This window comes from Cyanobacterium aponinum PCC 10605 (assembly GCF_000317675.1).
In the GTDB taxonomy this organism is placed as follows: domain Bacteria; phylum Cyanobacteriota; class Cyanobacteriia; order Cyanobacteriales; family Cyanobacteriaceae; genus PCC-10605.
This window is the reverse complement of record NC_019776.1, coordinates 1,095,757-1,211,099: the sequence shown is the minus strand read 5'-3', so window position 1 is coordinate 1,211,099 and position 115,343 is coordinate 1,095,757. Positions and strand designations below refer to the sequence as shown.

The window sequence follows — 115,343 nt, the reverse complement described above, 5'->3', positions numbered from 1 at the left end:
TTTAATGGATCAACTAAATACAAATCCGCATAATTACTCATAAAAAGGTTATCATAGCGGTTATCTTCGCTATAAAGTCCAATCCCTAAAAGAATATTATTAGATTGCTTAGTGACACTAACTCCATTTCGTTGCACACTTTCTGGCAATTGGGCTTCCGCCACCGAAACTCTATTCTGTACATCTACAGCCGCCAAATCCTGATTCACATCAGAAGCAAAGGTTGCTGTTATACTGCTTGTACCGCTATTGGAACTACTAGAGGTGATATATCTCAATCCCGGAGTCCCATTAATTTGACGCTCTAAAACGGTAGTAACGGCATTTTCTACCACCTCAGCACTTGCCCCATCATAATTAGCTGTTACTTGTATCTGTACAGGGCTAATTTCGGGAAATTGAGCCAAAGGCAAGTTAAAAAGGGAGATTAAACCCACAAAAAGAATAATTAATGCCGTTACGGACGAAAAAACAGGGCGTTTAATAAAAAAATCAATCATCTCAGTATCTTGTCTAGTTTACATCTAAAATTACTGATATTACTAAAATCATTAATGGGTATTTAGTACCCATTTGTTGCTCATTTCCTCTCCTGAAGCCTAACACCTAATATTAATTTTTATTTCAAAATATGGTAAAAATCACAAGATAAAAACATAATAAAAGATATGAATTGGGTTTGTTTTTGATTTTAGTTTTCAGAAGTAAGAACCTGAATTAATTACTAGAATTAATAGGTTTAGTCTCATTTTCAGGCATTTCCTGTATGGGACTACCTTCTTGTACTTTCAAAATACCTGCACTAATAATTTTTTCGCCTGCCTGTAAACCTTCTAAAACCTCATAGGAGTTGCTGTGAATTTCTCCTATTTTAATTGGTCTTTGTTTTGCGATTAATCCTTCCCCTTCGGGATTTTGTTCCGCTACAAACACGAAACCTTGACCACCAATGCGAAAAATAGCACTAGAAGGCACTAAAATTCCCTGACTACTATCCCAAACAATTCGGGCGGGAATAAATTGGCGATTTAATAATTTGTTTTGAACATCATTGCTAAAGAAGGCTTTTGCCAAAACTAATTGGGAATCAGAGGTAACATTCGGAGAAATAAAATCAATTTTTCCCACCGCTATTACTTCTTCTTGGGAATTTAAAACCTCTACAGGTAAACCCAATTGAAGCTCAGGAGCTTTTTCCAATGGTACGGAAATATTCAATTCTAAAAGATCATTTTGGGTGATACTGGTCAACCTGGTATCTGTTTCGATAAAGTCGCCGACCTTAACGGGTATGTTACTAATTTTACCTGCGATCGGAGCTTTGATCATTGTTTTATCTAATTCGACCTTTAATCTTCTCACATTGGCTTGTGCTTCCTGTACAGAAGCTCTGGCTTGATCAATATCCTCCTGCCTTGCCCCATTTTGTAACAACAGCAAATTTTGTTCGGCTTCTTCAACTTCTGCTTGTAATGCTCTCACGTCAGACTGTGTACCTTCTTGTAATTGATTCAAACGTCTTTGAGCCTGTTCTAAATTTGCACTAGCAGTTTTTGCTTCCGTAACAAAAGTGTCAAATTGGTCACTAGAAATTGCCCCTTCGTCTCTCAAATTACGATAACGATTTAATCTTTGCTGTGCTAACTCATTTTGAGCTTGAGCAGAGTCTAATTGAGCTTGTGCTTGGGCGATTTCTTCTTGAGAAGAACCTCTTTTGGCATTGGCTAATCTAATTTTAGCCCTATTGAGTCTAGCCTGAGCAGAAGCAATTTCTTCAGGACGACTTCCCGCTTCCAGTTCTGCTAATTGAGCTTGACGAGAGGCTAAAGTTGCTTGAGCTGAATCTAGTTGTGCTTGTAATGAGTCACTTTCTAAAGCAAACAAAACTTCTCCCCTATTCACATTTTGCCCTTCTCGAACCAGAATATCCACCAATCTTCCTTCGATTTCTGATTGTAAATTCACTGTTTGACTAGCTTCTAACGTACCAAGTACATCCGTGCTTGTTTTTATCTGTTCTGTTTCCAAGGTGCTAAGGGTAACTGGTACAGGAGGCATGGTGTTACTGACTCCTGCCGAAGTTGCAACCTGACGATTTTGCCAAAAAAACCAACTTACAGTTCCTGCACCGCCAATGAATAGAATACTTCCCCAGACCAGCCATTTTTTCCCAGACTTTAAGGAGGAAGAATTTTTTCTATTCTGGTTAGGCTTTGTTTCTTCTTCTTTTACTTGTTCTAATTGTGTATCAGCCACGGGATTCTTTTTTGTCACGAGTTCATCATTTCATTATAATCTGCATTTTGAATTTATTTTTACTTGAAGTATCCATAGATAATGCTCAATGATTCATCGATACCTTGACAAAAATCTTAACTTTTATTTTTAATACTAACTTTTTGTCAGTGTTATACTTAAGTGTTATTACTAATAAAAAATATTAAACTCTTTTAGTTTTTGATTAAACACAATATCTTATTACTTAGCATCAATGACTCAATTTAATCAAGAAAATATAAAAAGTTGAATAAATCGATTAATAACTCTACGACAAAATCATAATAAATTAACAAAAAGGCATTAAAAATAATGCCTCTCTAACTCTGAGTATGTAAATTATTGGTTTAGATAGCGAATTTGGAAAGAGGGAAACCCCTTTGTATTTATCCTTAAAAGGGCATAAAAGGAAAAGTAAATTATTTAATAATGATTGATAAACTTTTCACTTTACCCAGTTTTTTTATTCATGATTTGCCAACATTCGTCAATTTTAACCAAAGCTGAAGAAGTGAAGTTGTTAACACCTAATCCCAATCCTAATATCTAACTAATAGAGGTGTATTTTACACCTTTTTAACTGTTCTCATTAAGCAGAAAGAGTACGACGCTTGAATACCATTTCATAAGCCTCGATAATATCTCCCTCTTGCCATTGGCTAAATTTATTAACAGCAATACCGCATTCAAAACCAGACGCAACTTCTTTAACATCATCTTTGACACGGCGTAAAGAATCTAAATTACCATTATAAATTTCTGTTCCGTTGCGTAACACTCGAATAAAGCGATTACGGACAACTTTGCCTGACAAGACGTAACATCCAGCAACAGCTCCTTTGCCAACGGAGAAAACGGCTCTTACTTCGGCTTTTCCTAGACTTTCTTCCACTTCTTCTGGATCTAGTAAGCCTTCCATTGCTCCTTCTATTTCATCTAATAATTTATAGATGACGTTATATTCTCGGATATCTACTCCTTCTTGTTCGGCGGCTTGACGTGCACCGGGGGCAAGAGTTGTATTGAATCCAATAACTACAGCTCCAGAGGCAGCGGCTAAATCTACATCTGTTTCTGTTACTTCTCCTGCACCTGATAATAAGACTCTGATTTGTACTTCATTTTGCGGTAGTTGTTTTAATGAGCCTAAAATCGCTTCCACAGAACCTTGTACGTCGGCTTTAAGAATTAAATTCAGTTCTTTGAGTTCTCCTTGTTGTGCCTGTGCTGATAAGCTACTCAAACTTACTCGACGAGATGACATTGCTTGTTGTAAGCGGTTATCCCGTTTGGCGGATGCTCTACTTTCTGCGATCGCTCTTGCGTCTTTTTCATTGGAATAAACTTCAAATTCATCTCCCGCTTCTGGAAGTTCACTTAAACCTAGAATTTCAACAGCAAAGGAGGGACTTGCAACTTCAACTTTTGCTCCTCGATCATCGATCATCGCCCGAATTTTACCCATGACAGAACCCGCAACAATCACATCACCAACTCTTAATGTTCCATTTTGAACTAATAATGTTGCCACAGGACCCCTTGCTCGGTCTAAATGGGCTTCAATTACAGTACCCTTGGCGTTGCGATCTGGGTTTGCCAACAATTCTTCGACCTCAGACACCAAGACAATCATCTCTAAAAGAGCATCTAAGTTATCACCAGTTAAAGCACTCACAGGAACCATTACGGTATCGCCCCCCCAGTCCTCTGGAACTAATTCTAATTCAGCTAATTCCTGTTTGACGCGATCGGGATTTGCTTCTGGCTTATCAATTTTGTTAATAGCCACAACAATGGGGACTTTTGCCGCACGAGCATGACTAATGGCTTCTTTTGTTTGAGGACGTACCCCATCATCTGCCGCCACCACTAACACAGCAATATCAGTAACTTTTGTACCTCTTGCCCTCATTGCTGTGAATGCCTCGTGACCCGGAGTATCTAAGAATACAACCTGTTGAGTTTCCCCTTCATGTTCCACATCCACATGATAAGCACCGATATGTTGAGTAATACCCCCTGCTTCTCCTTGAACTACTTTAGTATTTCTTATCGAATCAAGTAGGGTTGTTTTACCATGGTCCACGTGTCCCATAATTGTTACAACAGGAGGACGTTTTTGCAATTTATCTAAATCTGCCTCCGTCAACATATCTGTTTTAGCCGCACTGGCTTTTTCTTCTTCTGTAATTACTTCCACTCCCAACTCTTTGGCTACCATTTCCGCAATTTCTAAATCAACGGTTTCAGTAATATTAACGGCAATTCCTTTGAAGAAGAGAAGTTTAATAACTTCAGTGTCAGGAGTAACTAATAGATCCGCTAATTCCCGAACTGTAGGAGCATTTTTAAGGACGATAAATTCAGGTTTCTCTTGTTTTTCCTGTTTTCCTTTTCTTTCTGATTTAGTTTCTGCTTTATCTTTTTTAACCGGTTGTTTTTTAGGCGCACGAGTCTTTTCTGTGGCTTTTGTTGCTTCTTTTTTAGGTTTAGGGGGACGAGCTAAAGCTAAGTCGATGACTGTAGAATCTTCTTGGTCATCATCAAAATAATCTTCTAAATCATCGTCATCATCAATGACTAAAGAACGACGCTTCTTGACTTTCTTTGCGTCTTTTTTGCCCGATTTATCAGAATCATCGTCATCATCATCCCAAGAAGAGTTTTCCGTGGTTGATTTTTTCTGTTTTGGCTTTCTGATTTTTGGTTTTTCCAACAACATTGGTTCTGAATCTAAATCATCTTCATCAGTACTTTTTGCTTTGGTTTCCAAATCATCATCGTCTAAATCTGAGTCAATGATTGCAGGGGGGCGTTGGGGGGGTTTTTGTAGTTTTGGTTTCGGTGCTAATTTGAGTTTATCTAAATCTGCTGAATTTTTTGCATCCTTAATAACAGGTTTTGCTGGTTTAGGAAGAGAGTCTTTTTCTTCTGTTGTTAATTTTGCACTGCCTATACTTTCCTTATCATTACGACGGGGTAAATTTTGATTATTTTTAGTGCGGCGAGAATTATTTTTACTCTTATTATTATTCTTGCTTTTTGCCCTTTTTTCTTCTTCTGAAGTGGACACAGCTACTTCACTACGACTGACTACTTTTTTCTCATCGCCTTCTTTACTATTACTATTTGCTTTATTAATAGTGCTTGACTTTTTCAATTCGGGGGCGGAAGGACTTTTTAACTCTGGTTTTTCGACTAAAGAGGGACGAGCTGGAGGTTGTTTAAGACTTTTATCCATACTTTGAACGTTGTTTGGGGAACCATTATCATTTTCCTGTACCATTTCCGAATGATTAGGAGCTTTTTTATAGTCCTTTGAAGGCTGAGGAGGGCGAGGAGGACTTAACAATACAGGGGAGTTAGCGTTATTTTTTTCCTGTTCTGACTGTTTATCATTCTTATACACAGCCAATATTTCCTGTTTTTTATTAGGCTTTTTAATACTGGAAGATGAGGTTTTTGACTTGTCAGGGGTGTTTTTGTTTACTTGATTTTGTGCCGATGTCATGGAGACTTTTTTTACTGCTTCTTTAATGTCTTGTGCTTGGGATTCAGTGATGGTACTACTATGATTTTTTACCTCAATGGATAACTGGGAACATATTTCTAATACGTCCTTGTTGTCTAATGCAAGCTCTTTTGATAAATCGTATATTCTTACTTTTCCGTTTTTCATCCACAAATTGCCTTAAGTTTACTATATTTTGCTTTTTTTGAGTGACTTTAAGAAAGTTTTAAGATGTTTAATATAACAGTGTTTAATCAGATGAAATTATTTATATTCATAAAAAATGGTCTGTTGTTGAACATCTACAATATTATGACTATTTTGATTTACAAATAATCAAGAATCTATTAAGAAAAATTAAGTCATAATTATCCTGATTCTTATTTTACAGTGTTTTTCGTTTCTTTGAGTTTTTGCCACAATTGTTGATAGATGTCTGAGGGAATGGACGTTTTAAGGGCTTTTGCTAGACGTTTTTTTTCTGCGATCGCAACACAATCGACATTTTTGCAAATGTAAGCGGATCTTCCCATTCCTTGATCAACGGTAATAATTTGTTGGGCATTATTTTTCACCACCCTAAAAAAATTACTTTTATGATCAATTTTCTGACAACTAATACAACGGCGGTAATTTTTGATTTTATTCGGCTTCCTCATTCAAATAGTCAGATTTCTTTTTGATGTCAATTTTCCATCCGGTGAGACGTGCCGCTAAACGAACATTCTGACCATCCTTACCAATGGCAAGACTAAAGTGATTATCAGGAACGACAACTAAAGACTGCTTTTCATCGGGATCAATCAGTTCCACGATGTCTATTTTGGCGGGACTCAAAGCGTTTGCTATGTAAGTAGCAGGATCTGGAGACCAACGAATAACATCTATTTTTTCTCCCTTAAGTTCATTCACTACTGCCTGAATACGAGATCCCCTTGCACCAATACAAGCCCCTACAGGATCAACATCTCTTTCTAGGGTATCTACAGCTATTTTTGTTCTTGCGGTAATATCTGGTTTACTGGGATTAGCCTCCCTTGAAATAGCAACAATGCGAATAATTCCTTCCTCAATTTCTGGCACTTCATTGGCAAATAAATAAACGACTAAACCAGCATCCGCCCGAGATACGATTAACTGGGCTCCTCGATGAACTCCCTCTTTTACCCGTTTTAAATAAACCTTGAAAGTTGCATTGGCACGATAGTTATCACTGCTTAGTTGTTCCCCTCTGGGCAATTCGGCTTCAACTTCTGGTCTTCCATAGGCACTTTGCACCGTCATAATTACAGACTGTCCCTCAAAGCGTAATACCTTAGCAGAAAGAACCGTTCCTTCTAACTCCGTAAACTCTGCTTGAATAATCGCTCTTTGTTGCTCTTTTAGTTTTTGTTGCAATACCTGCTTTGTTTGCATCGCCGCCATGCGACCAAAATCTTTCTGTTCAGGAGTAACATCAACTAAAACTTCATTGCCTAACTGTACTTCTTCATTAAACTCTTGAACTTCAGCTAAAGCAATTTGATGATCAGGATCTTCCACAGAATCGGTCACCATTTTCAGCGCTAAAACTCTAAAGCCTTCCTCTTCTAAATCCAATTCTACTCGGAAATTATCAAAATATTCAGGAGGTAACATACTGTGTGCTTTTTCTCCTAATTTAGAGCGACGAAAACGCTCATAGCCTTTAAATAATGCTTCTCTAAGAGCTTCTTCTACAGAAGTTCTGGGTAAATTGTGGGTTTGACTAATTTCACTAATTAACGCTTGTAAACCTGATAATTTAACGATGCTCATAAATTTTTGACAATAAAGTAATATATTTGTATATTTGATGATGTAGCTGGGAAAAGTTAACTGGGATTATGTAATTGGACTGATTGAATAATGTCTCTAGGAATTTTTGTAATTTTACCTTTACAGTTTACATAGACAAATTGATCATCTCTGCCTTGTAATGTGCCTTCCCATCGGTTTTTTTTCTTGAATATCGTATTGGTTTCGACAATGACGGGAAAACCTTTGAAACTGACAAATTCTCGATCGCTCTCTAAGTTATTACCAATTCCAGGACTAGAAATTTCCAAAACATAAGTAGAGGGAAGAGTATTTTCCACATCAAGAATTTCTTCTAGTTGACGACTCATTTTTTCACAATCATCTAAACTGGTATCTCCGCCAACACTTTTTATATCTATTCTCAACACAGGTGGGTTTTTGTTTGTTTGAAAAACTATATTTGCGATTTCAAGATTCAATTTTTGGGCAAGAGGTTCGGCTAGTTCTAAAATAGAAGGTATTAGAGGATGAGTCATAGAATGATTTTTCTCAGACAAATTTTTCAGTTACATAGTCAAAAGACAATAAAAAAAGCGGGATAATCCCACTTCGATCATGGTTTTTTACCCTTCTCAAAAACTTTGACCATTCTCAGGGTAAATCGAAAGAGGCACAATCAACTTCTGATAACAAATCAAAGCAGTAGATAGTCTTAGAGTACCCACTTTAACCCCAGAAAGAAATTCAGAGAAACAGACTTATATATTAATTTCTATTAGATAAAGTGTTTTAATTCTGATCTCTTCAGTCAAAGTAAATGCTTACATTCCCTAAGTTTACTAAGCATTTTTTACAGTAGAGCTTTTTCCTGAAAAGTATTATAACATGAAAAAATTTTTTTTCCCTCTTGAATTTGTTTGACGAAGCACCGAGAAAAAATAGTCAAAGTGTAGGGAATCATTGATAATGATTAGTGTTCAAAGAAAAGTTTTGTAATTTTATGTATCAAAAAGAAAAAGAAATCGCTATTTCGGCTGTTTTACAAGCCTCTGAACTATGTCAAAAAGTTAGACAAGATATTCCCCCTGCTTTAGAAAAACAAGACAAAAGTCCCGTTACTGTGGCTGATTTTGGTTCTCAGGCAATTATTTGTAAAGCCTTAAAAGATATTTTTCCTGATACTCCCATTGTCGGGGAAGAAGATGCTACAGAGTTAAGACAACCCGAACAGAAAAACACTTTGACAAAAATAACAGAATATGTGAAGCAAATTATTGATAACGCTTCGGAAAATCAAGTTTTAGACTGGATTGACTACGGTAATGGCAAAGTTAGTCGTCGTTTTTGGACTTTAGACCCCATTGACGGTACAAAAGGTTTTTTAAGACAAGATCAATATGCGATCGCACTTGCTTTAATTGAAGATGGAGAGGTTAAATTAGGGGTATTAGGATGTCCCGCTTTGAACATTAATCAAACTCAGGAACAAGGTTGTATCTTTGTAGCTGTGCGAGGAGAGGGAAGTTATCGAATGCCCTTAAATGGCGGAGAAATGACTAAATTACAAGTCGTTAGTAATGATGATGTACAACGTTTCCGTTTCGTAGAAAGTGTTGAGGCTAGTCATGGAGATCAAGAAAGACAAAATGCGATCGCACAAGCCGTAGGAATTACAAGTCAATCAGTAAGAGTTGATTCTCAAGCTAAATATGGTATTGTTGCCAGTGGAGAAGCCGCTCTTTATCTACGCTTACCCTCCCCCAAATATCCTGATTACAGAGAAAATATCTGGGATCACGCCGCAGGTGCGATCGTTGTCGAGGAAGCAGGAGGCAAAGTTACAGATATGTATGGCAATCCTTTAGACTTTTTTACTGCCACTAAAATGATGGAAAATAGAGGGGTAGTGGTTAGCAATAGCAAAATTCATGAAAAAGTTTTAGAAGCTCTTAATCAATAATCTTAAGATAATATTTTTCTTGCAAAAGATTTTTTCATCTCATAAAAATTAAGATTACTTTCACTTTGAATGAGGAACAGGAATAACTAATCTGATTAAAAATTAGGCGTTAATAAGCTAAAATTGTTCATTCTGAAATTGCAAAATAAGGATATGTTCCTTGTCGATTGATAAATCGGTATTACGATGGTCAATTCCTGCAAACTCATTCTCACAAACGTAATCTATATACTTTACATTAAACACAAATTTAATATCTAATTGCTAAATGTGAAATGACCATTGCCAGAACTATTTGTCTCGGATTTATTGCTGTCATCTCTGTTGGAACAATTCTTCTCATGATGCCTTTTGCCGTTGAAACAGGGAATTGGGGAAGTTTTATTACTGCTTTGTTTACATCTACCTCTGCGGTTTGTGTAACAGGTTTAATAGTCGTCGATACAGGCACATATTTTTCTTTTTGGGGGGAACTAATAATTCTTTGTCTAATCCAAATAGGCGGACTAGGCTACATGACAACCAGTACTTTTTTAATTCTCCTTATCGGTAAAAAATTTGATTTTCGCCAAAAAATCGCCATTAGTGAATCTTTTGATCGACCCTTTTTACAAGGGAGTCGAAATTTAGTTATATCGATTTTTGTTACTACCTTTATATTAGAAATAATTGCCACTATAGTCCTTTACTCTATTTTTTCTCAAGATTATGGTTGGAAACAAGGTTTATGGCTAGCGATATTTCATTCTGTTAGTGCTTGGAATAATGCCGGATTTAGCCTTTTTCCCGACAGTTTAATCCAATATCAAAGTTCAATACCGATAAATATAGTAATTACAGCTTTAATTATTCTTGGCGGTATTGGCTACCAAGTTATTATTGAGGTTTTTCTATGGTTTCTTGACTTTTTCAAACAAAAAGTACATCCTCATTATGAATTTTCTCTTAATTTTAAAGTTGTCACACGAACAACTTTGATTCTCCTGATTTTGGGTACAGTTGGATTTTTTATCACTGAACTTCATAATAATAATACCCTTGCTGAACTGCCTTTTAAAGACAAAATAATTACAGCTTGGTTTCAATCGGTAACAACAAGAACAGCAGGATTCAATTCTATCGACATTGGTGCTATGACAAAGGCAGGACTATTTATCACTATCGGCTTAATGTTTATCGGTGCATCTCCTAGTGGTACAGGAGGTGGAATAAAAACAACGACCTTAAGTATTCTTTATAACAGTACTAAAGCGGTTTTAAGAGGTCAAGAACAAGTAGTAATGCACAAAAGAGAAGTACCTGTTTCTTTAATTCTTAAAGCTATGGCAGTTGTATTTGGTTCAGGAGTAACAGTTGTTTGTATCACCTTTTTTATTTCCTTGCTTCATTCTGATTTTGAATTTCAAAGTATATTTTTTGAAGTCGTTTCTGCTTTTGCTACCGTCGGTTTATCCACTGGAATTACTTCTAGTTTATCGGTTTTAGCGAAACTAGCCATTGTTTTTACCATGTACTTAGGACGAGTTGGAGTATTATTATTTATGGCAGCCATTGTGGGAGATCCTCAACCGAGTCGAATCGAATATCCAGAAGAAAATTTATTAGTTGGTTAGAAAGTCATGACGGAAAACAAACAAGCTCAACCTGATAATTCTCAAAGATTTAGAACCTTTTTTAACTTGGATTTAGGTTCTTTAAAATTTTTAAGCAATCTAAGAAAAGAAACTCGTCAGTTTGCTGTTATCGGTTTGGGAAGATTTGGCAGAGCAGTATGCGAAACACTATACAACATGGGATATGACGTATTGGGGGCTGATGTAGAAGAAAAATTAGTGGCTCAAGCATTAACCGATAAAATCGCCTCAAGTGCCATTCGTTTGGATTGTACCGAAGCTAGTGCTTTAAAAGAAGCTGGAATTTTTGAATTAGATACTGTTATAGTTGCGATCGGAAACTACTTAGAAGAGAGTATCATAACAACTTTAAATCTCAAAGAAGCGGGAGTGAAATATATAGTAGCTAAAGCATCTTCAGAAACTCACGGAAAACTCCTCAAAAAAGTTGGAGCCGATTTAGTTGTGTATCCTGAGTACGAAGCAGGATGTGAATTAGCTTATACCCTTACTAAGCCCGGAATATTAGATCGTTTTGAATTAGACCCCGACAACAGTATTGTAGAAATAGCTATTCCCGAAGAATTTGATGGGAAAACTCTAGCAGAAATGAAACTTAGAAGCAGATATGGACTCAATGTATTAGCTGTTGGGAATGATGATAAATTTATTATTAATCCACCACCACAATTTGTATTAACGAAAGGCTTATCAATGGTAGTAATCGGTTCAAACAAAGATATAAACCGTCTCTAAACAATCATCTAACTTAGGGTGAGCAATGCTCACCTTTTTTTTGCTTAGATTCTTAACAACAATAGACATTAAATAAAACATTTGTTTAGAAAAATTGTAATTCTGACTGTAGTTTAGACTAAGAAAAAATTGCAAGACAATCAATAAGCTAACAAAAATTAGCTTACGGAGAAAATAAATTGAGTTAACTATTCCTTAAAAGTTAGGTTTTTCGCCTTTTTTTACTTTTGGATTGCTGTTTTTTAATGGTGGGATAAACTTTAGCTTTGTTTCTTTTTCCCCCTTGAGGCCAGCCATGGGATTTTCCCCGACTTTTAGGAGAAAGGGTAGGACTTCCAATCTCTATCAATAATGAAGTCATAGATAGAGCAACCCTTCCAGGAGTTAAATTCTGTTGTGGTTTTTGCTACGGCAAATGGTGTTCTTGGACTAAATCCTTTGAGAGCCATAATTGCCAAGTGATATTGATGATTAAATTACTCCATCTTTGACACCTGTCAGGAGTGCGAAAATTTGGCAAAGTCCAATGCAACCTCTGCTTGGCAAAACGATACCAGTGTTCTAATCCAAACCTTCGCTTATATTGACTCCAAATATACTCCAAAGATAAAAATTCCTCTCCTACCCAGATTAACCAAAGTGGACGATGTAAACTCCCTGTTTTTTTCTCCTTTAATCTTTCAATTTTGAATAAAGTTAATTGTTGTGTGGGGGCATTATAGAAATGAAGTTCCGTCCATTTACTGATGCGTATGAGTCCTAGGGATGAATCTTCCATTTCCAATACTTTATTACTCTGAGGAAAATCATCACATTGATTTAACTTCCACTTTGCTCCATGTTTTTTCGGTCTTCCTCTACCGCTATAAGGGTCTGGCTTGCTATAAAGGCATAAATTAGAACGTACTCGAATCAACTTACTTATCTCAATGTCCGCCGTCTGTTGGATAAATTTGCCATTGCCATATTCACAATCTAAGACCACTAATTTCCGTCTATTTTCTGGCAATTCTCGACACACTTGCTTGAGTTGCCATCGGGCTTTACTTAAAGGAGTTTCAAAGGATGTTATTCTTTCATGTCTTAAAGGTAATGCCCAACTTCCTTTCTCTTTTAATGGTGGTAACCATGCTATGGTGCTATATCCTTGTCCTACTACTGATGAATTTAGGGATGAATGAGAATATTGATAACCTCTATCTTTCATCGTGGGACTATCTTTACATTCCCACTGGGTATGATCTATGCCTAATAACGTATATTCTAAAGTGTCTATTTCTTGAGTGTATCGTTTCATCAATTTGTTGCCATTGGGACGACTATCCTCTATCGCTTCATAGGTGCTACACCATTGTCTCTGGAAAAAAGGCGATAAAGAAAATTCTGCCAAACTACGAGCATTTTCTCTGGTCATGATGCTGTCCATTAGCTCAAATGTGGCATCTTTACTTTTGACTAACATTTCATAGGTATCATGACGAAAATTTTTTAGTCTGTTATATTTGTTCATGTAGAGAGATTTTAATTGGTGATTATTTTATTTTCTCTCTATTTTTCTTTTTTGTCTTGTCCTTCCTCATTTTTCTCTACATTTAGTCTAAACTACAGTTCTGAATGAAACAGAAGAATCTGGAACACATCCAAAGCATCATTCTGAGAAATAATACCTCAACCTGAGTAGTGAATAATAACCCTGTTAACGACTGAAAAGAGTGTACGAGCGTAGCCAACTCTCTGAACCCTAACACCTATCCTTATCCCCCTTATCCGATATTCTTAAACCGCAATCTTGCTCATAACTTTTCCTCCAAAAACACCCATGGATGTTCCTAGCTCAAAAAAACAAGAAAAATCTTAAAAACCTTAAACAGTTGCAATATATAGGTTTTAGCGAATAAGGAACAAGAAAAAAGAAAAAAATGTGGAAAAAAAGTTGCCATTTTAAAAAAGGTTAGTTATATTAGTATTTGTGCGATTGAGCCACACGCTCAACTCTGACACACCACGAACCTCGATAATTCAATATTTTTCTAGCCATCATAACCAAGTACAAATCCTTGTTCAATTCATTTAATTGAAAAACAAAAAACAGGAATCAGGTAGTGAAAGCAAGTAATTGTAAGTAACAACCACTATGGAGAGTTTGATCCTGGCTCAGGATGAACGCTGGCGGTATGCCTAACACATGCAAGTCGAACGGGCTCTTCGGAGCTAGTGGCGGACGGGTGAGGAACGCGTGAGAACCTGCCTCAAGGTCGGGGACAACAGTTGGAAACGACTGCTAATACCGGATGAGCCGAATAGGTAAAAGATTTATCGCCTAGAGAGGGGCTCGCGTCTGATTAGCTAGATGGTGAGGTAAAGGCTTACCATGGCGACGATCAGTAGCTGGTCTGAGAGGATGAGCAGCCACACTGGGACTGAGACACGGCCCAGACTCCTACGGGAGGCAGCAGTGGGGAATTTTCCGCAATGGGCGAAAGCCTGACGGAGCAATACCGCGTGAGGGAGGAAGGCTCTTGGGTTGTAAACCTCAAAACTTAGGGAAGAAAAAAATGACGGTACCTAATGTAAGCATCGGCTAACTCCGTGCCAGCAGCCGCGGTAATACGGAGGATGCAAGCGTTATCCGGAATCATTGGGCGTAAAGAGTCCGTAGGTGGCACTTCAAGTCTGCTTTCAAAGACCGAAGCTCAACTTCGGAAAGGGAGTGGAAACTGAAGAGCTAGAGTATAGTAGGGGTAGAGGGAATTCCTAGTGTAGCGGTGAAATGCGTAGAGATTAGGAAGAACACCAGTGGCGAAGGCGCTCTACTGGGCATATACTGACACTGAGGGACGAAAGCTAGGGGAGCGAAAGGGATTAGATACCCCTGTAGTCCTAGCGGTAAACGATGGATACTAGGCGTAGTGCTGTTAGAAGGACTGTGCCGAAGCTAACGCGTTAAGTATCCCGCCTGGGGAGTACGCACGCAAGTGTGAAACTCAAAGGAATTGACGGGGACCCGCACAAGCGGTGGAGTATGTGGTTTAATTCGATGCAACGCGAAGAACCTTACCAAGGCTTGACATCCTGCGAATCTTGGAGAAATCTGAGAGTGCCTAAGGGAACGCAGAGACAGGTGGTGCATGGCTGTCGTCAGCTCGTGTCGTGAGATGTTGGGTTAAGTCCCGCAACGAGCGCAACCCTCGTCCTTAGTTGCCAGCATTAAGTTGGGGACTCTAGGGAGACCGCCGGGGAGAACTCGGAGGAAGGTGGGGATGACGTCAAGTCAGCATGCCCCTTACGTCTTGGGCTACACACGTACTACAATGGTTGGGACAAAGGGGAGCGAAACCGCGAGGTGGAGCGAATCTCATCAAACCCAGCCACAGTTCAGATTGCAGGCTGAAACTCGCCTGCATGAAGGAGGAATCGCTAGTAATCGCAGGTCAGCATACTGCGGTGAATCCGTTCCCGGGTCTTGTACACACCGCCCGTCACACCATGGAAGTTGGTCACGCCCGAAGTCGTTATTCTAACCCAAGTGGAAGGAGACGCCGAAGGTGGGACTAGTGACTGGGGTGAAGTCGTAACAAGGTAGCCGTACCGGAAGGTGTGGCTGGATCACCTCCTTTAAGGGAGACTTCGAGAAGAAGTCAGCAAGGAAATGGGGAGGGCTAGAAAAATAAAGAAAGAGGTGTTGGGGCTATTAGCTCAGGTGGTTAGAGCACACCCCTGATAAGGGTGAGGTCCCTGGTTCAAGTCCAGGATGGCCCATTGGGGGTATAGCTCAGTTGGTAGAGCGCCTGCTTTGCAAGCAGGATGTCAGCGGTTCGAGTCCGCTTACCTCCAGAAGAACGAGTTTAGCACGGTGAAAAGTCACTACTGCTGAACAAAAAGTTCAGTGAGAACCTTGAAAACTGCATAGAAAAATAGGGAAGATTAAGGTCAAGAAAAGAAGGGCCGATGGTGGATACCTAGGCACACAGAGGCGAAGAAGGACGTAGCAACCTGCGAAAAGCCTCGGGGAGTCGGAAGCAGACGTAGAGCCGAGGATGTCCGAATGGGGCAACCCTAAAAACACACCTAAAAAAGGTGATGAGCGAACCTGGTGAACTGAAACATCTTAGTAGCCAGAGGAAGAGAAAACAAAAGTGATTCCCTTAGTAGCGGCGAGCGAAGCGGGAAAAGCCTAAACCATTGTCTAAGGAGAATGGGGTAGTGGGACACCAAAACATGACAGAGAAGGTTAAATGAACTAGCTGAAAACTAGACCAAAGAAGGTGAAAGTCCTGTAATTGAAAACCGACGAAGCATAGGTGAATCCCGAGTAGTCAGGGATAAGTGGAATCCCTGGTGAATCAGCCACGACCACGTGGTAAGGCTAAATACTACTGTGTGACCGATAGAGAAAAGTACCGCGAGGGAAAGGTGAAAAGAACCCCGGGAGGGGAGTGAAAAAGAACATGAAACCATCGGCTTACAAGCAATGGGAGTCCCATTAGAAGGGATGACCGTGTGCCTGTTGAAGAATGAGCCGGCGACTTACAGGTCGTGGCAGGTTAAGACGAAAAGTCGAAGCCAAAGGGAAACCGAGTCCGAAAAGGGCGAGAAGTCACGGTTTGTAGACCCGAACCTTGGTGATCTAACCATGTCCAGGATGAAGCTACCGTAACAGGTAGTGGAGGTCCGAACCGACCAATGTTGAAAAATTGGCGGAGGAGGTGTGGTTAGGGGTGAAATGCCAATCGAACCAAGAGCTAGCTGGTTCTCCCCGAAATGTGTTGAGGCGCAGCGGTGTGAAAGGTCATCGGGGGTAAAGCACTGTTTCGTTGCGGGCTGGGAGACCGGTACCAAGATGAGACAAACTCAGAATACCGATGAATGGTAGCACTAGTGAGACGGTGGGGGATAAGCTTCATCGTCAAGAGGGAAACAGCCCAGACCATCAGCTAAGGTCCCCAAGTACTAACTAAGTGAGAAAGGAGGTGGGAGTGCTTAGACAACCAGGAGGTTTGCCTAGAAGCAGCAATCCTTGAAAGAGTGCGTAATAGCTCACTGGTCAAGCGCTCCTGCGCCGAAAATGAACGGGGCTAAGTTAGTCACCGAAGCTATGGACTACATTGTAGTGGTAGGGGAGCGTTCTATTAAGGGTGAAGCATTAGCGGCAAGCAGATGTGGACGAGATAGAAGTGAGAATGTCGGCTTAAGTAGCGAAAATTAGGGTGAGAATCCCTAACCCCGAAAGCCCAAGGGTTTCTCCAGAAGGTTCGTCCGTGGAGAGTTAGCCCGGACCTAAGGCGAAGCGAATAGCGTAGTCGATGGCAAGCAGGTAAATATTCCTGCGTGGCTTAATTGGAGTTGCTACAGGGACCCATGAAAACTAAGCACACCCTGAGTGGATTGGGAGCGAGTAATCGTGAGTGTGGAAAGATAGTGGCAAGAAAAGCTGTAGTAATGTTGAGAATTAAGTCCCGGTACCCGAAACCGACACAGGTGGGCACGTAGAGAATACGAAGGGGAGCGAGGTAACTCTCTCCAAGGAACTCGGCAAAATGACCCCGTAACTTAGGGAGAAGGGGTGCCACCGAGAGGTGGTCGCAGTGAAGAGTCCCAGGCGACTGTTTAGCAAAAACATAGGTCTCTGCAAACTCGAAAGAGGAGGTATAGGGGCTGACGCCTGCCCAGTGCCGGAAGGTTAAAGAAGTTGGTCAGCGAAAGTGAAGCTAGCGACTGAAGCCCCGGTGAACGGCGGCCGTAACTATAACGGTCCTAAGGTAGCGAAATTCCTTGTCGGGTAAGTTCCGACCCGCACGAAAGGCGTAACGATCTGGGAGCTGTCTCGGAGAGAGGCTCGGCGAAATAGGATTGTCTGTGAAGATACGGACTACTTACACTTGGACAGAAAGACCCTATGAAGCTTTACTATAGCTTGGAATTGTGTTCGGGCTGGCAGTGCGCAGGATAGGTGGGAGGCGTAGAAGTATTCCTTGTGGGGGATACAGAGCCAACGGTGAGATACCACTCTCTGCTAGCTAGAATTCTAACTCGAATGAGGACAGTTTCAGGTGGGTAGTTTGACTGGGGCGGTCGCCTCCAAAATGGTAACGGAGGCGTACAAAGGTTACCTCAGACTGGTTGGAAATCAGTCGAAGAGTGCAAAGGCAGAAGGTAGCTTGACTGCGAGACCAACAAGTCGAGCAGGGTGGAAACACGGTCTTAGTGATCCGACGGTGCTGTGTGGAAGGGCCGTCGCTCAACGGATAAAAGTTACTCTAGGGATAACAGGCTGATCTCCCCCAAGAGTTCACATCGACGGGGAGGTTTGGCACCTCGATGTCGGCTCATCGCAACCTGGGGCGGAAGTACGTCCCAAGGGTTGGGCTGTTCGCCCATTAAAGCGGTACGTGAGCTGGGTTCAGAACGTCGTGAGACAGTTCGGTCCATATCCGGTGTAAGCGTGAGAACATTGAGAGGAGCCTTCCTTAGTACGAGAGGACCGGGAAGGACGCACCGCTGGTGTACCTGTTATCGTGCCAACGGTAAACGCAGGGTAGCCAAGTGCGGAGAGGATAACCGCTGAAAGCATCTAAGTGGGAAGCCCACCTCAAGATGAGTGTTCTGGTGTAAGGTCACGGGAAGAAGACCCGTTAATAGGCACAAGGTGGAAGTGCAGTAATGTATGAAGCCGAAGTGTACTAATAGACCGTCATCTTGACCTAAAGAACTATGAAATTCTATGCAGTCTTGAAGGTTATTCCTTCGAGAGTATAGCTGGTGTGACTAGCACTATGGAACCACTACGAACCATCCCGAACTCGTGGGTGAAACATAGTAGCGGCGACGATACTGCTTGGGAGACCGAGTGGGACAATAGTTCCATGCCAGCTTTAACATTCTTCCTTTACAATTCTATCTTTCATCGAAACATTAAAGAATCACCTCACATTGTGTAGGTGGTTTTTTTATTTATGTCTCTTAATTGTTCATCATAAGCAATTCCTAGGGAAATAAATTTGTTATGTTGTCTAATGGTTGATAACGACTGACTAATTCAAATAAATTGTGGTCAGATAATCAAATTATTTTAACTCGATATGAATTCTCCTTTTTGTGAATCGGCTTTTTCTGCAACTATTAGACCAATTATTGCTACTTCTGTTGATGGTCTTATTTTTATTGATAATCATTTATTGGCGATCGATTCTCGTAATGGTTATTTATTATTAATTAATCCGAAGAATAGCGTCACGAAAATTGTCAATAATTCTTCTTGGCAAGATTTTATTGGTGCAAAGGGACTCTGTATTTCTGAGAATAAGCTATGGTTTACAAGTAGGGAGTATATCTATTATTGTTCCATTGAATGGGAAAAGGATAATCTTGTTATTACTTCTAAGCCTTTTTGTGCTTTTTCTCTTTCTTATCCTGCTAATGGAATTGCTGTTTGGGAAAATACCATTTATATTACAACCCAGAAAACAGGACATATTCTAGTTTATTCTTTGGATGGAACCGCAATCACTAAATTTTATGCTCCTGGTATTGGTGCGGAAAATATTACCGTGAAAGGAGAAGAAATTTGGTTATGTGACTCCATTGAACAAACTGTATATTGCTTGGACAGAGCGACAGGAGACGTTAAATACAGTATTTTAACTCCTTTTGAATCTCCTACGGCTTTGGCTTTTTGTTATGATGAAAAAACTGGAAAGGATATTTTATATGTGGCTTATAGTGATCAAGAGCCTTATATTCGTGATAATCCCAATGCAGAGCCGAATCATGAATTATTATATCGCGATCGCACTTTTATTCATCCTTTACATTTCTATTTTGATGAAGAAAATAAATATACTCTTTCTAATGGCTTCTTATTGGAAATGACTTATGTAGAGGAAATTTCTCCGTTAGATCATTTAGAACTTAAAAATTTAGAATGGCGTATTGCTCTACCCACAGAGAGTGCGAGACAAAAAATAAAAAGTATCGAAGCGGTGGGTTTGCCATATATAGAAGAGGATTATCAAGGTCAAAAAGTGGCATTATTTAAGTTCCCAGAATTTAATACTGATGAACGCTATGTTTTTGGTTGGCGAGCGATATTAGAGGTTTGGAGTATTAAGTATCAGTTAAAGCCTCGTGATTGCGAAGCATTACCCCCGTTGTCGCCTGACTACGAAAGTAAATATTTGGTTGATGATGATAATTTGGCAATGAATACAGATGTGATTTTAAGGGCGGCGGAAGATGCTAGGGGTTCAGAAACTAATCTATTGCGTAAAATGTATAATATTCGTAATTATGTTTATGATCATTTAACTTACGGTATTAAACCTCATATTGATACCCCTGATATCGTTTTAAAAAGGGGCGTTGGCTCTTGCGGTGAATATTTGGGTTTATTACTGGCTTTATCCAGATTAAACGGTATTGCCTGTCGCACGGTTGGTCGTTATAAATGTCCATTAAAAGTACTTCATTTTGGGATACCTTTAGTGCCAGATTTTAATCATGTATGGATGGAGTTTTATTTGCCTAGTATTGGTTGGTTGCCGATGGAGTCTAACCCAGATGATTTAGAAGATTCTAATATTTATCCAACTCGATTCTTTATGGGTTTATCTTGGTACCATGTGGAAATGGCAAAAGATGTACCTTTTGAAACCTTAAAAAGTGAAGGGGAGTTGATTAATAAGGAAACAACTTCTATTGGTCAATTAGCAATTAATCATGTTTCTTTTACCATTATAGAAGAATTAAAGCCTACTGGAAGTGAAGAAGGTTGATCACAATAGCTCAAGTTGAAGCTCATTAATTGATAGAATTGTCAATATCGCTATTTAGTTATATAATAATGATTAGTTGATTAAGATTTGTAAATAAAATAACGGTCAACAGTAATAATTTATTTTGTCATAGCATTTCGATTCAATAAAAAATCAATTGGGGTTGAAAAATGATGTTAAACAATGTAGGAAGAAGCGACCGCTTTTTTCGTTTAATTTTTGCTTCCATTTTAGGCTATTTAGGCTTATTCATCTATGATGGAACTGCTTTGGGTCTTGGTTTAGCGACTGCATCGGTATTGTTAACAATTAGTGGTGTATTTGGTTTTTGTTTTCTTTACACTGTATTGGGCATTAATACGAACAACGCCCGTGAAAGTTCTAAATACTAATATCAAATAGACTTCTCCAAAAAATATTTTTTATTGCCTCGTAGTAAGGGCTTCAGCCCTTGTTTTAGCAATTAATGGAGATGTCTAATACTAAACTTTATCTGGTTTTTAGAAAAATTAACCGAGATATACGTGGTTTCTATCTTGATTTTTCGCAAAATAGACCTCATAAACAACGGAATATAAAAAAACAATTAGGAGATATGTAGATTATGGAACAGAGTTTTCCTTATGATGAAAGTGCATCAATGTCGAGACGAAATTTACTAAATTTTATCACAGGAGCAGCGATCGCAGTTACGGCTGGTGGAGTATTATATCCTGTTGGAAAATTTTTTATTCCCCCTTCTGATGTGGGAGAAGATGGCTCGATTTTGGCAAAAGATGTTAATGGTAATTTAATTCCTGCTTCTCAAATTTTAGCAGAACCGATCGGAACAAGAGCCTTAGTAGCGGGGTTAGCAGGAGAGCCAACTTACCTAACTATTAAAGATGATGGAACATTACATCCTTGGGGAATTGTCGATAATTGTACTCATTTAGGTTGTACTTTTCCATGGAATGGTAATGAAAATCAATTTCAGTGTCCTTGTCATGGATCAAGGTACGATGAGGAAGGAAGAGTTGTTCGAGGTCCTGCCCCTTTACCGTTGAAATTAGCGCATATAAATGTTGATGGTGATTATATCAGGATTTCTCCTTGGACGGAAAATGATCCTCGCACAGGGGAAAAACCTTGGTGGGTTTAAATCTTTGAAAAATTAGGAATTAGGAATTTATCTGAATCAGCAATTCTTTCTTGCTAAAGAATTGAGATAACTTGGTATTGGTTGAACAGAGACAATAGCTATTTTTCATTTTCTATGAATGTAGAAGTAGTTAATAACTCCATCGGATTCATTTGTAAATTGTAGGATACCCAAGCAAAACCACTACTAAACAAGATAAAAGTTGCCACTAAAGTACCCGTTAAAAGTTTTACTTTATGTCTTAAAGATTCAATTTCTAAACGATTTTTTCTAATAGTTGGCAACAATTCTGTTTCTATTATTTCAGGTTCAATAGCGGGAATTTGTTTGTCGGGAAACTCAACAAGACTATATAACCAATCTGTTATTAATTGAGGACATTTGGGTTGTAAATAGAGTTTTACTCCTAAAGATTTGGCTAGAGGGCGAGGAAAACGAGTTAGATATTTGAGAGTTGCGTTGATTCCCCACAGAGGACAATATTTATTAATTAAGTTGATAGTTGCAATATCATAGAGACAGCCAACAATTCCTTTTGCTGTAGCTTCTTCTCTACGGAAAAGTTGATCAAGAAGTATTAATATTTCTCTTAGTTTTTTATCTTCTAAATTTTTTTCTTCTTGAGTTTTCGTTTTAGACATGATTTTTATTTAGCTTCAATTTAATGGTGTTTTAAATCTAATTAAACTGATTTAATCTATATAATTTTGTTTTTAATTGTTATATAAAATGTTCTTTTACTGTATTTATTTAGCAATAAATATTAATGTCTTTGTAAAGAATATTTATTTAAAATATATTTGTTTTGATGATTACGATAGTTTTTGAATAACATTACTAAAAAATTTTATTTATCTTTAATCTTATAATTTATTCTTATAAAATTCAATATCTATTTGATTAAGATCAATCTAATTCAAAATACTTATAGAGAATTGACAATAATGGGTATTTTTTGTAGCGAGATAAAATAATCAGTAATAACTTTTAATTTTTATTTTCATATTTTGGATAAAAGTAAATAACACTAAATCATTATGGATAAATGCGTCTTAGCTTCTGTCGGTGTATCATAGATTAGGGCAAAAGCAGTCAATATCCTAATAGTGAAAAAATAAATATGTTAGAGTCTTTTTCTAATCAACTTTATTATCTACAACAGTTTGCCAATGAATTAGTTAATAATCAATTACATCAAGTCTCTATTTTTAGTTTTTTGATTATTTTTGTGACTGGTTTAATCACCAGTTTAACTCCTTGTATGTTATCAATGCTTCCTCTAACTATTGCTTATATTGGCGGTTATGAAACTAAAGGAAGATTATCTTCTTTTTTGCAATCAGCCTATTTTGCTTTAGGATTAGCCACAACTCTTACTTTGCTGGGAGTTTTCGCCGCTTTATTAGGTAGGGTTTATGGGCAAATTGGTACTGGTTTACCAATATTCGTAAGTGCGATCGCAATTTTAATGGGTTTAAATTTATTAGAAATAGTACCTTTAAAATTTCCTAATTGGGATGCTAGTAATTGGGTAAAAGATAACTTTCCTAATAGTCTTAAATCTTATCTTCTAGGACTAACTTTTGGCTTAATTGCTTCTCCTTGCAGTACTCCAGTTTTAATTACACTATTAGCTTTTGTTGCTAGTAGCGAAAATATATTTTTAAGTTCTTTATTGCTGGTAAGTTATGCTATTGGATATGTTTTTCCTCTGATATTAGCAGGTACATTTACAGGCACATTAAAGAGTTTATTAAATTTACGAGTTATTACCCAGTGGATTAATCCTATTAGTGGGGGGATATTACTAATTTTTGGTATTTATTCTTTGGGTTCTTATTTAATTGCTTAAAACTTTACTTTCTTTTTAGCTCTTAAGCTCGTTATTAATAAAAATAGTGAAATTAAAATTAAAATCAAGCTAAAACTTAATCAAGTCAAATATTCTTATGATTCACCGAAATAATTTTAAGTTATGAAAATCAAACAATTATGGGAAACTCTAACTTTTTTTGAAGTTATTCCTTTTTTTAACTGTTTTACAAATTTTTTCAATATTTCTCAGCACAAAACTTCACCTCTAATTTCAACCATGAATTTTACTCTAATTTGTTATGATCATAGTCCTTTAGCTCAAGAAACCCTCAATAATCTTCAACAACAAAATATACCTCTGCGTATTCTTAACACATCTTCGTTTAATCCTAACCCTTCCGAAAAAACTGAAATTATTAAAATTAACCTTCTTCAAGACAGTTTATCACCCCATTTACTAGAAAGAGTCGATCGCATTTTTTGTTTTCCCCAACCCGGTATTAATAATTTAATCAATCTGATTAATCAACAGCTTTTTCCCGGTGAAATTATTTTATGTGACTTACGCTATGGCAATGAAAATCAGAGATATATTTGGGGGGCAGTAGATGATGTGGTAATGGGAGGAGTAAGTAGTAGTAACTTATTTTTTAAGGAAAATAAAGCCATCTTTACTGGCAACGTCTCGACAGATAACAACGGCGGTTTTGTGTCTGTAAGAAGCAAAAATTTTAATCCCCCTTGGGATTTATCGGCTTATGAGGGTATCCGATTGAGAGTACAAGGAGATGGAAACAGATACAAATTTATTACCCGTTGTGAGGGAAAATGGGACGGTATCAGTTATTGTTATTCCTTTAACACGATTGCAAATGTGTGGATGACTATTGATATACCTTTCAAAGATTTAATACCTGTATTTCGGGCTAAAACCGTCAATGCAGATCAATTTGATCAAACCAGAGTTTACTCTTTACAGCTAATGTTAAGTAAATTTGAATATGATGGTGCATATAATCCCACTTTTCGGGCAGGTGTTTTCAGCTTGGAGATAGAGTCCATCAAAGCCTATGGTAAGCCAAATTCACCGCAACTAATTTTGATGGATAATCAAGTTGACGGGGAGACAATGAAACTGCAGTGAGGGTAGGTTTTAGGTTTCAGGTTTCAGGTTGCAGGTTTTAAATACATGAACAGTATTTTGTATTTACTAAATAAATAGCCAGACATATTATCTCAAAATGTTGATAATCCAATAGTTTTGCCTATTATTCGAACCATTGAGTAAATAGAGATAATGATAAATATTAGTGGAGACAAAACCTAACACCTAACACCTGCTACCTGCTACCTATAAGGTTTTTAGAGTTATTGTCCCCCCTTAAGATAAAAATTTATCCTGAACTCAGGTTATTTATTATCCCTCATTAATTTAACAAATTGTTCAAACAAATAATCGGCATCATGAGGACCTGGACTTGCTTCAGGATGATATTGTACTGAGAAAAATGGTAGATTTTTGTGTTTTAAACCTGCTACAGTGCGATCATTAAGATTGAGATGGGTTATTTCTACGTCCGCCCCTAAAGATTCTTCTGTCACTGCAAAACCATGATTTTGGCTAGTAATTTCTACTTTCTGCTTTAATCCTGCGGGTTGGTTTAAACCTCTATGTCCGAATTTTAGTTTAAAGGTTTGTGCTCCTAGAGACAAACCAAGAATTTGATGCCCCATACAAATGCCGAAAGTGGGCTTTTTCGCCTCTAAAAGAGCTTTTGCCGTGGCAATACCTTCGGCTACCGCAGAAGGGTCTCCTGGTCCATTAGAGAGGAATATACCATCGGGATTATACTTGAGGATTTCTTCAGGGGGGGTATTAGCAGGAACAACAATTACTTTACAACCATAACTCGCTAGACGGCGGAGGATATTACGTTTGATACCAAAGTCAATGGCAACTACTGTATATTTTTCTTTGTCCGCTAAACTTGCTTTAGGACTAAATTCCCATTCAGAATTCGTGCTTTCATGCCATTCGTAAACTTCTTTGGTAGTTACTTCTTTAACAAGGTTTAAACCTGCCATAGAAGGTACTGTACGCAGTTGAATTAATAATTGTTCTGGATCTAGGGTTTCTGTGGATATAGCCCCATTCATCGCACCAGAGATGCGTAAACGGCGAGTTAGGTCACGGGTGTCGATGCCGTAGATAGCAATAATATTATTTTGCTTCAGATAATCTGGAAGGGATTGAGTAGAGCGCCAATTACTGGGGCGATCGCATATATTACGGGCAATAACTCCTTTAATGTGGGGTTGATGGGATTCATCATCTTCTGGATTAATTCCTGTATTTCCTAATTCAGGATAAGTAAAAGTAACAATTTGTCCGCAGTAACTAGGGTCTGTCATCACTTCTTGATAACCTGTCATTCCCGTGTTGAAAACGACTTCTCCAAAAGTTGTACCTGTAGCGCCGCAGGAGTAACCCTGATAGGTAGTGCCGTCTGCTAAAACTAACAATGCTGGTTTAAAACTAAAAATAGACATAAGCAGTGGTGATGAATTTTATATTTTACTTAACAATTCTCGTGGTTGATTTATTTATTCTCATCCTCATCAACATACACTAATTTAACGTTTCTATGCTACTGTTATTTGAGCTATTCTTGACAAACACAACTAATATCAGTCACATTAATAATGGCAATAGTTTGTTTGAGTTAGACGCTTAATTAATTGGGGTAGGGTTGAGATTATGAGTCCAAGAAAATTATCCGATGGCGATCGCCAAGAAATATTATCTTTATATCGCAATACCAACGAGACAACCTCAACATTAGCGGTGCGTTTTGGGGTCAGCAGTTCTACGGTGAGTCGTTTTCTCAAAAATAGTCTCACGGAAACAGAATACGAAGATTTAATTCAGGAAAAACGTTTAGCACGTACGGCAAAAAACCCAGAGGAGGAAATGGAGGAAAAAATAATTGATCACTCCTCCAAAGATTCGAAGGAAAATGATAATGATATTGATGAATATTCTAGTGTCATAAAAGAAGATCAAGAAAAGGCACAATTAAATTTAGATTTTGAGGAGGAAAACGAGAATTTATCTCTATCTTCAGAAACACAAGAATTAGAGCCAATCTCTCTTCATCAAGATAACACTTCCGTAATTCCAAAAATACAACTTAAGGAAGAAGATACAAGAGCTAATAATGTGATGTTAGATGTACAACCAGAAGAAACAGAGATTAACGAAGAGGAAGAAGAAGTTCTAGAGTCTGTCCAAGTTTTGGCGGCAATGTATGGAGAGGATATGGAAGATGAAATAGAGGACATAGAAGAAGACGAAGAAGATTTCGAGGATGAAGAAATAGAAAAAAAACTAATTGTTTCTAATCCTATGGCTGAGAGTCAGTTACAAGTACTACCCCTAGAAAATGCAACTTTCCCGAAAGTTTGTTATCTTGTGATCGATCGTTATGCAGAATTGGTGACTAAGCCTCTCAAAGACTTTGGACATCTGGGCAAAATACCGGGATCAGAAATTTTACAATTAACCCTACCTATTTTTGATAATCATAAGGTGGCTAAACGATTTTGCGATCGCAAAGGAAAAGTCATAAAAGTGCCTGATGGTAAGATGTTACAAAAAACTTCTATTTACCTTAAAGCAAAAGGCATTAGTCGTATTCTGATTGATGGCAAAATTTATTCTCTTAATTGAGAAATAGGGCAAGAGGCAAACCCCTCTGTGTCTCCTCTTAAAAGAAACCCCCCTTTATCCCCCCTCGAGAGGGGGGAGGGCAAAAGTGTTGAATAAACACTAACTCGAACACCCCCATACCCCAATTCCCTGACACCTGCAACCAGAACTCCGAACTCCTATCCTCATTACTTGTTTCTCCCCCCAACTAATTATTTTTTTGCCACCTGTTGGGAAAGTATTTCTAAGGCTTTACGATATTGAGCGTCTTCTGTTGTCCCGATTTTATCACGGTCTTGGATCAGAACCTCTTTTTCTGCATCTGTCATTTCATAAACAACATCAGGTACGATTCCTTCTTTGTTGATGTCTCTGCCCTTTGGAGTTAAATATTTAGCAATAGTTACCGCTAATCCTGAACCATCCCCTAAGCCTCTAACCGATTGTACTAAACCTTTCCCGAAGGTTTGTGTTCCCACTACTGTGGCTCTGTCATAATCTTGTAAAGCACCAGAGAGGATTTCACTGGCACTAGCAGAACCGCCATCGACAAGGACAACGATAGGTTTATTAGTTAAAACACTACCATTAGCATTATGAGCATCTACTTGTCCAACTCTGTCAACGGTAGAGACTATTTGACCTTTATCGATAAACATTCTTGCAATTTCGACACTAGAGTATAACAAACCACCGGGATTCGATCGCAGATCTAGGATATAACCATTCACATTTTCTTTTTCCCCAAGTTCGATCGCATCTTTCATTTCCTGGACAGCGTTACCACTGAATTGAACTAAACGAATATAGCCAATTTTTCCCAAATTAGGGGTATTTTCGATTCTTGCCCTGACAGGATGAATTTCAATTTTGGCTCTGGTGAGATTATAATCTCTTATGTTTCCTTCCCTTTCGATGGTCAACTTTACCTGAGTGCCGGGTTTTCCGCGGATTAGAGAAACAACATCATTTAAGTCCATCCCTTCGGTACTTTTACCATCAACTTTGCGAATAATATCTTTAGAAATGATACCAGCCTCAGCCGCAGGAGTATCTTCAATGGGAGAAATAACAACGATATTATTTGTTTCTTCTTCTTTCGTGATTTGGATTCCTACTCCTGTTAACTCTCCTGAAGTATCAATTTGCATACTTTTAAACTCTTCAGGATTCATAAAACGAGTATAAGGGTCATTGAGCTTCTTCAGCATTTCCTTGACTGCTTCATAGGCTTCTTCCTTATCGCTATATTCTTTGTCGAGATACTCTTGTCTAATTCCTCGCCAATCTTCTCCATTAAAAGTGGCATCCACATATTGTCTATTAATTACTTGCCAAACTTCATCAACAATTTCCTTGGGACTATCTTCAAAAAATGCTTGACTTTGGGATACTCTTAAACCAATACCTGTCATGGCAACACTAGAAACAGCTAAGGCTGTTGTACCCAAAATAAGCCTACGTTTAGTAATTTTCATATTCAATTAACTCGTCTCAAAACTCTATATTAGGATGTGGGAATATCCAGTTAATTTTAACTAGAGGATGGTTTTTCTTTATTTAGATGCTAACACAATAGACCTTGAGGAATTTGTAATTAGCTTAACCCGACTATCTATTCTTTTTTACAATTGTGTATAAAGATCAATAAAATCTTGACGGGGTTTAAATTGTTCCACTTCCCTGATTTTGGCGTACAGCTCCTTCTCCTCCTCGCTCACTTCAGGGGGGATAACAATATTAATAATAACTAATTGGTCTCCTCTTTCTCCTCGTATATTAGGATAACCTTTATTGGCTAATTTTAATCTTTGTCCTGATTTTACCCCGGCGGGGACATTCATTTTCACTAAACCATCAATGGTAGGAACTTCGATCGCACCTCCAACTATTGCTTCAGAAGGAGTCAAAGGAACTTCACAGGAAATATCAGAACCTTGTAAAGTGAAAAAGGGATGAGGTTCAATTAAAATCTTTAAATACAAATCCCCGCCTCTGATACCTTGACCTTTCAAGCGTATTTTTTGTCCATGATACATACATGGTGGCATATCCACTTCAAGCGATCGCCCATCTTCCAATCTAATTCTTTCTCTTCCCCCCTCATAGGCTTTAGTCAGAGGTAAAGTCAGTTTAGCCTCAATGTCTTTGGGTTGGGTGCGAGGAGAGGGGGTGGACTTGATGGTTTTAGTAGTCCCCGGACGAAAATCACCGATATTAGGAGGATTGGGGCGATAAGTAGAATTTTTATTACCAGAGGAAGCACCATTAGAGGATCGAACATTATCTTGCCAAAAACCGCCAATATTAGCATTAGGAAAAGGAAAGCCATTACTAGGGCGTTTTTTCGTTTGACTACCAACAAATCTACGTTTGCCACCCAGAAATTGACTATCATACTGTTGACGTTTTGTGTAATCAGAAAGGATGTCGTAGGCTTCATTAATTTGCTTGAACATTTCCTCAGAATTTTGATCTCCCGGATTAACATCGGGGTGATAGCGTCTTGCTAAGGTGCGAAAGGCTTTTTTAACGTCTTCAGGAGAGGCATCACTAGAAATGCCCAATACTTGGTAATAGTTAATCACTGGTGTCCGTAAATTTTGCATAGTCGATACTTAATCAATCCTAACCAGAAAAAGCAAGATTTTGTATTTAACCAAGTTTAGCGTAGATTTGATGTTTCAATTAACCTTAGTTGTGGATTTCTCTAATGAATAAAAATATTGTTAAATAAAAATGGAACAAAAGTAATACTAAGCTAGGGAATAATAGACTTTTTGTAGAAGTCAGGCAACAGGCAACAGTAAAAAAAATTGACTCCAACTCCATAGAAATTGATTTTAATTTTGCATTTGTGCCTAAATCATTTTTATGCCGCTTGAGATTGTAAAAACTTAATAATACCTTGTTTCTCGATCAATCCCACAACAAAACCATTTTCTTTAACTACTGTTAATTCCAAATCCTGCTGTTGTTCTAAAAGTTTAACCACTTCTAATAAAGATAAAGTGTCCACAACGGTTTTAACTTCTTCTTTTGATTTCATCACTTGATGGACAAATACTTCATTCCATTGAGAAGTTGCGATCGCTCTTATATCATCTAAGTGTAAGACTCCTGTTAAAATACCATCTTCATCGGTAACGAGAAACTTACGCCATGGTTGTTTACCAATTACGTATTCGTTAACAAATTGTCTAATAGTTAAATTACCTTGAATAACAGGACTTTCAGGGGAAATCGCATCTTTAGCGTAGTAATGATTTAATTTATCCTCCAATTGGGCAGACTGTGCCGCCGTTCCCGCATTTTGTAGTAAAAACCAACCAATTAAGACAGTCCAAAAATTACCAAAGGGAATTATTCCTAATGTTCCCATTGCCCCTATAGTAATAGCTGTCCAACCAAAAAACTGTCCAAAACGCCCCGCAAAAATTACTCCTTTCTGGGGATTACCTGTGATTTTCCACACAATGGCTTTTAATACGTTACCACCATCCAAGGGTAACCCCGGAATCATATTAAATAATGCCAAGACAAGATTAATGGTTGCTAAAAGAGATACTATTAGTTGTAGTGCGATCGGTAAAGTGAAATTCGTTTCTATGATGAGGAAAATCGCAAAAAGGATTAAACTAACCACAGGACCTGCGATCGCCACAAAAAACGCTTGTTCAGGGGTTTTAGACTCTTTTTCAAGGGCGGCTAGACCCCCAAAAATAAACAATGTAATTGATTTTACTTCTATTCCTTGACTAATCGCTACAAAACTATGTCCCAATTCATGGGCTAAAACGGAAGAAAATAGCAGTAAAGAAGCGACTAATCCCAATAAAAAAGGAACTAAACCGGGTAAATTTGTTTGATAGGCTAAATCTGTACCAAAAGTTAAAGTCATCAACCCCAAAATCAGAAACCATGAGGGATTGATATAAAAAGGAATGCCGAATAAACTACCGACTCTGATGTTACCATTCATAAAAAAATAATTCTCCTTGTTTTCAGAGTGATTAATTATTAATTACTAATAACTAGGAAAAAATGTAAATAATTATTACTAAAAAATCTTATTTTTAATTCACTTTCTATTATAAATCAACTGAAAAAACTGTAATATTTTATTCTTTCTGGTTTTCCGTCATTTTTAGTTCGGTTATTCTGTGTATTTATTTTCTGATTGATTAGTTATGTCAAGAATCAAGATACTTGTTTTTTTATAACCAGTGACGTAAATATAATAAAATATGTCACTAAAACGCTACTTTAATCACTTTTTTAAAGTGGGAATGTCAGTCTTCTACTTATAGAATAAAACTAAAACACGGCAATAGTTCTTTTAACAAGGGTAATTTTAAGTATTTTTATTGATAAAAATGGTAGTAGCAACAAAAAAAATATTACAAATCACAGACACTCATCTTGACGAAAAATCCACAACTCATGGGCATAACGTTTATGATAAACTTGCCATGGTTTTTGAGCAAACTATTGAAAAAAAAGATTTTGACTTAATTATTTTTTCTGGAGATATTAGCGATAAGGGTAGTTTAAATTCTTATGAGTGGTTAGCAAAAAAAACAGAAAACTATAACAGTAAAATTATTTGGATGGCAGGTAATCATGATAGTGTCGATAACATGAAACAGGTTTTTAATTTGCCTTTTCTGGTTGATATTGAAGAAAATAAACTTAACTATCAATTAAATTTGTCAGGAATAAATATTTTATGTTTGGATACTAATGATAAATTACTTTCTGATAATCAAATTGATTGGTTGATTGAATCCACAGATGACAATACAATTATTTTTATTCATCATCCTCCTATTACTTGTGCTTCTCCATTTATGGATGACAACCACTCATTGGCAAACTGGAAAATTATCAAAGAAAAACTCTCAACTATATCAAACAAAACTTTCAGATTTTTTTGTGGACATTATCACCAAGAAAGTTATATTTCCTATCAAAATATACATCTTTTTCTCACTCCATCAACAATGTTTCAAATTGACAGACATAAACCCCATTTTCAAATTGCTAATACTTTGTCAGGCTATCGAATAATCGAAATATTTGAGGATAAGTCTTTTAAAACCTATTGTGATTATATTTTTATTACTTAAATTAGATTTTTTAAGTAAATCAAGGAAAAGAAAAAGCAAAGAGAGAATAGTTGAGAAGAAAAACTCCTGATTTGGTTACTTCTACGGATTACTAACTCAGTTAAACTTGATACCTGACTTTATCAGATATTCTTAAGCCAAACTGAGGTTAAATAACTTTATTTTTCGGTTCTTCAGAGTGTGGTTATGAGAGATTAAGAGAAACAGGACTTCCATAACCTTCATTGAATAGTGTTTATAGTAAAATAAAAACCAAAAGTTTATAAATTATTATTTAGTAATCCCCTATTGCCTATTGCCTCTTGCCTACCCTAACTAATAATTTACATACTCAAACTGATAGAGCCTATTTTTCTTCTAATACAAAGTATCCTTGAGAGTTTTTATTGTAACTAATACTATATTTTTCGGGAGGGAATTTGATGATAGTTTTAGCATTTTGAGAGGAAATTTTTATCAATAAATTAGCATTTTTGTTAACTCCTAATATTTCTCCTTTTTGCTGATTAATTAGTGCTGTTTCTTTATGATTGTAAAGTAAGCTATTATATGTTTTTACGACAAAATCAATACCATAATTTTTATAAAAGTAATAACCATTTATTATTGCTTTAATAGCCAAAAAACCTATTTTTTCTATACTATCAATATCAGGATTTTGACCGACACACAAATAATCATTTAAACTGATTCCATTGGCAGGAGAATTATTTTGATAATTAATGCCAATTCCGATAACTGCTTTTTTGATTATCGATTTCTCTATTTTTGTTTCCCATAAAATACCCCCTAATTTTCTGCCTTCCAAAATCAAGTCGTTTAACCATTTAATGGCAACAGGTATTTTTATATTATTAAACTCAGATGCGATCGCGCTTGCACTGAATAGGGTAAGATGGTGTAAACAATTAACAGGCAAGTTTAACTCTAAACCTAAACTTAAGTATAAACCACCGAGATGCGATCGCCAAATATGACCTCTTTGACCTTTTCCTGCGGTTTGTTGCCTTGCTATAACCACGAATGGAAAGGGAATATTATTCTGCTTTTCCAGTAACCATGCTTGGTCATTAGTAGAAGTTAAGGTATCGTATAAATAACAATCTATTTGATTGAGCTTAAAAAGATTATAAGCAAAAGTTTCTGGTAAATTAAAAACTATTTTATTCATATTGTAGTGATATGTTAGAAGAACAAGATAACGTGCAAGAAAATTTTATTGATGTAGAAAAAGTGAACCTTACTCCTAATAAAATAAAGCTAATTTATTTAGGTATTTTAGCATTAGGAATTAAACTAGAATCAATGGTTATTCCTATTAGTAAATCGGAGCTTGATTTAGTGGTTGAATATCTAAGTAAAGTATTACAAAAAAACGAAGAATTAATCAGAAGAGCTTGTTCTTTGCTTGAACAAATAGAAAATTCTGAGCAGAATAATTATTATGGAATAGTCAAAGAATATCTCGATAATTTCTTTGGTTTATCAGAATCAGAAGAAACTCTGTCCCTCAATTTAACTCAAGAACAAAAACTATCTTTAGCCCTTAAAGTTTTGACAGATTTACTATTTTATAGTAGTAGATCAGGACAACGTTATCTACACAAACAATTACAATGTTTATAGGATAAAAAAAGTAGATAAATTGATTTTATTTTTATCGAAAGTTAATAAAAAATGTAAAACAGTAATTAACTTCAATCAATAATAAATAACCAATAATAAATAACACTCTGGCTTGTTGCTTATGGTCATAACATCATTTTTAATCAATCAATCCCTAATTATTGACTCTTTTTGAAAGATATAAATTAGCAATTGATAAAACTAAAATAAAAACAAATAAAACTAATCCCATCGTACAAGCATAACTAATGTCTAACTCCTTAAATGCTTTTTCATAGAGATAATAAACTACTGTTTTAGAGGCGTTGCGTGGTCCTCCTTGAGTGAGAAGATAAACTTCTTCAAAAACTTTAGTTGCACTTAATGCTGAAATTACCGCCACCAAAAAAATATAAGGACTCATCAAAGGGATTGTAATATCAAGATGTTTACGCCAACCATCTGAACCGTCAATTGCTCCTGCTTCATACAATTCGGGAGAAATACTTTGTAATCCTGCTAAATAGATAACCATGTAGTATCCCAATCCTTTCCAAACAGTGACAATCATTAAGCTCCAGATTGCCCAATTAGGGCTAGTTAACCAAGGAATACCGTCCTCTAAGCCTATGCTACGCAAAAATTGATTAAAAAGACCATTTGACCAATAAAGAGCCTTCCAAGCCAATCCTGCCACTACCATGGAAACAACTACAGGTGTATAGTATGCTCCTCGAAACCAGGTAATTGCTTTTAATTTCTGATTGACAAGAATCGCTAACAAGAGAGAGAGAATAACTAAAGGAGGTACAACGCCAAGTAAATAGATAAGGGTATTAATTAAAGTCTGTCGAAATACCTTATCTTCGCTTAACTGTCGAAAGTTTTCCCAACCAATCCATTCAGGCGGTTGAGTTAAATCATATTCGTAACGGGTAAAACTCAGAGAAAAAGCCTGTATTGCGGGGAAAAAGACAATAATCCCTAAAACTATTAAAGCAGGAAGCAGAAATAAATAAGGATTAAGGATTTTTAACCAACGGGAAGAAGTCATATTTTTTTGAGTTCAAAGTTTAGAAAGAGGTTTCGGGTTGCAAGTGTCAGGATGTTGGGGGATTGAGGTGTTGGGGTGTTGTGGGGAAACTAATTCTTAATTATCAACTATTTACCTTTGCCCTTTGCCCCTTGCCCTTTGCCCTTTTTTTATCTATTCACTAATTGCTGAAAACTCTAATTAAAGTACCTTTTGGCGGTAAGTCTTGAGGTTTGATGGTAGTTTGATTTCCTTGAATGATTTTGATACCCATATCTTCTTCTTGCTTGGCTAGTTCCAAAAATTCATCTACCCTTGTTAAGTCGCATTTCCCGGGTTCAGCCGCATCGGTTAAATATTGGGTGGGAAAGACAACTTTGGGATTTAAAGCCTTGATAGCTGCGATCGCTTCTTGGGCATTATAGGCTTTAGCACTTCCCCCTACAGGCACAAATAAGACATCAGGAGAACCCATGAGAATTCTTTGTTCAATATCAATGGGAGAGGCAATTCCTCCTAAATGGAGAATTTTTAACCCCCCCTGAGTCCATTTCCATGCCACATTATCACCAAATCTTCTACCTCCTTCTCTGTCATGAAACGTTTTGATACCTTGAAATTCGATCGCTTTTACTTGATATACCCCCGGTTCAACCATTAATTGAGGGTTATTCGGTAAACCTGCCGCCGAACCTTCGTCTAACAAGCGACTGCTAATCATCACAACTTCGACTTCTGGATTTGGTTTGGGGTATCCTGCGGTACAACCCAAAGGCGTAAAAGGATTAACCAAAATTTTCGCTTGAGGATTGCTAAAAACAAAAGCACTATGACCTAACCATTGAATTGTAACCCCCGTATTATTTTGAGCAGAGCTAGAGGGGGAATACTTGAGAGCTAAAAAAGTAGTTAACAAACCACAGCTTGTGAAGCGAATCCAATCACGGCGTTTCATACTCATTAATCTAAATCTTTCAGGAAATTGCCTAATAATTTTAACCCAGAATCGGTAAGGATGCTCTCAGGATGAAATTGAACTCCTTGAATATGCTTAAATTCTTGATGACGAATTCCCATCACAATTCCGTCTTCTGTCCATGCTGTTATTTCTAAAATAGGGGGAATAGTCTCTTTTTCCACAATTAAACTATGATAACGGGTAGCAGTCAAAGGGTTAGGTAAATCTTGAAAAACCCCGATGTTGCTGTGTTTAATTTCCGATGTCTTCCCGTGCATTAACACTGGTGCAGATATCACTTTTCCTCCAAAAACTTGTCCGATGGTCTGATGTCCTAAACAAACCCCTAAAATGGGATATTCTTGACCTAATTTTTCGACTAATTCTAAACAAATACCAGCAGAATCAGGAGTTCCCGGACCGGGAGAAATTACGATCGCATCTGGCTTTAAAGCGGAAATTTCCGTTAAAGAAATTTGATCATTGCGAACAACCCTAATATCCTGTGCTACCTTATAATCCGTAGCTAACTCCCCTAGATACTGTACTAAATTGTAAGTAAAACTATCGTAATTATCGATAACCAGAATCAACCTGTTTTCTCCTCTATATAATTTTTAGCTTAAGATTGAGATTATTAAGTCTATCCCATGAGGTAACAAAATAAAACCTGCCACCAATAGAGAAGCCAGAGAACCAATTAAAACGGCTCCTGCCGCACAATCTTTGGCAATTTTTGCTAATTCATGATAAGTCTGTTTGACGGTAAGATCAACTACAGACTCCAAAGCTGTATTCAACAATTCTAAAACCATTACCATAGCACAAGTAAGGGAAATTAAAGCCATTTCGACAGTAGTTGCATGAAGATAAAATCCTAAAGCTAAAGCCACGCTAGTCATTACCGTATGAATCCGAAAATTACGTTGAGTGGTAAAGGCATATTTCACTCCCTGCCAAGCATATCTAAAACTCAACCCCAAATTAGTTGCTACTTTCCAAGCGAGATAACGTTTTTCTGACTTGTAATGATAAGTTTTTTCTGAAGAGAAGTTATGATGAACTGGTTGTTGTGCCAAAAATTGCGGGAAATCACTTTTAGAAGTAATTGGCTTAGAAGTAATTGGCTGATCATTGCTGATTAGTTGAAATTTAGGCATATTATTCACTTTTTATTAAATTTCTTTTATATTAGATTCTTCAGTATAAGCCGATTATTTAATAATTTATGTTCCCACAGTGAAATTTTAGCTACATTTTTCTTGATATTGTATTCTTTCTACTTATTATTATTATCATTTAGATAAATAAAAGCTATATTTAGTTATAGTTGAGGTAATGATTGAGATTATTTTTAACTTCAGTTCGGTTTAAAAATATCGAATAAGGTTAGGTGTTAGGTGTCAGGTTGCAGGTTGCAGGTGTTTGAGTGATGAGGTGATGAGGGGAGAGGGGGAAGTAGGGGCGAATGGCCATTCGCCCATACAGGGGTTCGGAGTTCGGAGTTTTTAATTCTTAATTTTTCCTTTGCCCCTTGCCCCTTGCCCTTTTACTTTGCACATTGCCCTTTTCGCTATCACTCATCGATGACAATTTATGCTTAACTCAGGTTATTTTTAAGTAACAGAAACCACAGTATTTGAATTAAGAAAGATAAATAATAATTTAATATTACGAAAAAATAGTTTACATTTAATAATTGATCATCATAGAGAGTAGGAGGTTATATGCGTGCTGTTTTAATGGCTGGAGGTTCTGGGACAAGGTTACGTCCATTGACTTGTAACCTACCTAAGCCGATGGTTCCAGTTTTAAACAGACCCATTGCAGAACACATCATTAATTTGCTTAAGCGTCATGGTATTCATGAAATTATTGCTACTCTCCATTATCTCCCCGATGTGATGCGAGATTATTTTCAAGATGGTCGAGATTTTGGCGTTACCCTCAACTATGCTGTTGAAGAAGAACAACCTTTAGGTACTGCTGGTTGTGTGAAAAACATTGAAGAAATGCTCGATGATACTTTTTTGGTCATTAGTGGTGACAGTATTGCTGATTTTAATTTACAGGATGCGATCGCATTTCACCGAGCCAAAAAATCAAAAGCAACTTTAATTTTGACCAGAGTACCAAATCCCCTTGAGTTTGGAGTTGTTATTACCGATCAGGAAAACAGAATCCAAAGATTTTTAGAAAAACCCTCCGCCAGTGAAATTTTTTCTGATACCGTCAATACTGGTACTTATATATTAGAACCCGAAGTCTTAAAATATCTGCCCCAAGATGAAGAATGTGATTTTTCCAAAGATTTGTTCCCTCAACTGTTGGAAATGGAAGAACCGATGTATGGTTATATTGCTGATGCTTATTGGTGCGATGTGGGACATTTAGAAGCCTATCGAGAGGCACATTATTCAGCACTAGAAAAAGAAGTTGAATTACAATTTCCCTATCGAGAAATAGACCAAGGAGTGTGGATTGGCGAAAATACCTATATTCATCCCACTGCCATTGTGGAAAGTCCTGTCTTAATTGGTAGTAACTGTCGTATCGGTGAAAGAGCAAAGATTCTTGCTGGTACAATTATTGGTGATAATGTGACCATTGGTGACGATGCAGAACTTCATCGACCGATTATTTGGAATGGCGTTATTGTGGGCGAAGAATCTTCTTTATCAGCTTGTATTATAGCACGAGGGACAAGGATAGATCGGCGATCGCAAATTTTAGAAGGAGCAGTAATCGGTTCTCTGTGTAATATTGGCGAAGAATCCCAGATTAACATCGGTGTCAGAGTTTGGCCTAACAAAAGAATTGAGCCGGGGGCAATGCTTAATATTAATCTGATTTGGGGAAATATAGCCCATAGTAACCTCTTTGGACAAAGGGGGGTAACGGGACTCGCAAACATTGACATTACCCCAGAATTTGCCGTTAAATTGGGAGCGGCTTATGGTTCAACCTTAAAATCAGGTAGTAGTGTTGTTGTCTCCAGAGATCAACGCACCGTATCAAGAATGGTGAGTCGCTCTTTAATTGCAGGTTTAATGTCTGTAGGCATAGATGTACAGAATTTAGAAGCGGCGGCAATTCCCATTTCTCGAACCATGACTCCCAAGTTAGGAGTAGCGGGAGGAATTCATGTGAGGTTGCATCCCGATCGCCATGACTATATGTTAATTGAATTTTTTGATACCAATGGAATTAATATTTCCAAAGCCAAAGAAAAGAAAATTGAAGGAGCTTATTTTAAGGAAGACTTAAGAAGAGTACAAGCCATTGATATTGGTGATATGTCATATCCTGCCCAAGTAGTGGATACATACCGCAAAACCTTTGAAACTCAACTTAATTTAGAGGCTATTCGTAATAGTGACACAAAAATTGTCATTGATTATGTTTATTCAGTTTCCGGGGCAATCTTACCGCAACTATTGGCAAAATTTGGTTGTGATGCCGTTGTTTTGAATGCTAGTCTTCGTCAAAGGGCAATTTCTAACATTGAAAGGGAAAATTTGCTTTCTCAATTAGGTCATGTGGTAGAGGCTCTAAAAGCAAACTTTGGAGTCCAAGTATCAGCTAATGGTGAATTATTAATTTTAGTAGATGAATCAGGTATTCAAATTCGAGGGGAAGAATTAACAGCTCTGATGGTAAATACAATTCTCACGGCACATCCTAGAGGCACTGTTGTTGTCCCCATGAATACATCCTCTGCGGTGGAACAAATTGCCCGTCGTCACGATGGTAAAGTTATTCGCACAAAAGTCAATCCCAGTGCTTTAATGGAAACCAGTCAAAATACTCCCAATGTGGTTTTAGGAGGAAGTGGAGACATGGGGTTTATTTTTCCGAAGTTGCACCCCGGTTTTGATGCGATGTTTACCATTGCCAAATTAATAGAAATGCTAACTGTTCAAGAGCGCTCTTTAACACAGGTAAAAAGTGAATTACCGATGGTTTGTCATAAATCCATTACTCTTCGTTGTCCTTCTAAAACGAAAGGCTCACTAATGCGTTATCTCATTGAAACCGAATCCCCCGAAAAGTTGGAACTAATTGATGGAGTCAAGATCAAAGAAAATCATACTGATAATTGGGTTTTAATTTTACCTGATGGTGGCGAACCCTTAGTACATGTTTATGCTAATAGTGATAGTAGAGAATGGGTGGACGAACATTTGCAGGTATATCGAGATAAAGTCCAAAGTTTTATTATTCAACAACATAGCCTTTAACTTTTAGTAAGGGGCAAAGGAAAAATTAAGAATTAAGAATTAAGAATTAAGAATTAAAAATTAAAAATTAAAAATTCTGAACACCTTTACGGGTGAATCTTCATTCATTCGCCCCTACATCCCTCTCTCTCCCCCGATCTCTGAACCCTAACTCCGAATTCTGACCCCCAACATCTCTAATCTACCATCCCCAGCTACCAGCAACACCCTTGAAAGGACCGACAATATTAGAGGTAATCCAACCACCATAGAATCCTCCGGGTTGAGGAGTGACTAATTCCCCATTAACGTAACACTCAGACATTAATCCTGCATAAAAGGCGACATAATGTGCGATCGCATCAAATTCTGGAGTAGGATTAGGATAGTACCAAGCGGCTTTATAAATTAATTTATCATCGACACAAACATCATAGTATTTCGCACTTCCTTTCCATTCACAAAAAGATTGTCCCTCACGGGGAATCAAATATTGTATTTGTATATCTTGAGGAGGTAAATAGTAAACAGGTGGATGGGAAGTTTCTAAAACACGATAACTAGAAGTTGTATCGGCGATTTTAACCCCATTTAAAATAATTTCTATTCTACCTGAGAATGCTTCTAAACGAGGGGGACGAGGATAATCCCATACAGATTCTTGCCCTTCCTTTGGTTCAATTTTTTGGACTTTATTAAACATATATCAAATTAATTAGGGGTTGATGAAAAAGTGGTGTTGCAAAGCTAGACAACAGTCAAAAACACTTATAAATCAAAAACTGTAGTACAATTTTACAAACGTCTAGCTAATTACTTCGATGATTGCTCATCATGGGACTCTCCTGCCATAAAAGCCTTCTCAAAATTCATTCTCTGCTCGGCATTACGTAAAAAATAACCGCTCATCATTGCCGAAGCGAGAAGTCTGCCTAAATTTTCCCTACTAGTACTTACCATCACCCCAAAATGTTCAGGAGGTAAACTGCCTAACATTCCTACAATATTACGTTCCATAACTTGGAAAACTTCTGATGATTGAGGTTTAGATAATTGAGCAATGGTTTCGGGAGTTAGGGATTGGATATATTCTAAAAAATTATTGTCTCCTTCTCCTGTTTGAAAAAATTTATTGCCATTACTTTGATAGTTCACTGTTTTTACTCCTAAAAATAATCTATATGTTTTTTTATAAAGATTTAATATTTACAATTTACCAATTAGATTATTTTTCGTGATTAGGTTAAACCGAACTTAAAGAATAGGTTTTTCCTGAAAATTATTGATTATAAATTTAAGTTTATTTGATTTCTTGTTTCATTCTTTCTAAAGTCATGTGCATTTGTTGAAACATTTGATCAGGAGTAGTACCAAATTGACTTAACTGAGTCTTTAATTGTTCAACGGTCATTTTTGCCATAAAATCTTCAGAGAGTTCAAAACGTTTCATAAAAATACGATAACGCTCCATCATATTTTCCATTTTTTCAATAAAAATTTTCTTTCCTTCCCTGTCAAATTTTCCGAACTCACCGCCTAATTTCATCAGTGATTGATAATCCTCGAAAAGTTGCTTTGCCTCTTGTTGAACGACTTCAGAATCAAAAAATCCCATGTTAACCTCTTTATCTCAGTAAAATATAGATGTTTGTTTTTCTACAAATTTTTATAAAAGTTTCGTATATTCTAATTATAGAATTATCGATATTGTTTTGAAACATACGGATTTCCGTAACCAAAAAATTATGGTTTCTCAGCTTTTTAATTTTTATCAACAACCTAAGAAGAAAATTTTTTCTGTTGTTTTGGCTTTAATTGGTACTGTAACCCCTTTAGTGGGACTACATAAACTTTATCTTGGACAACCATTATGGGGTTTAATTTACTTTATCCTCAGTTGGGAAAGTCCTATGGCTAGAATTGCCTGTGCGATCGATGCTGTTTTATACTTAGCACAAGATTCAAATTATTTTTATTCTCGCTTTAATCCTGAGTTACCGTTAACTGAAAATAATTCAATAGATGCAAAACAAATTACGGAAGTGGCACAAGCCATTAGAGAATTAGAAAAATTACGTCAAGATGGGTTGATTTCCGAAAACGAGTTTGAGCAAAAACGCCGTAAATTAATTGCGTGAAGTACTTACATTTGTTTCGCTGAAACATGAGCTTTTCGTCTCATCTACCAACGCTTTAGCTTTACAATACTCCGAACTAAATCTAAGTATTGTCGAGTCTTATTGCGCATCTGTGCCTATTTCTAGGCTTTTTATCTAGTCTAAGCTAGAACCAGAGCAGGAAACCGCCTTCTGCAGTCCCATAGAACTAAAAAAATTCTACACCTTCTCAACCATGTTCATAAAAACTTGTTTAGAGGATCAGTGGGTTGATTGCTTCCTCGATCTGCTAGTAGTTCGCAACCCTTTTAGACAGTCGGGCGGGTTAATAACCAACTTCGTTATAACACGTTAGGATTCGTTTTCATCCATTTCGTTACACTGAAACTAGGGATTTCCCACTCGTACCCGTTAAATTAAAGATAGCAATATTTTTGGTGAAGCCAAGTTTTATTTATGATTAAAATATTGAGGTTTTTTATTTTTGGTTTTTTTCGTTGGTTAATCATTGTCTCGACTATATTCATATTTTCTTCTATCGCTTTAGTTACTTATATTTACCAAATAGAACCTCAATGGATTCAAATAAAAAATCTTGATATAACCCTGCCTAATTTAGAGGAAAATTTTGAGGGGTGGAGAATTTTACAAGTTAGTGATATTCACATTAACCAATGGATGACAGAAGAAAGGTTAACCAATATAGTTAATTTAATTAATGAACAACAGCCCGACATAATTGTTTTAACGGGGGATTTTTTTTCTCAATCGGGTAGCTATTCCACTAGATTAGATAGATTAGAAGAAAGAATTATTCCTAAAATTCCCTACGCAGAAGAACATCCTAGCTTGATTAAAAGGTTTTTAAATAAGGCGGGTTTTCCTATTCAAGATACTCCCCGAAGAAGATATTTTGATGATGATCAAATAACTTTAATTAACAGTTTAAGTAAACTTAAGCCCCATTACAAGAGTTTTGCTATATTAGGAAATCATGACTATGCCACAAGCCATAAGTTAGTCAGAGAAGGTTTAAAAGATAGCGATATTATTACTTTAAGAAATAGAGTTTATACCATTGAAAATAACAGTAGTTATCTGAATATTATCGGTGTTGATGATGTTTTATATGGTAAAGATGATTTAGATAGTGTGTTAACACAAATACCTGACAAGGGTGCAAATATTTTATTGGTTCATGAACCGGATTTTGCGGTTTTAGCGTGGAAAACCCATCGTTTCCAATTGCAATTATCCGGACATTCTCACGGTGGACAAATTAAAATTCCTTTTAGAAAACCTCCTTTTCTTCCTCCTTATGGACAACAATTTCCTGAAGGATTATATCGATTTAGCGATTTGCTACTCTATACTAATCGAGGTGTTGGGATGGCTTACCCTTATATTCGCTTTAACTGTCGTCCAGAAATTACTATTTTTACATTACACTCTGCAAAAGATAATTAACCTAAGGTCTGGATAAATTTTTATCTCTAAGTTATGGTGAAAAGGGCTATTAGTGAATAGTTGATAATTAAAAATTAAAAATTAAAAACTCTGAACACTCATTACTTTCTTCTAAAACCTGAAACCGTCAAACCTGAAACCTGACACCTCTTTCATAACTCCTGTATGGGCGAATGGCCATTCGCTTCCCCCTCTCCCCTCATCACCGTAAGGGTTAAATATATTCAACCCCTACCACCTGTAATCTGCAACTTGACACCTGACCTTAACAGTATCCAATGGGTGTCTTTTACCTTTTTTCTTGCGAAAGTCTTGAATTTCTGGTAATTTGTTAACTAAATTATTTAACATTTTTTAACCTATAATAAATGTGATTTTTTACCCTTTCCTCCCTGTAGAAGAGCCATAAAAATTTATTTTAAAACTATGAAAAATATATTAGTTTGTACAGATGGATCAATTATTGCTAAAAATATTTACCATTATGGTGCTTGGTTTGCAAAGAGATTAAATGCTCAAATAAATGTTTTATCGGTTACAGATATTCGTTCTCAAAAAGTAGTTTCTACTGGCAATTTTAGCGGAGCAATTGGGTTAGGGGCTTCTGAAGATTTATTAGAAAAATTAGTGGAATTAGAACATCATAAAGCTCAATTAAATCATGAAAAATCTAAGTTAATTTTAAAAACTGCAAAAGAAATCTTACAAGCAGAAGGGGTAATAAATGTTAATTTAATTTCAAAAAAAGGTTTTTTAGTTGATACTTTACATGAGTTTGAAAGTAATAATGATTTAATTGTATTAGGTAAAAGGGGAGAAAATGCAGAGTTTGCATCAAAGCATTTAGGGGGAAATGTGGAGAGGATTATTCGTAGTAGTCATAAACCTTGTTTAGTTGTTCCCCTTCAGTTTAAGCCCATTGAGCGGTTATTATTTGCCTATGATGACAGTGCTAGTTGTCAAAAACTATTACAACTTATTACTTCTTCTCCTATTTTTCAAGGTTTAGAATTGCATTTAGTAACCGTTACAAAAGATAAAAAGGATCAAAAAGCCCATGTTAATCTCATGAAGGGACAGGAATTGGCTACTTTAGCAGGTTTTAATCCAATTTGTTTACTGATAGAAGGACATCCTGAAGAGGCGATCGCATCTTATATTTCTGAAAATGATATTAGTATGTTATTGATGGGAGCTTATGGTCATAATCGTATTCGCCAATTAGTAATTGGTAGCACTACTATTCAGATTCTACGCTCTACTCAAATTCCTGTATTCGTTTTTCGTTAACTGAATTTTATAATAACTGCGTACATCAACCCCTAACTCTTAACTCACCTTTTGATTTATAATAACTAAGAAAAATAAAGCTATATGAAAGTTTCATCTTTTAATAAAAATCTTAATTTAATCGTGGTTCTCTGTTTAATCACGGTAATAGGTTTATCAGGATGTCAACAGTTAAATGCTACTTCAGGGGTCGATAATAACACTCAAGAAACCGCTACCTCTGCGGTAGATAATAGCAATTCAGAAGACAATCTTCCTTCAGGGGAAACTAATTCCAATGGGAAGGAAAGTAACAATCAAGATAACATTAGTCTAAATAATAACTCTATGAATTTACCTCGTTTAGAAGGAAACGCAACAGTAGTAATGAAAATTAACGGACAATCCGTTACCATTGAACTTGACGGCAATAATGCCCCCATTACCGCAGGAAATTTCGTCGATTTAGTACAACAAGGGGTTTATAACGGTTCTATGTTTCACCGTGTTATCAAAGAACCTCAACCCTTTGTAGCACAGGGTGGAGATCCTCAAAGTAAAGATCCCAGCCTTCCTGTAACTGCTTTAGGTACTGGTAGTTATGTTGACCCCACTACAAAAACTTCTCGTTATATTCCCCTTGAAATTCGTCCTGAATATGATGAAACTAAAGAAGGAGTTACCCCTCCCGAAATTATTTATGGTCAAACCATTACTACCGCACCTGAGTTAAAACATGACTATGGTGTTATTGCGATGGCACGTTCTCAGATGCCTGATTCTGCTTCTGCTCAATTCTATTTTACTTTAGCTGAATTACCCTTCCTTGATGGTAATTATGCCGTTTTCGGTAGAGTAACAGAAGGTATGGATGTAGTTACAAATATTAACCAAGGCGATCGCATTGAATCTGCTGAAGTAATTTCTGGAGCGGAGAATTTGAAGAAATAGGAGTTCGGGGTTCGGAGTTATGAAAGAGGTTTCAGGTGTCAGGTTTAGGGGAGTAATTAAGTAACGAGTAATTATCAACTATTCACTATTCACCTTTGCCCATTGCCCTTTTAACTTTGCTCTTTAAAAATCTATTCCCTTTTCTACATTTTTATCTCTAGTTTTGAAAATAGTTGTTACGGGCGTTAGCCTTTTTACCTGTTTAGGAAATACTCAAGATACTTGGCAGAAAATCCTTAATGATGTTTCTGGGATAAAAATTCAACAACCTTTTTCTTTTCTCCCTCCTCTACCTTTGGGGATGATTGAAAAACAACCAGTGTCTATCCATGATTTAACTAAAATCCTTATACAGCAATTATGTCAGGATGCAAAATTAACTCTCCCTCAAGATAATATTGGGGTGATTGTGGGTTCAAGTCGGGGTTGTCAAAGTCAATGGGAATATTTTTTATCTTCTTTTGCTCCTGATTTTTCTTCTTTGTCTTGGTTGCATACTTTGCCTTCTCAACCTGCTTTAATGATTGCCCAATATCTGCAAACTCAAGGTTTTGTTTCTGCTCCTGCTAACGCCTGTGCTACGGGCATAGTTGCGATCGCTCTTGGATATGAATTAATTAAACAAAATAGATGCTCACAAGTTGTAGTCGGAGGAGTAGAAACCGCCATTACTCCTCTAACCATCACGGGATTTAATCAGATGAAAGCTCTTTCTCAAGAGGGTTGTTTCCCTTTTGCCGTGAACAGAAGCGGTTTAGTTTTAGGAGAAGGAGGAGGATTATTATTATTAGAAACGGAGGAATCTGCCCGTTTAAGAAATGCTAAAATTTACGGAGAAATTCTTGGTTGGAGTATGAATTGTGATGCTTTGGCGATGACTACTCCTGAGTCAGATGGTGAAACTGCCATTCGCTGTGTTAAAGATTGTCTCTATAATTCTGGTTTATGCCCCCAAGAAATTGATTATATTCATGCTCATGGTACAGGGACAATTTTAAATGATCAACGAGAAGCACTGATTATTAAAAAACTATTTCCCCACTCTCCCTATGTTAGTTCTACGAAAGGATTTACAGGACACACATTAGGGGCTGGAGGTGCGATCGCCTCCGCCCTCAACTTTTTAGCTTTAGAGAAACAAACTCTCTTACCAAATACGATGAATCTAACCCTTGATTTTGAGCTTAATTTTGTGAAAAAATCCCATCACCATCCTTTAAAAAAGGTACTTTGTTTTAGTTTCGGTTTTGGAGGTCAAAATGTTGCGATTGCTATGCAGAATATTACATAACCTGAGTTTGGGGTAAATTTTCATCTATAAGTGATGGCGAAAAGGGCAATTAGTGAATAGTTGATAATTAAAAAATCCGAACTCATTACTTGTTTCCCCCTCATCCCCTAAACACCCCGACACCTGCAACCCACAATCTAGTCCAATCTAAAATTACTACGTCGAACTGAGGTTAAATATTGTTAAAATGAATCGGTATTTTATCTAAATTTGAGAGAATATAAATATGTTTGGTTTAGGTTGGGCTGAAGTAATTATTATTTTGATCGTGGCGGTTTTAATTTTTGGTCCAAAAAAAATACCAGAGTTAGGTAGTTCTTTAGGAAAAACCCTGAGAGGATTTAAGGATGAAGTAATAAGAGATGATGATAACGATAATAATGATAAGGAATCAGATAATTAACAATTGCCTCATCAACATAGTCGAGTTAATATATAATTTTCTAAATAGCAATGGAACTTATCCCCATAACAAAGATTAAAATTCTGTTATAAGCTATAGAAAGATAATAATATCAAAGTTAAAGGAATTAAAAACTATGAGCAATATTCAAGACCAAATTCAAGAAGAATTAAAACACGCTAGGGAAGTGTGCGATAGCCCTGATAGTAACTCTGGAGAGTGTGCGGCGGCATGGGATGCAGTGGAAGAATTACAAGCTGAGGCTTCCCACCAAAAAACTAAAGAACCTAAGAAAAACTCTTTAGAACAATATTGTTCCGAAAATCCTGAAGCGGCTGAATGTCGTCTTTATGATGACTAATTATCCTAGTTTCAATAATTCATTTACTATAGGGTGGGTTTTCCCCACCTATTTTTGTTTATTGGTGTGATTTTATGGAAGAAATTTTATTAAAAGCTCTAGTTTGGACTAATTATAAGTTATTTTTATTGATTTGCTTAGTTTTACCTCTTATTCTTTCTGTTTGGAGCTTAAAAACTCAAATTCCCTCGATTCAACGCTTACTACTTATTTACTGGCGGGTGGCTAGTCTTTTAGCCATCGCAATTTATCTGTTTATTCCTGTGTGGCAAATTGGTTATTTAGCATGGTTTGCTGGACATATTTTAATTGTCATTTGTCTTTGGTTTTGGGCTGATATTAATGATGAAATACGAGATTTACCTAAAAGTAGTTTACGTTTGGCTCTCACCTCTTGGCGTTGGGCGGTAAGTTTATATGGCATAATAAGTGCGATCGCATTTATTCCTTTTTTACGTTGTACATTTGTTCCTTCTGCCAGTGCAGATACTATGTGTAGATTGTGGCTAGAAGCTCCTTGGCATTATAAATCGTGGTTTCATCCTAATTCTACCACTGGATTTTTAGGCTTTTTGGGAATGAGTGGATTAATTATTTATGTTATTTATTTTGTTTATTTTCTCACTTTTCGTTTAGTCAAACAGGGGAGAATCGCCCTTGAGCAATAATAAATAAACCTCAGTTCGGTTTAAGAATATTGGATAAGGGTAGGTGTCAGGTTTCAGGTTGCAGGTTGCAGGTGTTGAGAGAAAGTAATGAGTAACAAATAATGAGTGTTCGGGGTTTTTAATTCCTAATTCTTAATTTTTCCTTTGCCTCTTGCCTCTTGCCTCTTGCCTTTTTTTCTCCATCATTCATAGATGAAAATTTATCCCGAACTCAGGTTAAATAAGGGATAAATAAGGTTTGAAGTGGGAAAATGGGGGATTGGGGGGATGTGGAAATTTAGGAAAAGCTAATTCTTAATAAGAAGAGGTATTGGTAAAAATATTTGCGGTGTTTTTTGTTATTCTGAGAAAATCAAAATATAAACAGACAACAAACTAGCCTAAAAAAAACAAACATTAACTTATCCAAACAATATGGTAGAGAGATACTTGCAAACTGATAATCAATGGGAATTGGATATATATAATATCCCTATCTATTCAGTAACAGATGCTTCACGATATCTTAATATTCCTCTGCCCACTATACGCACTTGGTTAAATGGACGTAAATATAAGACAAGAAAAGGTGAGCAAAATTTCCTACCCTTAATACAACGCCCATCAGAAGAAATGTCGCAACTTTCTTTTACTAACTTAGTTGAAGCTCACATTTTAAGAGTCATTCGTACTATTCATAATATTTCTTTAGATCAAGTGAGAATCGCCCTTGATTATATTAGTAAGAGATTTGATACGGATCATCCTCTTGCTACTAAGCAATTTAGTACCGATGGAGTTGACTTATTTTTAGAAGAAGTAAGAGACTTAGTTAATGTTAGTCGCTCTGGACAATTAGCGATGAAAGAAATTTTACTGCAATTATTAACCCGTGTAGAATGGGATGAAAACAACTTAGCCACTAGACTCTACCCTGAATTAGATAATACTAATGATGATAAAATTTTAATCATTGACCCTCGTATCTCTTTTGGAAAACCTGTAATCAAGGGTACGGGCGTACCCACAAAAGCGATCGCTCAACTATATGACGCAGGGGATTCAATAGAGGATATAGCGGAAAACTATGACTGTAAAGTTATAGATATTAAACAGGCAATTTTATTTGAATCATATATAAAAGTCGCATAAGTTTTAATATAGCTCAAATAAACAATTATTCTCCGTTGTTAATAGGCAAAAGTTTTAGATATTTTTTACTTTGAATAATTATGTTTTTTCTCAATCAAAAATAGAAAATAAATTCATAAAAAATGCCAAGATACCTGAAAATAAATCCTAAGTACAATAAAAATTAAATGAGTAAACATCACAAATTTAAACACACTTATTTTATTGACAGAACATTAGGTAAATCAGTGGCTAAGGCATTACAAAACTTAGGGGTTAAGGTTGAACTTCATAAAAATCATTTTCCCTCAAACTCCCCCGATATAGAATGGCTACCAATTGTTAGTAAAAAAGGTTGGGTTGTTTTAACTAAAGATACAAATATCGGTAGAAATATTTTGGAGATTAAAGCTATGGCTTATTTTAAAGCAAAAGTTTTTACCCTTGTTTCTGCTGATTTAAATAATGCTAAAATGATAGAGATTTTTGAACAAACTATAGAAAAAATAGATAATTTTGCCACTACTAACACTGCCCCTTTTATCGCTAAAATTTATAAAAATTCTACTATAAAATTATGGAAAAATCATACTAAACTAAATAAAAATTTAAAACAAAAATAATTGTCTTTTTTACTTTAAATTCGATCAATTTTGGCTTAACAAGATGTTTAGTTTTCAGTATGAGAAGTTTTTAAAGCGTTGCTTAATAATCGTCTGAAATGTACTGAAATTATGCTAAAAATTGAGACATAGACATCAGAATATTATCACTATTGCCTAGTACATGGTTTTCTATTCCCCACTTAAATGAGGAATCTTGTTTTAAATCAGCAATAACGTTTTTAATTATTAATTACTAATTGCCCTTTTGACTTTTCTTAATTTCTAAAATTTCTTATTGAAAATATCTCTCTAGGGATTCCAACCAATAGTCACCATTAATATTATAGTCATTCCTAATTTTTCTAGTACTGAGAACAGAATAGGCAGGGCGCTGGGCAGGAGTTGGGTATTCTGTGGTGGAAATGGGTATAATTTCTTTAACTTTCAGGGGATAATTTAATTTTCGGGCTTGACGAAAAATATTGACAGCAAAATCGTACCAGCTACAAACTCCTAAATTTGTAAAATGATATATGTCTTGACGGTATTTTTCTCCCTTATTTTGTTCAATTATTTTTTTGATTATTATGGCTATATCTTCAGCATAAGTGGGGCAACCAATTTGATCTATTACTACTTTTAAAATATCTCTTTCTTCTCCCACTCTTAACATAGTTTTTAAAAAATTTCCCTTACCATATTTTCCGTACACCCACGCAGTTCTTAAAATTATATAATTATCACTATTTTCTTTTATATTTTCTTCTCCTTGTAATTTACTTTTGCCATAAACACCTAAAGGATTAGTATTATCAGATTCTAAATAAGGAATATTTGATTTGCCATCAAAAACATAATCTGTGGAAATATGAATAAATTGTGCATTAATTTTATTGCTTTCTTCTGCGATAATTTGAGGGGCGATCGCATTTATTTGTTGAGCTAATTGGGGTTCAGATTCTGCTTTATCAACGGCAGTATAAGCGGCGGCATTGACGATAAATTGGGGTTTACAATCTCGGATACAATTTCTAACATCCTTTTCCGAAGTTAAGTCAACAATACTTCGATTAATCAGGGTTAAATCTCCTATTTTGGATAAATGAGTGCTTAATTCAGTGCCTACTTGTCCGTTACTTCCAAATAATAATATTTTTGTTGTCATTGTTATAAATAAGTTAAATTAAGGTTTTACGGTTTGATTTTAATCGCAAATGAAGCTAAAAGATAATTCTGATAACGCTCAAAAATATGGTAAACAAAGGGATTGGTTTTGGCATGGTTGGCGTATCCGTTATAGTTTTTATCCTGCCAATATGTCGGGAAAAAATCAAATACCAATTCTCCTTTTACATGGTTTTGGGGCTTCTTTAAAGCATTGGCGATATAATATACCTGTTTTAAGGCAAAATCATTCGGTTTATGCCATTGATTTACTAGGTTTTGGTAATTCAGAAAAAGCCTATGCAGAGTATGGTATTCCTTTTTGGTCAGAATTAGTGAAAGATTTTTGGGACAATTTTATTAATCAACCTTGTATTATTATTGGTAATTCTATTGGTTCTTTAATCGCTTTAAATGCGGTAGCTAATTACCCTAAAATAGCACGGGGATTAGTCATGATTAGTTTACCTGATATTTATGGTCGTAGAGAAGTTATTCCCCCTTTTTTATATCCTATTCTTCAAAAAATAGAGAATTTAGTGGCATTTCCTTTGTTAATTCGTTTAATTTTTTATCTTGTTCGCCAACGGGGTATTATTACTCGTAGTCTTAAATTAGCCTATGTTGATCATAAGAATGTGAATGATGAATTAATTGATATTATTATGACACCTCCTCAAGATAAAGGGGCGGCAAGGGCTTTAATTGCTTTAACTCGTTATGTGAATGATTTTAATGTGTCGGCAAAAACTCTTTTATCTCAGGTTCATATCCCTATATTACTACTTTGGGGGAAATGCGATCGCCTCATTCCTCCTATAATGGCAGAAAAATTAGCCCAGATTAATCCCCAAATCACTTTAAAATTATTAGATAATTTAGGTCATTGTCTTCATGATGAAAACCCTGATTTATTCCACCAGTTGTTTTTTGAATGGGAGAAATTAATTATTAACCTTAGTTCGGTTTAAGAATATCGAATAAGAGTAGGTGTCAGGTTGTCAGGGTGTTTAGGGGATGAGGGGATGAGGGGAAAGGGAGATAAGGTGTCAGGTTTCAGGTTTCAGGTTGCAGGTGTTAGAGAAAGTAATAAGTAACGAGTAATGAGTAATGAGTGTTCGGAGTTATTAATTATTCACTATTCACTATTCACTATTTATTTTTGTCTCTTGCCTTTCAGCCTACCCGAACCAAAATTCCCATACTCAAAGTAATAGAGCTTTTTTAATTCTTAATTTTTTAATTAAATTCTTTCTCATGTCAACATTAAAACATTCTCAAGACGAAAAATTTTTTTTGTTAAATTGGCTTAAAGGCAGTTTAATAGGTAATTTAGTCGGCTTACTATCCCCATGGCGATCGAGTAGTTATCTTCTCGGCTATAGTGATATTATTACGGCTATTTTTGTTTGTTTAGTTATTATCAGTTCACCTTTTACCAGTAATACCCTAGTGGGAATTATTCTTTTGGCAGGAGGTGGATTCTGGGTTTTATTAACGGTTTCTGATATTGACAAAAATCAAATTACTCCCATCCATCTTTGCATTTTTGCTTATTGGTTAATTTCTGTGGCGGCTACTGCTTTTTCTCCGTTGAAAATGGCCGCTTTATCAGGATTAGTTAAATTTACTCTCTATTTACTTCTGTTTGCTTTGGCTAGTCGAGTTTTTGCTAAAACAAAGATGCGAGCGCTGATCATGGGTACATATTTATTGGTATCCCTGATTGTAAGTGCTTATGGTGTAAGACAACAATTTATCGGTGTTAAACCTCTAGCTACTTGGACTGATCCCACTTCTCCTTTAGCTGATACTACAAGAGTTTATAGTTTTTTGGGTAATCCTAATTTGTTGGCTGGTTATTTAATTCCTGCGGTAGCTTTTTCCGTAGTGGCTTTAATTGTTTGGAAAACTAAACCACAAAAAATTTTGGCAGGATTTGCTTTAGTCATCAATGTTGCTTGTGTTTATTTTACAGGTAGCAGAGGGGGATGGTTAGCATTAATTGGCACAGGTATTGTCTTTCTCCTTGGCTTTAAGTTTTGGTGGAATGAGTATTTGTCACCCTTTTGGCGTAAATGGTTAATCCCAACAGTAATTACCTCTTTTCTGCTTTTGGTTGGCGTTGCTATGATTTTTGTTGAGCCCTTGAGAATCCGAATTTTTAGTCTTTTTTCTTGGCGAGGGGATAGTAGTAATAATTTTCGTATCAATGTTTGGATTTCTGCTTTACAAATGTTACAAGATTATCCTTTAATTGGGATTGGTCCAGGGAATGAAGTTTTTAATCAAATTTATCCCCTTTATATGCAAACTAAATTCACCGCCTTAAGTGCCTATTCTATTTTTCTTGAAATAGCCCTAGAAACTGGTTTAATTGGTTTATTCTCTTTCCTAGCCGTCATTGTGACGACGTTTAAGAGGGGGATGGTATTAATCAAAAAAATGAAACCTAGTAATGATTTACAAGCAATCTGGATTTTAGGTGCGATCGCATCTCTGGCAGGTTTAGCAACTCAGGGTTTATTTGATACAGTATGGTATCGTCCTCAAATCAATACCTTGTGGTGGCTATGTGTAGCGATGGTAGCGGCGGTTTATTCATTAAAATCGGAAACCGATAATCATGTTAGTTAATTTATCGAATCAAATTGGTTCAATTTTACTGATTACCGTATATATAGGAGGTTTGTTATTAATCGCAGAAATTCTCAATCGTCTTCACAAAACAGATAGCGAATTAACTCGCAAAATAGTTCATATCGGGACAGGTAATGTTATTCTCTTGGCATGGTGGTTAAATATTACCTCAGATGTGATTTTATTAGCTGTTATTACTGCTAGTATAGTTGCGATCGCATCTTACTACTTACCAATTCTTCCGAGTGTCAATAGTGTGGGCAGACATAGCCTTGGCACATTATTTTATGCTATTAGTATCGGTATTTTAACTGCTCTGTTTTGGCATGAAGGAGAAAAACAATTTACCGCCATTGGTATTCTTATCATGAGTTATGGAGACGGTATGGCCGCATTAATTGGACAAAAATGGGGTAAACATAAATATCAACTATTGGGCAATAAAAAAAGTTGGGAAGGTTCATTAACCATGACATTAGTGAGTATCTTAGTAGTTATTTCAATCTTCGGAATAGTTGCTACAATACAGACAAAACTATTCATTATCGCCTTACTCATTGGAATCTTTGCTACAATTTTAGAAACTTTTTCCTCTTTTGGCATTGATAATTTAACCGTACCCGTTATTTGTGGAATTTTAGCCTATTATTTACAAAATATTTTCACTATTAACTAATTAAATAACTTTTGAACTTATATCCCTTAACTACCGATTATTACTCATCATTCAAAAATTTTGACTTTTGCTTCTTATTCTTAATTGTTAATTTTTAATTTCTAATTTCTCACCATGTTTAATATAGCCGTAAAACAAGAAGAATATTTAATATATATTCTCAAAGATATAGAAAATGACTCTCGTTTAGAAATTGTGCCAGAAAAAGGAGGAATCGTCACCAATTGGAAAATACAAGGTCAAAATATACTGTATTTAGATCAAGAAAGATTTAAAAATCCCAGTTTAAGTGTCAGAGGTGGTATTCCCGTTTTATTTCCTATCTGTGGTAATTTACCTGAAAATATCTTTTATTTTGAAGACAAAAAATATATCTTAAAACAACATGGTTTCGCTAGGGATTTACCTTGGAAAGTAATAGGACAATCTCACAGTAAATCAGCTAAGATTATTTTAAGTTTAAAAAGTAATCAAGAAACCTTAGAAGTTTATCCCTTTGAATTTGAATTAATATTTAGTTATGAATTGTTAGGAAAAAAACTTATTATCGAACAATCCTACGAAAATAAATCAAACAAAAAAATGCCCTTTTCTACAGGGTTTCATCCTTATTTTTACTGTGGTAATAAAGACAAATTAAAATTGAATATTCCTGCTACTGAATACCAAAATAAAACAGGAGATAAAACATTTAGTTTTGATGGTAATTTAGACTACAACAGTCCAGAAATTGACATCGCTTTTACAAAACTTCAAGGAAATAAAGCCTCATTTACAGATGAAAAAAGAGATTTAACTGTTAAAGTAAAATACGATGATTTCTTTTCAACTTTAGTATTTTGGACATTGGAGGGTAAAGAGTATATCTGCCTTGAACCTTGGAGTTCACCACGCAACAGTATTAATACAAAAGAACAACTAAAATACCTACAACCTCAAGAAATCTTCCACACTCAAATTGAAATAGAAGTGAGTTAACACTCTCCTGTCACCTAATAAAAAGATTATGGTGAGGGATTCTAACTTCTATCAACCATTCACGAATAGACATCTCCAACAATTCTCAAAATAAGGGAACCAAGCCCTAACTACGAGCCTATATTCATATTTCCTACCAGATGTCTAATGAGAGTTTAATTTGCTAAAGGCAAAAGTACTGATGTAAGATCTCAGTATGTATCAAAGTTTTGAATTAATAAACACTTCACCTGCCACCTGAAATCTAAAACCTATCTACCAAAATTTGATATTCTTATGCTGAACAGAGGTTAGCTAAAAAGTTTCTCCCACTTGTAAATAAACTGACTGATTTTGTTTACTAACTACCGCCTGTTTTTCATTAACTGCCATTAAAACCCATCCTGTTGCACCAATTTCCTTTCCAAGGGATACTTTTTCTGTTATGTTGTTTACTTTGAATAAAGCAACACTTTTACTATCAGGTAATTGAACTAGCCCAATTAAAGTATAATTTCCTTGGGTTTTTTCTTCTGTGCTTTCTGGAACGGAATTTAAAGCTATTTGCTCAGGTATATTAGAGTTATCTTTAGAAAGAGAAGCAATTACAGGTACTTTGTTTACCTTAGGAATAGATGAAGAAGAGGTAAGATTCGGTTTTGTATTATTATTCGATAGGTTATTTGTAGTGATTGATGAATTAGCAACTGGTTGGGGCGGTTGAGGAATTGGAAGGGGTTGTAAATCGGGGGGAGGTAACGGAATATTATTTACCGTTGATTGGTTACTGGGCAGAGGTGGTATTTCTAATGTCGATGTAATGTTATTACCTGTGGATAGTATTTGATTTTCAATATCTTCTTGATTTGGAGAAATATTTTCGTCATTGAGGAGATTTTCTTCTGTATTTTGGTTATTGATAGTATTTGTTTCTATGAGGTTGCTTTCTGATATGATTTGCTTATTCGGGTTAACAGTTTGAGATTGAGAATTAACTGTTTGTTGCCGATTTTTTAACCACAAGCCCAGTATCAAAATTAAATACAAACTAGCAAGAATAAAAAGTAGTTTATCAAGATTATTTTTCCATCCTATTTTTGTTTTTATCTTATCCATATTGACTAAAATACCTCTAATCACCAAAACTCACTTTTATAGTTTAGTTTAAAAAATAACTTTCATTTATTAATTCTTGTTTATTTTAGTTGCCTGACATGACAAAATTACGTCAACTTATCCCCATTTTATTTGTTATTATTCTACTCTCTATATCCGTAGCCGCGATCGCATCTGAGCTAAAAAAATATAATATTAATAGTGTTTGGCAATACCTACAAAATATTTCTCAACAAAGAAAAATGTTAGCCCTATTAGTAACAGGATTTGGTTATGCCTTAATGACAGGATATGACATTTTAGGATTTATTCATATAAAACAAAAACTATCCGTTTTGAAAATAGCCTTTACTGCTTTTGTCAGTTATGCAGTAGGTAATACTGTGGGTTTTACAGCTTTCTCAGGCACAGCAATTCGTTACCGCTATTACGGCTTATGGGGAGTAAATAAAATCAAAATAGGAGAATTAATTGTTTTCACTCACCTAACATTTTGGTTAGGCTTACTAAGTATTAGTGGAATCGTCTCTATTTTAGATCCATTAACCCTTCCCAGTGCCATTAAACTACCCTTTGCATCCATTCATCCCCTAGGATTTATATTCTTATCCTTAGTGTTAATCTATTTCATCATCAGTGTCACTATTAAACATTCCGTTACCATTGCAGGAGAGGAAATCACCTTTCCCAAACCGATCATTTCCCTTGGTACAATTATTGTTGCTGGTTTAGATTGGGGATTAGCCGCCTTAGTGCTTTACTTATTATTACCTCCCAATCTTTCTATGACATATATCGGTTTTTTTGGTATCTATATTGTTGCTTTAACTGCTGGTTTAATTAGCACTGTGCCGGGAGGATTAGGAGTATTTGAAACAGTGATGCTATATTTAAGACCAGAATCGATAAGCGCACCTCAAATGTTAGGAGGCTTAATTGCTTACAGATTTGTTTACTACCTATTGCCTCTAATTTTTGCCGTAGTTTTAATTTTGCTCGAAGCGTGGAAAAAAAGACACCCTAAGTAACTGACATTAGGCAAAATAATTTGGGGTTGCTTAATTATGACATGAAATATTATTAACTCCTGCAACAAGTCTAATCATAATTTTTCTTTCTTATGGATTCAGAATATCTCATAGAAGGCAACTCTGAATCTACAAATTTTCGATTCTCGCCAACACCCGTTACACCATTAAAATTTCCCTGTCGAAGCATCATAAATAAAAAGAAATCCCCCACTAAACCAAAAATCACACTACTTAAAAAAACTGCGATCGTACATATAATTACGGTAAATAAACCTAACGGTGCAATAATTAAAATAATCCAAGTAATCACCCCATTGAGAATCGCCACAAAAACGTTGCGAAAGCGAACTATCGTCCTAACTAAAGCAAAATTCATAAAAATTCTCCTCAACAATAAAAAGTATTACTAACATAATAAGAGAATCATTGTAAATATGTTGTATTCTTAACGACAATAAAAGAGAAAAAATGACTGCTTTATATTTAACCGAACCCGGTACAAAAGTTCACTATAAAAATCAAACCTTTACCATTAAAAAAAATCAAACCTATACTTGTCGGCTAAGTGAACTAGAATTATTAGTCATATTACCCGGAGTGCAATTAACCGATGCCGTTATTTCCGCTTTATTAGATCAAGGTATCGAAGCAATTTTTTTAAGGCAAGATGGACAATTTAGAGGAAGATTGCAAGCTAGTTTTGCCTCAAATCCTCTTATTCGTTTAGCACAATATCGCACTGTTGAAACATCTTTTGGTTTAGCTTTTGCCCAAAAATTCGCCTACGGTAAAATCCGCAATCAACGAGCATTATTACAAATAAAAAACCGTGCCACAAAGGGAAAAATAGCTCAATTATCAGAATCCATAGATACAATCAATGTATATCAATTGCAACTCAAAAACATTGATAAACCCAGAACAAGAGATGAATTAATGGGCATAGAAGGAATTTCTGCCCGAAGTTATTATCAAGCCTTACAACATTTTTTCCCACCTCATTGGCAATTTAACGGCAGAAACCGTCGCCCTCCAAAAGATCCCATCAATGCCTTACTCAGTTGGGGTTATGGAGTCTTATTAGCTCGTATTTTTGCAGTTTGCGTAAAAGCTGGATTAGATCCCTATTTAGGTTTTTTTCATTCTATTCAACCTTACCGCCCAAACCTAGTCCTAGATTTAATGGAGGAATTTAGACCGATTTTAGTTGATTATGCAGTCATTTCCCTCATTCAATCTCAAATGTTGGATATAGCTGATTTTCAACCTTCCTCTGATGGACAAGGAATCTGGTTAAGTGTCACCGCCAAAAAGTTGTTGTTGCGAGAATTAGAAGAAAGAATGAACCAGTATTTATTATATCCCCCTCAAAACCGCAAACTAAAACTCAATCAAATTTTTCTCGAACAAGCCCGAATGTTAGCACGATGTTTATTGGAATCCAGCTTAGATTATGAACCCTTTTTTATTAAATGATTAAACTTTGGCTCATTTGTTACGACGTAAAAGATGATAAAAGACGTACTCAATTGGCAAAATTATTAGAACAACATTGTGAGAGAGTGCAGTATTCAGTTTTTGAATGTCCTTTAGATGTAAAAAAATTAGAGCATCTTCTCTCTACTCGATGGTTAAAAGTTCTAAATTTACAGGAAGATAGCCTTAGAATTTATCCCCTAGATGCTTCCGCAAAACAAAAAATCAAAATTTATGGACTGAAGGATAATCCTCCCTACGAGTCTCCTGACTATCTCATCTTGTAAATAAGTGTTAAGCTGACTTGTCAATCTGTCGCAGTTAGTAAATAATAGTTAAAAAGAGTTTTAGCAAAAGAAATTTAGATAAGTTCATTTTTTTGTTAGGATTCATTTTTATACCCAGAGTATTTTCAGTTTTTGCTTGAAAAAACCTTTTTCTACCTTGACAAAAAAATAGTGTTAAGAAATGTTAAGCGTTATTCTGTAGTTTCTCGCATACATTTTGTACAAGCAAGATGTAGTAAAGGTTTCCAAAGGTAGGGTTAATTTCCTCATTTACCCCGTAAGGGGACGGAAACTTTGTTTACTTGTCCTAGTTCTTCTTGTAATTCTTTTACTGTTAATTTCCTCATTTACCCCGTAAGGGGACGGAAACGTGTTACCCCAAATGCTAGGGTAACGTGGAGGTGATTAGCCTGCACGAAAGTTAATTTCCTCATTTACCCCGTAAGGGGACGGAAACATTTAGCCAAGGTTCACGAAAGAACAGACCTAGCAGATAAATCGTTAATTTCCTCATTTACCCCGTAAGGGGACGGAAACCAAGAAAGTTAAACTGTCTCTAACATATACATTAATTTGATCTCGTTAATTTCCTCATTTACCCCGTAAGGGGACGGAAACTCATAATAATGGGATTATTCCGAAATGTGCTTTATTTACCGTTAATTTCCTCATTTACCCCGTAAGGGGACGGAAACATGAGCACCTGTACTACCTGCCCCTGAGCAGCCTTGGGGTTAATTTCCTCATTTACCCCGTAAGGGGACGGAAACTTAGTCATAGGGATTTTAGTACCCTCCTCTTTTATTTCGTTAATTTCCTCATTTACCCCGTAAGGGGACGGAAACTAGCGTCAGTGTAACCGCTATACCCTGAGGGCAAAGGCCAGCTGTTAATTTCCTCATTTACCCCGTAAGGGGACGGAAACCTCCATTACACCAATGTCGGACGTATCGGAGTTATAGTATTCGTCGTTAATTTCCTCATTTACCCCGTAAGGGGACGGAAACTTTCATCCCTTTTAACTGATTTCTAAACGCTTCTATTTGGTTAATTTCCTCATTTACCCCGTAAGGGGACGGAAACGATGGACGGCGAGTAAAAAAAGGAGACGTTGTTAGTTCAGCGTTAATTTCCTCATTTACCCCGTAAGGGGACGGAAACTAGGGTATATAATCTCATCTCCTTGCACCCAACCATCGTTAATTTCCTCATTTACCCCGTAAGGGGACGGAAACTGCCATTGATTTATATACTCATCCAGTGCGGCAATACTACTCTCATCTAAGGTTAATTTCCTCATTTACCCCGTAAGGGGACGGAAACACAATTGCTATGAAGAACTATTGTTAAATCTATTCTATCGTTAATTTCCTCATTTACCCCGTAAGGGGACGGAAACAACTACCACTCTTTCACCTAAACGAGCTAATTGCTCATCACTAGTTAATTTCCTCATTTACCCCGTAAGGGGACGGAAACTTTTCTTCTTCTCGTCTTTCAGCCAATAGTTCTTTAGCTTCCGTTGTTAATTTCCTCATTTACCCCGTAAGGGGACGGAAACGTACTCTCCTCTTGGAAGACTTTTAGTACGTCCTGGGGGGTTAATTTCCTCATTTACCCCGTAAGGGGACGGAAACGCTTTTGATAAGTTCTACCGATGTTGAAGATGTTAAATAAGATATAACTGAAATTTCAGATTAGTGTATTAATACTAAAAAAGAAAATTTTAAAATCGATTTTAATAAAGTTTTCATCAATTCTTATTACTGTTTTCTGTTCTCCACCTTCAACAGTCCATTTTTGGCTAGATGAAAATCTGACCAAGTATAAAGAAGAGTCACTCATAAGCCGGATTCTGTTCCTTTAAATAAATTAAAGGGGTAGTTATCTATCTGGGATGAATATTACTAATCACCTCAAGCGGTACACCAAAAGCGGAATCGGGAAAAGACCAACCATAATTCCTTCGACCTTGCTCCCAACCGGGGTTTACCGAGCCAGTACCTCTCGATACTGCTGGTGGGCTCTTACCCTCACCTTTGCACCCTTACCTCTAATCGGAGGCGGTATTTTTCTGTGGCACTATCCTCACGCTCGCGCGCACTGGGCGTTACCCAGCAGGTTTGGTCTTTCGGGAGTCCGGACTTTCCTCAAACTAAATCTTAAACCTCACAGGAAAAGTTTAGTTCGCAACTACCTCCATGACTCTTCTTGCTATTATTTTAATGATTTTTTCTCTTTAAGTGATTTTAATGACTATCAGAACAGCGATCGCATCTACCATAAACTGTTACCTCAAAGCGATCAACTTTCAAACCCTGACGTAAGTTACTGATATTGATACCGGTTAAACTTTCCCAAGGAATATCCTCTATTTCCCCGCAACACTCACATAAAAAATGATGATGGGGATCAACATTAGCATCATAACGACAAACCCCCTCCTCTAATAGAACTTCTTTAACTAAACCGACATTTTGAAGAGTCTGTAAAGAAAGATATACCGTTGCCTGAGAAAGAGTTGGCACTTCTTGATTTAAATCCGTGAGAATCTGTTCAGCAGTAGGATGATCACACCTATGAAGTAAATTGGAATAAACCGCAAATCTTTGGGGTGTTACCCTCAATCCTTTTGATTTCAATGTTTTGATAATATTATCTTTGCTTATAACCATTTTTAAATTGCTTTGAAATCTCGAAAATATACTTATTCATACTATTTTTCTCTATACCTTCTAAGGTAACAAAAATAAAATGATTATTGCCATTGACATATTCTTAAATAAGAGTTATTCTTAAATAAGAGCAGTAAAAAAGGCTCAAAATATTGAAAACATTTAGATTGGAGAAATTAACCCATGGCAGTACTTGAAAGAGTTCCTGACGTAGTATTTAAAACCCGTGTCCGTGACGAATCTATTCAACCTAATCCTTACCGTTGGGAAGACAAAACCACTCAAGATATTTTCGGTGGTAAAAAAGTAGTAGTATTCTCTTTACCCGGTGCATTTACTCCTACTTGTTCTTCCAATCACCTTCCCCGTTACGAAGAATTATACGACGAATTCAAGGCTTTAGGGGTAGATGAAATTGTTTGTGTATCCGTCAATGATGCCTTTGTTATGTTCAAATGGGGTAGAGAAATCGGAGCAAAAAATGTTTTCTTACTTCCCGATGGTAATGGTGAATTTACCCGTAAAATGGGGATGTTAGTTGATAAATCTAATCTCGGTTTTGGTTTAAGATCTTGGCGTTATTCTATGTTTGTTAACGATTGCAAGATCGAAAAAATCTTCGTTGAGCCTAATTTCTCTGATAACTGTCCCACCGATCCTTTTGAAGTTTCTGACGCTGATACCATGTTAGCCTACCTCAAAGGAGAGCAACCTAAAGGAGTTTCTGAGCCTCGTAAAGAGTTTGTAGGTTAATACCTGTAGATTTTTCTATACAAGTGTTTTGGCGGCATAGTTTTTATTATGCCGTTTCTTTTTCCTATCATAATAAGCTATACCCCAGAAGGGCATTAATTTAGGTAGGTTTCAGGTTGCAGGTGGTAGGAGTTGAATATATTCAACCCTTGCGGTGATAAGGTGATGAGGGGAGAGGGTGAGAGGGTGAGAGGGAGAAATTTCTTTTTGATTTTAACTCCGAATTCAAATTATGCCCTTTTCGTCATCATTCATGGATAAAAATTTATCCTGAACTCAGGTTAATCGTAGTATTTATCTCAAAATACCGACTTCTTGGCGATTACCACTCTATTCTCCCTTGGGGAGTAACTCTTTTAAGGGGTGTAAGTAAGGATAGAGATGCTTATATCAAACTAGGACGAATGTATAATACCAAAATCAATTAAATTGGTAGAGGCCGTATCGGTTCTCAAGAATCTCCCACGTTTATCCCGTAGGTTTTAGTGATGAAAGTTGTCAAAAATTATTCACTACAAAAAATAGATGTTGTACTAGGCTAGATAATATTAGATTTTGATTATTATGTAGTTATACAGTAATTTAGTTACAGGAGACATAGCATATGAGATTATCCAGCAAAAATTTAGATACTCGTTTAGATACGGTTTATGATGCCATTGTGGTTGGTGGTGGCATGGGAGGTTTATCTGCGGCTATCTACTTAGCTAGGTATGGTTTAAAATGTCTAGTCATCGAAAAGGGTAAAGGGCGCTCAATGTGGATGCAGGATTTACGTAATTATGTAGGTCTTGACCCAGATACCCCCGGTAGAGATATTATTAATCATGGCACGAAACAAGCTGTTGATTGGGGTGCAGATCATTTAAGGGGATATGTGGAAGATGTCACAGACGAGGGGGATACTTTTGCTGTTAAGGTTAAGGTGGGCAAGAAAGACAGTATCTATCCTGTTTTCCGCAGTAAGTATTTAATTGCCGCTTCAGGGGTGATTGATGTTTTACCCGAATTAGATGATATGCAAAATGTTTATGATTATGCTGGATACACTCTCCATGTGTGCATGATTTGTGATGGTTTTGATATGTGGGATCAAAAAGCCGTTTTAATTGTTGGTAAAGAGTCCCAGATAAATGCGGCATTTGTACTCAATTGGTTTACTCCTTATATTACTGTTTTAACTCATGGTTTATGCACTGTTAGCGATGAAATGAAACAGAAATTGGCGGAGCATGGTTATCCTCTCTATGAAAGTGCGATCGCACGTTTTGTGGGAGAAGATCATAAAATGCAAGGGGTAGAATTAGTTGATGGAACTTTTATTGAGGCAACCACAGGTTTAATTAATATGGGTTCAATTTATCATAACCACTACCTCAAAGGTATAGAAGGCTTAGAGTGGGATGGAGAAAATCTTGTCACCAATGAGATGGCACAAACAAGCCACGATCGCATCTTTGCGTTAGGAGACTTGAAAAAAGGCTTAAATCAAGTGTCTGTTGCCGTAGCAGATGGAACTTTAGCCGCTACTCAAATTTGGCGTAATATTCGCCGTCAATCTCCTCCGAGAAAATGGGAGAGTAATTTATCTACCACAATCCAATAAATTTTATCTCAAACTGAGATAACGGAGAAAACAATGATCTATGATACAAGTAACAGTTTTAAAATATCTCGGAGTAGTAAGCAATCATGGATGTTAAAATGCTAATGGTCATCTTAACTGGCTTATTTATTGTATCGGCTTTATTTTTCGGTACTAGAAACGGTTACTATGACACCGATTACTATGATGGTAACGGTTCGGCTCATTAAAGTAGTAGTTTTTTTATGATTAAGCGGCAAGAAAAATTTTCCGCACCTGAAATTAGCTTTTCTTGTTATCCCTTTGGTGTTGGGCATTACACCGAGGGGGTTGCCTTACAACTGACTCTGGGTAATTATAGACTATTACTTGATTGTGGTGTTGAAGATATTAGCTTATTAGTTAATCAAGATCAACCTCCTTTTGATTGGGTGTTTTGTACCCATGCCCATCAGGATCATGCTCGTGGCTTACTTGCTCTACATAAGTGTTACCCAAATTTGCCCATTTATACCAGTGATGTCACAGGAAAGTTATTACCCCTTAATTGGTTGGATAAAAAGGATTCTGCTTCCATTTCTTTTCCTCAAGTGTTACCATGGCGATCGCCTTTTCATTTACAATCAGATTTAACGGTAGAATTGTATCCTGCGGGTCACTTACCCGGTGCATCGGCTTTCTTGTTTCAATATCATCACCGAGATAGAGTTTATAAAATTTTCTATACAGGAGATTTTTGTCTTTCCAATTTACAGTTGGTAGAGGGGTTATCTCTGGATAGTTTACGGGGTTTGAATCCTGATATACTAATTATTGAAGGAAGTTATGGCACAGCTAGACATCCCCATCGTCGTCACCAAGAAAAACAGTTGATGGCAAGAATAAAAACTGCGATCGAATCTCAGGTTAATGTTATTATGCCTGTACCTACCTTTGGTTTGGGACAAGAATTATTGAAATTATTGCGATCGCATCATGAATTTACAGGAAGAAACCTTGATATATGGGTAGATGGAGACTTAGCCTCAGCTTGTGACTTATATTTAGATTTAATTAGCTATTTCCCCGAAAATGTTCAGAATTTTGCTAAACATCAACCTCTTTTTTGGGACGATAAAATAAAACCCCGCATGAGACGAGTAACAAAAAATACTGCCCGTCATCAATTAATTGTTGAACCAAGTATCGTTTTAACAGATAAAATAAGTCACTTACAGGAATATTGTCAAGATAATGGACAAAAATGGCTGATATTAATTTCAGAACAGTCAAAAATCAAGCAAACTGATGAATTTAAGTCACTAACTCAAAAATATGATCCAGAAAGAATCATTATCGAAGACTATCTTTTAGCAGAACATAGCGACGGCAGAAATACAACTCAACTCATTCATAACTTACGCCCCCAACATATTATATTTGTTCATGGTTTACCCAATTACCTAGCAGATTTAACCAGTTTAGAGGAATTACAAAATCGCTATCAACTCCATTCTCCTGCTGTTGGGGTAAAAGTCGATTTACCCATTGGCGCCCAATTCATGCAACCAAAAATCACCACTCAAAATAACTATGAAGGGGAATTGAACGAAACAGGGGCTTATGTTACTATTACCTTACCAGAACAAATTAATAAAGATCCTCGATGGCAAAATTTCGCCGACACGGGCTTAATTGAAGCAAGATGGCAAGGGGAAGAGTTAGTTTTAAGGGGATTATCTCAACGGGAATTGCTACAGCAAAATAGTCTCTTAAGAAGACAACTCAATCCAGAATCCTGCGGTAACTGTCGTCATTTTGATAATCAACATTGCCATAATCAAGAATCTCCTCTTAATGGCTTTACTGTGCCTCATGATGGTTATTGTCCTCTATTTGAAGTTGATGATATTTAGATTGACCTATAAGAAAACTGTAGCCCTTCGCCCTTTTTCCGTTGCTTACCCTCACCTAGATAAAGTTATGCGGGGGCAGTGAGTGTATATTAAAATGATATTGTCAAAAAAATTAATCATTTGCCATCATGACTACACCTATTATCGCAGAAAAAATAAGAGCGATCGCATCTAAAAAAGAAGTATTAGAACAACTTTTAGAAAAGCCAGATTTAGGCAATCTTCGTCTTGATGTTAATCAGGCTTTGGAAGAATTAGAAGAATTAATTGAAGAATTAAATAAAACTTTTCCTTCTTAATTTTATAGTTATTAATAATTAGCTATCAGTTTTACCAAAAAATTCTCGATGGTAAAACTAAATTCCTTCTTGAAATCAATTCATAATCGGAAGTATAAAATATGGCAATTCTCTTATGGTAAGGCACATTACTTATCCGTATTGAATGATAGGTAATAGACAACGATGCACTGGTATTAGAAAAACCGTGTCTCATAAGTTTAGTGAAAGCTATATAAGCGAAAAACTAAATATTTAACTCTGACATCGTATTTCTATACATCATCATTATTATTATTTCATAACCTTAATAGAAGCACTATAGTTCATTTTTGTGGTAGGTTAATTAAAGAATTTTATAATGTTACTTATTCAATAATGGCAATGAATAATTACTCACTATTAATTAGTTATATAGTAGTTTTAATTAAGACTGTAACAATAATATAATTAAATAAATATTGATTTCTCTAACAACGTTAAACTATATGCCCCTTCAGGAACATCTTTAGATGAAATTATCCGTGATTATTACACAAATTAAATGTAACTTTCTTGTTTGAAATTACTATAACTTACGCAAAAAATAAAACAACTTAATAATAACTTAGATACCAGAATAATCAACCACTTCAAAACTAAAGAAAGTTTAAAAATTAGCCCAAAAGATTTAACCATTAATTATAATGATTTTATTAAACTAAATAACTTATTCAGTAATCTTGATAAAGAGAGAAAAGATATATTTTAAAATCAAGAAGAATTCGTAAATATTCATCAAGAAAGTCCTCTGATATTATCAGGAATAAAAAATACTGGTAAAACAACTATTCTATTAATTAAAGCTATTTTAAATGCTAAAAGTAAAGAAAATAATAGTCAAAAAACTATTTTGATTAGCGATAGTCTAATAAGTAAATATCAAATTATTAACCGCTATAAACAATTAACAGGAGAAGCCTTAAACAAAAATAATTACCTAGAGATATTATCTCTTACAGAATTATTGAAAAAACTATTAACAGAAACATATCAAGGAAGCGATAACCAGTTTGTCAGAAGTAAACAAATTAATTTTCATCTCTTCAAAGAAAAATTTAGCACCCAGTATAATCTTGAAGAAATAGACTCAAAGCATTTATGGCAAGAAATATATTATCTCCTCAAAGGAAATGCCACTTATTCCATCAATGAAAAAGGATTAATTGCCTTAGAAGACTACCAACAACAAATTCAAAACTATAGTTTTCTCCCTCTAAATGTCAATCACCAAAAAATATATAAACTGGCAGAAAAATATCAACAATGGTTAAAAGAAAATAACTATTGGGATGACAACGACTTAAGCAGATATTTATTAACTCACCTACATGAAGATAATATCGGTAAATATTATATCTATGGCGATAACATTCATCATTGGAGTGAAATTAGTCTTAAATTAATTTGCCAATTAACCACCGCAGAAAAAACTTTTGCTTTAACTTAGTTATTTTCAACATCTACAAAATAACCAAGAAGGAGAAAAACTTTTATCCGAATATCTTTATTAAGTTAAACTTCAATGGGAATATTCTGATTACCTAGCTTTGTAAAGAAATATTAACTTAACTTGTCAATCTGTCGCAGTTAGGAAATAATGGTTAGAAAGAGTTTTGGCAATAAAAAATTAGATAAGTTCCGTTTTTTGTTAGGATTCACTCTTATACTTACGGTATTATTCATTTTTACTCAAAAAAGCCCTTTTTTACCTTGATAAAGAAATAGTGTTAAGAAGTGTAAAGCATAATTTTGTATTTTTTCGCATACACTTTGTATAAGCAAGATGCAGTAAAGATTTCCAAAGGTAGGGTTGATTTCCACATTTACCCCGTAAGGGGACGGAAACTCCCAATTACTTCGTCCAAACAAGAACCAATCTCTGAGTTGATTTCCACATTTACCCCGTAAGGGGACGGAAACGTGGTGTTCCTAACCTCATATTAATACACTAACAAAGTGTTAACGTTGATTTCCACATTTACCCCGTAAGGGGACGGAAACTTAGAAGCGGAATCATCACTAGAAACAGTAATGTGGATGTTGATTTCCACATTTACCCCGTAAGGGGACGGAAACCTTCTTCGTCTTGTTTCGGGGGGGCGTAAAAGCCATCTCGTCCACGTTGATTTCCACATTTACCCCGTAAGGGGACGGAAACCCCTTTAGAATGCCGAATGGATTGGATGTCTATTCGGCAAGGTTGATTTCCACATTTACCCCGTAAGGGGACGGAAACGACGGGGAAAGCAGGGATTTTGAAGGGCAATATGGTGGCGTAAACGTTGATTTCCACATTTACCCCGTAAGGGGACGGAAACTCGTATACATCCTTCAGGCTGATTTTTACGCCTTCAGCTAGGGTTGATTTCCACATTTACCCCGTAAGGGGACGGAAACTTCTTTAAATAGAAAGAACGCTTTAGTAGTAGTTTGATCAATTGTTGATTTCCACATTTACCCCGTAAGGGGACGGAAACAAAGTAGCAGAGGTAGAGTTAGACATAATTTTAAGATCCTTTTCTGTTGATTTCCACATTTACCCCGTAAGGGGACGGAAACGAACCTTTCTGGTGTGTGGGAACGGGAGGCTTTTCCCGAAAGTTGATTTCCACATTTACCCCGTAAGGGGACGGAAACTGGAATAAGAATAAAGAGGGCTATTCTTACAAGTTGATTTCCACATTTACCCCGTAAGGGGACGGAAACTTGCCTCCTCGGCGATCAAATCCGCTTCAGTCTTTGGAGTTGATTTCCACATTTACCCCGTAAAGGGACGGAAACTCCAAAATTCCCGACAAAAAAGAATTTGCGATCGCATCTTTAGGGTTAATTTCCTCATTGACTCAGTAGGGGGATAAAGACTGATTTTGAGAAAAAGTTAAGAGAGAATTAACAAATAAAACTACAATGATGGTGATAGATATTTAAGTTGACGCAATTTAGTTGTAATCAGTGACACAAACTCAAAAGTATATTCACAAAACGATATTAAGTAATGGTATTACCCTAGTGGTAACGGAAAACCCCACCACGGATATTATTGCAGGAAAAATTTTTTGTCGTCAGGCGGGTAGTTTATGGGAAGCAAAACATCAGGCTGGATTGTTTCATCTTTTAGCTAGTGTCATGGCTAAGGGCACTCGGAATTTATCTTCTTTGGAAATTGCAGAGAAGGTAGAGTCTATTGGGGCGGCACTAGGCACGGATACTTCTAGTGATTATTTTTTAGTCAGTATGAAGACTATTACAGAGGATTTTCCTGAAATTATGGCTTTAGCCTCCGAAATTCTCCGTTTTCCCTCTTTTCCTCTGGATGAGATTGCACTAGAAAAGAATATTACAATACAAAATATTGTGTCTCAAAAAGAACAACCTTTTAATGTGGCTTTTTCCCAATTACGTCAGATGATTTATGGGCAACATCCCTATGGTTTTTCTCTTTTGGGAACAGAAGAAACGGTGGCAAATTTGATTCAGGACGATTTAAGATTTTATCATCAACAACATTTTAGACCAGATCGTTTAGTTATTAGTTTAGCGGGAAATATTGACTTAAATAGTGCGGTGGAGGTTGTGGAAAAAGTCTTTGGTGATTGGTTTCCCCCCGAAGATGCCCTTATCAAGATTGATTCCCTTGAGCAAAGAGAGTTATTATCACCCAAGGCTCGATCTCACCATACTTCCCAAGACACTCAACAGTCTATTATTATGATGGGCTATCTTGTGCCAGAAATGACACACCCCGATTATCCCGTGTTAAAGTTATTGAGTACTTATTTAGGAAATGGGCTTTCTAGCCGTTTGTTTGTGGAATTAAGAGAAAAAAGAGGTTTAGCTTACGATGTTTCGGCTTTTTATCCTACTAGGGTTGATAAGTCTCAATTTGTAGTCTATATGGGTACTGCCCCTCACAATGCAGACATTGCCCAAGAAGGTTTATACAATGAAATAAAAAGGTTAAGAGAAAATCCCCTCACCACAGAAGAAATCCAAACGGCAAAAAACAAATTATTAGGGCAATATGCTTTAAGTAAACAAACCAATGGAGAGTTTGCTCAAGTTTTTGGTTGGTACGAAACTTTAGGCTTAGGCATTGAATATGACAATATTTTCCCTCAAAAAATTAGTAGTGTAACCATTGAAGATATACAAAGAGTCGCTCAAGAATATTTACAAGATCAATTTTTGTGTGTTTCTAAAGTAGGTCCGAAATAATTAGGAGATAGGGGGGTTAGGGTATTGGGAAGAAATTAACTATTGATTATTTATTAGTAATTTACTATTTATAAATGAAATATATTTTTGCCGACTATCATCCGCTTCATTTTATAACAACTTCACCAGAAAAAATCGAACAATTAGAATATTTAAATAAGATAACTCAAGGATTTTTATGGCTACCAAAAAAGATACATAATGATAATTTATCCGCTAATTTTTATGACTCTTCTTTAAGGGAACATTTAGTAAATATTTGGTCTAATAGTAAATGTATTGTTTTTTGTTTAACATTGGGTGCTGTTACTCGTTTAATTGCTCCTTTATTAACTAACAAAAAAACTGATCCGGCTATTATTGTAATTGATCCAGCTTTTGAATATATTATTTGTTTAACAGGGGAACATCAACACCAAGGCGATAAATTAACAGAAATATTGGCAGAATTATTATCTGCAAAAGCAATTATAACCAGTGCTTCTTCTAATCTTAATTTACCTGCGATCGATTCTTTTGGTTATACTTTTGGGTGGAAAAAAGGAGAAGGAGATTGGACAAAAGTTAGTGCAAATATTACTCAGAATAAACCTACTTTAATTAAACAAGAATCGGGATTAAATTGGTGGTGTCAAAATCTGCCTATAAATCACCCTTTTATATTTGGTGAAGGGATAAAAGATAATAGTAAGGAAGGGGAAAAGAGAGAAGAGGACTTTTTGAAACAGTCAGATGATGACTTTGCTAAGTCTATTTTTACGGAAGCAGAAAAACAGGTTCAAGCAATGGTTTATATTGGAGTCAACAAAACTCCTAGGGTTGATATTCCTATCGTCAGTTGGCATCCGAGAGGGGTATGGGTTGGTATTGGGTGCGAAAGAGATACTTCCCCCATACTCATTGAAAACGCTGTTAATTCCGTTTTAGCTCAATATAATTTAGAAAAAAATGCGATCGCATCTTTAGCTACTATTGATCTTAAAGCTGATGAAGTAGGTATTTTAGAGTTAGCCCAAAAATGGCAATTACCGTTAAAAACCTTTACATCTGAGGAGTTAAATTTAATTGATGTGCCTAATCCTTCTAGTATTGTTGAGCATGAAGTAGGAACAAAAAGTGTGGCGGAGGCTTCTGCATTAAAAGCGGGTTCTTGGTCAAATTTACCTGAAAATAACTTTTCACCTACCCTCATCGCCCCGAAACAAATTTTTAAACAAGAGGGCTTAAAAGGTGCGGTAACAGTAGCCATTGCCCTTTCTAATTTAGAGTATAATCCTCGTCAGGGTAAATTATATCTCATTGGTACAGGACCGGGTGCGATCGAATATCTCACTACGGCGGCAAAAACAGCCCTCAGAGACGCTGAAATTATTATCGGTTATGGTTTATATATTGATTTAATCAAACCTCTGTTGCACCCCTCACAAATTATTGAAACTTCAAATATTACTCAAGAAAAGCAAAGAGCAGAGAGAGCGATCGCACTAGCTCAATGGGGGTTGAAGGTAGCGGTAATTTCATCAGGAGATTGCGGAATTTACGGCATGGCGGGTTTAGTTTTAGAAATTTTAGCAAATCAAAACTGGGATGGAAAACAGCCCCCTATACAGGTCTTTTCTGGCATAACTGCAATGCAGAGCGTGGCGGCAAAAATTGGATCGCCCTTGATGCACGACTTTTGTGCCATTAGTTTAAGTGACTTACTTACTCCTTGGGATGTCATCGAAAAACGCCTTCACGCCGCCGCTACAGGAGATTTTATCACCGCCATTTATAATCCTCGCTCTCAAACCCGTCAACAGCAAATTATCACTGCCCAAAATATATTTTTACAATATCGCTCAGGGAATACCCCAGTTGCGATCGCACGTTCAGTAACAAGAGAAGATGAAAGTATAATTCTGACAACCCTAGAGGAAATGTTAAACCATCCCATTGATATGGTAACTACAGTCTTAATCGGGAATAGTAGTACAAAAAGATACCATGACTTATTGATTACTCCCAGAGGATATTTAGGGCAATGTTAAAAAAAGGGCAAAGGGCAAGGGGCAAGGGGCAAAGGAAAAATTAAGAATTAAAAACTCCGAACCCCTGTATGGGCGAATGGCCATTCGCCCCTACTTCCCCCTCTCCCCTCATCACCCAAACACCTGCAACCTGAAACCTGAAACCTAACCCCTCTTTCTGATAAAATCTTAATGAAATTTAAAAATATGTAAACAAAATTAATAATCAATGAAAATATTAGTAATTGGAGCAACAGGGACTTTAGGCAGACAAATAGTCCGTCATGCTATAGATCAAGATTATTCTGTGCGTTGTTTAGTGAGAAATCGTGGCAAAGCAGGATTTTTAAAGGAATGGGGGGCAGAATTAGTTAAAGGGGATATATGTGAATTTAAGAGCATTGAGTCGGCATTAGAAGGGGTTGATGCGGTAATTGATGCGGCAACGGCAAGAGCGACGGATTCTTTAACTATCAGACAAGTTGATTGGGAAGGAAAAGTAAATTTAATTCAAGCCTGTGCCAAAGCAAATATTAAACGATATATATTTTTCTCTTTGCTAAACGCTGAGAAATTTGAAGATGTACCATTAATGAATATTAAGCATTGTACAGAGTTATTTTTACAAGAATCTGGATTAGACTACACTATTTTTAAAATAGGTGGCTTTATGCAGGGTTTAATAGGTCAATATGGTATTCCTATCCTTGATAATCAACCTGTGTGGGTAAGCGGAGAAAATACTCCCATTGCTTATATGAATACTCAAGACATGGCAAAATTTGTTATTAAAGCCTTAGAAATTCCTGAAACAGTCAAAAAAACTTATCCATTAGTAGGTAGTCGTGCTTGGACTGGAGATGAAATAATTCAATTATGTGAACGCTTATCCGGAAAAACCGCTAAAATTTCCCGTATTCCCCTTGGCTTACTTCGTTTTTTACGGGGTTTTACCCGTTGGTTTAAGTGGACAAGAAATGCCTCTGATAGATTGGCTTTTGCTGAGGTTTTAGCCAGTGGTATTGCCTTAGATGCTCCTATGGATGAAGTTTATGAAACCCTTAAAATTGACCCTCAAGAAATTACTACTTTGGAGGCTTATTTACAAGAATACTTCGATCGCATCATGAAGAAAATTCGAGAAATCGATTATGAGAAAAGCAAAATGAAAAAACGGAAGAAAAATAGCTTTTTCAAATAATGTCTTGATTTAACTTTATTTAGGGTATTAGGGAATGGGAAATAGTTGATACAATTGGAGTTGTTATAATGAACACAACCCACAATAGTCAATTATCTATCTTAACAAGATAAATTATATATAATTGTCAATATTTATTGTAATTACTAATTATTAATTCCTCATTGCTAATTAACTATGACTCTTACTTATAAAAAAACTATCGCCGATGAAGTTCGTCAAGACTTCCCTATTCTCCATCAAAAAATTCACGATAAACCCTTAATCTACTTTGATAATGCCGCAACATCTCAAAAACCTAGAGCGGTGATAGAAGCCTTAAGACACTACTATGAGTATGACAATGCTAATGTCCATCGTGGAGCACACACTTTAAGTGCAAGGGCAACGGATGCCTATGAAGGTGCAAGGGATAAGATAGCTAAGTTTATTAATGCTAAGAGTCGCAATGAAATTGTCTATACCCGGAATGCCAGTGAAGCAATTAATCTAGTTGCCTATAGTTGGGGTTTAGCACATCTCAAAGCAGGAGATGAGATTATTTTATCGGTAATGGAACACCATAGTAATATTGTTCCTTGGCAAATTATCGCTCAAAAAACAGAGGCAATTCTCAAGTTTGTGGAGTTAACCCCTTCTCAAGAATTTGATTTTAATCATTATCAGTCACTACTTTCGGAAAAAACTAAATTGGTTTCCCTTGTTCATGTTTCCAACACACTAGGTTGTATTAATCCCGTAACTGAGATTATTACCTCCGCCAGAGAAAAAGGGGCAAAAGTACTTATTGATGCTTGTCAGAGTTTACCCCATTTACCCATTGACGTTCAAGGAATGGACTGTGATTGGTTGGTTGGCTCTGGACATAAAATGTGTGCTACTACTGGTATTGGGTTTTTATACGGCAAAGAGGAATTATTAGAAGCAATGCCCCCCTTCCTCGGTGGTGGCGAAATGATTGCAGATGTGTTTTTAGATCATTTTACCTGTGGTGAATTACCCCATAAATTTGAAGCTGGAACTCCCGCTATTGGAGAAGCGATCGCATTTGGTACTGCTATTGATTACTTAAGCAATATTGGCATGGAAAATATCCATCAATACGAAGAAGAATTAACAGCTTATTTATTTCAACAATTAAATGAAATTCCTAACCTCACCATTTACGGTAATCAACCCACCACAGAAGGCAAAGGGAGAGCCGCTTTAGCCGCATTCAATGTCAAAGATATTCACGGTAGTGATTTATCAACACTGTTGGATCATGAAGGTATTGCAATCCGTTCAGGTCATCATTGTACCCAACCTTTACACCGTTATTTAAACATTTCTGGCAGTGCAAGGGCAAGTCTTTACTTTTATAACACCTTTGCGGAAATCGACGCTTTTATCGTTGCTTTAAAAGAAACTATTGATTTCTTCACCCAAATGAATTAGTAAGAAAAATGTTAAAACAACTCCCCTCGCCCTGTGGGAGAGCAGGGCTGTTTCAAAGTAAAGAATTAGGTTAACTGAGATTAAGTAAGAGTAAGAGATACAAGGATTTTTTTCTATTAGTTAAAACTTTATGAACAAAAATCCCCCCATCTCCCTCTCCCCCTATCTCCCGCTCTTTTTTCTTTCTCGAAAATGAAACAGCCCTGCTGTGGGTGAGGGGTTAGGGCTAAGAGTAAAAGGCTTTGAAGAGGAAATATTTTTTCATGGGAAAGGGAGACAGAGTCTCCCCTAATTGACAATTGACAATTGACAGTTGACAATTTATTAGTTGTCTTTCTGGGTTAGATCATAGCATATCTGACGGAAGTTTTCACCTCTTTGCTCAAAGTTCTGATACTGGTCAAAACTAGCACAGGCAGGGGATAGTAAAACAACTTTTGCTTTTAAATCAGAGGCTAATTCCCTTGCTCTTTTAACTGCATTTTCCATCGTCTCTACTATTTCATATTGTCCGAAGCCAGAAGCCTCAAACCGCTCGGCAAAGAAAGAAGCGGCTTCTCCGATGAGTAAAACAGAAACACATTTTTCCTTAATCGTATTTATCCATGCAGTATCATCTCCTTCTTTTGCTTCTCCTCCTGCAATCAAAATCGTGGGGGAAGCCACAGAATCTAGCCCTACTTGAGCCGCATCATAATTGGTAGCTTTGCTATCGTTTATATAAGCTACTCCATCAATATTGGTAATTAATTCGAGGCGGTGAGGCACTCCTGTAAATGACGAAATAGTATCTGCGATCGCTTTTTTGCTAACACCGGCTAATCTAGCGGCGGCAGTAGCCATTAATAAATTTTGTAAATTATGTTTTCCCACCATCTTAAACAGAGACACAGGGGCAATTAACTCCTTAAAAGCCACAATCCATGAATCTTCGAGATAAACACCCTTTTCTATATCCCCTAATAAATATTCTTTTCCTCTTACACTGGTCCAATAAACATTTTTCCAATCTAAATCTAAACCGAAATTATGAAGATAAGGATCATCCCCATTGAGAATTTTTAGGTAGGATCTTTGTAATAAACTTGCCTTAATACGATGGTAGTTTTCTAAAGTTTTATGTCTGGCTAAATGGTCTGGAGTAAAGGTTGTCCAAATACCAATTCTAGGAGATAAATCCATAGAAGATTCTATTTGATAACTACTAATTTCAGCTACCACCCATTCAAGGGGATTATCTAAAGACTCTAATGCCAAATCACAAGCGGCATAGCCAATATTTCCACAAGCAGAGGTTTTTATACCCCCCATTTTTAACATCGCTTCTACTAAAGCTGTTGTGGTAGTTTTTCCATTTGTCCCAGTAATACCAATCCAAGGAGTTTTTGATAAATATTGCCATGCTAACTCCATTTCACCAATGGTTTTTATACCTTTTCTCCTCGCTTCCTCTAAAATGGGTATATCCCAAGGCACTCCGGGGCTAACGACAATTAAATCAGGATTTTGAACATTATTTAAAGGTAAATTTTCTCCTAATTTAACAACTATATTTTCTTTTGCTAAATCATTTTTTATTATTTCTAAAGATGGCGAATTAGAACTATCATAAATTGTTACTTCTTCATGATTTTTTTTTAGAATTTTAGCTGCCGCAATACCTGACTTTCCCAGTCCAATAATATAAACTTTACCCATTTATTTATTTTGTTGATAATGAATCTATTAATAGGGGATAGCATCTTGATTGTAACTGTTTTTCTATTTTTTTCTCTTTTTTTGCCAAGTTTCCTTTGCTTCTTTAAAAAGTTTTTTCAGTCTTAAATCTAAGGAGAATCCCCTACGAGTCTGAATAATTATCGTATCACAGAGGCGATCGTGAAAAGCCTGATTATATTCATCATCAGAAAAAATCGTTAAGCCATCCACAATAATAGGGGTTAATAATAAAACCATTAGCAAAGAGTCTTTAAAGTTAATTTTTAAACCAATCATGGCAGTAAAAGCAATTAGGGCGATGACTCCTTCTCTTTTTGACATTGACACCATAGAAGGTTGTCTTTTTCTGCGTATATCTGCTATTTTCAAATCCATTGCCCAACGTCCTAAACTTTGCCCCTTATTAATTTGTACAATTATCACCCTGAATATAAACCAAAGAAGTACAAATATTACAAGCTCAAGGAAAATATTAGTCACAAGGGAAGAAAAAATCCAGACTATAATAAAATCAATCAGGAAAGCATAAGCTCTACGTTCAAAGGGTGCTTTGGGAACTCTACGAAATTGATTTTCTTCGCTATACATGGGTAGTTAAATAAATAATGGGCTTTATTAAAAGATTGGGGGATTAGGGGGAAACAAGTAATGAGTTAGGGGTTAGTTAGGGGCGAATGGCCATTCGCCCGTACAGGGGTTAGAAGTTATTAATTATCAACTGCTTACCTTTGCCCTTTCTTTGCCTCTTGCCCTTTAATTGCTAATTTCTAGTTTAAATTGATCTGAGCTAATGAAATTCAATTATTTTTTCTTAATTTTATTTAAAAAAGAATTACCCGCATCCACTAGGAAACGTTTGCGAATAGCTTCCCTTCCTAAAAGCATCCGAAAGCCCATAACATCTCGATTTGTTAGGGTTAATTCAATATCCCAATTATAATCTCCCAACTGAACTGAGGTAATAATTACAGGTCTAACAGTGGCATGACCTCCAGAACTCGTGACCTTACGATATTCTAATAAGGGAGCTATACAACTAACTGTCGTATGAGTTTCCCTTTGAATGGGATGTACTTGAAATTTTATCAAGGTGCGTCCTGTACCGCCGATCCCTTCGGGATCGCGCTCTTGATAGGGGTGTATGTGATAAGCGTGTAGTGCTGATGTTCTTGCACCAGTATCAATTTTCGCTTTGATTTTTTCTACTCCTAATTCAGGTAGTGATAAGTATTCTCTCCAACCAATTAAAGGTAAGTTTTTATGGTGGGAATGATCATTCATAATCAATAGTCAATAAATGTCTGTTCAAAATATTCAAGGGAAACAAGTAATGAGAAAAAGGTTTCAGGTGTTAGGTTTCAGGTTTCAGGTGTTTTTAATTTTTAATTATCCTTGTCCCTAGCCCCTAGCCCCTTGATTACTAATTCCTAATTCTTCTAATAGTCTTTTTTCTCTATACAATTTCTGATCTCATTAAGATCTATATATCTATCTGTTGCGTTACGCAACTCTCTAGCAATCATACCATCAGTAGAAACCACCGTTATATGAGTATTTTTAGAGCGTAAAAGTTCGATCGCTCTTTCAAAATCACCATCACCACTGAATAAAACAACACGATCGTACTGATCTACAGTATTGAACATATCCACCACGATTTCAATGTCTAAATTCGCCTTTTGGGAAAATCTACCTGAACTATCGTCATAGTATTCCTTAAGAATTTTTGTTCTTACGGTATAACCCAAGCTAATTAAAGCATCTCGAAAACCCCTTTGATCTTGAGAGTCTTTTAAGCCTGTATACCAAAAAGCATTGATTAACATGAAACCAGACTCTTCCGAAAAATAGTCAATAACTTTACGAGGATCAAAAAACCAACCATTTTTTTGTTGTGCATAAAACATATTATTACCATCAACAAAAATTGAAATTCTATCTCTTAAGCGATGAGGATTTACATGGCTATTATGAGTATGATTTTCATAGTAATTATGATTTATTTCCGTACTATTAGTAATAATATTAGTAGAATTTACTTGGTAATTAGGGTTATATTCTGGACGGGGAATTAGTTGAGGTTTAGGGTGTTCTTTTTCTGTAAGATTTTCCTCTTCTAAATCCGTTGTATCCTCAAAATCTAGGTGATTTTCTATGTATTTTCCTTCTAGGTTTAAATTATCATTATTTATGTCAAAGTTGTGCATATAAATAACATCTATTTAATAATATAAAAATAAGAATATAGTTATAAATATTTTCATATAAGTGACATGATATACAAGCCTGAGAATTTCAGACAAGGTATAAAACAATTTTTTCAATTAATAAAAATATTTAGTTTTTATGGCAAAAACATCACAAATGTTAGTAGCAAAATATACAGTTTACCTAATAAGTTAAATCAAAATAATTTGATAATAATTTTTAGGAATAATAGAAACATTCAATAATAATATAAGTTTTAAAATATAATAATTTTTCCTATAGTTTAAGTAATTTAACTTAAATAAAATAATTAGCGAAAGTGTTCAGGATAGGAACACCAATCACTCCATCCTCCTGCATACAATTTGCTTTGAGAAATGTTAATTTTAAATAGAGCTAGTAGATTGACACAAGCAGTAACACCAGAACCGCAATACAAGATTATTTCTGGATATTCAAGATAAGAAGACCACAGAGAGGTTAATTCTTCCTCAGATTTAAGAAAGCTATCATCTGTTGTCATTTCTTGCCAAAAAATATTTTTAGCACCGGGAATACTACCTGCTATCGGATCTATGGGTTCATGTTCTCCTCGATAGCGATCGCCTGATCTAGCATCGATAATAATAGTAGAGTCAAAATTAAGACGAGATTCCACATAATCTTTATCTACTAGCAAATCAGAACGAATTTCAGGTAAAAATGAGCCTCTAACTCTATCAGGAATTTTATTACTAACTGGATAACCTAGTTTTTGCCACTCCTGCCATCCTCCATCAAGAATAAAGATGCGGTCGTGACCTAAATAACGTAAAAGCCACCATAAACGAGCAGAAAAAGCTAAACGAAGATCATCATAGGCAATGACCGTAGTTTCCCCTTTAATAATGCCAAATTCCTCTAATTTCGAGGTAAAAGCATCTATTTTGGGCAAAGGATGACGGCCACCATGACTCTGAACAACGTCTGACAAATCTTGGTTTAAATCCAGATAATAAGCATTTTCTATATGGCTTTTTTGATATTCTTGATAACCCCATTGGCTATCAGCAAGACGAAAACGACAATCGATGATCTTGAGATCTGACCGTCCGAGGTTGTCTTTGAGCCATTGTGCCGAAACAGTTACCTGAGTGGAACCCATGGAATCTAGTAATAGTTAATAAGATAAAGTTCAATTTAGTGTTAATAAAAAATTATAAGATAAGAATAAATATATAAGTATAAGTTTAAGTTTAACCTTAGTTAAGGACTAATGGCTAATATATACACATACTAATGAATTTTAACAGTTTTGACACTGATGACTTTTGAACCTCTGAACAGACAAAATTTGTAGGATGTAGGTGATATAAATAATTAACCTCAGTTCTGAGTCCTAACTTATCTCAAAGATATTGAATCAACTATAATGAGAGTGAAATAAACAAAATCTGTTAGGGAAAAACAATGAAGAAGTTATCTAATTTACTATGGTTTTCGGGACTTCTAGGGCTTGTTACACTCGGTTTAGGTGCAACTATGAGCGAAAGTTTGGCTCAAATCAGAGGAGAAGATTCCGATCGCTTCTTTCGTCAAGGCAACGAGATGATGGAAGAACAAATCAGAGAAATACAAAGAGAAAGCGTTAGACAACAACAGGAAGAAAAAGCCCAAATGGGTGATATGGATGATATGGATATGAATGATATGGATATGGAAAATCCTGAAAATATGGACGGGTTTGAAGAGGATAGAGATGAAAAAGAAACAGAACTAGAAACAGAGCTAGAAATGAAACAACCTTCAGGTGTGGAATTGAAAGAAGTAGAGGAAAATCCAGAAGGTTTAGATGATAATGTGCCTGAATCTCCAGAGAATGAAATAGAAGTACAAATGTAAAATTTATGAATTTTTCCATTGAGATAGTTTAACCCGAACTCGATGAAAAATGAAAAAAGTACTGAAAAATAAGGAGTTAAGACTCATTAATTAACAAGATTTTCCCTTAAACAATTATTAAATTGAGAGAAAATGTATTTAAAATCAATTTAACCGCAGCTTATATCAATAATAAACACTTTTCCCTTTTCTCTTTGCCCCATTTATATGGAATAGAATTATATCGAACTCAAGTAGGTTAGTAACGAATCCTTGGATCAATCAGAGCATTAACAATATCAATAATAATACTGGCAAAAACAACGATGATTCCAAAAAAAACCATAATTCCTTGTACTGTGGGGTAATCCCTCAAAGAAATAGCCTCATATAAACGATTGCCCAGCCCGGGCCAAGAAAAGGTAACTTCGGTTAAAACAGCTCCCCCTAATAGAGCCGCAAAAGTTAAACCCATAACGGTAATAACGGGAATTAAGGCATTTTTGAAGGCGTGGGAAAAAAGTATTTTTCTTTCTTGGATTCCTCTCGCCCTTGCCGCTTCCACGTATTCAGCTTGTAGAGTTTTTTTCAGATTCACTCGCACTATACGCTCAAAAATACCACTCAATAAGATTCCCAGAGTAAAACAGGGTAAAACTAAGTAATGAATAGAAGTGCTGAATTGATGACCATTAAAAGACAATAAACTATCAATGGTATATAAGCCAGTAATTTTGTTCGGAGTGTCTAAACCGATAGGGAAACGAGTACCTAAAGGAAACCATCTTAACTGCACCGCAAAAACTAATTGCATAATCATCCCTACCCAAAATAAAGGCAGAGAATAAGTAATAATTCCGAATAATCTACCTCCTAAATCCCAAATAGTATTGGGACGTAATGAAGAAATAATCCCTACAGTCATGCCAATTGCGATCGCAACTAAGATTGCAAAAAAAGCTAATTCCACCGTAGCAGGAAAATATTGTTGGATAACCTGCCAAACACTTTCTCCCCGACTTGTGAGAGAAGAGCCTAAATCAAAGCTCAATACCTGCCCTAAATATTTGAAATACTGTACCCATAAAGGGGCATTTAAACCCAATTCTTCTCTTAGTGCCTCCTTTGCCGCTTCAGGGGCTCTAGTACCTAGAATAGCATCAGTGGGATCACCGGGTGTAGCTCTCAATAACAAAAAAACAATTGTTACAATCGTCCATAACATTAAAGGAGCTAACAGCAGACGAGCGATAATATAATACTGTAAAGATGAAGAGCGAGACATAGATTTGAGTAAAGATTACAGTGGGCTAATTATAATCTATTTTTGATCATTAATACCCAAATTTTTGATACTTTTACGCAAATTTTGCCATAGTTCTTTAATTTGGCGATATGCTTCTTGGGGGGCTATTTTGCCATTAGTTTCTAAATTGCAAATATAACTTACTTTTTGAGCAAATTCTTGTAAATTAGAATTAAACATTAAATTCTCAGGCGTAAAATCACCTCGATAACTACTTTGGGGAAATAAAAACTTTTCCTTATCTCTTTGGTTTTCATCCATGACAATATTTTTTCTTTATTTTAAATTAACAATAAACTGATAATTCCGTTTCATTTTATCTTAATATTAACTATTTCGAGATTTTAGGTTAGGAAGTAATCAAAAGGAGAAAATTAGTAAAGCATAGATATTTTTTTTGTTGATTCTTGAAGCTAACACCTCAAACCTGAAACCTTGTTCTAACTAACCTGAGTTTTGGATAAGCTGAAAGCATCCCAACTCGTAGTCAGAAAACCTTATAGCTTCTTAAAAATAACGATAAAATTGCCTTAAACCGAACTGACTTAAACAAGGGGCTTAAGCCCCTTGCTAAAAACCCCTACCACCTGCAACCTGCAACCTGACACCTGACACCTAACCTTATCGGATATTCTTAACCCGAACTGAGGTTAATAAAATTAATGATAAACCTGCCCATCAGGCATAATTGCCCCTTGTAAATTAACTCCCGTTAGGTTAGCACTACTCAAATCAGCGCCAATTAAATTTGCATTAGTTAAATCTGCGGAGGTTAAATTAGTACGAGCAAAAAACACTTCCATCAAAGAAGCATTACGCATAACCGCACCGTATAAATTGGCACGAGTTAAATCACCTCGATTGAGACGAGCAAAACTTAAGTTTGCCTGAAGAAGATTCGCACGAGTAAATTTCACATCGGGCATTGTGGCACTTTCTAAATTTGCCATACTTAAATCTGCATCTACTAATTTAGTCCGTTCTAGTTTAGCATTAGAAAGATTAGCTCCGATTAACTTTGCCCCCATAAATTCTGCTTCTGTTAAAAAAGCTCCTTTTAAGTTGGCTTGAGTCAAGTCTGCATTAGTTAAATCAGCTCCCCTTAAGTTAACTTCGACTAAATTAGCTCCGACTAAACTTGCGTTTCTTAAATCAACCCCACGAAGATCTGAGTTTTTTAGGTCTGCTTTGTCTAAGTTTACCCCTCTTAGGTTTGTTGGTTCAGAACGTTTTTCTCTCCTCATATTTACTGATCTTAAACAAGCCCCTTTAAGATTTGCATTGCTTAAATTTGCATAGCGTAAGTCCACTTCAAATAAGTTAGCGTCTAGTAAGTTAGCTAAAGTTAATTCTACTCCTCTTAAATCCGCTTTTTGTAGAATAGCCCCATGCAGTTCCGCCCGATGTAAATTTGCTCCCATTAAGTTAGCTTGATTGAGGTTTGTACCGCTAAAATTAGCTTCCACTAAATTAGCTCTACTTAAATCGGCACGATTAAGATAGGCAAAGGTAAAATTCGTCTTTTGTAAATTTGCCTCTCGGAGAATAATACCAATCAAATCACTATTTGTAAGGTCTATTCCTGCTAACATTGCACCCGTAAAGTTATGATCTCCTGAAGTGTAACGCTCAATAAATTGGTTAATTTCCATAATTTTCCCAGAAATAATATTTCGTTATTTTTTATTGCTGATTTCCGATTTATTTTTTTTGGATTGAGTTTTATCGGCTGATTTATCTATTTTTTGTAGAAGTGTTTAATACATTCTACTAAGGCGGTGGCGGCTTGGATGTTTTCTTCTACTTCTAAACCTTCAATATGGGCGTTGGCTACTTGCAATAAATGATGTTCTACCAATTTTAAATCTTTACCATACTGTTGAAAGAGTTTAATTAGCAAGTCATCGAGGTTACAGGTGCGAACAATTGACCAGTGTTGCTCATAGGGGTCAATTTGATAAACAGTATAGAATAAAACTATTTTAGCCCTGAGAGGATTAGTGTATTGCATTATGTCTTGTTTGAGATCAAAGAGACTATCAACTTTTAACCAGGGCAAAACTTGTCCTTCAGGGATGGCACTAGGTTCAACATCTGTACCTTGTTTGATGGATAAACTTTCTTCTTCTTTGGTGGGATTTGGGCTTTCTTCCACCGACTCGATCACAGAGTGGCGTTGCTCGATCGCAATTTGAGTTTCTTTGGAAATATCAGAAGACTGATTGGGTTTTTTGGCTCTAATCAATTTCGTATCTTCATCTTCATTCCCTTGCTCTCTTATCTCTGCAGGTTCATGTTTATAGAGATAAGTTAACTCTCCAATGATAGTATCTGCGATAAAAGAATAAAAATTCTGACGGTTGATACTCGCAACAATTTTATCAAGGGCTTTTCTTAGTCTTTTGGCATTGGGATACAACTCATGTAATTCTAAAACTAATTCCCTTAAATCATACATTTCAATAACGTTAATGTCATTTTCCCAATATTGCTTACAAGCGGCAAAGATTAACTTTTTAATTCGGGGGGATTCTTCATGATATTCTATATTCTCACAGATGCGATCGATTAACTCTGGTTCTAGCTCATTCCCTTGATATTCCGATGCGTTAGACACTGTTTGAGCATCTTCTGTATATAACTTTGACATTCTTTTATACACATACTGAGCAATTTTTACATAAACTCCTTTGCGATTAAGAGTATTAACCGCTTGATAAAGTAATGCCTTAAGGTCTTCTATGGTAGGATTACTCTCATATAATACTTCTAGCAACGATTCAAAAGAATAGTTATTGACGATTGAAAAATCTGACTCCCAGTATCTTTGACTTACATAAAAAACTAATTTTTTTGCCCTTTTTGCTTCTGGTAAACGACTTAAATCATCGGCAATACTCGCAATTATGTCTGACGATGCGATCATAGAACTTCGTCTGGGATAATTTATTTTAACACTTTGAAATTATAACTAATACCGTTAATCCTAGCACAGTATGCTTTGATTATAACTTCAGTTGTTCAATAATAATATCATTTCAGAAATTAAGAAGATGGGTTTCAGGTGGTAGGGGTTGAATATATTCAACCCTTAAGGTGTTGAGGAGATGAGAGTAGAGGGTGAGAGGGGGAAATGAGTAATGAGTTAGGAATTAGTTAGGAGCGAATGGCCATTCGCTCGTACAGGAGTTAGAAGTTATTAGTTACTATTTATTAATTATTCACTACCAACTATTTACTCTAATTTTTGCCAGTGAGAAAAAGTGGCGGCTTGACCACAATATTCACCGTTACTGTCAAATAAGTTCCAAAGGGTAATATCTTGTATTAAATATCTTTTGCCTGTACTAGAGACTCTTACGCCTCCATAGTTGGTGATATAGCCTTTTAAGTTGGCTTCTTTGAGTAGTGCTTCTCTTTCCTCTCTTGATATGGGTTCTGTGGTATTGCGAGAGGGAGTTTGTATTAATTGTTGCCAGTTCATTTCCCATAAATCTAGGGCTTGTTGATTTCCATAATTGTAAATGGGATCTGGTTTATTATTGTGGGATAAAACCACGAAATCAGCATTATATAAGTTTTTGGAGTCTGTTAATAAGTCCTCATTTCTTTCTATTAATTCTTTATTTAAAAGACTTTTATAACTATTTAAAAGTATTTGTGTCCAAGATATTATTTCTGGTTTTTCCCAAATTTGATTATCCATTATTTACATTTGTTTTTAGAAAAAAAGTTAATTTCAGTTAGTAATTAAAAATAAAAAAATGGCTCTATCACTTCTCGTCGTGTAAATTATTAGTTAGGGTAGGCAAGAGGCAAGAGGCAAGAGGCAAGAGAGGATTATTAAATAATAATTTATAAACTTTCAGTTTTTGTTTTACTATAAACACTATTCAATAAAGGTTATGGAAGTCCTGTTTCTCTTAATTTATCATAACCACACTCTGAAGAAGCAAAAAACTTATTTCTTACCCATTCCCCATTGACTACACCAAACCTGAACCCCTAATGAATAAGATATGATTGTGCTGAACTTAGGTTATTATATTATCTTATCGATCGCCGATAGTTAGAAAATCATTTGCTCCAAAAATAGCTTCATAATGACGATAAAATTTCATTTCCAAAATATTATAAAATGGGTCTTGTAAAAAAAAGGTTTTATGTTCTGTAATTTCACCCTTAAATCTGAGTTTTGGTTGTTGATATAATTGTAAATATTTTTCCTGACATCTATTTAGTAAATCACTCCAATGGGATTCTTCTGTAAAAATAATACCAAAATGACGGGGATAAATACTTGAGGGCGGTACTAAAGTTTCTTTGGTAGTATGTCCTACTAATTGATGTCCATAAAAGTTGAAAATAACAGCGTGTTGATTTTCTCTGCCAATATCACAACCTAAAATATCACCATAAAATTTTTTTGCGGTGTCAATATCATTGATGGGTATAGCTAGATGAAAAAGATATTTATTCATATTTTTTGATAGTTTTACATAACATTAAAAGCTGTTCCTTCTAGGATAAAATTAGAGTAGTCTTGCAATATGGTATTTTTTTCGGTTTCACCCACAAATAAGTAAGTACCTAAAAGGTCAGAGTTTTGAAAACGATAAATGGAATTACCTTGATTGCTACTAGGGGGAATAACATGAAAGGCAGTGCCTTCGAGAATAAAATTAGGATAGTTGTCTAATATATTATTTTTTTCTTCTTCCCCTACAAATAAATATGTCCCTGCAATGTTTTGATTCCGAAAGCGATAAATAGTTAGTAAATCTTCATCGGCGGTTTCACTCACATTAAAAGCCAACCCTTCTAATTGAAATTGAGGATAATTACGCCCGATATTTCTCACTTCTTCCTCTCCAGCATACAAATATGTTCCGGGGCGATCAAGGTTTTGCAGACGATATATAGGTGTGTCCATAAACATAGAAAGATCATCAGTACTTTGATTCGTTTCGCTTTCATTGCCTACGTTGTTTTCCTCTACGGGGTTTTCCGTTTCATTATTTTCGGTGGGGGAAGCAAGAATTCCCGTGGCTAAATTAGGATCGTCTGTGGCTAAATCGAGTTTAATATTTACATCACTAATGGTTACTTTACTCTTCACAATATCATCAGCAGGGTCTTGATCTAAGTTCCCAATAAAACTAATCTCATAAGTGCCAGAGGGTAAAAATAAAGAATAACCTCCAGTGGAAAAATTAACAGTCTCGATGCGATCGCCTGTATCTAAATTTTCTGCGAGAATACGAACATTAGCAATGCCCTCCCCAAGACTATAAAAGTTATCGTCAATTATCTCATCGGTGTAAATTACCCCCGTTAAAAAAGCACCATCCTTCTTACTGTAGGCAAAATTTTGGGTAGTCATCACCGCATTATAATCTCTACCATTAAGAGAAAAAATGCCTTCTAAAGAAGCAATGCCTACTTCTTGAAACTCATCTCTCATTAAACTGACACGATGACCTCGATTGGGATAATTTTCATCCACAAAAAGGTTGGTATAGTTATCAATTACAAACTCATTAAAATCTAAATCTCCGGTTGTCCCCTTCCATGCAATATTTTCTCCACTCCCCCAAGGGGCAGTAAATTCATATCCTGCTCTTGCCATACGTTGTTGCGAAGTAGTGTTATCTATACCCGTATGACTAAAAATATCATTAGCTAACATCCAACTACTATGATTATAAGCCGAGTCGATAAGATAATAATTAAACGCTAAGGGTTGTTTAGGAGCTAAGGTAATTAGACTATTCGGAGATACCCCCTCATTCAACTGTCCATTTAAGAGGCGATCGGCTTCTTGTTGAGGATTTGCCCTTGCTACATTGATTAACTCTAACATTAACTGATCAATAGCACTGGGTTCTCTGTTCTCCATTTTCGTGATAGCTTAAGTTATATTTTATTTTACATTTTAATATAAGTTGATTTTTCCTGAAATATTAATTACAATATTAGGGGTAAAAACCATTAAGGGGCTATAACTCAGTTGGTAGAGTGTCACAATGGCATTGTGAAAGTCAGCGGTTCGAATCCGCTTAGCTCCATTGAAAGCCTTAGCAGATTAAGTTTGATTTTTTAATCTGGATTGTGGTTTATCTTATATGTGAACTACTACCCGACCGCTATCGCTGAGTCGGGAGCTTCATCTTTCACAGGTTCGTGCCTCAAAACGGATTTACGTCCGCCTTTTGGTCTTACCGATCCTCCAGATGCAGAGACGGCTGTTCCATCCGTCTGTATTTTTCTGATGCCTTCTGCTCTAATATTTTTACTTGCGTTCTCATCCCTATCATGATGACTACCACAACTTGGACAAGTCCATTCTCTTATCTCTAATGGCATTTCAGACATTTGATAATGACAATGAGAGCAAGTTTTAGAGCTAGGAAACCATCTGTCTATCTCTACTAATAACCCACCTTTTTGCTTGAGTTTATAGTCTAGGAAATTGATCAATGTTCCCCAACCGACATCAGATATTGCTTTCGCTAAGTTGTGATTCCGAACCATACCCTTGATATTCAACTGCTCAATGACTACCACTTGATTGTTATTCACAATCTTTCTTGAGAGTTTGTGTAGGAAGTCTTGACGGGCATTGCTTATGCGTTCGTGAACTTTAGCAACTAGCTTACGAGCTTTTTCTCTATTCTTAGAGCCTTTTTGTTTACGGGCTAATTTTTGTTGTTTCCGAGCTAAGTTTTTTTCATGTTTTTTGATGTGTCTAGGGTTAGCGTACTTACTGGTTTTCCTGCCATCATGAACAATAGCAAAATCTTTGATTCCTAAGTCAATACCACAGACTTTTCCCGTAATTGTTACTTCAGGAAATGTTTGTTTGGTATCAAATAATATACTTGCATAGTATTTACCAGTAGGAGTTTTGCTTACTGTTACAGTCTTAATCTCACCTTCAAATATCCGATGAATAACTGCTTTTACTAAGCCCAGTTGGGGAATTTTGAGACATCCATCAACTATCGAGACATTTTGGGGATATTGGCAAGACTGTCTTCCTTGATATGACTTGTATCTGGGGTATTTGGCTCTACCTTCAAAGAAGTTTTTGAAAGCCTTAGTCAGATTAAGAGTTGTTGATTGCAGACATTGTGAGTAACAATCTCCTAACCAAGCCGTATCTTCCTCTTTTTTTAGCTTAGGGAGATACTTATTAAGGGCTACTTGCTTTAGTGTCTTACCTGTAGCTTTATAAGTGTCAACACACAAGTTTAGAGCGTAGTTATACCACCAACGACAACAACCCATAACCTGAGATAATTTCTTGGCTTGGGTTTTGTTGGGATAGATTCTGACTTTTATCGCTCTGTGCATTGAGGTTTATTGCTAACTTAGGTTGCCAATAAATTTATTATAAGTAATGATTTTGGTTTTGTGTCGAATCCTACGGATATTTTTTTTATCGAGGCACAATTCATCCGCTAATCCGCTATGCTGAGATTAGGGACTTCTTTTGCCATTTACGTTAAATTTAACGGTTTTGTGACTAGGATAGGATACTTTCCATCACCCAATCTCTTATTTCCTCGTAACCATTGAGAAACTTGTGGATTGATAATCACTTTTACCCTGTCAAGTTGTCCAAATTGTCGCGCTTTACGGTAGTGGAAATTCTCTTGTAAAGCAGTTTCTAATTTTCGGATAATTTCTTCTTCTTCTTCCTGTGCTTGTTCGAGTAAAAGACAGTAATGAGGAGGATTTCCCGAAACGGGTACTAAACAACAAAAACCCCATTTTAAAAAATTATTCAAACATTCTCTGACAAATTCAATATTTAATTTTTCTCCCACTAAATCACTAATCTGCTCACCCCTGCCGACAAAATTCAAACAGGGAGTATTAAGATGCCAATGGGAAACCTGAATGCGATCGCCTATTCGATAACGAGACAAGCCCCCCAACTGAGAAATCACTAACTCATAGGTTTTTCCCACTTCCAATTCTCTTAAATTACAAATCTCTCCTTCCGAAGTTAAAAATTCAAAAACAACCTGATTTAGTAAAGGTACAAATCCCTTAACGGGAATTAAAGGAATAGTCATCGGTGCTTCTGTTGCCAATAAACCTTTTCCCTGCAAAAAAACTTTAGGAAAATATTGTTTGAGAATTTCCGCCGAGTCTGCGGCATAGTTACAATCCCAACAGGAAATCAATTTTAATTCAGACCATAATTCAGACCAATTAATTTCACTTTCTCCTAGTAAGCTCAAACGTCTTGAACTTATCTTATTGACTAAACAAGATTGTAATTGTCGATTGTTTGTCTGAATAAAGTCTAATTGAGTGGTTAAAAAACTAGGACTCCAAAGAGAAAAAGTTTCTAAATCAGGGGCTTGAAGTAATGCACAAGCTAAACTCCAACGAAAATCCTCCACTGTGGAAAAATGCCCTTTTATTCGCAATAAAAACTTCCCTAATAACCATTTTAGTAAAGGATTAAGATACTTAGAATCATCAATTCCTTGCCCAGTTGTACCAATTTCAGGAGAAATGCAAAGATAGGTTTTACCACTGGAAAAAGCCGGACCATTACTAATTAAATCATAAGCCCAAATACAAAACATATTACTGAAACTAGCTAGGAGTGAAGTAGTATAAGGAATCCATTTTTTTGATCCTGTACTTCCGGAGGTACATTCCCAAAAATGTATTTTTTCTGGTGTTATAATCGCAGAATTTGGTTGTTGACGTTGTTGTGCAATCCAAGGTTTTAGAGAGTCATAATCTACAATAGGAATGTTTCCCCAATCTTCTAAATTTTTAAGTTTTAATTTAGAACCATAAGCGGTTTTATTTAATTTTTGAATAACTTTATTTTTGACTTTATTTTGTGCCTTTTGGAAATCTTGCAAATCTAGGTGAAATTTTTGATAAAAGGGGAAAAATACGGCACTTAAACCCTTGATAAAAAGTTGGGACATTTAGATTTTAATTTTCTTTTACTTGAGTAGAAAGAGAGTTATCATTTTCTGTTTTGTTAGCTTTTAATTTAACTCGGGGATAAAGTTTTTCTCCATAAGGTACAAATGCTTTGTCTTCAATCTCTACTCCGGGGGCTAGTCCCACATCTCCACTTATAAAAGCATAGTTTCCAACTTTTATTTTTTTTGTAAAAACTATCAAGTTATCTTTTTTTGGTTTAACATTGTGTGAACAAAATACGGTGTGATGACCAATAATAACCCCATCACCGACTTCAATCAAGGGGCGATCGAGAATAGACACAGTCGGAACCCAATAAACGTTTTTGCCTATTTTTGCTCCCCATAAGCGTAACCAAAGAGAAAATAATCCGGGTACTAAGTGTAAAATTTTTTCTAAGAAAGAGAAACTATTATAAATAATTTGAATTTGCTGAGTCCCCCACCAAGGATTATATTCTTTGCCTTTCAAATAGCTAATACCTTCAAGATTAGGATAAAAATATTGGTGAATACGATAAACTAATAAAGGAATAATATACAAACAAATAAATAGTGTAAATAAAGGCAGAAAACTTGGGTTAATTATTAACCAAAATAAATTACTGAAAACTAAAAGTAAAATAAGGGTTGGAAAAACATATAGTATTTTGCTAAGTATTGTCATGACCTGAGTTCGAGATAAATTTTTATAGAGTGATGACGAAAAGAGCAAAGGGTAAACCCCCCTTTATCCCCTCGATACGGGGGAGGGCAAAGGTAAATAGTGAATAGTTGATAATTACTTGTTACTCGTTACTCGTTACTCATTACTCCCCTAAACCTGATACCTGACATCTCTTTCCGAACTCTCAATCTTCTTTATTAAAGGGAGTAAAAGGAAAAAATAGCTTTTGAACTATATTGATATTTAAAGTAATTCCCATATTTTCATCGTGGTAGTTGGGTTTGATATAAGTGCCATGAAAAATATCCCAAAGTTTTAAGTTAGCGGCAAAATTTCCCAGTTTATCTCCACAGTGGTGATGGGCGTGATCTTGGGGTAAGATAAGCCATGGATTCAAGATTCGGTGAATTATATTATTTTCAGGCAAATTCCACGAACTATGTCGCCATAAATCTAACAAACAAGTCAACAAGAAGCCGAAGGCGTATCCCCGATAATCACTCAATAAATATAACATTAAACTATTTAGCCAGATATAAGGAAGGAACAAACTTGACCATAAAGTGTTACGAGAAGTCCCTAACATATCCATTTGAGTTACGCTGTGATGAACTGCATGAACAGAAAATAGTATTTCATGAAACAATAAGCGATGAGTCCAATAATAAATATAGTCAACAATAACAAAGCTAATAATAAAACCTAACCAAGGTTCAATGATTAGACATCCTTGGCTCTGTGGTAAGATTTTTTGATATAAATGTGTTGCTATTCCTATTTGAAGTAAGGGAATAATTGCTCCCTGAAAACATAAACCGATGCCATCTAAAAACCAGTCCTGTAGAGATTTTGTAATTAATAGCTTTCTTTGTTTGCTTTGTAATAGGGTAGTTGCAAAAAATAGCCAAAATATAATTATAGGAAACATCGGTTAAACCCAAAAGGTAACTTCAATGGTTTTATCTGGAAGGGTTCGGGGATCTTTCCCCTGTGCGATCGCCTTCCTAATTGATTCTACAAAAACATGAATGGTATCTGCTTGAGTGTGGGCGAATTTCTCGCCATATTTTTCGATTACTTCTTGCTGAATTTGCAAAATCTTTACATCTTGTCCAATAATTCGTTTCGCAGTGTACGAAACAAAAGGAGTTGCTAAATAAGACCAAATTCCATAGGAAAAAGTGGCATCGGTATAGACTAAGGTGGAGGTTTCCGTTTCAGGTACGGATTGACTTGTTATAAATAGGTGACGGCGAGGAGCAAATTGATATTCTACGGAAGTAATATTAGGCATAAAAAAGCGATCGCTGTGATAAATCTTATGGTGACTAGGGTTTAAAAACCGTGTCCACCAGCCCAAATTAGTATCCTCATTGTGATAGTTAGCGATCACAGTTCCTTGAGTGCGGGTGACAGTCATTTCTAATTTTTGTTGGTAGGATTTTCTAAAAATTCCCGGATGTACAGAAACTGTGTGGGGAATATCAATAAAATTTTCAGCACAATTAGTAACATTATTATTAAAACGGTGAACCACCCGTACATAATGCCAACCGGGTTGTTGATAGTATGGCATAGAAAAAGGGGAAAACTGTGGCTTGATTTCTTCTGTTAAGCAGACATAGATAAAACCATCCTGCTCACAGGTATGATATTGTTTAGCTTTTAAACTTGCCCTTGGTTTAAAATTTTCTCCTTCAGAGGGAATAGAAACAACTCCTCCACTTTCATCATAAACCCAACCATGATAAGGACATTGTAAATACCCTTGTTGGACTTTACCACAAGATAAACGACTATTGCGGTGAGTACAACGATCTTGTAAGGCAACTGGTTTACCATTCTTTGTTCTAAAAATTGCCAACCATTCCCCCAAAACTTGACGACTTAAAACTTGATTCGATTTTAATTGTTTACTTAGAGCGACTACATACCAAAAATCTTCAAACTTCATAAGTTTTAATGGTTATATCTTGAGTTAAATCCAGTTGACAAGCTAAACGGACTCTGGGGTTTTCAGGGGCTAAAATTTGTAATACTTCTTTTTCTTCTTCCTTTGGGGGAGGAATATTCCCGATAATTTCGACTAAACAAGTACCACATAAACCTGTACGACAACCAAATAAAATAGGGGAATTTTGGGCAGTTAAATGGTCTGCTAATGATTGGTGAGCAGGAAGTTCAAGGGGGGGAAACTCATTATTGGTGAAAGATATTTTACAAAGCATTGGGTTAATAAATAAAAGGGATTTAAGTTTTTATTGACGACTATTTTGTAGTTGGGTAAGCCTAAAAAATTTTGCTAGGGCTTGTTTTTGAGTTTTTAAATATTTCTCGATCGAGTTGGAAGCCATTATTTTCATTGTTTTATTTTGGGCAGAAATAAAGTCTAAAGGTTCTAAATATAATTGATAGGATGAAATTGCTTCGTCATGGGTTTGAAAACTTCTGTGTAAACCTTCTGTTTCTTTCGTAAAGCAATCCTTGAGCATGGCTTTGGCCTCTTCCATAGAAAATCCAAATAGAGGCGATCGCATTATTTTTAAAATCGCACCATAAAGAGCAGGCTCGTACCAAAAAATACCATTGATGGCAACGGAAACATGATAATGATCTTTTTGACAACCCCTAATACCTAAATTTGTTACATAGCGTTCAAAATATGTGGGGGGTTTTAGGCATTTACTAACATCATGAGACAAAATAGTAGAAGTGTTAAAGTGAAAACTCTCATCAAGAAAATGATGATAGGATATTTGAGCGGGGATAGGAGATTTTTCTTGGTTTGGATGTTGGAGATGAAAATTACTTAGCCGATGTTGAACTAATTTACCGTTTAAAGTGCGAATACCCCGAACAGTTAAATATTGACAGGCTAAAAAAGTATTTCCTGCGGAGAGTAAGCCGAAACAGTGTAATTGTAAACTTTTCCACCAATTTTTAAAACTATTGGTATCAGCAAAAATCATGGTTTCTCGAAAGGGCGATCGCATCGGAAAACTAAATATTCTTTCACCAAAAAGTTTGTTTTCAACTTCATCTATTACCCTACGAAAAGCACTAATGTGAGAGCGTTCTTGACGGGTTTCTAAGTCTAAAGTATCACAAATTAACCGAAAACCCTCTATAGAATAAAGGCCAGTTGCACTTGTTTGATTAAAAAAAATGGTAGCAATTTCGGCAGAAATAATTTGAGAATAATAAGCCACCCAATAAAGTTGATTTAAAATTATTTTTTGAGACTCACTAGCTTGTTCCCAAAAAGGTGTACCATAGAGCAAAGAAAATTCAGGAGGATTCCAGTAACAGTTTTTGCACTCTTCATAGTTAAAATTAGCCGCCAATTGATCTAAATCTGGACTATGATCTGTTTGTTTTGCCCTTTTATAATTTAACTGTAACTGGCGATAAGTTTTAGATTCTGGTGTCAAAGAAGGGCGATTTATTTCATTAGTGGAACACTGTAAAGATTTCATAACATCATCTTTTATTTTTTTAATTTTTCCAAAATTATCTAAGTAGATCCAATTAAATAAAAGAAAGTTCGTAGTTACCCCTTTAGGGGTTTCAAACGTTCTTGAAACAACGGAGGGCTTCTGCCCTTACTACTAGCTGAACCTATTTTACGTTTAATTAAGTGGGGCTACTTAATACATTGTGAGGGACTATAAGGATGAAAAGAACCTTGTTTTTCTAAAGATTCGATAATTGAATCAGGCACAGTTCCCACTAGAAGCGATCGCAATAAATCTAACTTTTTACTACTATGCTTTTCCGTTTCCAATTCAGTTAAAATTTCCACTTTATCATTTGCCGATAAATAACCTAAAACCCTTTCAATATTGATTAATAATCTCTGGGGTCCAACTTGTACTATATGCAGAAAATAAGTTAACGCAGAATAAATATTCCCTAAACTTTCCTGACAATAATCAGTAGAATTTTTAACAAGAGTCACTCCCAAAGCATGATGACGAGCTTCCGCATCCAAAAATCCCTGCAATACTTCCCCTAAGTGGGGATTCAAACAATACTTTGCCAAAGAGCGATAATGACCCATACCCCAGCCCTCTAAAACCACTTGAACCAAGACCATTAATAACAACTTATCATCTGATTCTATTGCTTTTGCCATATAACTTAAAAAAGTGTCCCCAGAAAAAACCGGTACTTCTTTTAAAAAAGGAGTAATAGTTGCTAAATGAGTAGCCTCGTCCGCAGAAAATAAGCTGTATAAAAGTCGTTCTTCGTGGGTTTGAGCCAGAATCACCATTTTCGCCATATAACCAACCCCCGCCTGTTCCACCCAATAAATTTCCTCTAGTAAATCCTTGTTGGCAAATTGAAGAATTTGTTGTTGCTGTTGAGGAGTTGCTGAGCAGAAATATTTAACCTGATTTAAGCCGAAATAATTGGCATCCCAAAATAAAGATTGAGGTTGACAAGAAGTACAGATATTAGCCCTTTTTAAAGCTGATGTAAGCAAACGTTGGGTTTTAGATTCTAAATCGACGTGATTTAATGTAAAACCGCTAATTTTGTTAGAAATTTCCGACATTTTATTCACTAATTAGACTAAGGATTATTTGTTAAATGAGAATCAATCCCCTCGGTAATCTGTTCCCAACTTCCCCACTGTAGAACCGTTTGATGTTCAACATGATCAATAAATTCCATAATAGAATGATCAGCCCAAACGGGGGTTTTTAAATTAAACTTAATAGTTTTAAATATTTGTGTATCACCCTTAGCAAAATATTCGCCCACTAAAATTGTGACCCAAAGTATAAGTTTATTAAATACTGCTCCAAAAAATCCTGAACGACGTTTTGTCATTGATACCATTGCACCTTCAGTTTTACCATTTTCTAACATTCGTAACGCAAACATAATATAAAAATGCAAAAAATCTGGTCCAAGAGTTACAGTTCCTACAGTGCCATACCAATAACACATACTATAAGTGCCTTGTTCCTTATAAAAAGGTTGAATTAAATTAATTAACCAAGAATCTTTGCCTCCTTTGGTAGTGTTGCTAAAGGTAATAACACTAGGATTAATAATTTCCGATTTAAACTTAATTTCTACGGGAAAATTATGTACTGTGTTAAAGTGGTGGGCATCAATGGCATTAATCATAACCACATTGGGATGACATTCTTTGACAAAGATTTTACTTATACAAGTAGAAACTTCTTCCTTTTCTAATTCAGGAGCAAAAGGAATCGGTAGCTTCACTTCATTTCCAGTCCATAACCAAATCAAACCATAAGCCTCTTGTACGGGCCAAGTATTGACTTTCAGAGGTAATGTTTTGACCAAGCAAGGAATTTCTACACAACTACCATCCGCACTAAATTTCCAATTATGAAAAAAACAGCGCAAACTTTCTCCTTCTACTTTACCTTCGGCTAGATGAGCTCCCATGTGTGGACAATAAGCATCCATGGCAACAACATTTCCCGTATAGGTACGATAAACGGCTAAATCTCGTCCTAACAAGGACACCGCTTTAACTTTATTTTTTGGTAAATCTTTCGAGGGTAAAAGCCAATACCAACCTTCGATAAAGCGTTCAGGATGATTAAATACTCGCTTATTTTTTGTTTGTTGTATCATCAGAATTTTGTTTATTAATGGAGAAAGGTATATGTATGGAATCAGAACTTCGCCAAATCCTTAATCCTGCTTTTGTTAAATGAGTTTCAGAGACTTCTGCTAAACAGACTAATTCATCTCCTTCATTATGGCTAGGGTTTTTTCTGAGAAAAAAAGCGATATGGGAATTTTTTAATCTTTCATCGGGGATTTCTTGCAAATGAGGTTTTAAAATTTGAGGTTGTGAAAAGCGAACAATTCCAGTGGATACATCGTAGTATTCACCAAATTTCTCTTGAGCTAAATTGTGCATAAACTCGGCAATTTCAGGGGGTGTATTTTGTGCATAACAAGGATAAAATGTTTTCCAGAAAATACTTAAAAAGCGATAAGTTCTAAACCCTGAAGAAATTAAAAGCCAATATAATTTTTCTTTTCTTTCTTGATGAATAGCTTTGACTGAAGCAACCCAAGCCTTTGCCAACGCTGGACTTGACCACATGGAGGGATCAGTAATTGTGTCTCCTGAATAAACTATTCTTACGGGTTTGTTGTGAAATTTTGCATCATAAAAATTTATTGTTGTAAATCCTTTTAAAACTAGATTTTCTTTTAATAAAATAACCCAGTCTTTACCACTTAAATCTTCTTCAAATTGTTGACGATTTACTCCTTCAAAATGAGTTTTAAATAAAGAAAACATCTCGTCTTTTTCTGAATGCAGTTCTTCCACCGGTAAAAGTATTTTCTCAATAGACATCTTTAATTTTGAACCGATAAATATTTATTTTGGTTGCATACTCAAAAAGTAGAGCAGTTTACTATATTTTTTTAATAAACTTTAAGAAAATTAAAATTTGCCAAGTTGTCAGAGATATTTTAGCTTAATTGGCGAGAAGCCTCACGCCTAATTTTCGACTAAAAAAATACATCAAATAGGCGTGGGATGAATCGCCCAACAAAAAAAATATCCGAAGGATTCCACATTTCCTCGAATTTGTGTTAACATAAATTATATCAAACCTCGTTTGCTCTAACTTAATGTTAAAAGTCATTAAAATCAGAATTTATCCAGATTCATCTCAAAAACTAGCACTGGCAAAAGCCTTTGGTAGTTGTAGATGGCTTTGGAATCATTTTTTGAATTTAATGAATGAGACTTATAAACAGACAGGTAAAGGTTTATCAGGTTACGATGTTAAGAAGTTAATCCCTGAGCTAAAAAAACAGGAGGAAACTTCTTGGTTGTCTGAAACTTACTCTCAGTGCTTACAACAGGTTTGTTTAAATCTTGGAGTAGCCTTTAATAATTTCTTTGAAAAAAGAGCAAAGTATCCTAATTTTAAAAGCAAACATGGTAAGCAGTCTTTACAATACCCTAGTAATGTCAGTATTAAAGGCGACTGTCTTAATGTTCCTAAAATTGGTTTGGTTTATGCAAAAATTCACCGTCCTATTGATGGAAAAATTAAAACCGTAACTATTACCAAGAATTGTTGTAATCAATATTATGCCTCTGTCTTGGTTGATGATGGTAAAGATAAACCAAAAGTAAGCTCTGAAGGTAAAGCTATAGGAATTGATTTGGGATTAAATCATTTTGCTATTACCAGTGATGGGAGTAAGTTTGATAACCCAAAAATATTAAAAAAACATGAAGTTAACTTAAAGAGAAAACAGCAACAATTATCCCGTAAACAAAAAGGGTCAAATAATCGAAATAAAGCAAGATTAAAAGTTGCTAAAGTACATAAAAAAATTACTAATTGCCGTGAGGATTTTCTACACAAACTATCTCGTAGGATAGTAAACGAAAACCAAGTTATAGTGCTAGAAGACCTCAATGTTAAAGGTATGATAAAAAATCATTGCCTAGCCAAAGCTATTCAACAGGTAGGTTGGGGGCAATTTTGTACCATGCTTAAATATAAAGCGGAACAAGAAGGAAAAACATATATGGAAGTAGATAGATTTTTCCCCAGTTCTAAAACTTGTCATGTATGCCTTAAGAGAGTAGATAGTTTGCCTTTGGACATAAGACATTGGGAATGTCCAAAATGTAAGACAAAGCATGACAGGGATATAAATGCGGCAATTAACATCCGAGATGAAGGACTACGAATATTAAAGACGGGGCTTACAAGGAGCGGAAATAAATTCCGCACACAGCCCCTCACCTCTGGAACGGGGGATAAAGCCTATTGCCCAGATGTAAGACGTGGTAGAGGAGGACGTAAGAAATCTACTACACCGCTATCTGTTGGGTAGGAAGCCCACACCGTAATCTTCGATTCGGTGTTGGGTAGTTCACAGATATTAAAGACCAAATCAAACAAGTTAGAAATTGCATTGACCCAATGTGAAAATGCAAAAATGTCAGATTTTGTTTTTGTTAATGATAAATATTAAAAAATCACTGGTTCTTCGTTAAAATGGGAACTAAATAGAATTTATTTAAAATATTGAGAGCGGTAAATTAGCTAATTGGTGGTGTTAGGAATTTAACAGTTAAGGTGATGACAGCTAGGAGTAATCCACTAATAACAGTAATGAAGATACCCCTGTTGGTAAATTCAAGGTTATCAATTCTTTTATTGGTATCATCCAACCTTTTTCCTAATCCGTTAACATCGCTTTTAATGGTAGCTACATCCACTTTTATATCGTTTAAATCTTTAGATATGCTCTCGAATTTAGAGGTAATTAAATCCTTTAACTCTTTTAAGTCATTATCCGTTAATGCACTCATGTTAAAATCCTCAATAGATAAAAGAACTGAGAGGATAGAAGTATTCGCCTTACCCTTATTCCTTGCTTTTATTTTACACTTGTCAACTAGCCTTATCCTGACAGATTCTATAAACTACATTAAAACTTAATTCCTTGCCTTGTTTAGTGGGAATACTTTGGGCATTGAGACAATCAACTATTTTCTGGTAGCTTTTCCCAGAATATATGATGTATTTTAACAATCTTTGTAACTAAAAATTTTTATCTTATCCACTGAAGACAAAAACATCATTTACAATATTGATATTATTGCTAACAATTTAGAGCTATAACTTAATATTCTCCTGATCACCATGACTCAAACTCCTATTTCTTCTGCTTCTAAAGAAAAACTAAAAACAGCCTTAGTCAGTCCAGATTATTTCAATCCCTTTGGAAATAAACTAATTCAAGCAGGTTACATTGATAAGGAAGATTTAAAAAGGGCGTTGGTACAAGTGAGAAATACTAAACAGCCTTTAGTAAAAATCTTAGAAAATATCACCCACAAGGCTTTGTCTCCTGAGTTAGTGCGACAGTACAAACAACATCAACTTTTTGAATTAAAAATTCTTTATGGGGTTGATTGTGTTGACCCAGAGTCAGAAGAAATAGCAGCGGATCAAATGACTGATTTAATCGAGTCTATTATGGGAGTTCAGGTTTGTCGTCGTCATAAACTTTTACCCTTGCGTCGCATTGAGGGTGAACCGCCTGTAATTGTTGTTGCTATGGTTAATCCTGATGATTTACAGGCGTTGGATGATGTCAAAAAAATATTACGAGCAAAAGGCCTTGACTTACAAAGAATTGTTATTACTGAAGAAGATTTTGATAAGTTAATTAACAGGTTTTATGAAGAAGATAAGCAAAGACAAAAAAGAGAAGAAGAGTTAAAAGAAAAGCAAAAATTAGATCAGTTAGGGGATGTTAGTGATATTGTTGATGATTTGGATCATGATTTAGATGAAGCTGAAGACGAAAATCCAGATGGTGATTTGACTTCTAATGATGCTAATCAAGCCCCTATTATCAAGTTGGTTAATAAAATTCTCATCAAGGCTTTACAAGAAGGAGCATCAGATATTCATGTTGAACCCCAAGAAACCAGAATGAGGGTGCGTTTGCGCAAAGATGGGGTTTTAAGGGAATATTTTACTCTTCCTAAACATATTACAACTGCGGTGGTAGCTCGTTTCAAAATCATGGCTGAGTTGGATATTGCAGAACGCCGTTTACCTCAAGATGGGAAAATTCGTCGGGTGTTTCAGGGAAGAAATGTGGATTTTCGAGTTAACTGTTTGCCTAGTCGTTACGGTGAAAAGGTCTGTTTAAGGATATTAGATAATTCGGCTACTCAATTAGGTTTAGACTTTTTAATCTCGGACGAGGAAACATTGGCAAAAGTTAGAGATATTGCCAGTCGTCCTTTTGGTTTAATTTTGGTTACAGGTCCTACAGGTTCGGGTAAGTCCACAACTCTCTATTCTATCCTAGCGGAGAGAAATGATCCGGGAGTGAACATAAGTACGGCGGAAGACCCTATTGAGTATGCTTTAGAAGGAATCACTCAGGTGCAAGTAATCCGAGAAAAAGGTATGGATTTCGCTTCAATTCTTCGGGCTTTTCTCAGACAAGACCCTGATATTATTCTGGTGGGGGAAACACGGGACGCTGAAACCGCAAAAACTGCGATCGAAGCCGCTTTGACTGGACACTTGGTTTTAACCACTCTACATACTAATGATGCGGCAGGTGCGATCGCACGTTTGGACGAAATGGGGGTTGAACCCTTTATGATTTCTGGTGCATTGTTAGGGGTTTTGGCACAAAGATTAATGCGAAGAGTTTGTAGTGAGTGTAAAATTGCTTATGTTCCTACTAAAGAAGAATTAGCCCGTTTTGGTTTATCCGTATCTGGAGAAGAATCTGTTACCTTTTATAAAGCGAATACTTTGTCAGGAGAAGCCCTACAACAAGCCCAAGCGAATGGCACGGTTTGCCAAAAATGTGGTGGCGGTGGTTATAAAGGGCGTGTGGGTGTTTATGAGTTTATGGTTATGAGTGAAGAGTTGCAAAAACTCATTAACCGAGGAGCAACCACTGACATGATTAAAGAAAAGGCTGTTGAAGAAGGAATGGTAACGATTTTAGCCTATAGTTTAAATCTAGTTCGTCAAGGTCATACAACCTTAGAAGAAGTTGAAAGGGTAACATTTACTGATTCTGGTTTGGAAGCAGAATTGAAGGCTAAACGAAAATCATCTTTAACCTGTAGTGGCTGTGGAGCAGAATTACAACAGGAATGGTTAGATTGTCCTTATTGTATGACTCCTCGTTTCAGTGAGTAGATTTTACAGAGCAATAAAATTAGGTTGCAGGTTGCAGGTGTCAAGGTTTTGGAGAGATGAGGGGAGATAGGGAAATCGAGTATTATTGGGGTATTAGGGGATTAGGGTGTTAGGGGGAAACCAGAGAACACTCGAGCGCTCGTTCCGCAAAGCGGTACGGAGTTAGTTAGGGCCCGTACAGGAGTTAGGAGTTATTAATTATCAAATATTTACCATTGCCCTTTTAACTTTGTCTCTTGCCTCTCTCTTGCCTATTATCCCTTGCCCATCCTAACCAGATATTCTTATATCGAACTGAGGTGATTTTAAATAATCATGCTATAATTCGTTAACTTTAAGAATTAGTGGGACTTTTTGTGTTTAAATTTATGGTCTAATTGTTCTTAAATTAAAAATAAAAATATGTTTATCTTTCCCTAGAAAAAATGCCTCAAATTTTAGTTATTGATGATGATCCAACGATACAAATTTTGTTAAAAAGAGCTTTTTCTTCTAGTGGTTATAGTGTTCAAATAGCTGGAGATGGACAAAAAGGGATTGAATTAGCCGAAAAAATAAAACCTGCTTTAATTATTTGTGATTGGTTAATGCCTAAATTATCAGGTTTAGAAGTATGTCAATTTGTCAAAAAAAATCCCCTATTAAATACTACTTTTTTTGTCTTGATGACTTCTCGTGTTTCCGTGGAAGATAGAATTCAAGGATTAGATGTAGGGGCTGATGATTTTATTTGTAAGCCAATAGATTTACAAGAGTTAAAAGCAAGGGTAAGAGCTGGTTTAAGATTACATCAATTAAGTAAAGATTTAGAAATTCAAAAACAACTTTTAGAAACAGAATTGAATGAAGCCGCCGAATATGTTTCTTCTTTATTACCAGATTTTTTAGATGATAAAAATATCCTAATTAATTATATGTTTATTCCTTCTTTGCATTTAGGAGGAGATATTTTCGATTACTTTTTTTTAGATGATCAACATTTAGTTTTTTATTTATTAGATATTTCAGGACATGGATTAAAAGCGGCATTACCTTCTATTTCTATTCTAAATTTACTGCGTTCTCGTCGCTTAGGAATATTAAATTATTATTCTCCTTGTGAGGTTTTATATCACCTCAATAATAATTTTCAAATGACAGAAAAAAATGATAAATATTTTACTATTTGGTATGGGGTTTTAAATGTTAAAACTGGTAACTTAACGTATTGTAGTGCAGGTCATCCTCCTTGTGTTTTATTGTTAGAAAATAATCGAGAAAAAATGAACCAAATCTGTCTAAAAACTCTTGGTTTGCCTATCGGAATGTTTCCTAATATTGCTTACCAAAATGCTTCGATTAATGTTGGTTCTTCGGCAAATTTGTACTTGTTTAGTGATGGTATTTATGAAGTAAAAAATGACCAAGGAGATATATTAGGGTTAGATAATTTTGTTGAATTGTTATGTCAATTTAATAATGAGTTAAATCCTATTTTGAATTTTTTAAAAACTTATCACAACTCATCTAATTTTTCAGATGATTTATCTATTATTCATTTGAAATATTCTCAACAAGTTTTACCTAGTTAATCTTAATTCGGCTTAAGAATATTGAATAAGTGTAGGTAGGCTAAGACGTATTTAACTTATATTTTTTTGTTCTTCTACAGTGGTTATGATGAATTAAGAGAAACAGGACTTCCATAACCTTTATTAAATAGTGTTTATAGTAAAATAAAAACTAAAAGTTTATAAATTATTATTTAATAATCCCCTATTGCCTATTGCCTCTTGCCTCTTGCCTTTCAGCCTACCCTAACTAATAATTTACATACTCAAACTGATAGAGCCTATTTTTTTTAATTCTTGTTTTAATTCTTGAAAATAACAACTTCAAGGCTTACCTATTGTAAGGGTGGACTTTCCCTATTCCCTTTCTTAACCAAACAACTTAAATGTAAACTAGCTTATCAAACATCTGGTGGCAGGTTTGAATAAAAATTAAGGGCAGTATTTCCATATATTTTTGTCTGCAATAAATCAAGGTTTTGTTTTTGTTTAATGATTGATTTTTTAGGGTCATATTCTACTGCTATTTGTCCATTTTTTGCTAATAATTCGTATTCTAAGATTAAATCTAAAACAGTATTATATATATCTAATTCGTAGGGAGGATCGAAGTAAATACAATCAAATTTTTTTCCTTGTAAATTTTTTAGTCTTTTTAAAACATCGCCCCTTAAAACTCTAAAATTTTGCTCATTATTAGCTACTTTTTGCCAGTTTTCTCGGATAATTTGACAAGCAGAAGAAGATTTTTCGATTCCAACAACTTCTTTTACTCCTCGACATAGAGCTTCCGCCCCCATTGTACCATTTCCTGCACACAAGTCTAGCCAAGTTGCATCTAAGATGCGATCGCACCAAATATTAAATAATGCCTCTCTCACTTTTGCGGTGGTAGGGCGAGTATCCTTTCCTGACAAGGTTTTTATTTCTCTGTTACCATAAATACGCATCTTTATATCTATCAAATATTCCTTAATCCTTGTAACTCATAACTAACAAAGCGTTAATGATAGCGGCGGCTACGGTAGAGCCTCCTTTATTACCCTTGATTTGTATTTGAGGAATGCCTAACCGAGATAGATATTCCTTTGATTCTAAAACATTTACAAATCCCACTGGCACGCCAATAACAATCGAAGGTTGAATTTTTTGTTGCTCAATCTTTTTACATAAAGCTATTAAGGCAGTTGGAGCATTCCCAATTACATAAATAGCATTGGGATAATCAAGGCAACATTTCAATAAACCCGTCTCCGTGAGAGTATGACCAGATTTGGGGATTTTAGCTTGTTTTACGGCTACAATAACTTGATTTTGGTAAGTTTTCCCCACCATATTTTTAATACCTTCTTTTACCATACTCACATCGGTGACAATGGGAGTTTTATTTTGTAAGGCGAGTATGGCGGTATCAATGGCGTTGTTACTACAATAAAATAAATTTAGGTAGTCAAAATCAGCGGTGGTATGAATAATACGGCGGACGATATTATACTCCCTTGCAGACAAATCATGATTGCCAATTATGTTATCAATAATAGCAAAACTTTTTTCAATAATAGGATTACTTAATTCTGTCAAAATAATCTTTAGTTACCTACTTTTATACTAGCCCAATTTTGTTCTCTAATAAAATTAGTCATATCAGTAAATTTTCTTAATTCCCACTGGCTTAATTCAAAAGTAGGAAGATTTTTTGATACTAATTGCTCGTTTGTTTTTACGATTACTAATTCTACTTGTTCTCGGTCAATATTATCTTCTACTTTATCAAAGTAACCAAGGGTAATATGTCCTACAAAATCATATTGTTGTTCGATTCCTAGTTTAATAATTTGCTCGTTTTGATAAATCAATTGTCTCAGTTTGATGATAGGATTATAACTATCTTCCGTTGGTGCTAAACAAACTGCGATCGCACGTGGAAATACTGATAAGCCTAAAACTTCTAATTCTAAGGTGTCAATTTCGGGATTTAATTGAGCATATTCCTTAAAAATTTTATCAATTTCTGATATTAATAAATTATCAAAATCTGGATTTTCTTTCACCGCATTAGTATAGCTAGTATCCCAAATTAAATCTGCTATAGTTAAATGGAAACTTTGTGGCGGTACAGGTAAAAATAAATTTTCTGGTAATTCCTGTGTAATTTGAGTTTGAATTTCTTGTAAATAACTATAAAATTTTTTGTTATTAGTTTCTTCCTTCTCAGGAGGAGTAATAACGCTAAAACCGGGAAAATCTATGGCTTTACCATCGACAAACTTTGGTGATGATTGAATGTTTTTAACTTGTTGCTTGTAGTTGCTAGGGAGAGTCATTTGCACAACTCTGTTAATATAATCTTGATAATTGCCATCCATAATTTTTATATTTCTCTTATCGAAAAATTAACAATCTTATTTTTATTGAAATATTTTATATAAATTATATTATAAAATTAGTTGGTTTTTTCTGTCAATAAATTGATATATAAATCAGGTTTGAACAAGTTAAAAAAGTCACTAATAAAAATAATAATCAACTATTTAAAAATGAATCAAAGATATTTTGTAGCTTTTAAATAAACAGAAATTCAAACTTATAATTAATAATTCATTTGGGTTCTTCTACAATGGTTATGATAAATTAAAGGCAAGAGGCAAACCCTGCTTTAGCCCCAGGGTTTTTTCATTCTCAAAAATGTCAATTTTTGAAACTAACAAATAACCTCAGTTCGGTTTAAGAATATCTGATAAGGTTAGGTGTCAGGTGTCAGGTTGCAGGTTGCAGGTGGTAGGGGTTTTTAGCAAGGGGCTTAAGCCCCTTGTTTAAGTCAGTTCGGATTAAGGCAATTTTATCGTTATTTCTAAGAAGCTATAAGGTTTTTTGACTACGAGTTGGGATGCTTTCAGCTTATCCAAAACTCAGGTTAACAAATAGTAACAGATACAGGAGTTTTTAAGTATTAATTAATCAATTTTTAAGAAAAAACGCTCCCCTCTACTGTGGGAGAGGGATTGGGGGTGAGGGCAAGATAATTTTGCCCTGACTTTGAAAAAACCCTGCTTTAAAAGGAGAGATAAAGAGGGGTTTCCCAAATCGGCTACTCTAAATTGATAATTTAGACAACAAGAGGCAAGAGAGCCAATATTTTCATAACTTAGTCATAGGTAAACCTTTCAATAATTGTTTGATGTTGGGGAAAAATTTTAAGTAAGTCTTCTTTTTTGCCAAGGGTAAAATCATTAAAATCAAAACCCGGAGCAACAGTGCAACCAATTAGACTATATGAATTAGGTTGACTCACCGCCGCCGCAAACCAACTATTTTGAGGAATTACTAATTGCAAAACTTCATTTTCTTCGGGATTATTTCCCAGTTTTATTAGTTGATAGTCTCCTTGTGAGTTGATAATATGAACATCTAAACTTGAGCCAGAATAAAAGTGAAAAATCTCATCACTCTTGAGAAGATGAAAAGCTGAAAACTCGTCATTAAGGAGAAGATAATAAATTGCAGTACTAGCATTTCTTGCACCGTTATATTTAGCCAAAAAATTGTCATTATTAACCATATCTAAACAACGATAATTTTCTCGATAGTATCCTCCTTCTGGGTGTTTTTGAAGGTCTAGTTTGTCGATCCAATATTGAGCATTTTTGGTCATAATACAACAAGTCAAATCATTATTTGACAATAATTTAATCAATTAAAAGTTTAGCGTTAGGAGTAAAAGAATTATCAATTTTTGATGATAAATTTTTAATTCATTAAAAACCTCTTATCTTTTTCTTTTTGGTGGTTAACGGGGTTAATTTTCCTGTTTCAATCCAATGAATATGTTTTTGAATTAAATCAGACAATTTGTAATTTTCAACAATAGTTTGTCTAGCTTTTTTTCTAATTTTAGCCATTAAATCCTGATTGAATAAAGCATATTCTACTTTATCTGCGATTTTTTCAGGTTCAAAAAAAGGTACTAAAAAGCCATTATAATTATCTACAATTATTTCTTTAACAGGTTGAGTATCAGAAGCAATTACCACGCAACCCGTTGCCATTGCCTCTAACATTGACCATGATAATACAAAAGGACGAGTTAAATAAATGTGGGCAGAAGAGGCTTGTAAAACCTTAAGATATTCACTGTGGGGAAGTAAACCGGTAAACGAGACTTTGGTTAAGTCAAGAGGGAATTTTGCTAACATCAAATCTTGATAGTTTTGCCCCTCTGGTAGCTGTTTTCCATAAGCGACTCTATTTTGTCCAACAATAACAAAATGAGACTGAGGACGACGTTTTTGTAAAATATAAATAGTTTCTATTAATTGGGGAAATCCTCGATAAGGCTCCATGCCTCTGGCTACGTAAGTTATTATTTCCGCTTTATCACTCAAGTCTAAGTTAAGGCTAGGAATAACTAACTTAGTGTCAGCATTAGGTTGAAAATAGTCTGTGTCAACACCGTCATGTAAAACAGTTATTTTGTTATGATATTCCCTTGGAAATTGTTGTTTTTGCCATTGAGTGGGAGATAAGCCTCGATCGCAGCTATATAAATCGATTAAAATGGGAGTATTCTTCACCCTAATTCTAGCTTGATCGTCAGCAGTTAAAGGTTCATTGGGGTCAAAATCAGCATCTGTGCCAATGGCGTGGTAAAACCATTCAAAATAAGCCAAAAATAAGGCACGGGGAAAAATATCCTTCACAAATAAAGTTGAACCCCAACCAGAATGCCCATATATAATATCAGGGTAAAATCCTTTTTGTTTTAAATTAATTAAAGCACGATAAACAGCTTGACCTTGTAAAACAGCATTTTCAATGGGGCGTACATAATGATGAGTTTCTGGCTTTGCCTCCCTAGAAGGTTGATAAATAATTTTTGTGATTCCTTCTATTGCCCCCTCCTTTTTCTTCGTGAGAAAAAAAACATCATAGAGAGGATTTTTTCCTAAAAGTAGCCCCAAATGACGAAATTGAGCAGGAAAATTCGGATGAATAAAAAGTATTGTTTTTCTTCTTTCTGACATCTATTCTGTTTGATAAGTTAATTTATCTGAAAATTTAAGTTTTTCCGAGGAAATATGAGTACAAATACTCATGACAAAAACAGTGAAATAGATAGAGATCTATTCTATAATTAAAAAATTAGTTATCTTAGAGTAATAATTGTTGCAATTGTTAAAATATTATATATTTGCAATTTTTATTAAAAGTATTTAATCTTAAAATATGTCTTTCTACTATGATGAATTTAAAGAGAAAGAATGTAATAGATACAAGAAAGTTTGTTTGAGATCAGAGACGTTAATTTGAGTGTTTAAGCATACTAGAGGTTGTTATCATGGAGTTAATTATTTGTTTTTTAGCTGTTGTTTCCGCTTTCACTGCCTTAATTATTAGTGTAGTCGGATTAGTAAATGCACCCACCCCTATTCTGTTAGCTATTTTAGTGGCGGGGATGATGTTAACACAAAAATCGATTGATAAATTTACTGAACCTACAGTTAATCTTACAGAAGAAAAAGAAAAAAATAGAATTGAAAAGGTAGAGTTGAATTCTTCTAATTCTAATAATGAGAAAGAAAAAACTATTCAATCAATGGTTTATCGAGGTTCTAATTATAGCCGAAATTCTGCTTTAGATAAGTTATTTAGCTTTAAAAATAAGGGTGTAACTCAATATCGTGGAGCAAAAACTAATCACGACGGGAAGGAAATTGTCTGAGTTTATTAGATAGAGTTTGTAAAAAAAGTCAGAAGAAACGTTAAAGTAACCTGAGTTCGGGATAAATTTTCATCTATGAATGATGAAGAAAAAAAGGCAAAAGGCAAGAGGCAAGAGGCAAACCCCCCTTATATCCCCCCTCGAGAGGGGGGAGGGCAAAGGAAAAATTAAGAATTAGGAATTAAAAACCCCGAACACTCATTATTTGTTACTCATTACTCGTTATTTATTACTTTCTCTCAACACCTGCAACCTGCAACCTGAAACCTGACACCTACCCTTATCCAATATTCTTAAACCGAACTGAGGTTAAAGTAATCAATGGGCAAAGGGTAAAGGTTAATAGTAAATTAAATAATAACTCCGAATTCATTTCTCCCTAAAACCTGACACCTGACACCTGACACCTCAAAACAACAACTAATTATCTTTTTGCATAACATCAGTTAACAATTGATTCTATGGTTTTGCATAACTTTAGTTATTAATTGCTTCAATTTTGCCCAAAAATTCCTGAGTTAATTTATAAAAAGCCTTTGAACCGTTACAATTAGGAGAGGCTAGAGTGACGGGAATAAATAAGTCCACAGCTTTGGCAACATTGACATCCATAGGAATATCCGATGCAAAGATTTTGTCTATGGTAAAGTCTTGTTTAACTCTTCTTTTTACTTGCTCATAGTATTTATCGTAACGTCCAAATAAACCTGATTCGGATAAGATAAAAACAACACCCAGTAGTTGTAATTTAAGGGGATTATCTTCTTGATGATTTTCTTTTAATCTTTTAATTCTTCTTTCTAGTAGTTGTATCCCTACTAATGATAATGGTTCTGGTCTTGCTGGTAAAATATAAAAATCACTAGCTGCGATCGCACTTCTTGTTAATAAATTATATCCCGGGGCGCAGTCCATAATGATAAAATCATAGTCATTTATGACAGGTTGAAGAATATTATGGATTAGGTTACGTTCAAAATTATTCCATACCCACTCAAAATCATTACTTTTATTTTCTTTTACTGCCTGTTGATGCAACATTTCTGAGACTAAATACTCATCATATAATTCAATATCTCCGGGCAATAAACTCAATTGGGGTAAATCGCAGATAGAAGGAGTGATAATATCGTGAATACTCAACTTAGCATAAGGATTTGGTTGTACAACTAAATCAATCAAATAACTAAGAGTTTTACGTTTTTTACGCAATTTACCAAACTCATGGGGGGGTAATAAACTGAGTGTGGCACTAATTTGAGCATCTAAATCTAATACTAATACCTTCTTGCCAAAACCTTTTGCTAAACAAGTGGCTAAGTTGACGGTGAGAGTGGTTTTACCAACCCCACCCTTCATATTTACTGTACTGATAATATATCCCATAATTTTGAATAATAATCACCTTAAACTTTTTGCAAACTATCTTGTAACCATTGAATATATGCCATAGAAGAATTAACTATCGGTAAAGCAATAATTTCTGGCACATCATAGGAATGTAAATCTTGAATTCTAGCTGACAAAGTCGAAAAAAGTTGCTCATCAGTTTTGATTACTAATTGCCATTCAGCATCTTCACAAATTTCATTTTGCCAACGATAAACAGAAGTCACAGGATAAAAATTAACACATCCTGCCAACTTTTCTTCCACTAATACACGGGCAATTTTCTTCGCTTCGATTTGATTACCTGTAGTCACAAGTATGACGATATGATTTTTTCGTTGCTCCATAATATAAGCTAGTTTGCTGAATAATTAGAATATTTAGGGTAGGGAAGAGGGAAAAGTAACAATATTTATTCTAAAACTATTAAAATTGATTTTTTTATCTTGCTAGTATTAGTATCTTGGAAAAAGATTTCAGTTTAATAATATTTCCAGAAATCGGGGTTTTATGCCCGAAATACACATAGCAAAAATCATAACTTTTTTCAAAAGTCTAATGATTGATTCTTCATAAACTAAAGATTTGCCCTTGCATCTTTCACCGCCAAAATAAAAGTAATCAAAGTTAAGGGGATACTTACAGCCAAAATGACAGTAGTGCTAGTTGTCCCTAGCTGAGGTACACCAGAACTTAACTCAAATACACAACCAACAGATGCGATCGCAGCTATACAAGAAAGCAGTAAAAGTACACCGCTTTTAGGAGTCATATACATAAAAAATAGTTACCAGTTAATTGCATAAGATACATAACTGTTTTTAACACAAGAAAGGACAAATAAACAATTTAGACTATGTTAAATATGGTATTGCTAATTTTCGATACGATTTCTCATTTAGGTAGGGTGGGGGGAATGAGTAATAGGCAATAGTAATAATAAATATTTTGATGTCTCAATTTTTGGCATAATTTCAGTAGATTTCGTACCATGATTAAACAACGCCTTAAATATTAATTACGGTATAATCTGAGTTTGTGATTAAAATTTAAAGTTAAAATTTATTTTATGAGTAATACTTATACTGTAAAAATTCATAATGCAGGTCAATCTTATACAATACAAGTATCTGAAGACCAAAAGATATTAGATGTAGCACAACAACAAAATATTGAGCTTCCCTCCTCTTGTAACGCTGGAGTTTGTACTACTTGTGCGGCAAAGATAATTACTGGAAAAGTTGAACAAGGTGAAGGAATGGGGTTATCTCCTGAATTGCAAGGGGAAGGATATGCTTTATTATGTGTGTCTTATCCCCGTTCTGATTTAGAATTAGAAACTGGTAAAGAAGACGAAGTTTATGATCGTCAATTTGGACAAGGATAGAAAAAGGCAAAGGCAATTAGTGAATAGTGAATAGTGAATAATTAAAAACTCCTAACTCTCATTACTCATTAATTGTTTTTCCCCAATCGCCCAACACCCTAAGCCTTGATAAGTGGAAAATGGATTTGATAAAAGTCTAATAATATTTGTCGGTGAAAAGGGGCGAAAAAACGCATCTGCTTGGCTATTTTTGAGTAACATTGACCTTGAAGGATAGTTTCTGGAGGTGCAAGGGTAAAATCCCATCCTTCCTTCAGAGTTAATTGTTTTATTTCAACTTTAAGAGGGGCGTAATAAACATGACGGATAATATTTCCTTCTTGGTGACAAATAAATTTATGAAAATCCGTGATTTGATAGTCTATCTCCTCCTGAATTTCTCTGATTAAAGCCGATTCTGGGGTTTCTCCTGTCTCTAAATGCCCTCCAAATAATGCCCAGCAACCCGGATGTATAATGGTGGGAATATTATCTCTTAATTGTAATAAAAATTTGTTTTCTCGATACAAAATTGCGATCGCAACTTCTTTTACTGGTGAAATCATAAAACAACCTTAGTTCAATATAAGAATATTGGATTTATATAGGTGTCAGGGTTTAATTAATTACTAATTACTAATTACTAATTGTTAATTACCCCTTGCCAAAGCTACTAACATAATCAGAAATTTTATATAGAAATCAGGTAATAATAGAGAAAACCTGCTAAACCTCCAATTAAGACTAGCCACACAGAATTAATCTGATAACGGAAAATAACAATAGTAGTAATAATTACTAGGAAGAGGGTAAATAAATCCGTTACAGAATTAGTCATCAAAATATAAGTTACCCCTGCCATTAAACCTAAAGAGGCGGCATTTACCCCATCTAAAAAATTACCCGCTTGAACAGATTGACGGATTTTTTCCACCCAAGGATTGACTAATAAAACTAAGATAAAAGAAGGTAGAAAAATACCGATAGTTGCCATGATTGCTCCTTTATTTCCAGCTATTAAATAACCAACAAAAGTCGCAGTGGTAAAAATAGGACCGGGGGTTAACTGTCCTACTGCGATCGCATCTAGGAGTTGTTCTGAGGTTAACCATTGATAATTTTCAACTAAATCCCGTTGTAAAAAAGCTAATAAAACATAGCCTCCTCCATAAAGGATAGAACCAATTTTCAAAAAAGCCAAAAAAATATTGATTCCTGAAGGAGAAAAACTGATAGAAGGAGAAACGGCAAGAAAAGGAAGGAAAAATAATCCCCCTAAATTGTTTTTATTATCAATAACGGTTTTGGTTATCATTACCCCTAATCCAATTAATAATAAAATGAGGATTTCATCTAATCCTAAAAAAAAAGCTACCGTCGCCATAACACCGCCGATAGTTGTAGGAGTATCTTTTGCCGCCTTTTTCCCTATTTTCCACAAAGCCTGAATAATAATCGCAATTACCACTGGCTTAATACCATACAATAATCCAGAACTAGAGGGCAGACTTTCAAACCTAACATAAAGAATGGCTAATAACCAAACAATGGCCATTGCCGGTAAAATGAAGCAACTCCCCGCCACAATTAACCCTCGCCACCCCGCCTTTTCATAACCAATATGGATGGCTAACTCTGTGGAATTAGGACCGGGTATTAAATTAGTAACACCAAGCAAATCTAGTAATTTTTCCCGACTTAACCATTGGCGCTTTTCCACAATTTCCTTATCCATCATAGCAATATGGGCGGCGGGTCCCCCAAATGCGATCGCACCTAATTTAAGAAAAACTATCGCAATTTCTGATAATGATTGTTTCATAGGGAGAAATTATCTTAACAAAGCTATAATTTGAGTGTTTCAAAAAACCTCTTCCCTTTCTCATTTTTTAAGAGGAGACACAGAGGGGTTTTCTTTTCTT

General features: G+C 35.6%; 101 protein-coding genes, 3 tRNA genes, 3 rRNA genes, 1 other RNA gene, 1 pseudogene and 2 CRISPR repeat arrays (1 of these 111 running past the window's edge). Of the genes and pseudogenes, 51 read left to right on the top strand and 58 right to left on the bottom strand.

Annotation, left to right across the window (positions count from 1 at the left end):
• From CYAN10605_RS05015 to rimP, 6 genes are all read right to left on the bottom strand, one after another.
• A protein-coding gene (locus CYAN10605_RS05015; protein WP_015218857.1) for an efflux RND transporter permease subunit crosses the window boundary here: on the bottom strand, positions 1–500 show its beginning. Its footprint begins 2,644 nt before the window's first position; the window shows 500 of its 3,144 coding nt (coding positions 1–500); its start codon is at positions 498–500; its stop codon lies beyond the left edge, outside the window.
• A 217-nt stretch (positions 501–717) separates the two neighbouring features.
• Positions 718–2,274: an efflux RND transporter periplasmic adaptor subunit gene (locus CYAN10605_RS05010; protein WP_015218856.1), complete on the bottom strand. Its 1,557-nt coding sequence runs from the start codon at positions 2,272–2,274 to the stop codon at positions 718–720.
• A 592-nt stretch (positions 2,275–2,866) separates the two neighbouring features.
• The gene (gene infB, locus CYAN10605_RS05005) at positions 2,867–5,956 is read right to left on the bottom strand and encodes a translation initiation factor IF-2 (RefSeq protein WP_015218855.1); all 3,090 of its coding nucleotides are present in this window, start codon (positions 5,954–5,956) and stop codon (positions 2,867–2,869) included.
• Between the two features lie 212 nt (positions 5,957–6,168).
• Positions 6,169–6,447: a YlxR family protein gene (locus tag CYAN10605_RS05000; RefSeq protein ID WP_015218854.1), complete on the bottom strand. Its 279-nt coding sequence runs from the start codon at positions 6,445–6,447 to the stop codon at positions 6,169–6,171.
• A complete protein-coding gene (nusA, locus tag CYAN10605_RS04995) occupies positions 6,431–7,585 on the bottom strand; it encodes a transcription termination factor NusA (protein ID WP_015218853.1) in 1,155 nt (384 codons plus the stop codon). The genes CYAN10605_RS05000 and nusA overlap by 17 nt, the downstream gene beginning before the upstream one ends.
• A gap of 56 nt (positions 7,586–7,641) precedes the next feature.
• Positions 7,642–8,103: a ribosome maturation factor RimP gene (gene rimP, locus CYAN10605_RS04990; protein ID WP_015218852.1), complete on the bottom strand. Its 462-nt coding sequence runs from the start codon at positions 8,101–8,103 to the stop codon at positions 7,642–7,644.
• A 464-nt stretch (positions 8,104–8,567) separates the two neighbouring features.
• Here rimP and CYAN10605_RS04985 point away from each other — a divergent pair, with 464 nt between their 5' ends.
• The 3 genes from CYAN10605_RS04985 (at position 8,568) to CYAN10605_RS04975 (ending at position 11,896) form a co-directional block, all read left to right on the top strand.
• Positions 8,568–9,527 carry a 3'(2'),5'-bisphosphate nucleotidase gene (locus CYAN10605_RS04985; protein ID WP_015218851.1) on the top strand — a complete coding sequence of 320 codons (960 nt, stop codon included), beginning with the start codon at positions 8,568–8,570 and terminating at the stop codon, positions 9,525–9,527.
• A gap of 275 nt (positions 9,528–9,802) precedes the next feature.
• A complete protein-coding gene (locus CYAN10605_RS04980) occupies positions 9,803–11,140 on the top strand; it encodes a TrkH family potassium uptake protein (protein WP_015218850.1) in 1,338 nt (445 codons plus the stop codon).
• Between the two features lie 6 nt (positions 11,141–11,146).
• Positions 11,147–11,896 carry a potassium channel family protein gene (locus CYAN10605_RS04975; protein ID WP_015218849.1) on the top strand — a complete coding sequence of 250 codons (750 nt, stop codon included), beginning with the start codon at positions 11,147–11,149 and terminating at the stop codon, positions 11,894–11,896.
• A 202-nt stretch (positions 11,897–12,098) separates the two neighbouring features.
• On the opposite strand, the pseudogene CYAN10605_RS04970 reads toward CYAN10605_RS04975, so the two are convergent.
• Positions 12,099–13,406 (bottom strand): annotated as a pseudogene (locus CYAN10605_RS04970) (NF041680 family putative transposase).
• Positions 13,407–14,027: 621 nt separating this feature from the next.
• Between CYAN10605_RS04970 and CYAN10605_RS04965 the strand changes: the two are divergent.
• The 8 genes from CYAN10605_RS04965 (at position 14,028) to petC (ending at position 21,808) form a co-directional block, all read left to right on the top strand.
• A 16S ribosomal RNA gene (locus CYAN10605_RS04965) occupies positions 14,028–15,513 on the top strand.
• A gap of 68 nt (positions 15,514–15,581) precedes the next feature.
• Positions 15,582–15,655, top strand: a tRNA-Ile gene (locus CYAN10605_RS04960).
• Positions 15,656–15,657: 2 nt separating this feature from the next.
• Positions 15,658–15,730, top strand: a tRNA-Ala gene (locus tag CYAN10605_RS04955).
• Positions 15,731–15,824: 94 nt separating this feature from the next.
• Positions 15,825–18,600 (top strand): 23S ribosomal RNA (locus CYAN10605_RS04950).
• A 51-nt stretch (positions 18,601–18,651) separates the two neighbouring features.
• A 5S ribosomal RNA gene (gene rrf / locus CYAN10605_RS04945) occupies positions 18,652–18,768 on the top strand.
• The 16S, 23S and 5S rRNA genes sit together here with 2 tRNA genes alongside, the layout of an rRNA operon.
• 207 nt (positions 18,769–18,975) lie before the next feature.
• Positions 18,976–20,667 (top strand): transglutaminase-like domain-containing protein, encoded by a 1,692-nt coding sequence (locus tag CYAN10605_RS04940; protein ID WP_015218848.1) that lies wholly within the window; start codon positions 18,976–18,978, stop codon positions 20,665–20,667.
• 170 nt (positions 20,668–20,837) lie between these two features.
• Positions 20,838–21,059, top strand: coding sequence for a YgaP family membrane protein (locus tag CYAN10605_RS04935; protein ID WP_241212800.1), 222 nt, complete (start codon positions 20,838–20,840; stop codon positions 21,057–21,059).
• Between the two features lie 212 nt (positions 21,060–21,271).
• Positions 21,272–21,808 carry a cytochrome b6-f complex iron-sulfur subunit gene (gene petC / locus CYAN10605_RS04930; protein ID WP_015218846.1) on the top strand — a complete coding sequence of 179 codons (537 nt, stop codon included), beginning with the start codon at positions 21,272–21,274 and terminating at the stop codon, positions 21,806–21,808.
• Between the two features lie 98 nt (positions 21,809–21,906).
• Here the strand turns inward: petC and CYAN10605_RS04925 are convergent, their stop codons facing one another.
• Positions 21,907–22,449, bottom strand: a complete 543-nt coding sequence (locus CYAN10605_RS04925; RefSeq protein ID WP_015218845.1) for a hypothetical protein — start codon at positions 22,447–22,449, stop codon at positions 21,907–21,909.
• Between the two features lie 479 nt (positions 22,450–22,928).
• Between CYAN10605_RS04925 and CYAN10605_RS04920 the strand changes: the two genes are divergently transcribed.
• Both CYAN10605_RS04920 and CYAN10605_RS04915 read left to right on the top strand, forming a co-directional pair.
• The gene (locus CYAN10605_RS04920) at positions 22,929–23,660 is read left to right on the top strand and encodes a cytochrome c biogenesis protein CcdA (RefSeq protein WP_015218844.1); all 732 of its coding nucleotides are present in this window, start codon (positions 22,929–22,931) and stop codon (positions 23,658–23,660) included.
• A gap of 240 nt (positions 23,661–23,900) precedes the next feature.
• On the top strand, positions 23,901–24,767 hold the full coding sequence (locus tag CYAN10605_RS04915; RefSeq protein WP_241212799.1) for a CIA30 family protein: 867 nt from the start codon (positions 23,901–23,903) through the stop codon (positions 24,765–24,767).
• Positions 24,768–25,033: 266 nt separating this feature from the next.
• Here CYAN10605_RS04915 and carA read toward each other — a convergent pair whose 3' ends face one another.
• Entirely contained in the window at positions 25,034–26,173 is a 1,140-nt protein-coding gene (carA, locus tag CYAN10605_RS04910; RefSeq protein WP_015218842.1) for a glutamine-hydrolyzing carbamoyl-phosphate synthase small subunit, read from the bottom strand.
• A 208-nt stretch (positions 26,174–26,381) separates the two neighbouring features.
• On the opposite strand from carA, the gene CYAN10605_RS04905 reads away from it, so the two are divergent.
• Positions 26,382–27,353, top strand: a complete 972-nt coding sequence (locus CYAN10605_RS04905; RefSeq protein ID WP_015218841.1) for a helix-turn-helix domain-containing protein — start codon at positions 26,382–26,384, stop codon at positions 27,351–27,353.
• Positions 27,354–27,544: 191 nt separating this feature from the next.
• On the opposite strand, the gene ctpC is transcribed toward CYAN10605_RS04905, so the two are convergent.
• The 3 genes from ctpC to CYAN10605_RS04890 form a co-directional block, all read right to left on the bottom strand.
• Positions 27,545–28,810, bottom strand: a complete 1,266-nt coding sequence (gene ctpC, locus CYAN10605_RS04900) for a carboxyl-terminal processing protease CtpC (protein ID WP_015218840.1) — start codon at positions 28,808–28,810, stop codon at positions 27,545–27,547.
• 147 nt (positions 28,811–28,957) lie between these two features.
• Positions 28,958–29,941, bottom strand: coding sequence for a DnaJ C-terminal domain-containing protein (locus CYAN10605_RS04895; protein ID WP_015218839.1), 984 nt, complete (start codon positions 29,939–29,941; stop codon positions 28,958–28,960).
• Between the two features lie 263 nt (positions 29,942–30,204).
• Positions 30,205–31,314, bottom strand: coding sequence for a site-2 protease family protein (locus tag CYAN10605_RS04890; protein ID WP_015218838.1), 1,110 nt, complete (start codon positions 31,312–31,314; stop codon positions 30,205–30,207).
• Positions 31,315–31,708: 394 nt separating this feature from the next.
• On the opposite strand from CYAN10605_RS04890, the gene CYAN10605_RS04885 reads away from it, so the two are divergent.
• Complete coding sequence (locus CYAN10605_RS04885; RefSeq protein ID WP_015218837.1) at positions 31,709–32,461, top strand: metallophosphoesterase family protein; 753 nt, start codon at positions 31,709–31,711, stop codon at positions 32,459–32,461.
• Positions 32,462–32,807: 346 nt separating this feature from the next.
• On the opposite strand, the gene CYAN10605_RS04880 is transcribed toward CYAN10605_RS04885, so the two are convergent.
• A complete protein-coding gene (locus CYAN10605_RS04880) occupies positions 32,808–33,632 on the bottom strand; it encodes a biotin--[acetyl-CoA-carboxylase] ligase (RefSeq protein WP_015218836.1) in 825 nt (274 codons plus the stop codon).
• An 11-nt stretch (positions 33,633–33,643) separates the two neighbouring features.
• On the opposite strand from CYAN10605_RS04880, the gene CYAN10605_RS04875 reads away from it, so the two are divergent.
• Positions 33,644–34,087: a DUF3038 domain-containing protein gene (locus CYAN10605_RS04875; protein WP_015218835.1), complete on the top strand. Its 444-nt coding sequence runs from the start codon at positions 33,644–33,646 to the stop codon at positions 34,085–34,087.
• Positions 34,088–34,241: 154 nt separating this feature from the next.
• Here the strand turns inward: CYAN10605_RS04875 and CYAN10605_RS04870 are convergent, their stop codons facing one another.
• The 4 genes from CYAN10605_RS04870 to CYAN10605_RS04855 form a co-directional block, all read right to left on the bottom strand.
• Positions 34,242–35,120, bottom strand: coding sequence for a carbohydrate ABC transporter permease (locus tag CYAN10605_RS04870; RefSeq protein ID WP_015218834.1), 879 nt, complete (start codon positions 35,118–35,120; stop codon positions 34,242–34,244).
• Positions 35,121–35,280: 160 nt separating this feature from the next.
• Positions 35,281–36,054 (bottom strand): MBL fold metallo-hydrolase, encoded by a 774-nt coding sequence (locus CYAN10605_RS04865; RefSeq protein WP_041922681.1) that lies wholly within the window; start codon positions 36,052–36,054, stop codon positions 35,281–35,283.
• Between the two features lie 5 nt (positions 36,055–36,059).
• Positions 36,060–36,650 (bottom strand): anthranilate synthase component II, encoded by a 591-nt coding sequence (locus tag CYAN10605_RS04860; protein WP_015218832.1) that lies wholly within the window; start codon positions 36,648–36,650, stop codon positions 36,060–36,062.
• Between the two features lie 24 nt (positions 36,651–36,674).
• Positions 36,675–37,217, bottom strand: a complete 543-nt coding sequence (locus CYAN10605_RS04855) for a diacylglycerol kinase family protein (RefSeq protein ID WP_015218831.1) — start codon at positions 37,215–37,217, stop codon at positions 36,675–36,677.
• A 567-nt stretch (positions 37,218–37,784) separates the two neighbouring features.
• Here CYAN10605_RS04855 and CYAN10605_RS04850 point away from each other — a divergent pair.
• Complete coding sequence (locus tag CYAN10605_RS04850) at positions 37,785–40,298, top strand: mannose-1-phosphate guanyltransferase (protein WP_015218830.1); 2,514 nt, start codon at positions 37,785–37,787, stop codon at positions 40,296–40,298.
• Positions 40,299–40,479: 181 nt separating this feature from the next.
• Here the strand turns inward: CYAN10605_RS04850 and CYAN10605_RS04845 are convergent, their stop codons facing one another.
• From CYAN10605_RS04845 to CYAN10605_RS04835, 3 genes are all read right to left on the bottom strand, one after another.
• Complete coding sequence (locus tag CYAN10605_RS04845) at positions 40,480–40,980, bottom strand: DUF427 domain-containing protein (protein ID WP_015218829.1); 501 nt, start codon at positions 40,978–40,980, stop codon at positions 40,480–40,482.
• A gap of 110 nt (positions 40,981–41,090) precedes the next feature.
• Positions 41,091–41,432: a DUF760 domain-containing protein gene (locus CYAN10605_RS04840; protein ID WP_015218828.1), complete on the bottom strand. Its 342-nt coding sequence runs from the start codon at positions 41,430–41,432 to the stop codon at positions 41,091–41,093.
• Between the two features lie 145 nt (positions 41,433–41,577).
• Positions 41,578–41,892, bottom strand: coding sequence for a DUF1825 family protein (locus CYAN10605_RS04835; protein ID WP_015218827.1), 315 nt, complete (start codon positions 41,890–41,892; stop codon positions 41,578–41,580).
• Positions 41,893–42,022: 130 nt separating this feature from the next.
• Here CYAN10605_RS04835 and CYAN10605_RS04830 point away from each other — a divergent pair, with 130 nt between their 5' ends.
• From CYAN10605_RS04830 to CYAN10605_RS04785, 10 genes are all read left to right on the top strand, one after another.
• The gene (locus CYAN10605_RS04830) at positions 42,023–42,415 is read left to right on the top strand and encodes an SHOCT domain-containing protein (RefSeq protein ID WP_015218826.1); all 393 of its coding nucleotides are present in this window, start codon (positions 42,023–42,025) and stop codon (positions 42,413–42,415) included.
• Positions 42,416–42,850: 435 nt separating this feature from the next.
• A complete protein-coding gene (locus CYAN10605_RS04825; protein WP_015218825.1) occupies positions 42,851–43,861 on the top strand; it encodes a metallophosphoesterase in 1,011 nt (336 codons plus the stop codon).
• A gap of 426 nt (positions 43,862–44,287) precedes the next feature.
• Positions 44,288–45,151 (top strand): universal stress protein, encoded by an 864-nt coding sequence (locus CYAN10605_RS04820; RefSeq protein WP_015218824.1) that lies wholly within the window; start codon positions 44,288–44,290, stop codon positions 45,149–45,151.
• Between the two features lie 84 nt (positions 45,152–45,235).
• A complete protein-coding gene (locus CYAN10605_RS04815) occupies positions 45,236–46,081 on the top strand; it encodes a peptidylprolyl isomerase (protein WP_015218823.1) in 846 nt (281 codons plus the stop codon).
• A gap of 163 nt (positions 46,082–46,244) precedes the next feature.
• Positions 46,245–47,372, top strand: coding sequence for a beta-ketoacyl-ACP synthase (locus CYAN10605_RS04810; RefSeq protein WP_015218822.1), 1,128 nt, complete (start codon positions 46,245–46,247; stop codon positions 47,370–47,372).
• Between the two features lie 226 nt (positions 47,373–47,598).
• Positions 47,599–47,775, top strand: a complete 177-nt coding sequence (tatA, locus tag CYAN10605_RS04805; protein ID WP_015218821.1) for a twin-arginine translocase TatA/TatE family subunit — start codon at positions 47,599–47,601, stop codon at positions 47,773–47,775.
• A 136-nt stretch (positions 47,776–47,911) separates the two neighbouring features.
• Positions 47,912–48,136, top strand: coding sequence for a Calvin cycle protein CP12 (locus CYAN10605_RS04800; RefSeq protein WP_015218820.1), 225 nt, complete (start codon positions 47,912–47,914; stop codon positions 48,134–48,136).
• A gap of 74 nt (positions 48,137–48,210) precedes the next feature.
• Positions 48,211–48,804 (top strand): DUF3177 family protein, encoded by a 594-nt coding sequence (locus CYAN10605_RS04795; RefSeq protein WP_015218819.1) that lies wholly within the window; start codon positions 48,211–48,213, stop codon positions 48,802–48,804.
• A gap of 414 nt (positions 48,805–49,218) precedes the next feature.
• Entirely contained in the window at positions 49,219–49,935 is a 717-nt protein-coding gene (locus CYAN10605_RS04790; RefSeq protein WP_015218818.1) for a DUF433 domain-containing protein, read from the top strand.
• Between the two features lie 167 nt (positions 49,936–50,102).
• Positions 50,103–50,537: a PIN-like domain-containing protein gene (locus CYAN10605_RS04785; RefSeq protein WP_015218817.1), complete on the top strand. Its 435-nt coding sequence runs from the start codon at positions 50,103–50,105 to the stop codon at positions 50,535–50,537.
• A 274-nt stretch (positions 50,538–50,811) separates the two neighbouring features.
• Here CYAN10605_RS04785 and rfbD read toward each other — a convergent pair whose 3' ends face one another.
• The gene (gene rfbD / locus CYAN10605_RS04780; RefSeq protein ID WP_015218816.1) at positions 50,812–51,684 is read right to left on the bottom strand and encodes a dTDP-4-dehydrorhamnose reductase; all 873 of its coding nucleotides are present in this window, start codon (positions 51,682–51,684) and stop codon (positions 50,812–50,814) included.
• A gap of 49 nt (positions 51,685–51,733) precedes the next feature.
• Here rfbD and CYAN10605_RS04775 point away from each other — a divergent pair, with 49 nt between their 5' ends.
• The 4 genes from CYAN10605_RS04775 (at position 51,734) to CYAN10605_RS04760 (ending at position 55,977) form a co-directional block, all read left to right on the top strand.
• On the top strand, positions 51,734–52,654 hold the full coding sequence (locus CYAN10605_RS04775; protein WP_015218815.1) for an alpha/beta fold hydrolase: 921 nt from the start codon (positions 51,734–51,736) through the stop codon (positions 52,652–52,654).
• 286 nt (positions 52,655–52,940) lie between these two features.
• Positions 52,941–54,320 (top strand): IctB family putative bicarbonate transporter, encoded by a 1,380-nt coding sequence (locus CYAN10605_RS04770; RefSeq protein WP_015218814.1) that lies wholly within the window; start codon positions 52,941–52,943, stop codon positions 54,318–54,320.
• On the top strand, positions 54,310–54,999 hold the full coding sequence (locus CYAN10605_RS04765; RefSeq protein WP_015218813.1) for a diacylglycerol/polyprenol kinase family protein: 690 nt from the start codon (positions 54,310–54,312) through the stop codon (positions 54,997–54,999). Before CYAN10605_RS04770 ends, CYAN10605_RS04765 begins: the two co-directional genes overlap by 11 nt.
• 114 nt (positions 55,000–55,113) lie before the next feature.
• Positions 55,114–55,977: an aldose epimerase family protein gene (locus CYAN10605_RS04760; RefSeq protein WP_015218812.1), complete on the top strand. Its 864-nt coding sequence runs from the start codon at positions 55,114–55,116 to the stop codon at positions 55,975–55,977.
• A gap of 294 nt (positions 55,978–56,271) precedes the next feature.
• Here the strand turns inward: CYAN10605_RS04760 and CYAN10605_RS04755 are convergent, their stop codons facing one another.
• Positions 56,272–57,072, bottom strand: a complete 801-nt coding sequence (locus CYAN10605_RS04755; protein WP_150108929.1) for a hypothetical protein — start codon at positions 57,070–57,072, stop codon at positions 56,272–56,274.
• Positions 57,073–57,170: 98 nt separating this feature from the next.
• On the opposite strand from CYAN10605_RS04755, the gene CYAN10605_RS04750 reads away from it, so the two are divergent.
• Complete coding sequence (locus CYAN10605_RS04750) at positions 57,171–58,100, top strand: putative bifunctional lysylphosphatidylglycerol flippase/synthetase (RefSeq protein ID WP_015218810.1); 930 nt, start codon at positions 57,171–57,173, stop codon at positions 58,098–58,100.
• Positions 58,101–58,170: 70 nt separating this feature from the next.
• Here the strand turns inward: CYAN10605_RS04750 and csx18 are convergent, their stop codons facing one another.
• The gene (csx18, locus tag CYAN10605_RS04745; protein WP_015218809.1) at positions 58,171–58,479 is read right to left on the bottom strand and encodes a CRISPR-associated protein Csx18; all 309 of its coding nucleotides are present in this window, start codon (positions 58,477–58,479) and stop codon (positions 58,171–58,173) included.
• 92 nt (positions 58,480–58,571) lie between these two features.
• Between csx18 and cas1 the strand changes: the two genes are divergently transcribed.
• On the top strand, positions 58,572–59,579 hold the full coding sequence (gene cas1, locus CYAN10605_RS04740) for a CRISPR-associated endonuclease Cas1 (protein ID WP_015218808.1): 1,008 nt from the start codon (positions 58,572–58,574) through the stop codon (positions 59,577–59,579).
• Positions 59,576–59,866 carry a CRISPR-associated endonuclease Cas2 gene (cas2, locus tag CYAN10605_RS04735; RefSeq protein ID WP_015218807.1) on the top strand — a complete coding sequence of 97 codons (291 nt, stop codon included), beginning with the start codon at positions 59,576–59,578 and terminating at the stop codon, positions 59,864–59,866. The genes cas1 and cas2 overlap by 4 nt, the downstream gene beginning before the upstream one ends.
• Before the next feature lie 256 nt (positions 59,867–60,122).
• Positions 60,123–61,503: direct repeats of the CRISPR family, unit length 37 nt; unit sequence GTTAATTTCCTCATTTACCCCGTAAGGGGACGGAAAC.
• Between the two features lie 191 nt (positions 61,504–61,694).
• Here the strand turns inward: cas2 and rnpB are convergent.
• Both rnpB and CYAN10605_RS04730 read right to left on the bottom strand, forming a co-directional pair.
• An RNA gene (gene rnpB, locus CYAN10605_RS18000) (RNase P RNA component class A) lies at positions 61,695–62,076 on the bottom strand.
• 39 nt (positions 62,077–62,115) lie between these two features.
• Entirely contained in the window at positions 62,116–62,541 is a 426-nt protein-coding gene (locus CYAN10605_RS04730; protein WP_015218806.1) for a Fur family transcriptional regulator, read from the bottom strand.
• 183 nt (positions 62,542–62,724) lie between these two features.
• Here CYAN10605_RS04730 and CYAN10605_RS04725 point away from each other — a divergent pair, with 183 nt between their 5' ends.
• The 10 genes from CYAN10605_RS04725 to CYAN10605_RS04685 all read left to right on the top strand — a co-directional run bounded on the left by CYAN10605_RS04725 (position 62,725) and on the right by CYAN10605_RS04685 (position 75,956).
• Positions 62,725–63,294: a peroxiredoxin gene (locus CYAN10605_RS04725; RefSeq protein WP_015218805.1), complete on the top strand. Its 570-nt coding sequence runs from the start codon at positions 62,725–62,727 to the stop codon at positions 63,292–63,294.
• 604 nt (positions 63,295–63,898) lie between these two features.
• Positions 63,899–64,900 (top strand): NAD(P)/FAD-dependent oxidoreductase, encoded by a 1,002-nt coding sequence (locus CYAN10605_RS04720; protein ID WP_015218804.1) that lies wholly within the window; start codon positions 63,899–63,901, stop codon positions 64,898–64,900.
• A gap of 86 nt (positions 64,901–64,986) precedes the next feature.
• Positions 64,987–65,109, top strand: a complete 123-nt coding sequence (locus CYAN10605_RS19275) for a DUF8629 family protein (RefSeq protein ID WP_015218803.1) — start codon at positions 64,987–64,989, stop codon at positions 65,107–65,109.
• Between the two features lie 15 nt (positions 65,110–65,124).
• On the top strand, positions 65,125–66,774 hold the full coding sequence (locus tag CYAN10605_RS04710; protein ID WP_015218802.1) for an MBL fold metallo-hydrolase: 1,650 nt from the start codon (positions 65,125–65,127) through the stop codon (positions 66,772–66,774).
• Positions 66,775–66,902: 128 nt separating this feature from the next.
• Positions 66,903–67,073: a hypothetical protein gene (locus tag CYAN10605_RS18780; protein WP_015218801.1), complete on the top strand. Its 171-nt coding sequence runs from the start codon at positions 66,903–66,905 to the stop codon at positions 67,071–67,073.
• An 871-nt stretch (positions 67,074–67,944) separates the two neighbouring features.
• Positions 67,945–68,541, top strand: coding sequence for a hypothetical protein (locus tag CYAN10605_RS04705; RefSeq protein ID WP_015218800.1), 597 nt, complete (start codon positions 67,945–67,947; stop codon positions 68,539–68,541).
• Between the two features lie 362 nt (positions 68,542–68,903).
• Positions 68,904–69,875: a CRISPR direct-repeat array (repeat unit 37 nt; unit sequence GTTGATTTCCACATTTACCCCGTAAGGGGACGGAAAC).
• Positions 69,876–70,046: 171 nt separating this feature from the next.
• Positions 70,047–71,309 (top strand): M16 family metallopeptidase, encoded by a 1,263-nt coding sequence (locus CYAN10605_RS04700; RefSeq protein ID WP_015218799.1) that lies wholly within the window; start codon positions 70,047–70,049, stop codon positions 71,307–71,309.
• Positions 71,310–71,383: 74 nt separating this feature from the next.
• Entirely contained in the window at positions 71,384–73,339 is a 1,956-nt protein-coding gene (gene cobJ, locus CYAN10605_RS04695) for a precorrin-3B C(17)-methyltransferase (protein WP_015218798.1), read from the top strand.
• A gap of 208 nt (positions 73,340–73,547) precedes the next feature.
• Positions 73,548–74,519: an SDR family oxidoreductase gene (locus CYAN10605_RS04690; RefSeq protein ID WP_015218797.1), complete on the top strand. Its 972-nt coding sequence runs from the start codon at positions 73,548–73,550 to the stop codon at positions 74,517–74,519.
• A gap of 177 nt (positions 74,520–74,696) precedes the next feature.
• Entirely contained in the window at positions 74,697–75,956 is a 1,260-nt protein-coding gene (locus CYAN10605_RS04685) for a SufS family cysteine desulfurase (protein ID WP_015218796.1), read from the top strand.
• Between the two features lie 324 nt (positions 75,957–76,280).
• Here the strand turns inward: CYAN10605_RS04685 and murD are convergent, their stop codons facing one another.
• From murD to CYAN10605_RS04660, 5 genes are all read right to left on the bottom strand, one after another.
• Entirely contained in the window at positions 76,281–77,654 is a 1,374-nt protein-coding gene (murD, locus tag CYAN10605_RS04680) for a UDP-N-acetylmuramoyl-L-alanine--D-glutamate ligase (RefSeq protein WP_015218795.1), read from the bottom strand.
• Between the two features lie 63 nt (positions 77,655–77,717).
• The gene (locus tag CYAN10605_RS04675; protein WP_015218794.1) at positions 77,718–78,263 is read right to left on the bottom strand and encodes an RDD family protein; all 546 of its coding nucleotides are present in this window, start codon (positions 78,261–78,263) and stop codon (positions 77,718–77,720) included.
• 213 nt (positions 78,264–78,476) lie between these two features.
• The gene (locus CYAN10605_RS04670) at positions 78,477–78,956 is read right to left on the bottom strand and encodes an ATP-dependent zinc protease family protein (RefSeq protein ID WP_015218793.1); all 480 of its coding nucleotides are present in this window, start codon (positions 78,954–78,956) and stop codon (positions 78,477–78,479) included.
• A 155-nt stretch (positions 78,957–79,111) separates the two neighbouring features.
• Positions 79,112–79,609 (bottom strand): LabA-like NYN domain-containing protein, encoded by a 498-nt coding sequence (locus CYAN10605_RS04665; RefSeq protein WP_041922677.1) that lies wholly within the window; start codon positions 79,607–79,609, stop codon positions 79,112–79,114.
• Between the two features lie 584 nt (positions 79,610–80,193).
• Entirely contained in the window at positions 80,194–81,027 is an 834-nt protein-coding gene (locus tag CYAN10605_RS04660; protein WP_015218791.1) for a sulfurtransferase, read from the bottom strand.
• Between the two features lie 305 nt (positions 81,028–81,332).
• On the opposite strand from CYAN10605_RS04660, the gene CYAN10605_RS04655 reads away from it, so the two are divergent.
• Positions 81,333–81,764, top strand: a complete 432-nt coding sequence (locus tag CYAN10605_RS04655) for a hypothetical protein (protein ID WP_015218790.1) — start codon at positions 81,333–81,335, stop codon at positions 81,762–81,764.
• Positions 81,765–82,002: 238 nt separating this feature from the next.
• On the opposite strand, the gene CYAN10605_RS04650 is transcribed toward CYAN10605_RS04655, so the two are convergent.
• The 7 genes from CYAN10605_RS04650 to CYAN10605_RS04620 all read right to left on the bottom strand — a co-directional run bounded on the left by CYAN10605_RS04650 (position 82,003) and on the right by CYAN10605_RS04620 (position 88,948).
• Positions 82,003–83,028, bottom strand: a complete 1,026-nt coding sequence (locus tag CYAN10605_RS04650) for an ABC transporter permease (RefSeq protein ID WP_015218789.1) — start codon at positions 83,026–83,028, stop codon at positions 82,003–82,005.
• Between the two features lie 36 nt (positions 83,029–83,064).
• Positions 83,065–83,310 carry a DUF7219 family protein gene (locus tag CYAN10605_RS04645; protein WP_015218788.1) on the bottom strand — a complete coding sequence of 82 codons (246 nt, stop codon included), beginning with the start codon at positions 83,308–83,310 and terminating at the stop codon, positions 83,065–83,067.
• Positions 83,311–83,708: 398 nt separating this feature from the next.
• Positions 83,709–84,701: a pentapeptide repeat-containing protein gene (locus CYAN10605_RS04640; RefSeq protein WP_015218787.1), complete on the bottom strand. Its 993-nt coding sequence runs from the start codon at positions 84,699–84,701 to the stop codon at positions 83,709–83,711.
• An 86-nt stretch (positions 84,702–84,787) separates the two neighbouring features.
• Positions 84,788–85,975: a hypothetical protein gene (locus CYAN10605_RS04635; protein ID WP_015218786.1), complete on the bottom strand. Its 1,188-nt coding sequence runs from the start codon at positions 85,973–85,975 to the stop codon at positions 84,788–84,790.
• A gap of 309 nt (positions 85,976–86,284) precedes the next feature.
• Positions 86,285–86,755, bottom strand: coding sequence for an MEKHLA domain-containing protein (locus CYAN10605_RS04630; RefSeq protein WP_015218785.1), 471 nt, complete (start codon positions 86,753–86,755; stop codon positions 86,285–86,287).
• A gap of 346 nt (positions 86,756–87,101) precedes the next feature.
• Positions 87,102–87,530, bottom strand: coding sequence for a VOC family protein (locus CYAN10605_RS04625; protein WP_015218784.1), 429 nt, complete (start codon positions 87,528–87,530; stop codon positions 87,102–87,104).
• 14 nt (positions 87,531–87,544) lie between these two features.
• Positions 87,545–88,948 carry a CAP domain-containing protein gene (locus tag CYAN10605_RS04620; RefSeq protein ID WP_015218783.1) on the bottom strand — a complete coding sequence of 468 codons (1,404 nt, stop codon included), beginning with the start codon at positions 88,946–88,948 and terminating at the stop codon, positions 87,545–87,547.
• Between the two features lie 96 nt (positions 88,949–89,044).
• Between CYAN10605_RS04620 and CYAN10605_RS04615 the strand changes: the two genes are divergently transcribed.
• Positions 89,045–89,117: transfer RNA gene (locus tag CYAN10605_RS04615), tRNA-Ala, on the top strand.
• 67 nt (positions 89,118–89,184) lie between these two features.
• Here CYAN10605_RS04615 and CYAN10605_RS04610 read toward each other — a convergent pair.
• From CYAN10605_RS04610 to CYAN10605_RS04565, 10 genes are all read right to left on the bottom strand, one after another.
• The gene (locus CYAN10605_RS04610; RefSeq protein WP_015218782.1) at positions 89,185–90,405 is read right to left on the bottom strand and encodes an RNA-guided endonuclease InsQ/TnpB family protein; all 1,221 of its coding nucleotides are present in this window, start codon (positions 90,403–90,405) and stop codon (positions 89,185–89,187) included.
• Between the two features lie 146 nt (positions 90,406–90,551).
• Positions 90,552–92,012: a GH3 family acyl-acid amido synthetase gene (locus CYAN10605_RS04605; protein WP_015218781.1), complete on the bottom strand. Its 1,461-nt coding sequence runs from the start codon at positions 92,010–92,012 to the stop codon at positions 90,552–90,554.
• 7 nt (positions 92,013–92,019) lie between these two features.
• Complete coding sequence (locus tag CYAN10605_RS04600) at positions 92,020–92,679, bottom strand: acyltransferase (protein ID WP_015218780.1); 660 nt, start codon at positions 92,677–92,679, stop codon at positions 92,020–92,022.
• A 184-nt stretch (positions 92,680–92,863) separates the two neighbouring features.
• Entirely contained in the window at positions 92,864–93,607 is a 744-nt protein-coding gene (locus CYAN10605_RS04595; protein WP_015218779.1) for a sterol desaturase family protein, read from the bottom strand.
• A 3-nt stretch (positions 93,608–93,610) separates the two neighbouring features.
• On the bottom strand, positions 93,611–94,633 hold the full coding sequence (locus CYAN10605_RS04590; RefSeq protein WP_015218778.1) for an aromatic ring-hydroxylating dioxygenase subunit alpha: 1,023 nt from the start codon (positions 94,631–94,633) through the stop codon (positions 93,611–93,613).
• Positions 94,623–94,907 carry a 2Fe-2S iron-sulfur cluster binding domain-containing protein gene (locus CYAN10605_RS04585; RefSeq protein ID WP_015218777.1) on the bottom strand — a complete coding sequence of 95 codons (285 nt, stop codon included), beginning with the start codon at positions 94,905–94,907 and terminating at the stop codon, positions 94,623–94,625. Before CYAN10605_RS04585 ends, CYAN10605_RS04590 begins: the two co-directional genes overlap by 11 nt.
• Positions 94,908–94,937: 30 nt before the next feature.
• Positions 94,938–96,155 (bottom strand): hypothetical protein, encoded by a 1,218-nt coding sequence (locus tag CYAN10605_RS04580; protein ID WP_015218776.1) that lies wholly within the window; start codon positions 96,153–96,155, stop codon positions 94,938–94,940.
• 167 nt (positions 96,156–96,322) lie between these two features.
• A complete protein-coding gene (locus tag CYAN10605_RS04575; protein ID WP_015218775.1) occupies positions 96,323–97,237 on the bottom strand; it encodes a hypothetical protein in 915 nt (304 codons plus the stop codon).
• Between the two features lie 17 nt (positions 97,238–97,254).
• Complete coding sequence (locus tag CYAN10605_RS04570) at positions 97,255–98,298, bottom strand: aromatic ring-hydroxylating dioxygenase subunit alpha (RefSeq protein WP_015218774.1); 1,044 nt, start codon at positions 98,296–98,298, stop codon at positions 97,255–97,257.
• A complete protein-coding gene (locus tag CYAN10605_RS04565) occupies positions 98,276–99,037 on the bottom strand; it encodes a hypothetical protein (RefSeq protein ID WP_015218773.1) in 762 nt (253 codons plus the stop codon). Before CYAN10605_RS04565 ends, CYAN10605_RS04570 begins: the two co-directional genes overlap by 23 nt.
• A 281-nt stretch (positions 99,038–99,318) precedes the next feature.
• Between CYAN10605_RS04565 and CYAN10605_RS04560 the strand changes: the two genes are divergently transcribed.
• Complete coding sequence (locus CYAN10605_RS04560; RefSeq protein WP_015218772.1) at positions 99,319–100,545, top strand: RNA-guided endonuclease InsQ/TnpB family protein; 1,227 nt, start codon at positions 99,319–99,321, stop codon at positions 100,543–100,545.
• A gap of 208 nt (positions 100,546–100,753) precedes the next feature.
• Here the strand turns inward: CYAN10605_RS04560 and CYAN10605_RS04555 are convergent, their stop codons facing one another.
• Positions 100,754–101,026, bottom strand: coding sequence for a hypothetical protein (locus tag CYAN10605_RS04555; RefSeq protein ID WP_015218771.1), 273 nt, complete (start codon positions 101,024–101,026; stop codon positions 100,754–100,756).
• A gap of 334 nt (positions 101,027–101,360) precedes the next feature.
• On the opposite strand from CYAN10605_RS04555, the gene CYAN10605_RS04550 reads away from it, so the two are divergent.
• Positions 101,361–103,397 (top strand): GspE/PulE family protein, encoded by a 2,037-nt coding sequence (locus CYAN10605_RS04550; protein WP_015218770.1) that lies wholly within the window; start codon positions 101,361–101,363, stop codon positions 103,395–103,397.
• A gap of 425 nt (positions 103,398–103,822) precedes the next feature.
• On the top strand, positions 103,823–104,968 hold the full coding sequence (locus tag CYAN10605_RS04545) for a PP2C family protein-serine/threonine phosphatase (protein ID WP_015218769.1): 1,146 nt from the start codon (positions 103,823–103,825) through the stop codon (positions 104,966–104,968).
• 380 nt (positions 104,969–105,348) lie between these two features.
• On the opposite strand, the gene rsmD is transcribed toward CYAN10605_RS04545, so the two are convergent.
• From rsmD to CYAN10605_RS04520, 5 genes are all read right to left on the bottom strand, one after another.
• On the bottom strand, positions 105,349–105,897 hold the full coding sequence (rsmD, locus tag CYAN10605_RS04540) for a 16S rRNA (guanine(966)-N(2))-methyltransferase RsmD (protein WP_015218768.1): 549 nt from the start codon (positions 105,895–105,897) through the stop codon (positions 105,349–105,351).
• 22 nt (positions 105,898–105,919) lie between these two features.
• The gene (locus tag CYAN10605_RS04535; RefSeq protein ID WP_015218767.1) at positions 105,920–106,528 is read right to left on the bottom strand and encodes a precorrin-8X methylmutase; all 609 of its coding nucleotides are present in this window, start codon (positions 106,526–106,528) and stop codon (positions 105,920–105,922) included.
• Positions 106,529–106,536: 8 nt separating this feature from the next.
• Complete coding sequence (locus CYAN10605_RS04530; protein WP_015218766.1) at positions 106,537–107,313, bottom strand: DUF1868 domain-containing protein; 777 nt, start codon at positions 107,311–107,313, stop codon at positions 106,537–106,539.
• Positions 107,314–108,092: 779 nt separating this feature from the next.
• Positions 108,093–108,599: a cupin domain-containing protein gene (locus CYAN10605_RS04525; RefSeq protein WP_015218765.1), complete on the bottom strand. Its 507-nt coding sequence runs from the start codon at positions 108,597–108,599 to the stop codon at positions 108,093–108,095.
• 103 nt (positions 108,600–108,702) lie between these two features.
• Positions 108,703–109,968, bottom strand: a complete 1,266-nt coding sequence (locus CYAN10605_RS04520) for a glycosyltransferase family 4 protein (RefSeq protein ID WP_015218764.1) — start codon at positions 109,966–109,968, stop codon at positions 108,703–108,705.
• A gap of 314 nt (positions 109,969–110,282) precedes the next feature.
• Between CYAN10605_RS04520 and CYAN10605_RS04515 the strand changes: the two genes are divergently transcribed.
• Positions 110,283–110,666, top strand: a complete 384-nt coding sequence (locus CYAN10605_RS04515; RefSeq protein ID WP_015218763.1) for a hypothetical protein — start codon at positions 110,283–110,285, stop codon at positions 110,664–110,666.
• A 477-nt stretch (positions 110,667–111,143) separates the two neighbouring features.
• Here CYAN10605_RS04515 and CYAN10605_RS04510 read toward each other — a convergent pair whose 3' ends face one another.
• From CYAN10605_RS04510 to CYAN10605_RS04500, 3 genes are all read right to left on the bottom strand, one after another.
• Positions 111,144–112,052: a ParA family protein gene (locus tag CYAN10605_RS04510; RefSeq protein WP_015218762.1), complete on the bottom strand. Its 909-nt coding sequence runs from the start codon at positions 112,050–112,052 to the stop codon at positions 111,144–111,146.
• Between the two features lie 20 nt (positions 112,053–112,072).
• Positions 112,073–112,402 (bottom strand): divalent-cation tolerance protein CutA, encoded by a 330-nt coding sequence (gene cutA, locus CYAN10605_RS04505; protein WP_015218761.1) that lies wholly within the window; start codon positions 112,400–112,402, stop codon positions 112,073–112,075.
• A gap of 230 nt (positions 112,403–112,632) precedes the next feature.
• Complete coding sequence (locus CYAN10605_RS04500; RefSeq protein WP_041922422.1) at positions 112,633–112,827, bottom strand: hypothetical protein; 195 nt, start codon at positions 112,825–112,827, stop codon at positions 112,633–112,635.
• A 297-nt stretch (positions 112,828–113,124) separates the two neighbouring features.
• Between CYAN10605_RS04500 and CYAN10605_RS04495 the strand changes: the two genes are divergently transcribed.
• A complete protein-coding gene (locus CYAN10605_RS04495) occupies positions 113,125–113,442 on the top strand; it encodes a 2Fe-2S iron-sulfur cluster-binding protein (RefSeq protein WP_015218759.1) in 318 nt (105 codons plus the stop codon).
• 98 nt (positions 113,443–113,540) lie between these two features.
• On the opposite strand, the gene CYAN10605_RS04490 is transcribed toward CYAN10605_RS04495, so the two are convergent.
• Both CYAN10605_RS04490 and CYAN10605_RS04485 read right to left on the bottom strand, forming a co-directional pair.
• Positions 113,541–113,987, bottom strand: a complete 447-nt coding sequence (locus CYAN10605_RS04490; protein ID WP_015218758.1) for an NUDIX hydrolase — start codon at positions 113,985–113,987, stop codon at positions 113,541–113,543.
• A 125-nt stretch (positions 113,988–114,112) separates the two neighbouring features.
• On the bottom strand, positions 114,113–115,243 hold the full coding sequence (locus tag CYAN10605_RS04485; RefSeq protein WP_015218757.1) for a chromate transporter: 1,131 nt from the start codon (positions 115,241–115,243) through the stop codon (positions 114,113–114,115).
• Positions 115,244–115,343: the final 100 nt, after the last annotated feature.

Bases quoted from the DNA above. Each gene is read 5' to 3' on its own strand.
- CYAN10605_RS04835 (WP_015218827.1), bottom strand. From the start codon at position 41,892: ATGGGATTTTTTGATTCTGAAGTCGTTCAACAAGAGGCAAAGCAACTT.
- CYAN10605_RS04980 (WP_015218850.1), top strand. From the start codon at position 9,803: ATGACCATTGCCAGAACTATTTGTCTCGGATTTATTGCTGTCATCTCT.
- CYAN10605_RS04875 (WP_015218835.1), top strand. From the start codon at position 33,644: ATGTTAGAAGAACAAGATAACGTGCAAGAAAATTTTATTGATGTAGAA.
- CYAN10605_RS04765 (WP_015218813.1), top strand. From the start codon at position 54,310: ATGTTAGTTAATTTATCGAATCAAATTGGTTCAATTTTACTGATTACC.
- CYAN10605_RS04575 (WP_015218775.1), bottom strand. From the start codon at position 97,237: ATGTCGGAAATTTCTAACAAAATTAGCGGTTTTACATTAAATCACGTC.
- CYAN10605_RS04555 (WP_015218771.1), bottom strand. From the start codon at position 101,026: ATGAGTGCATTAACGGATAATGACTTAAAAGAGTTAAAGGATTTAATT.
- CYAN10605_RS04520 (WP_015218764.1), bottom strand. From the start codon at position 109,968: ATGTCAGAAAGAAGAAAAACAATACTTTTTATTCATCCGAATTTTCCT.
- CYAN10605_RS04855 (WP_015218831.1), bottom strand. From the start codon at position 37,217: ATGCCTAAATTTCAACTAATCAGCAATGATCAGCCAATTACTTCTAAG.
- CYAN10605_RS04820 (WP_015218824.1), top strand. From the start codon at position 44,288: ATGAAAAATATATTAGTTTGTACAGATGGATCAATTATTGCTAAAAAT.
- CYAN10605_RS04670 (WP_015218793.1), bottom strand. From the start codon at position 78,956: ATGAATGATCATTCCCACCATAAAAACTTACCTTTAATTGGTTGGAGA.
- CYAN10605_RS04825 (WP_015218825.1), top strand. From the start codon at position 42,851: ATGATTAAAATATTGAGGTTTTTTATTTTTGGTTTTTTTCGTTGGTTA.
- ctpC (WP_015218840.1), bottom strand. From the start codon at position 28,810: ATGAAAATTACTAAACGTAGGCTTATTTTGGGTACAACAGCCTTAGCT.
- CYAN10605_RS04730 (WP_015218806.1), bottom strand. From the start codon at position 62,541: ATGGTTATAAGCAAAGATAATATTATCAAAACATTGAAATCAAAAGGA.
- CYAN10605_RS04790 (WP_015218818.1), top strand. From the start codon at position 49,219: ATGGTAGAGAGATACTTGCAAACTGATAATCAATGGGAATTGGATATA.
- CYAN10605_RS04585 (WP_015218777.1), bottom strand. From the start codon at position 94,907: ATGCTTTGTAAAATATCTTTCACCAATAATGAGTTTCCCCCCCTTGAA.
- CYAN10605_RS04940 (WP_015218848.1), top strand. From the start codon at position 18,976: ATGAATTCTCCTTTTTGTGAATCGGCTTTTTCTGCAACTATTAGACCA.
- CYAN10605_RS19275 (WP_015218803.1), top strand. From the start codon at position 64,987: ATGGATGTTAAAATGCTAATGGTCATCTTAACTGGCTTATTTATTGTA.
- CYAN10605_RS04655 (WP_015218790.1), top strand. From the start codon at position 81,333: ATGAAGAAGTTATCTAATTTACTATGGTTTTCGGGACTTCTAGGGCTT.
- CYAN10605_RS04845 (WP_015218829.1), bottom strand. From the start codon at position 40,980: ATGTTTAATAAAGTCCAAAAAATTGAACCAAAGGAAGGGCAAGAATCT.
- CYAN10605_RS04865 (WP_041922681.1), bottom strand. From the start codon at position 36,054: ATGAAACGCCGTGATTGGATTCGCTTCACAAGCTGTGGTTTGTTAACT.
- infB (WP_015218855.1), bottom strand. From the start codon at position 5,956: ATGAAAAACGGAAAAGTAAGAATATACGATTTATCAAAAGAGCTTGCA.
- CYAN10605_RS04525 (WP_015218765.1), bottom strand. From the start codon at position 108,599: ATGACCAAAAATGCTCAATATTGGATCGACAAACTAGACCTTCAAAAA.
- CYAN10605_RS04985 (WP_015218851.1), top strand. From the start codon at position 8,568: ATGTATCAAAAAGAAAAAGAAATCGCTATTTCGGCTGTTTTACAAGCC.
- CYAN10605_RS04725 (WP_015218805.1), top strand. From the start codon at position 62,725: ATGGCAGTACTTGAAAGAGTTCCTGACGTAGTATTTAAAACCCGTGTC.
- CYAN10605_RS04685 (WP_015218796.1), top strand. From the start codon at position 74,697: ATGACTCTTACTTATAAAAAAACTATCGCCGATGAAGTTCGTCAAGAC.
- CYAN10605_RS04800 (WP_015218820.1), top strand. From the start codon at position 47,912: ATGAGCAATATTCAAGACCAAATTCAAGAAGAATTAAAACACGCTAGG.
- CYAN10605_RS04645 (WP_015218788.1), bottom strand. From the start codon at position 83,310: ATGGATGAAAACCAAAGAGATAAGGAAAAGTTTTTATTTCCCCAAAGT.
- CYAN10605_RS05000 (WP_015218854.1), bottom strand. From the start codon at position 6,447: ATGAGGAAGCCGAATAAAATCAAAAATTACCGCCGTTGTATTAGTTGT.
- cas2 (WP_015218807.1), top strand. From the start codon at position 59,576: ATGATTAAACTTTGGCTCATTTGTTACGACGTAAAAGATGATAAAAGA.
- CYAN10605_RS04630 (WP_015218785.1), bottom strand. From the start codon at position 86,755: ATGGATAATCAAATTTGGGAAAAACCAGAAATAATATCTTGGACACAA.
- CYAN10605_RS04935 (WP_241212800.1), top strand. From the start codon at position 20,838: ATGATGTTAAACAATGTAGGAAGAAGCGACCGCTTTTTTCGTTTAATT.
- CYAN10605_RS04495 (WP_015218759.1), top strand. From the start codon at position 113,125: ATGAGTAATACTTATACTGTAAAAATTCATAATGCAGGTCAATCTTAT.
- CYAN10605_RS04515 (WP_015218763.1), top strand. From the start codon at position 110,283: ATGGAGTTAATTATTTGTTTTTTAGCTGTTGTTTCCGCTTTCACTGCC.
- CYAN10605_RS04890 (WP_015218838.1), bottom strand. From the start codon at position 31,314: ATGAATGGTAACATCAGAGTCGGTAGTTTATTCGGCATTCCTTTTTAT.
- CYAN10605_RS04600 (WP_015218780.1), bottom strand. From the start codon at position 92,679: ATGACAATACTTAGCAAAATACTATATGTTTTTCCAACCCTTATTTTA.
- CYAN10605_RS04660 (WP_015218791.1), bottom strand. From the start codon at position 81,027: ATGGGTTCCACTCAGGTAACTGTTTCGGCACAATGGCTCAAAGACAAC.
- nusA (WP_015218853.1), bottom strand. From the start codon at position 7,585: ATGAGCATCGTTAAATTATCAGGTTTACAAGCGTTAATTAGTGAAATT.
- CYAN10605_RS04550 (WP_015218770.1), top strand. From the start codon at position 101,361: ATGACTCAAACTCCTATTTCTTCTGCTTCTAAAGAAAAACTAAAAACA.
- CYAN10605_RS04610 (WP_015218782.1), bottom strand. From the start codon at position 90,405: ATGCACAGAGCGATAAAAGTCAGAATCTATCCCAACAAAACCCAAGCC.
- cobJ (WP_015218798.1), top strand. From the start codon at position 71,384: ATGAAATATATTTTTGCCGACTATCATCCGCTTCATTTTATAACAACT.
- cas1 (WP_015218808.1), top strand. From the start codon at position 58,572: ATGACTGCTTTATATTTAACCGAACCCGGTACAAAAGTTCACTATAAA.
- murD (WP_015218795.1), bottom strand. From the start codon at position 77,654: ATGGGTAAAGTTTATATTATTGGACTGGGAAAGTCAGGTATTGCGGCA.
- CYAN10605_RS04755 (WP_150108929.1), bottom strand. From the start codon at position 57,072: ATGGATAAGATAAAAACAAAAATAGGATGGAAAAATAATCTTGATAAA.
- CYAN10605_RS04595 (WP_015218779.1), bottom strand. From the start codon at position 93,607: ATGTTTCCTATAATTATATTTTGGCTATTTTTTGCAACTACCCTATTA.
- CYAN10605_RS04880 (WP_015218836.1), bottom strand. From the start codon at position 33,632: ATGAATAAAATAGTTTTTAATTTACCAGAAACTTTTGCTTATAATCTT.
- CYAN10605_RS04640 (WP_015218787.1), bottom strand. From the start codon at position 84,701: ATGGAAATTAACCAATTTATTGAGCGTTACACTTCAGGAGATCATAAC.
- CYAN10605_RS04560 (WP_015218772.1), top strand. From the start codon at position 99,319: ATGTTAAAAGTCATTAAAATCAGAATTTATCCAGATTCATCTCAAAAA.
- CYAN10605_RS04570 (WP_015218774.1), bottom strand. From the start codon at position 98,298: ATGATACAACAAACAAAAAATAAGCGAGTATTTAATCATCCTGAACGC.
- CYAN10605_RS04605 (WP_015218781.1), bottom strand. From the start codon at position 92,012: ATGTCCCAACTTTTTATCAAGGGTTTAAGTGCCGTATTTTTCCCCTTT.
- CYAN10605_RS04690 (WP_015218797.1), top strand. From the start codon at position 73,548: ATGAAAATATTAGTAATTGGAGCAACAGGGACTTTAGGCAGACAAATA.
- CYAN10605_RS04710 (WP_015218802.1), top strand. From the start codon at position 65,125: ATGATTAAGCGGCAAGAAAAATTTTCCGCACCTGAAATTAGCTTTTCT.
- CYAN10605_RS04775 (WP_015218815.1), top strand. From the start codon at position 51,734: ATGAAGCTAAAAGATAATTCTGATAACGCTCAAAAATATGGTAAACAA.
- CYAN10605_RS04750 (WP_015218810.1), top strand. From the start codon at position 57,171: ATGACAAAATTACGTCAACTTATCCCCATTTTATTTGTTATTATTCTA.
- CYAN10605_RS04720 (WP_015218804.1), top strand. From the start codon at position 63,899: ATGAGATTATCCAGCAAAAATTTAGATACTCGTTTAGATACGGTTTAT.
- CYAN10605_RS04500 (WP_041922422.1), bottom strand. From the start codon at position 112,827: ATGACTCCTAAAAGCGGTGTACTTTTACTGCTTTCTTGTATAGCTGCG.
- CYAN10605_RS04885 (WP_015218837.1), top strand. From the start codon at position 31,709: ATGGTAGTAGCAACAAAAAAAATATTACAAATCACAGACACTCATCTT.
- CYAN10605_RS18780 (WP_015218801.1), top strand. From the start codon at position 66,903: ATGACTACACCTATTATCGCAGAAAAAATAAGAGCGATCGCATCTAAA.
- CYAN10605_RS04675 (WP_015218794.1), bottom strand. From the start codon at position 78,263: ATGTATAGCGAAGAAAATCAATTTCGTAGAGTTCCCAAAGCACCCTTT.
- rfbD (WP_015218816.1), bottom strand. From the start codon at position 51,684: ATGACAACAAAAATATTATTATTTGGAAGTAACGGACAAGTAGGCACT.
- CYAN10605_RS04975 (WP_015218849.1), top strand. From the start codon at position 11,147: ATGACGGAAAACAAACAAGCTCAACCTGATAATTCTCAAAGATTTAGA.
- CYAN10605_RS04915 (WP_241212799.1), top strand. From the start codon at position 23,901: ATGAATTTTACTCTAATTTGTTATGATCATAGTCCTTTAGCTCAAGAA.
- CYAN10605_RS04830 (WP_015218826.1), top strand. From the start codon at position 42,023: ATGGTTTCTCAGCTTTTTAATTTTTATCAACAACCTAAGAAGAAAATT.
- CYAN10605_RS04850 (WP_015218830.1), top strand. From the start codon at position 37,785: ATGCGTGCTGTTTTAATGGCTGGAGGTTCTGGGACAAGGTTACGTCCA.
- csx18 (WP_015218809.1), bottom strand. From the start codon at position 58,479: ATGAATTTTGCTTTAGTTAGGACGATAGTTCGCTTTCGCAACGTTTTT.
- CYAN10605_RS04545 (WP_015218769.1), top strand. From the start codon at position 103,823: ATGCCTCAAATTTTAGTTATTGATGATGATCCAACGATACAAATTTTG.
- CYAN10605_RS04795 (WP_015218819.1), top strand. From the start codon at position 48,211: ATGGAAGAAATTTTATTAAAAGCTCTAGTTTGGACTAATTATAAGTTA.
- cutA (WP_015218761.1), bottom strand. From the start codon at position 112,402: ATGGAGCAACGAAAAAATCATATCGTCATACTTGTGACTACAGGTAAT.
- CYAN10605_RS04530 (WP_015218766.1), bottom strand. From the start codon at position 107,313: ATGGATGGCAATTATCAAGATTATATTAACAGAGTTGTGCAAATGACT.
- CYAN10605_RS04510 (WP_015218762.1), bottom strand. From the start codon at position 112,052: ATGGGATATATTATCAGTACAGTAAATATGAAGGGTGGGGTTGGTAAA.
- tatA (WP_015218821.1), top strand. From the start codon at position 47,599: ATGTTTGGTTTAGGTTGGGCTGAAGTAATTATTATTTTGATCGTGGCG.
- CYAN10605_RS04485 (WP_015218757.1), bottom strand. From the start codon at position 115,243: ATGAAACAATCATTATCAGAAATTGCGATAGTTTTTCTTAAATTAGGT.
- CYAN10605_RS04785 (WP_015218817.1), top strand. From the start codon at position 50,103: ATGAGTAAACATCACAAATTTAAACACACTTATTTTATTGACAGAACA.
- CYAN10605_RS04635 (WP_015218786.1), bottom strand. From the start codon at position 85,975: ATGATCGCATCGTCAGACATAATTGCGAGTATTGCCGATGATTTAAGT.
- CYAN10605_RS04870 (WP_015218834.1), bottom strand. From the start codon at position 35,120: ATGACTTCTTCCCGTTGGTTAAAAATCCTTAATCCTTATTTATTTCTG.
- CYAN10605_RS04620 (WP_015218783.1), bottom strand. From the start codon at position 88,948: ATGGAGAACAGAGAACCCAGTGCTATTGATCAGTTAATGTTAGAGTTA.
- CYAN10605_RS04905 (WP_015218841.1), top strand. From the start codon at position 26,382: ATGAGTCCAAGAAAATTATCCGATGGCGATCGCCAAGAAATATTATCT.
- CYAN10605_RS04490 (WP_015218758.1), bottom strand. From the start codon at position 113,987: ATGATTTCACCAGTAAAAGAAGTTGCGATCGCAATTTTGTATCGAGAA.
- rimP (WP_015218852.1), bottom strand. From the start codon at position 8,103: ATGACTCATCCTCTAATACCTTCTATTTTAGAACTAGCCGAACCTCTT.
- petC (WP_015218846.1), top strand. From the start codon at position 21,272: ATGGAACAGAGTTTTCCTTATGATGAAAGTGCATCAATGTCGAGACGA.
- CYAN10605_RS04895 (WP_015218839.1), bottom strand. From the start codon at position 29,941: ATGCAAAATTTACGGACACCAGTGATTAACTATTACCAAGTATTGGGC.
- carA (WP_015218842.1), bottom strand. From the start codon at position 26,173: ATGTCTATTTTTAGTTTTAAACCAGCATTGTTAGTTTTAGCAGACGGC.
- CYAN10605_RS04815 (WP_015218823.1), top strand. From the start codon at position 45,236: ATGAAAGTTTCATCTTTTAATAAAAATCTTAATTTAATCGTGGTTCTC.
- CYAN10605_RS04650 (WP_015218789.1), bottom strand. From the start codon at position 83,028: ATGTCTCGCTCTTCATCTTTACAGTATTATATTATCGCTCGTCTGCTG.
- CYAN10605_RS04625 (WP_015218784.1), bottom strand. From the start codon at position 87,530: ATGAATAAATATCTTTTTCATCTAGCTATACCCATCAATGATATTGAC.
- CYAN10605_RS04580 (WP_015218776.1), bottom strand. From the start codon at position 96,155: ATGAAATCTTTACAGTGTTCCACTAATGAAATAAATCGCCCTTCTTTG.
- CYAN10605_RS04760 (WP_015218812.1), top strand. From the start codon at position 55,114: ATGTTTAATATAGCCGTAAAACAAGAAGAATATTTAATATATATTCTC.
- CYAN10605_RS04590 (WP_015218778.1), bottom strand. From the start codon at position 94,633: ATGAAGTTTGAAGATTTTTGGTATGTAGTCGCTCTAAGTAAACAATTA.
- CYAN10605_RS04770 (WP_015218814.1), top strand. From the start codon at position 52,941: ATGTCAACATTAAAACATTCTCAAGACGAAAAATTTTTTTTGTTAAAT.
- rsmD (WP_015218768.1), bottom strand. From the start codon at position 105,897: ATGCGTATTTATGGTAACAGAGAAATAAAAACCTTGTCAGGAAAGGAT.
- CYAN10605_RS04920 (WP_015218844.1), top strand. From the start codon at position 22,929: ATGTTAGAGTCTTTTTCTAATCAACTTTATTATCTACAACAGTTTGCC.
- CYAN10605_RS04565 (WP_015218773.1), bottom strand. From the start codon at position 99,037: ATGTCTATTGAGAAAATACTTTTACCGGTGGAAGAACTGCATTCAGAA.
- CYAN10605_RS04925 (WP_015218845.1), bottom strand. From the start codon at position 22,449: ATGTCTAAAACGAAAACTCAAGAAGAAAAAAATTTAGAAGATAAAAAA.